The 99,371-nt window shown below is 58.9% G+C and carries 89 protein-coding genes, 5 pseudogenes and 1 riboswitch; of the genes and pseudogenes, 29 read left to right on the top strand and 65 right to left on the bottom strand.

Going from position 1 to position 99,371, the window contains the following annotated elements:
* From A3220_RS14635 to A3220_RS14620, 5 genes and pseudogenes are all read right to left on the bottom strand, one after another.
* A pseudogene (locus A3220_RS14635) lies at positions 1 to 248 on the bottom strand (IS5/IS1182 family transposase); the annotation flags it as partial.
* Positions 249 to 279: 31 nt separating this feature from the next.
* Positions 280 to 864: a hypothetical protein gene (locus tag A3220_RS14630; RefSeq protein ID WP_174524470.1), complete on the bottom strand. Its 585-nt coding sequence runs from the start codon at positions 862 to 864 to the stop codon at positions 280 to 282.
* 41 nt (positions 865 to 905) lie between these two features.
* A complete protein-coding gene (locus A3220_RS18035; RefSeq protein WP_252860489.1) occupies positions 906 to 1,433 on the bottom strand; it encodes an ABC transporter substrate-binding protein in 528 nt (175 codons plus the stop codon).
* Positions 1,434 to 1,518: 85 nt separating this feature from the next.
* Entirely contained in the window at positions 1,519 to 1,941 is a 423-nt protein-coding gene (locus A3220_RS18030; protein ID WP_252860488.1) for an ABC transporter substrate-binding protein, read from the bottom strand.
* Positions 1,942 to 2,167: 226 nt separating this feature from the next.
* The gene (locus A3220_RS14620) at positions 2,168 to 2,779 is read right to left on the bottom strand and encodes a flavin reductase family protein (protein WP_062360182.1); all 612 of its coding nucleotides are present in this window, start codon (positions 2,777 to 2,779) and stop codon (positions 2,168 to 2,170) included.
* A 109-nt stretch (positions 2,780 to 2,888) separates the two neighbouring features.
* On the opposite strand from A3220_RS14620, the gene arfB reads away from it, so the two are divergent.
* Both arfB and A3220_RS14610 read left to right on the top strand, forming a co-directional pair.
* Positions 2,889 to 3,305: an alternative ribosome rescue aminoacyl-tRNA hydrolase ArfB gene (gene arfB, locus A3220_RS14615; RefSeq protein WP_062360180.1), complete on the top strand. Its 417-nt coding sequence runs from the start codon at positions 2,889 to 2,891 to the stop codon at positions 3,303 to 3,305.
* A 48-nt stretch (positions 3,306 to 3,353) separates the two neighbouring features.
* Complete coding sequence (locus tag A3220_RS14610; RefSeq protein WP_062375497.1) at positions 3,354 to 3,566, top strand: DUF1289 domain-containing protein; 213 nt, start codon at positions 3,354 to 3,356, stop codon at positions 3,564 to 3,566.
* A 13-nt stretch (positions 3,567 to 3,579) separates the two neighbouring features.
* On the opposite strand, the pseudogene A3220_RS14605 reads toward A3220_RS14610, so the two are convergent.
* The 3 genes and pseudogenes from A3220_RS14605 to A3220_RS14595 form a co-directional block, all read right to left on the bottom strand.
* Positions 3,580 to 4,628 (bottom strand): annotated as a pseudogene (locus A3220_RS14605) (proline racemase family protein).
* 11 nt (positions 4,629 to 4,639) lie between these two features.
* A complete protein-coding gene (locus A3220_RS14600; protein WP_062375495.1) occupies positions 4,640 to 5,812 on the bottom strand; it encodes a zinc-binding dehydrogenase in 1,173 nt (390 codons plus the stop codon).
* A gap of 63 nt (positions 5,813 to 5,875) precedes the next feature.
* Positions 5,876 to 6,454, bottom strand: a complete 579-nt coding sequence (locus A3220_RS14595; RefSeq protein ID WP_062375493.1) for an NnrU family protein — start codon at positions 6,452 to 6,454, stop codon at positions 5,876 to 5,878.
* Positions 6,455 to 6,618: 164 nt separating this feature from the next.
* On the opposite strand from A3220_RS14595, the gene A3220_RS14590 reads away from it, so the two are divergent.
* Entirely contained in the window at positions 6,619 to 7,797 is a 1,179-nt protein-coding gene (locus A3220_RS14590; protein WP_062375491.1) for an MFS transporter, read from the top strand.
* Here A3220_RS14590 and A3220_RS18025 read toward each other — a convergent pair.
* The 5 genes from A3220_RS18025 to A3220_RS14570 form a co-directional block, all read right to left on the bottom strand.
* On the bottom strand, positions 7,794 to 8,417 hold the full coding sequence (locus A3220_RS18025; protein WP_252860487.1) for a magnesium transporter CorA family protein: 624 nt from the start codon (positions 8,415 to 8,417) through the stop codon (positions 7,794 to 7,796). The two genes, A3220_RS14590 and A3220_RS18025, sit on opposite strands and share 4 nt — an antisense overlap.
* Positions 8,407 to 8,763 (bottom strand): CorA family divalent cation transporter, encoded by a 357-nt coding sequence (locus tag A3220_RS18020; protein ID WP_252860486.1) that lies wholly within the window; start codon positions 8,761 to 8,763, stop codon positions 8,407 to 8,409. Before A3220_RS18020 ends, A3220_RS18025 begins: the two co-directional genes overlap by 11 nt.
* A gap of 17 nt (positions 8,764 to 8,780) precedes the next feature.
* The gene (locus tag A3220_RS14580; RefSeq protein WP_062375488.1) at positions 8,781 to 10,211 is read right to left on the bottom strand and encodes a diguanylate cyclase; all 1,431 of its coding nucleotides are present in this window, start codon (positions 10,209 to 10,211) and stop codon (positions 8,781 to 8,783) included.
* Between the two features lie 75 nt (positions 10,212 to 10,286).
* Positions 10,287 to 11,666 (bottom strand): sodium:solute symporter, encoded by a 1,380-nt coding sequence (locus A3220_RS14575; protein ID WP_062375486.1) that lies wholly within the window; start codon positions 11,664 to 11,666, stop codon positions 10,287 to 10,289.
* Positions 11,656 to 11,759: riboswitch (TPP riboswitch) on the bottom strand. It overlaps the preceding gene by 11 nt.
* A 44-nt stretch (positions 11,760 to 11,803) precedes the next feature.
* Positions 11,804 to 12,073, bottom strand: coding sequence for a hypothetical protein (locus A3220_RS14570; protein ID WP_062375484.1), 270 nt, complete (start codon positions 12,071 to 12,073; stop codon positions 11,804 to 11,806).
* A gap of 74 nt (positions 12,074 to 12,147) precedes the next feature.
* Here A3220_RS14570 and A3220_RS14565 point away from each other — a divergent pair.
* Positions 12,148 to 12,558 (top strand): annotated as a pseudogene (locus A3220_RS14565) (hypothetical protein); the annotation flags it as partial.
* Positions 12,559 to 12,623: 65 nt separating this feature from the next.
* Here the strand turns inward: A3220_RS14565 and A3220_RS14560 are convergent.
* On the bottom strand, positions 12,624 to 14,120 hold the full coding sequence (locus A3220_RS14560) for a CoA-acylating methylmalonate-semialdehyde dehydrogenase (protein ID WP_062375482.1): 1,497 nt from the start codon (positions 14,118 to 14,120) through the stop codon (positions 12,624 to 12,626).
* A 238-nt stretch (positions 14,121 to 14,358) separates the two neighbouring features.
* On the opposite strand from A3220_RS14560, the gene A3220_RS14555 reads away from it, so the two are divergent.
* Positions 14,359 to 15,420, top strand: coding sequence for a putative zinc-binding metallopeptidase (locus tag A3220_RS14555; RefSeq protein ID WP_062375481.1), 1,062 nt, complete (start codon positions 14,359 to 14,361; stop codon positions 15,418 to 15,420).
* On the opposite strand, the gene A3220_RS14550 is transcribed toward A3220_RS14555, so the two are convergent.
* A complete protein-coding gene (locus A3220_RS14550; protein ID WP_062375479.1) occupies positions 15,421 to 16,419 on the bottom strand; it encodes an alpha-E domain-containing protein in 999 nt (332 codons plus the stop codon).
* Between the two features lie 4 nt (positions 16,420 to 16,423).
* Positions 16,424 to 17,908 carry a circularly permuted type 2 ATP-grasp protein gene (locus tag A3220_RS14545; RefSeq protein WP_062375477.1) on the bottom strand — a complete coding sequence of 495 codons (1,485 nt, stop codon included), beginning with the start codon at positions 17,906 to 17,908 and terminating at the stop codon, positions 16,424 to 16,426.
* Positions 17,909 to 18,341: 433 nt separating this feature from the next.
* Between A3220_RS14545 and A3220_RS14540 the strand changes: the two genes are divergently transcribed.
* The 3 genes from A3220_RS14540 to A3220_RS14530 all read left to right on the top strand — a co-directional run bounded on the left by A3220_RS14540 (position 18,342) and on the right by A3220_RS14530 (position 25,052).
* Complete coding sequence (locus tag A3220_RS14540; RefSeq protein WP_062375476.1) at positions 18,342 to 21,695, top strand: transglutaminase family protein; 3,354 nt, start codon at positions 18,342 to 18,344, stop codon at positions 21,693 to 21,695.
* Positions 21,696 to 21,768: 73 nt separating this feature from the next.
* A complete protein-coding gene (locus tag A3220_RS14535) occupies positions 21,769 to 24,177 on the top strand; it encodes a circularly permuted type 2 ATP-grasp protein (protein WP_062375474.1) in 2,409 nt (802 codons plus the stop codon).
* Complete coding sequence (locus A3220_RS14530; protein ID WP_044629241.1) at positions 24,174 to 25,052, top strand: transglutaminase family protein; 879 nt, start codon at positions 24,174 to 24,176, stop codon at positions 25,050 to 25,052. Before A3220_RS14535 ends, A3220_RS14530 begins: the two co-directional genes overlap by 4 nt.
* A gap of 18 nt (positions 25,053 to 25,070) precedes the next feature.
* Here A3220_RS14530 and A3220_RS14525 read toward each other — a convergent pair whose 3' ends face one another.
* From A3220_RS14525 to A3220_RS14510, 4 genes are all read right to left on the bottom strand, one after another.
* Positions 25,071 to 26,339 (bottom strand): TRAP transporter large permease, encoded by a 1,269-nt coding sequence (locus tag A3220_RS14525; protein WP_252860485.1) that lies wholly within the window; start codon positions 26,337 to 26,339, stop codon positions 25,071 to 25,073.
* Positions 26,332 to 26,868, bottom strand: a complete 537-nt coding sequence (locus tag A3220_RS14520) for a TRAP transporter small permease subunit (protein ID WP_044629243.1) — start codon at positions 26,866 to 26,868, stop codon at positions 26,332 to 26,334. Before A3220_RS14520 ends, A3220_RS14525 begins: the two co-directional genes overlap by 8 nt.
* Before the next feature lie 24 nt (positions 26,869 to 26,892).
* The gene (locus A3220_RS14515) at positions 26,893 to 27,879 is read right to left on the bottom strand and encodes a TRAP transporter substrate-binding protein (protein WP_044629244.1); all 987 of its coding nucleotides are present in this window, start codon (positions 27,877 to 27,879) and stop codon (positions 26,893 to 26,895) included.
* A 148-nt stretch (positions 27,880 to 28,027) separates the two neighbouring features.
* Positions 28,028 to 28,735: a DUF3581 family protein gene (locus A3220_RS14510; protein WP_062375472.1), complete on the bottom strand. Its 708-nt coding sequence runs from the start codon at positions 28,733 to 28,735 to the stop codon at positions 28,028 to 28,030.
* A gap of 107 nt (positions 28,736 to 28,842) precedes the next feature.
* On the opposite strand from A3220_RS14510, the gene A3220_RS14505 reads away from it, so the two are divergent.
* Entirely contained in the window at positions 28,843 to 31,791 is a 2,949-nt protein-coding gene (locus A3220_RS14505; protein WP_062375471.1) for a hypothetical protein, read from the top strand.
* On the opposite strand, the gene A3220_RS14500 is transcribed toward A3220_RS14505, so the two are convergent.
* Positions 31,788 to 32,501, bottom strand: coding sequence for a trimeric intracellular cation channel family protein (locus tag A3220_RS14500; RefSeq protein WP_063744298.1), 714 nt, complete (start codon positions 32,499 to 32,501; stop codon positions 31,788 to 31,790). The two genes, A3220_RS14505 and A3220_RS14500, sit on opposite strands and share 4 nt — an antisense overlap.
* Positions 32,502 to 32,714: 213 nt before the next feature.
* Between A3220_RS14500 and A3220_RS14495 the strand changes: the two genes are divergently transcribed.
* Both A3220_RS14495 and A3220_RS14490 read left to right on the top strand, forming a co-directional pair.
* A complete protein-coding gene (locus tag A3220_RS14495; RefSeq protein ID WP_062375469.1) occupies positions 32,715 to 33,209 on the top strand; it encodes an NfeD family protein in 495 nt (164 codons plus the stop codon).
* A 1-nt stretch (position 33,210) separates the two neighbouring features.
* On the top strand, positions 33,211 to 34,260 hold the full coding sequence (locus tag A3220_RS14490) for an SPFH domain-containing protein (protein ID WP_044629248.1): 1,050 nt from the start codon (positions 33,211 to 33,213) through the stop codon (positions 34,258 to 34,260).
* A gap of 39 nt (positions 34,261 to 34,299) precedes the next feature.
* On the opposite strand, the gene A3220_RS14485 is transcribed toward A3220_RS14490, so the two are convergent.
* The 13 genes and pseudogenes from A3220_RS14485 to fabV form a co-directional block, all read right to left on the bottom strand.
* The gene (locus A3220_RS14485; protein ID WP_062375467.1) at positions 34,300 to 35,628 is read right to left on the bottom strand and encodes a DUF2252 family protein; all 1,329 of its coding nucleotides are present in this window, start codon (positions 35,626 to 35,628) and stop codon (positions 34,300 to 34,302) included.
* A gap of 67 nt (positions 35,629 to 35,695) precedes the next feature.
* Positions 35,696 to 37,186, bottom strand: a complete 1,491-nt coding sequence (locus A3220_RS14480) for a sodium:solute symporter family protein (RefSeq protein WP_062375465.1) — start codon at positions 37,184 to 37,186, stop codon at positions 35,696 to 35,698.
* Positions 37,179 to 37,478 (bottom strand): hypothetical protein, encoded by a 300-nt coding sequence (locus A3220_RS14475; protein ID WP_228168647.1) that lies wholly within the window; start codon positions 37,476 to 37,478, stop codon positions 37,179 to 37,181. Before A3220_RS14475 ends, A3220_RS14480 begins: the two co-directional genes overlap by 8 nt.
* 212 nt (positions 37,479 to 37,690) lie before the next feature.
* On the bottom strand, positions 37,691 to 38,719 hold the full coding sequence (locus A3220_RS14470; RefSeq protein WP_062375463.1) for a methionine synthase: 1,029 nt from the start codon (positions 38,717 to 38,719) through the stop codon (positions 37,691 to 37,693).
* A gap of 25 nt (positions 38,720 to 38,744) precedes the next feature.
* Positions 38,745 to 39,722 carry a DUF1852 domain-containing protein gene (locus A3220_RS14465; protein WP_062375461.1) on the bottom strand — a complete coding sequence of 326 codons (978 nt, stop codon included), beginning with the start codon at positions 39,720 to 39,722 and terminating at the stop codon, positions 38,745 to 38,747.
* A gap of 211 nt (positions 39,723 to 39,933) precedes the next feature.
* On the bottom strand, positions 39,934 to 41,292 hold the full coding sequence (gene astB / locus A3220_RS14460) for an N-succinylarginine dihydrolase (protein ID WP_062375459.1): 1,359 nt from the start codon (positions 41,290 to 41,292) through the stop codon (positions 39,934 to 39,936).
* Complete coding sequence (gene astD, locus A3220_RS14455) at positions 41,289 to 42,761, bottom strand: succinylglutamate-semialdehyde dehydrogenase (RefSeq protein ID WP_062375502.1); 1,473 nt, start codon at positions 42,759 to 42,761, stop codon at positions 41,289 to 41,291. Before astD ends, astB begins: the two co-directional genes overlap by 4 nt.
* Before the next feature lie 81 nt (positions 42,762 to 42,842).
* On the bottom strand, positions 42,843 to 43,874 hold the full coding sequence (astA, locus tag A3220_RS14450) for an arginine N-succinyltransferase (RefSeq protein ID WP_062375457.1): 1,032 nt from the start codon (positions 43,872 to 43,874) through the stop codon (positions 42,843 to 42,845).
* Positions 43,874 to 44,938, bottom strand: coding sequence for an arginine N-succinyltransferase (locus A3220_RS14445; protein WP_062375455.1), 1,065 nt, complete (start codon positions 44,936 to 44,938; stop codon positions 43,874 to 43,876). Before A3220_RS14445 ends, astA begins: the two co-directional genes overlap by 1 nt.
* A 35-nt stretch (positions 44,939 to 44,973) precedes the next feature.
* Positions 44,974 to 46,189: pseudogene (locus A3220_RS14440) on the bottom strand (aspartate aminotransferase family protein).
* A 100-nt stretch (positions 46,190 to 46,289) separates the two neighbouring features.
* Positions 46,290 to 47,264: a GlxA family transcriptional regulator gene (locus A3220_RS14435; protein ID WP_172514762.1), complete on the bottom strand. Its 975-nt coding sequence runs from the start codon at positions 47,262 to 47,264 to the stop codon at positions 46,290 to 46,292.
* 195 nt (positions 47,265 to 47,459) lie between these two features.
* A complete protein-coding gene (locus A3220_RS14430; protein ID WP_054645133.1) occupies positions 47,460 to 47,675 on the bottom strand; it encodes a hypothetical protein in 216 nt (71 codons plus the stop codon).
* A 67-nt stretch (positions 47,676 to 47,742) separates the two neighbouring features.
* Positions 47,743 to 48,939, bottom strand: coding sequence for an enoyl-ACP reductase FabV (fabV, locus tag A3220_RS14425; RefSeq protein WP_058576872.1), 1,197 nt, complete (start codon positions 48,937 to 48,939; stop codon positions 47,743 to 47,745).
* A 160-nt stretch (positions 48,940 to 49,099) separates the two neighbouring features.
* Here fabV and A3220_RS14420 point away from each other — a divergent pair, with 160 nt between their 5' ends.
* The gene (locus tag A3220_RS14420) at positions 49,100 to 49,483 is read left to right on the top strand and encodes a hypothetical protein (RefSeq protein WP_044629259.1); all 384 of its coding nucleotides are present in this window, start codon (positions 49,100 to 49,102) and stop codon (positions 49,481 to 49,483) included.
* A gap of 12 nt (positions 49,484 to 49,495) precedes the next feature.
* Here the strand turns inward: A3220_RS14420 and A3220_RS14415 are convergent, their stop codons facing one another.
* Together A3220_RS14415 and A3220_RS14410 are read right to left on the bottom strand one after the other, a co-directional pair.
* Positions 49,496 to 49,981 carry a glutathione peroxidase gene (locus A3220_RS14415; RefSeq protein ID WP_044629284.1) on the bottom strand — a complete coding sequence of 162 codons (486 nt, stop codon included), beginning with the start codon at positions 49,979 to 49,981 and terminating at the stop codon, positions 49,496 to 49,498.
* A 75-nt stretch (positions 49,982 to 50,056) separates the two neighbouring features.
* Positions 50,057 to 50,674, bottom strand: a complete 618-nt coding sequence (locus A3220_RS14410; RefSeq protein ID WP_128082438.1) for a LysE family translocator — start codon at positions 50,672 to 50,674, stop codon at positions 50,057 to 50,059.
* A 233-nt stretch (positions 50,675 to 50,907) separates the two neighbouring features.
* Here A3220_RS14410 and A3220_RS14405 point away from each other — a divergent pair, with 233 nt between their 5' ends.
* On the top strand, positions 50,908 to 51,639 hold the full coding sequence (locus tag A3220_RS14405; protein WP_062375452.1) for a YebC/PmpR family DNA-binding transcriptional regulator: 732 nt from the start codon (positions 50,908 to 50,910) through the stop codon (positions 51,637 to 51,639).
* 93 nt (positions 51,640 to 51,732) lie between these two features.
* Here A3220_RS14405 and A3220_RS14400 read toward each other — a convergent pair whose 3' ends face one another.
* Both A3220_RS14400 and A3220_RS14395 read right to left on the bottom strand, forming a co-directional pair.
* Positions 51,733 to 52,545 carry a mechanosensitive ion channel domain-containing protein gene (locus tag A3220_RS14400; protein ID WP_062375451.1) on the bottom strand — a complete coding sequence of 271 codons (813 nt, stop codon included), beginning with the start codon at positions 52,543 to 52,545 and terminating at the stop codon, positions 51,733 to 51,735.
* A gap of 8 nt (positions 52,546 to 52,553) precedes the next feature.
* Positions 52,554 to 53,366 carry a hypothetical protein gene (locus A3220_RS14395; RefSeq protein WP_062375449.1) on the bottom strand — a complete coding sequence of 271 codons (813 nt, stop codon included), beginning with the start codon at positions 53,364 to 53,366 and terminating at the stop codon, positions 52,554 to 52,556.
* 137 nt (positions 53,367 to 53,503) lie between these two features.
* On the opposite strand from A3220_RS14395, the gene A3220_RS14390 reads away from it, so the two are divergent.
* Positions 53,504 to 53,770, top strand: a complete 267-nt coding sequence (locus A3220_RS14390) for a hypothetical protein (RefSeq protein WP_054641284.1) — start codon at positions 53,504 to 53,506, stop codon at positions 53,768 to 53,770.
* A 220-nt stretch (positions 53,771 to 53,990) separates the two neighbouring features.
* On the opposite strand, the gene A3220_RS14385 is transcribed toward A3220_RS14390, so the two are convergent.
* The 7 genes and pseudogenes from A3220_RS14385 to ybaK all read right to left on the bottom strand — a co-directional run bounded on the left by A3220_RS14385 (position 53,991) and on the right by ybaK (position 61,858).
* Positions 53,991 to 55,148: an RNA-guided endonuclease TnpB family protein gene (locus A3220_RS14385; protein ID WP_062375447.1), complete on the bottom strand. Its 1,158-nt coding sequence runs from the start codon at positions 55,146 to 55,148 to the stop codon at positions 53,991 to 53,993.
* A 105-nt stretch (positions 55,149 to 55,253) separates the two neighbouring features.
* Positions 55,254 to 56,261, bottom strand: coding sequence for an NAD(P)-dependent alcohol dehydrogenase (locus tag A3220_RS14380; RefSeq protein ID WP_062375446.1), 1,008 nt, complete (start codon positions 56,259 to 56,261; stop codon positions 55,254 to 55,256).
* 45 nt (positions 56,262 to 56,306) lie between these two features.
* Positions 56,307 to 58,199, bottom strand: a complete 1,893-nt coding sequence (locus A3220_RS14375) for an ABC transporter ATP-binding protein (protein ID WP_062375444.1) — start codon at positions 58,197 to 58,199, stop codon at positions 56,307 to 56,309.
* 122 nt (positions 58,200 to 58,321) lie between these two features.
* Positions 58,322 to 58,732: an AbrB family transcriptional regulator gene (locus A3220_RS14370; protein ID WP_252860484.1), complete on the bottom strand. Its 411-nt coding sequence runs from the start codon at positions 58,730 to 58,732 to the stop codon at positions 58,322 to 58,324.
* A 251-nt stretch (positions 58,733 to 58,983) separates the two neighbouring features.
* The gene (locus tag A3220_RS14365; RefSeq protein ID WP_062375442.1) at positions 58,984 to 59,841 is read right to left on the bottom strand and encodes a PA4780 family RIO1-like protein kinase; all 858 of its coding nucleotides are present in this window, start codon (positions 59,839 to 59,841) and stop codon (positions 58,984 to 58,986) included.
* Between the two features lie 48 nt (positions 59,842 to 59,889).
* The gene (gene dbpA, locus A3220_RS14360) at positions 59,890 to 61,281 is read right to left on the bottom strand and encodes an ATP-dependent RNA helicase DbpA (RefSeq protein WP_062375440.1); all 1,392 of its coding nucleotides are present in this window, start codon (positions 61,279 to 61,281) and stop codon (positions 59,890 to 59,892) included.
* Between the two features lie 108 nt (positions 61,282 to 61,389).
* Positions 61,390 to 61,858: pseudogene (gene ybaK / locus A3220_RS14355) on the bottom strand (Cys-tRNA(Pro) deacylase).
* Positions 61,859 to 61,965: 107 nt separating this feature from the next.
* Here ybaK and A3220_RS14350 point away from each other — a divergent pair.
* The gene (locus tag A3220_RS14350) at positions 61,966 to 62,178 is read left to right on the top strand and encodes a DUF3008 family protein (protein WP_062375438.1); all 213 of its coding nucleotides are present in this window, start codon (positions 61,966 to 61,968) and stop codon (positions 62,176 to 62,178) included.
* Between the two features lie 73 nt (positions 62,179 to 62,251).
* On the opposite strand, the gene A3220_RS18015 is transcribed toward A3220_RS14350, so the two are convergent.
* Both A3220_RS18015 and A3220_RS14345 read right to left on the bottom strand, forming a co-directional pair.
* A complete protein-coding gene (locus tag A3220_RS18015) occupies positions 62,252 to 62,446 on the bottom strand; it encodes a hypothetical protein (RefSeq protein WP_252860483.1) in 195 nt (64 codons plus the stop codon).
* Entirely contained in the window at positions 62,386 to 63,117 is a 732-nt protein-coding gene (locus A3220_RS14345) for a cation transporter (RefSeq protein WP_252860482.1), read from the bottom strand. The genes A3220_RS18015 and A3220_RS14345 overlap by 61 nt, the downstream gene beginning before the upstream one ends.
* A 119-nt stretch (positions 63,118 to 63,236) precedes the next feature.
* On the opposite strand from A3220_RS14345, the gene A3220_RS14340 reads away from it, so the two are divergent.
* Positions 63,237 to 64,106, top strand: coding sequence for a LysR family transcriptional regulator (locus A3220_RS14340; protein ID WP_062375436.1), 870 nt, complete (start codon positions 63,237 to 63,239; stop codon positions 64,104 to 64,106).
* Positions 64,107 to 64,318: 212 nt separating this feature from the next.
* A complete protein-coding gene (locus A3220_RS14335) occupies positions 64,319 to 65,728 on the top strand; it encodes a PhoH family protein (protein ID WP_062375433.1) in 1,410 nt (469 codons plus the stop codon).
* 70 nt (positions 65,729 to 65,798) lie between these two features.
* Here A3220_RS14335 and A3220_RS14330 read toward each other — a convergent pair whose 3' ends face one another.
* The 10 genes from A3220_RS14330 to A3220_RS14285 all read right to left on the bottom strand — a co-directional run bounded on the left by A3220_RS14330 (position 65,799) and on the right by A3220_RS14285 (position 78,642).
* A complete protein-coding gene (locus A3220_RS14330) occupies positions 65,799 to 66,803 on the bottom strand; it encodes a YihY/virulence factor BrkB family protein (RefSeq protein WP_062375431.1) in 1,005 nt (334 codons plus the stop codon).
* Positions 66,800 to 68,569, bottom strand: a complete 1,770-nt coding sequence (locus tag A3220_RS14325; RefSeq protein ID WP_084812789.1) for a proton-conducting transporter membrane subunit — start codon at positions 68,567 to 68,569, stop codon at positions 66,800 to 66,802. Before A3220_RS14325 ends, A3220_RS14330 begins: the two co-directional genes overlap by 4 nt.
* Positions 68,566 to 70,071, bottom strand: coding sequence for a proton-conducting transporter membrane subunit (locus A3220_RS14320; RefSeq protein WP_062375429.1), 1,506 nt, complete (start codon positions 70,069 to 70,071; stop codon positions 68,566 to 68,568). Before A3220_RS14320 ends, A3220_RS14325 begins: the two co-directional genes overlap by 4 nt.
* On the bottom strand, positions 70,068 to 71,558 hold the full coding sequence (locus tag A3220_RS14315; protein WP_062375428.1) for a proton-conducting transporter membrane subunit: 1,491 nt from the start codon (positions 71,556 to 71,558) through the stop codon (positions 70,068 to 70,070). The genes A3220_RS14320 and A3220_RS14315 overlap by 4 nt, the downstream gene beginning before the upstream one ends.
* Complete coding sequence (locus A3220_RS14310; protein ID WP_062375426.1) at positions 71,555 to 72,244, bottom strand: hypothetical protein; 690 nt, start codon at positions 72,242 to 72,244, stop codon at positions 71,555 to 71,557. The genes A3220_RS14315 and A3220_RS14310 overlap by 4 nt, the downstream gene beginning before the upstream one ends.
* Positions 72,245 to 72,294: 50 nt before the next feature.
* Positions 72,295 to 72,960 (bottom strand): alpha/beta fold hydrolase, encoded by a 666-nt coding sequence (locus A3220_RS14305; protein WP_062375425.1) that lies wholly within the window; start codon positions 72,958 to 72,960, stop codon positions 72,295 to 72,297.
* A 72-nt stretch (positions 72,961 to 73,032) separates the two neighbouring features.
* On the bottom strand, positions 73,033 to 74,802 hold the full coding sequence (locus tag A3220_RS14300) for an SLC13 family permease (RefSeq protein WP_062375423.1): 1,770 nt from the start codon (positions 74,800 to 74,802) through the stop codon (positions 73,033 to 73,035).
* 224 nt (positions 74,803 to 75,026) lie between these two features.
* Positions 75,027 to 75,233, bottom strand: coding sequence for a cold-shock protein (locus A3220_RS14295; protein ID WP_054641278.1), 207 nt, complete (start codon positions 75,231 to 75,233; stop codon positions 75,027 to 75,029).
* A 190-nt stretch (positions 75,234 to 75,423) separates the two neighbouring features.
* A complete protein-coding gene (locus tag A3220_RS14290; RefSeq protein WP_062375422.1) occupies positions 75,424 to 77,103 on the bottom strand; it encodes a GMC family oxidoreductase N-terminal domain-containing protein in 1,680 nt (559 codons plus the stop codon).
* 27 nt (positions 77,104 to 77,130) lie between these two features.
* Positions 77,131 to 78,642, bottom strand: a complete 1,512-nt coding sequence (locus tag A3220_RS14285) for a CoA-acylating methylmalonate-semialdehyde dehydrogenase (protein ID WP_062375420.1) — start codon at positions 78,640 to 78,642, stop codon at positions 77,131 to 77,133.
* Positions 78,643 to 78,780: 138 nt separating this feature from the next.
* On the opposite strand from A3220_RS14285, the gene A3220_RS14280 reads away from it, so the two are divergent.
* Positions 78,781 to 79,689, top strand: coding sequence for a LysR family transcriptional regulator (locus A3220_RS14280; protein ID WP_044630789.1), 909 nt, complete (start codon positions 78,781 to 78,783; stop codon positions 79,687 to 79,689).
* Between the two features lie 255 nt (positions 79,690 to 79,944).
* Positions 79,945 to 81,327 (top strand): NAD-dependent succinate-semialdehyde dehydrogenase, encoded by a 1,383-nt coding sequence (locus tag A3220_RS14275; protein WP_062375418.1) that lies wholly within the window; start codon positions 79,945 to 79,947, stop codon positions 81,325 to 81,327.
* Positions 81,328 to 81,431: 104 nt separating this feature from the next.
* Here A3220_RS14275 and A3220_RS14270 read toward each other — a convergent pair whose 3' ends face one another.
* The 7 genes from A3220_RS14270 to A3220_RS14245 all read right to left on the bottom strand — a co-directional run bounded on the left by A3220_RS14270 (position 81,432) and on the right by A3220_RS14245 (position 89,395).
* Positions 81,432 to 81,911, bottom strand: coding sequence for a phosphatidylglycerophosphatase A (locus A3220_RS14270; protein ID WP_062375416.1), 480 nt, complete (start codon positions 81,909 to 81,911; stop codon positions 81,432 to 81,434).
* Positions 81,911 to 82,639: a tellurite resistance TerB family protein gene (locus A3220_RS14265; protein WP_062375414.1), complete on the bottom strand. Its 729-nt coding sequence runs from the start codon at positions 82,637 to 82,639 to the stop codon at positions 81,911 to 81,913. Before A3220_RS14265 ends, A3220_RS14270 begins: the two co-directional genes overlap by 1 nt.
* Before the next feature lie 109 nt (positions 82,640 to 82,748).
* A complete protein-coding gene (locus A3220_RS14260) occupies positions 82,749 to 85,175 on the bottom strand; it encodes an SMC family ATPase (protein WP_252860481.1) in 2,427 nt (808 codons plus the stop codon).
* A complete protein-coding gene (locus A3220_RS18010; RefSeq protein ID WP_252860480.1) occupies positions 85,147 to 85,815 on the bottom strand; it encodes an SMC family ATPase in 669 nt (222 codons plus the stop codon). The genes A3220_RS14260 and A3220_RS18010 overlap by 29 nt, the downstream gene beginning before the upstream one ends.
* The gene (locus A3220_RS14255; protein ID WP_062375413.1) at positions 85,812 to 86,960 is read right to left on the bottom strand and encodes an exonuclease SbcCD subunit D; all 1,149 of its coding nucleotides are present in this window, start codon (positions 86,958 to 86,960) and stop codon (positions 85,812 to 85,814) included. Before A3220_RS14255 ends, A3220_RS18010 begins: the two co-directional genes overlap by 4 nt.
* A 109-nt stretch (positions 86,961 to 87,069) precedes the next feature.
* A complete protein-coding gene (locus A3220_RS14250) occupies positions 87,070 to 88,725 on the bottom strand; it encodes a DASS family sodium-coupled anion symporter (protein WP_062375411.1) in 1,656 nt (551 codons plus the stop codon).
* Between the two features lie 340 nt (positions 88,726 to 89,065).
* Complete coding sequence (locus A3220_RS14245; RefSeq protein WP_054641473.1) at positions 89,066 to 89,395, bottom strand: hypothetical protein; 330 nt, start codon at positions 89,393 to 89,395, stop codon at positions 89,066 to 89,068.
* A 240-nt stretch (positions 89,396 to 89,635) separates the two neighbouring features.
* Between A3220_RS14245 and sstT the strand changes: the two genes are divergently transcribed.
* From sstT to A3220_RS14210, 7 genes are all read left to right on the top strand, one after another.
* A complete protein-coding gene (sstT, locus tag A3220_RS14240; RefSeq protein WP_062375409.1) occupies positions 89,636 to 90,853 on the top strand; it encodes a serine/threonine transporter SstT in 1,218 nt (405 codons plus the stop codon).
* Positions 90,854 to 90,934: 81 nt separating this feature from the next.
* Positions 90,935 to 91,465, top strand: a complete 531-nt coding sequence (locus A3220_RS14235) for an XRE family transcriptional regulator (protein WP_062375408.1) — start codon at positions 90,935 to 90,937, stop codon at positions 91,463 to 91,465.
* Entirely contained in the window at positions 91,462 to 92,202 is a 741-nt protein-coding gene (locus A3220_RS14230) for an AzlC family ABC transporter permease (protein WP_062362169.1), read from the top strand. Before A3220_RS14235 ends, A3220_RS14230 begins: the two co-directional genes overlap by 4 nt.
* Positions 92,199 to 92,534 carry an AzlD domain-containing protein gene (locus A3220_RS14225; RefSeq protein WP_062362171.1) on the top strand — a complete coding sequence of 112 codons (336 nt, stop codon included), beginning with the start codon at positions 92,199 to 92,201 and terminating at the stop codon, positions 92,532 to 92,534. Before A3220_RS14230 ends, A3220_RS14225 begins: the two co-directional genes overlap by 4 nt.
* Positions 92,535 to 92,602: 68 nt before the next feature.
* Entirely contained in the window at positions 92,603 to 93,592 is a 990-nt protein-coding gene (locus tag A3220_RS14220) for an iron-siderophore ABC transporter substrate-binding protein (RefSeq protein ID WP_062362174.1), read from the top strand.
* Positions 93,586 to 94,590 carry an iron ABC transporter permease gene (locus A3220_RS14215; protein WP_054641471.1) on the top strand — a complete coding sequence of 335 codons (1,005 nt, stop codon included), beginning with the start codon at positions 93,586 to 93,588 and terminating at the stop codon, positions 94,588 to 94,590. The genes A3220_RS14220 and A3220_RS14215 overlap by 7 nt, the downstream gene beginning before the upstream one ends.
* Entirely contained in the window at positions 94,587 to 95,618 is a 1,032-nt protein-coding gene (locus A3220_RS14210) for an iron ABC transporter permease (protein WP_062375406.1), read from the top strand. Before A3220_RS14215 ends, A3220_RS14210 begins: the two co-directional genes overlap by 4 nt.
* Before the next feature lie 3 nt (positions 95,619 to 95,621).
* Here A3220_RS14210 and A3220_RS14205 read toward each other — a convergent pair whose 3' ends face one another.
* Positions 95,622 to 97,757 (bottom strand): TonB-dependent receptor, encoded by a 2,136-nt coding sequence (locus A3220_RS14205; RefSeq protein WP_062375404.1) that lies wholly within the window; start codon positions 97,755 to 97,757, stop codon positions 95,622 to 95,624.
* Between the two features lie 271 nt (positions 97,758 to 98,028).
* Here A3220_RS14205 and A3220_RS14200 point away from each other — a divergent pair, with 271 nt between their 5' ends.
* The 3 genes from A3220_RS14200 to A3220_RS14190 all read left to right on the top strand — a co-directional run.
* Positions 98,029 to 98,850, top strand: coding sequence for an ABC transporter ATP-binding protein (locus tag A3220_RS14200; RefSeq protein WP_062375403.1), 822 nt, complete (start codon positions 98,029 to 98,031; stop codon positions 98,848 to 98,850).
* Positions 98,847 to 99,050 carry a hypothetical protein gene (locus tag A3220_RS14195; protein ID WP_062375401.1) on the top strand — a complete coding sequence of 68 codons (204 nt, stop codon included), beginning with the start codon at positions 98,847 to 98,849 and terminating at the stop codon, positions 99,048 to 99,050. Before A3220_RS14200 ends, A3220_RS14195 begins: the two co-directional genes overlap by 4 nt.
* Before the next feature lie 31 nt (positions 99,051 to 99,081).
* Positions 99,082 to 99,371: transposase (locus A3220_RS14190; RefSeq protein ID WP_164834394.1), on the top strand; the 290-nt coding region annotated here is incomplete at its 3' end.

Raw genomic sequence — 99,371 nt, 5'->3', positions numbered from 1 at the left:
GTGGCACGCTCGATCTTGCGGCTGGAGACCACCCCGGTGGCGTAGCCGTAGATCAGCAGGCTCAGTAGCACCGCCGGGTGATGTGCCTTGGAACCCCGCCCCATGTAACGCCGGGTCAACGTCGAGAGGTCCAGTTGTTCGACAACATCGACAACGAACCGCGCCAGGTGACCATCGGGCAACCACTCGTCTACCGAAGGCGGCAGCAGGTAATCGGTCTGGCGATCCACAGGGATGAAGCGGCTCATGGCGATCTTCTCAGCTCGGCGATGACGGTGGTCAGTATCTCACGGTGCAACGGAAAGACCGACAGGCTGCTAGCTCACGCTGGATGCGCGCTTCACGCACTTGAGCCAGCGCTGTGCGGCCAGCAATATCTTCGGCGATGTGCATCACATTGGTAATAGCAGCTTCCATTTGAGCAATCTGTTCGGCCATTTTCACCTGCAGATTCAGCGCATCGCGGCGCACACCTTCCAGCGCCTCATCGCCCGTCAACAGCGCCTGGAAGTAGTTATCCAAAGCAGACAGCTGCCCAGCAGCACCGGTTTCCTCAATATCCGCAAGCCCCTCTCGAGCCTGAGCATAGCGCTCTTCTAATGCGCTACGGGGAGTGATGTCCGCCAACGCTTGCGTATCATCAGTCGCCAGTAAATCAGCATGTCGCTGTCCAAAAGCGCCCATGGTAAGCACTATGCTGCGGCTAGCGTCCTGCAGCGGCAGCACCTCGTCGATAATGAGGTGCTGAACGTTAATTAAACGCTGGTTGGTCACCCAGCCCGTTCCTGCTAGCACAATGGCACCCAGTACAGCGGCGACAAAGAGGCTAATCAGCATAGCGCGGATACTTATGGTCTTTTTCATTAGAGTAGTTCGCCGTGTCAGAGAGAATACAAACAGGAGAGTTACTGAGCTACATTGGCCCAATCCAACGGCTCGAACTGGCCGTTTCGGATAACCGTAGGCCAAACAGCATCGCTTGCCTGATGGTCATTCGGGCCAAGGGTGAGCGGCTCCCCAACGCCTATATCAATACTGCCAAGGCTTAATAAGCCATCTACAACCGCTTCACGATCAGGGTTACTACCCGCGGCTTTTACACCTTCTACAAACAGCTTGGCCGCAAGGTTGCCCTCCAGAGAGATAAAGTCAGGGGCAGCGTTTGGCGCATACTCTGCCAGCGCTTGGCGATACTCTTCTACCGCAGGAAGGTCAGCATCTAGCGGTGGCACCACCTGCGTCACAATAACGCCCTCTGCTCGTCGTGAACCCAACTCCTCTAACAGCGCCTGGCTACCTACAAACGAGACGTTAAGAAAAAGCGTGTCAGGTAGGTCTTGACGAGCTTCACGGATAAAATCTGCTGCCGGCCCAAAAGTGCCAACAATGATGACCGCGCGTGGTGTGACTGGCGCTTGGAGAATAGTCGCCAAGCCCTGATGGATATTCCGGGTCCCACGGGTAAAGCGGCCATAACCAAGTTAGCCGTATTGGAGAAGCCCCGCGCTTGCATAGCACTTATCGCGCCGTTATAGCCCGCATCCCCAAAACTATCGTTTTGGGTAAAAAAGCAATTTCCTCCGGTTGAATACCTGCGCTAAGCAGCCCATCCACCATGGCGGCGGTCTCTTGTACGTAGCTTGCCCGATAGTTGATCACATAGCGGTCCGGTGGCGAACGGCGCAGAATACCTGCCCCTGTGAATGCACCAAACAGCAGTGTTTTCCCTTGGTTATAAATAGGAATGGTGACCGCTGCGGTGGGCGTACCCACATTGCCAACGGCGGCCAGTAGGTTCTCATCACTTACCAGATCACGGGTATGCTTGGCAGCCTGTAGCGGCGCATATTGATCATCATAGGCTTTTAAAGCCAACTGATTGCCGTTGACGCCACCTTCAGCGTTTATCTTGGCAAAGTAGGTATCAATTCCCTGCTGCATACCGATGCCTAACGGGGCAGCCCCCCGCTTGAAGGGGCAACGATGCCCACCGTTAGTTCTGCCTGCGCCAGTGGCGCTGCTAACAGCCCAACTACCAATAGCCATGTTTTTGTACGCCGCATTAATTCTCCCCCTACGTAGTGCTGCTTTCTACTGTTATCGGCGGAAGAACATACGACTTAAGCCTAGCTAGCCTTAAACAGAATGTAATAAAACGTGTCGTCGGTTACGTAGGCCGCTCAATAGCAAAGCGGTCGGTAATGCGCACATAGTCGCTGCCCGCCAAGCGGCCAATCGGTTGGAGTGCCTCCATATTAACGTGGCGGCCATCCCATAATTCATCGTCGATGTATATCGCCACGATTTGTACCAACACAAGGCTACCGGCCAACGGTCGATCACCAAAGCGAATCACATCCACCAGTTTGCAACCAAACGCGACGGGGGCTGCGGCAATACGGGGCACCCGGATGCCTTGCATGGTGGCCTTTTCAAGCCCTGCCAGGGTGAACTCGTCTTCCTCTCTGGGCAGGCTGGCGCTGGTGGTATTGAGCGCTTCAATCAATCCTTCGGTACCCACGTGCACAACACACTCTTCGAGGTCGTCTAAGTTGCGAAGCGTGTCTTTGGGCTGCGCGCTACCATCCAGCAGGGGTGAAAAAGCCAGGATGGGCGGGTCGATGCTGGCTACGTTAAAAAACGAGAACGGCGCTAAATTGGCGTTGCCACGCTTGTCTTGTGTTGCCACCCAGGCAATAGGCCGGGGACAGACGCTACCTGACAGCAGCCGGTAGAGGGTTCCAGCACTCAGCGGAGATTGTTCTAGCAGGGCTTCCATGGGCGCTCCTTATCACATAACGAGAGAGTTCTCCTTAATAGGCAGCCGCAGCCTAACCACTGTCAAGTATGTTAGCCTTTATAGACTCACTGGGATACCAAGGAACTGAATGCTCACTATTTCCAATAGCGTCAGCGTGGCGGACTGGGAAATTGATATTAGCCAAATTCGCGCCCAGGGCGCTGGCGGCCAAAATGTCAATAAAGTTGCCTCAGCGGTGCATTTGCGTTTCGATATTCAGCGTTCAACGCTGCCGCCGGTTTATAAAGAGCGCCTGATGGCACTCTCCGACCAGCGCATCAGCAAAGAGGGCGTGGTGATTATTAAAGCCCAGAGCTACCGCACCTTGGAGTTGAATAAAGAGGATGCCTTGAACCGCCTGCAGGCGCTGATCAAGAGCGTAGCCAAACAGCCTAAAACGCGCCGCCCTACAAAACCCACGAAGGGCTCACAGCGTCGCCGGGTAGACCATAAAACCCGCAAAGGAAAAATTAAGTCACTGCGTGGTAAAGTGCCGGTGGGCTAGGGGTTATCCCGCCCAAAATCTTCTTCCATGCCTAACACAGTGACCCAAATGCCCACGTCTCCTCGTCCGCTATCGCCCTGCATTCATGTCTGCCAAATAGATCCTAGCACTCAGATGTGCCAGGGCTGCGGGCGCACGTTGGATGAAATCGCCTGCTGGGGAAGTATGACCGAGGCCGAGAAGGCCCCGGTGTGGGAACGCATTGAACAAGCAGGCTATGTTGAGCAGCAAAACGCGGCAAGAGATGCCACCACAGGCTGAACGGCTGTTTCGCTTAACGCTCTTCGTCGTGGCGATCGCTCAAGATATGGTGAAGCTCACCACAGGCCACCATCGGGTCATCGCAGTTGATGACAATATTAGACTCCGCCAGCACGTAGCTGCGTCCGGTAATGGTGTTTTCTACTACTTGGTAAGCGCCTTCTTGATGCGTACCGGTAAAGGTACCGATGAAGCCTGTCTCCCGCAGCGATATCGTTTCTAACTTGTCGCCCAGCTTTAACCGCCCTTCGTAATTCATCAATGCCAGCCGTGCCGACGTACCGGTGCCCGTCGTGCTGCGACAAATCACGCCAGGGTGAACATACGTCGTGGAGCGAGAGCGGATATAGCCTTCCGCCACCGACTCTTCTGGCCCCATGAAGTGCAAAAACGGCAGCGGCCCCACATCCCCCAAGGTATAGTGAGAGAAGCCGCGCTGCGCCTGAATCGCCTCAACGATTTTATGGGCGCAGGCGGCAAGTGCCTGCTCTTCATCTCGCACCAGCTTGAACCCCAGCGCCTCGGCATCTACTAGGGCGTAAAAGCCACCGCTATAAGCGACCGAGTAGGTCACATCACCGATCCCTGGTACTTGGATGGTATCCCGATAGGTATCGATATAGCTGGGCAGACCTTCACACGTGACCGATTCCACCACGCCGTTATGCACGCGGGCTTCAATTTGCACCAACCCCGCAGGCGCTTCCAACTTAAAGCGCTGGATGCCCTCCTGCTTCGGCACAATGCCGGTTTCCAAAACAGCAGTGGCCGTGCAGAGCGTGTTGGAGCCGGAGTAAATCGGGTAGCCCATCACTTCCATAATGATATATCCCGCCACGGCTTCCGGGTCTGTAGCAGGAACCAGCAGGTCTACCGACATCTCTGGAATGCCATAGGCTCTTCCAACAGCAAACGCCTGAGGCCATCGGCATCGTCGCGCAGATACTCCATCTGCTGACGAACCGTAGCGCCGGGTAGCGCATCAATACCACCGGTGACAATACGGCTGACATCGCCGCCCGCATGAGTGTCCAACAATTGAATCGTATGGAGGTTCTTCACAAACCCGCCTCCTAGGCAGTGGTAATGGCAAACGGTGCACCGTGGGTGTCCCACTGAGCATCGGGGACAATAACGATTTTCCCCAGGTAGTTGCTGCCCCGGTTCACAAAGTAGCGCTCGGCCTGATGTAATTCCGAGAGTTTGAACGCGCCGTGCAGCACCGGCTTCAACTCACCGCTACGAATCCAGGCGACTAGTTGCTCCGCCTCCTCGCGAGTGCCGTGGGAAACACCGAAAATCTGCACCTGATACAGGTAGACTCGGGTCCACATAATCTCGCTAAGGTTGCCGCCGCTAGCACCGGCAATGGAAAGCCGAGGATACGTAGCGCGGCTATGCATATCGCCAATCATGGTGTCGATAAACAGGTCGGTCATCTCGCCGCCAACGAGATCCATCACGGCATCTATGGCTTGCCCCTTGGTTTCTGCCAACACACGCTCGACAAACGTCGGTAAGTCACCACGATCAATCACCGCTTCTGCGCCGAGCGCGCGCAGCGCTTCGGCTTTATCGAGCTGACTGACGGCGTAGGGAATCGCGCCGACGATACGACAGAGCTGAATCAATGCCGTGCCGACCCCTCCGCTGGCACCACTGACGAGAACGCGCTCTCCCGCCTGAACGTTGGCGACAGTCATCATGTGGTAGGCCGTTTGATAGGAGCACATGCCCATAGCGGCCAGCTCAGCATCATGCAGTTCAGGGTTAGCGACGTGGTGGAACTGGTCGGCAGGCACCGCAATGTAGTCAGCATAGCCGCCATCAGCACCGTGGCCGTAGTAGTCCGGCGTGAGGTTAATATCACGACGCTCATCAGCGTAGATGTTGAAATCCAGTAGGCCACGCTCGCCGATACGATGCTCATCCACACCCTCACCTACGGCGACAATGCGCCCGGCAACATCGGCCCCTTGAATACGCGGGAACGTTAAGGTTGGCGAACCGCCCATGGCAAACGAGGTGACGTCCTCTTTCCCTTTGGTGGGGTATAGCCCTTCGCGTGCTTTGCGGTCGGTGTTGTTTTTCGCTGTGGCCGTGACCTGCACCAGCACCTGCCCCGGGCCTGGCTGTGGCGTAGGTACATCTTGGCGGTACTGCAGCACGTCCACATCACCGTGGCCGGTTAAGAGCATCGCTGACATCGTGGCAGGTATCGCCGCGTTGTTATCCGTATGGGCCATGGGGGGCTCCTTATTCAGTGCATATGCCGCGACAATAACAAACGCCGGGCGAGGTTCAAGGGACTAGCCGAAGACCGGCACACCGATGATCACCGGGTGTAGATAGAAGGCAAACAGGGCATACGCCACTACGCCAATCGCCACCGTGGCCAGCGTAGCCGCCAGCGAAGTTGATTGCGGTGCAGCGGGCTGCTGACGGCTACGCTGTTTAGCGGCTTTAAACGCCAAAATAGCCCAGACAAGAAACGCTGCAAAAAAGAGGATATCGCTCAGTCGGCCATTCACTAGCAGGTGGGCAAACGCCCAGATTTTGACGGCCAGCATCATCGGGTGGCCTAGCTTGGCTTTGATCGCGTTACCCGGCACATACGCTGCCACCAACATAATAAACGCGGGCAGCATCAGCAGCGCCACTGCATGGCGTAAGCCCATCGGCGGAAACCATAGATTGATAGGGTCGAGGCGCGTTTGACCGTAGCCATATATGGCGATGGCAAGGCCAATGAGGGCCACCACGGAGTAAGCCAGCTTCCACGTGCTTTGGCCACGGTTAGCGATCTGCTGCTGTCGCCAGGATTCCGCAAAGATACGTACCGAGTGCCCGCCTAAAAAGATCAGCAGGCCTAAGATCATAAGGGTCATGGTGGTCACTCTCCGGTGAGTTGCAAGTCGTTGGTCGAGTGGGAGCATGCCACACTCCTTGGCAAACCACATGGCGCGGCGTCAACTTTTCGCCAATAGTGATGGAGAGCAAAACCCGTCAAGCTAGACGACTGACTGTACCTCTGCCCTCGCCAAGGATCGGTATGCTTCACTTCCCCTCGACGTACCATCGCCGTCTCACCTGGACCTATTTTGGGCTGTTCATTGCCATTGGCATGACCGGCGGCCTGCTTGGCCCGGCCCTGCCACACCTGGCCGAGGTCAGCGGTGCCTCCATGAGCCAGATCGCCGTGCTGTTTACCGCACGCGCCGTGGGCAACATGAGCGGCGCGATGGTCACCGGGCTGCTCATGGACCGCTTCAACGGCCACCACGTGCTGGTGATGATGGGCATGCTGGCGGTAGCTGGGCTAGCCGTGGCTCCACTTAGCCCGCTTTTGCTGCTGTTGACGCTTCTATTCATGCTGCTGGGGTTTGCGGAGGTATCGCTCAACGCGGGAGGCAACACGCTGCTGCTATGGCTGCATCGAGATGCGGCAGGCCCAAACGTGAGCGCGCTACACTTCTGCTTTAGCTTCGGCAACATGCTTACGCCGCTGATTATGATTGCCGCACTCTCACTTACCGGGCAATTTCATCTCACGTTTTGGATTGTTGCATTAAGCGTGGCTGCCATGCTGTGGCCACTTTCGCGCTTTGCCAGCCCGACTATGCCAACGGTAGACCCTGACCCAGCCACTTTGGCAGCGCTCAAACATCGTGACCCACTGCTGCTGGGGCTATTTATGCTGCTGTTTTCCATTTATGTGGGCATTGAAATTACGTTTGCTGGCTGGGTGACGGCGTATGGCGCGCTGTCAGGGCTGACTACCGAGCAGGCGGCACTGCTGGCCACTCTATTCTGGCTAGCGCTATCTGCTGGCCGTTTGCTGGCCATTCCTCTGCTGCGTGTTTGTTCACCCTGGCAGGTGTTAGCCAGTTGTTTGGCGCTGGGCTTGGGTGCCTCGGCCGGCCTGCATTTTAACTGGCTGCCTCTAAGCCTCGGAGCACTGCTGTTTGGGCTTTCGGCCTCTGCTTTTTTCCCGACACTCTTTGCGCTATGCAATCAGGCCATTGTGATGCGGGGCCGCACCACCGGCGCTATTTTTACCGCAGCGGGTAGCGGTGCGTTGATTATTCCGTCTTTAACAGGCCCGCTGCTGGATATCGCTGGGGCCCGGGCTTTTCCTATGTTACTGGCCGCTCTGTGGCTCTTGATTGCGCTGGGGCTTTGCATGCTGGCATTTCGTTTACACCAACTCACCACCCGGCAAGGGCTTTAGAACCAGTCTTTGCGTTTAAACAGCCAGATTAAAATACCGCCAATACCCAACATGGCCCCCCATACAAAGAAGTAGCCGTATTGATAGCTAAGCTCAGGCATATATTCGAAGTTCATTCCGTAAATACCGGCAATGAACGTCAGCGGAACAAAAATAGCGGTAATCACCGTCAAGACACGCATCGTGATATTTAGCTGGTGAGAAGAAATAGAGATATAGCCATCCACCAAGTCACCGCAAATATCGTAGTACATTTGTGTCAGCGTATAGAGGCGCTCAAAGCGCTCCTCTACATCGGTAATCGCGTGCAGGGTTTCACTCTCACCTCTAGGTAAGTGGGCGTAGTCATACGCCGTTAGCTCTTGAGTAATACCTTTGTGATAGCTAAAGATGCGCCGCATTTTCACCAGCCGCGAGCGGTAAGTCGTAATTTTACGCATCAGAACATCGTTGCCGTTTTCGAGCAGCTCATCCTCAAGATCGCTAAGTTCCATCTCAAACTCCAGCAGGCTATCAATATAAAATCCTGCTGAGGTATACATCACTTTTAATGCCACATGCTCTGGGGAAAGCGCCAGCAACGCCTTACCCTGCTCATTTAACAGCCGCTCAATACTCAAGGCTTCTCCGGGGTGAAGCGTTATCAAAAAAACGTTCGCCGATAAAGAAACAGACCTGCTGGGGCACAAAATTAAGCTGGGCATCGAATGATGAAATACCGCGATAAATAATCAGCGTATGGTTCTCAAACTCTTCAATTTTCGGCGGGTGTCGCTCTTTATGGGCATCTTGAATGGCCAAGGGATGGCAGTCAAAACGCTCTAGCACATCACGCTCCTGCGCTTCGCTTTCGCCTTTCATATCAACCCACAAATGGGCAGTGGGCATTGTTTTCCAGTCGTCGATTAGGCGTACATCCCCCTCACGCACATCGCCTTCTGGGGTGGTTAATATGCAACGAATCATTTTCTTCCCTGGGTTCGTTAAGTCTTGGGCGTTATATCTGCCGGGCGCGCTAACTCTATACGCGCTTTACCCGCCCGCTTAGCCATATACATTGCCACGTCAGCTCGCTTTAACAACTCCTGAGCCGTTTCAGACGCCCCTGGCAAAAATAGCGCTACACCGATGCTGGTACTAACCCGTAAGGTAGAGCTACCAACATGAAGCGGCTCTTCAATGAGGCGAATCAGTTTCTGGGCCAATGGCTCTAGCGCCTCGGCGGTGACTCCTTCTAGCAGCACGACAAACTCGTCTCCTGCCCAACGGGCAACAAAGTCCGTCTCGCGAACGGCATACTGCAAGCGCTTGGCAACGTCGCGCAGCAGTTCATCACCCATGGCGTGGCCATGCTGGTCGTTAACACGCTTGAACCCGTCTAAATCAAGAAACAGCACCGCCAGCGGGTTTAGGGTACGGCGCACCCGCGCCATCGCTTCGGATAAGCGCTCGTCAAGCGCACGGCGATTAGGCAACCGAGTCAGTACATCTTCACGGGCCTGTTGATCCCGAAGCCGCTCTAGCTGCTGGCGCTCAGTGATATCGTGAATAAACAGGCTACGGCGCACCCGACCATTAAGCTCATAGCTTTTCAGGCGTACTTCGACCGGCAAGCGGACGCCATCACGGCGCGTCGCCTCACAAGAAATAGGCGCAGATTCATCTTGATTGGGTAGCCCTTGGGGAAACATAAGCGCCGTTAGTGGGCGCGTTAAAGCTTCTTTGCGACTCCAGCCAAATATGCTCTCTGCAGCACGGTTCCAGTCCAGCACCCGCTCTTGGGCGTCAATGCTCAGATAGGCATCGTAGGCAGACTCAATCACCAAATTGAGCTCGCGAGTACGCCGCTCGATATGCTGCTCGAGGCTTTGATGCAGCGCCGTGAGCGCCTGCTGAGTGGCGGCACGAATCTTCTGCTCGTTGATGAGCCGTTCGCGCAGGTGAATCTCACCGGTCACAATGTCGGCTAAATCTTGCAACGCGGCCTGCTCCTGAGCGCTCAACTGCCGCGGTTTGCTATCCATCGCACACAGCGAACCCAGCACCAGTCCCTGTGAGTTTTTAAGCGGAATGCCTGCGTAAAAACGTATTCCATCAGGTCGAGTCACAAAAGGATTGGTGGCAAAACGCTCATCTTGCAGCGTATCTTTCACCACCAGCGGAGCAGCTTCCAGCACGGTGTAGGCACAAAACGCCACATCCCGCGGCGTTTCGGAGATATTGATGCCAACTTGCGACTTAAACCACTGCCGATCAGAATCAATCAGAGTGATAGTTGACTGTGGCACACCGAGTAGCACCGTTACTAAGCGCGTAATGCGATCAAAAACAGGTTCGTTCGGCGTATCCAACAGTGCTAGCTCGTTAAGTGCAGCCAAACGGGCATTTTCGTTAGGAGGTAACAGGTGGCTCATGGCGATCGCACCTACAGTAGTAGTCAGACCCCTGCCAGCATAACGTGAAACGAAATTTCCTGCTTAACGCCTTGATTAACGGGCAAGGGCGCGGCGCTTGTTGGCTCCAGCAATGATCATACTCACCGCAGTTGAGAGCAGCAGCGCCCCAACAAACGGGCCAAGGGTTGGTACGCTGCCGGGGAAGGTGGCTGCTATCACGCCCGCACTAACACTGCCTTGGCTCAACCAACCCGGCAGCACAGCGCCCACTAGCCCAGCAAGCCCGCCGCCTATCGCAGCCATAGGCGTCATGCGTTGCCATAAGCCAAGCAGTACCGGTACCACGATGGCGGCACACAGCAGATCGGCAATCAGGAACAGGCGAAGCACCGAGAGCCCCTGCAGAGCAATCACAATCACCGGTACCATGATCGCGACAGTAAGCCAGCGGGCCTTGGTGAAAGCATCTGGGCGGTCGCCGCTGGCCCATAGCGAGGCAATCCCGTTTTGTAACGTGTCGACGCTAGACGTGACCAGGGTAACGGCAAGTACCAGTGACGGCAGCGTGATCCATATCGGCGCATCGCTTAACAGCGCAAAAAACGGCATGGGCGGCTCACCTAAGCTGACACCGCTCATGGCGGCCATCATGCCCACGCCACCAATTACCATCACCACGAGAATCGTCATACCACCGCCTAGCCAGGCGCCACGCCCAAGGCTTTGTTCATCTTGTGCCGCCCACACCCGCTGCCAATAGCCCTGGTGGAATAAATTGGCAGCCGTCACAGCAATCACCAGCGTCAATGCCACGCTGAGCGAGCTACCGATTGGCAATGAGGGTAAAGCGGCGTCGCTGGGCATGCTCGGTAGCCGCCAAAGCGTTACGCTCGCCACTGCCAGTAGTAGGGCCAACAGCAGCCATGCCTGCCAACGGTCGGTCGCAAGGCTGGCGCGAAGGCCGCCCATCACGGTGTACACCAGCGTCGTTAGAGCAACGCCAATGATCACCACGGCAGGCGGCACATCAGAGAGCAGCGCGGTAATAGCCCCAATGGCAGTTAACTCAGCGGCTAAAAAGCAGCCCATATAAGCAACAGATACCATCGCCACAAAGCGACGAACGTTTTTGCCATAGCACGCCTCAGCAAACTCCGCGATGCTGCGCCCTTCTGGCAGCGCTTGGCGTATTTTTGGCCCATAAAGGCCCAATACAATAAACGGAAGTGCCGAGCCAAAGGCATAGCCCAGCAGCGCCACGGGGCCAACAAAGGCACCAATTTCAGGTGGAGCAAACAGAATCCAGGCACCCATTCCAGAGGCTAAAAAAGACAGCCCCAGAGTGGACGCAGTTTGCGAGTTGCGGGCGGTGACATAATCATCCAGGGAGCCGCCGCCAAAGCGTGCCCGAAGACCCAGAAAGGCAAAGCAGCACAGGGCTGCGCCTAACACAGCAGACGTTAGGTATGGCATGTCGCGCTTCCTCCGCCGGTACGAACCGGATCAGGTTCCAGGGTCTGCGTTACGCGCATTCTCAGCCCGTTTTGGGCTCCCCTGGCGACAGTGAATGAAGGCGTCATCCTCAATCAAAGCAGCGCCGTAGTAAAGTCTTAAGGCGTTTCGCGAACCAATTCGTCAGGCTTTTTCGGCACGCGCCCCATGAGATAGAACTCGGAATTAGGCGGCGTACCCGCTAGGGTCACCAAGCGATTCGACATACCAAAAAAAGCGCGAAACTCCTCAGGGCGATGCACCAGCATCAGAAACACATTAGGCACGAACCCCGCTTTTTCCTGCACAGCTAACATCGCATCACGAATATCGCTTGGCACATCATCCAGCGTTTCGGGAAGTTTAAAACGGCTAATAGCAGCAGACATATTGACACCTTCTTGTTATGTTCATGATATAAATAGCGCGATTAAATTAACTGGTAACAAATAGCTAACCCACCGCCGCCCGGTAAAATGAGCCGCTGCCTGCCGATAACACGTCCATTTTAGCTGCCCCTCTTGCCGATGCCATCGCAGATGCCGAGGCAGAAGGCCAAACGCTGACAGACGATATTGTCGAAACGCCTGCACGTTGGCCTGCGTTTAATGGTGGGTTAGCCCTCTATACGCTATTTAAGATGTATCACCGCCTGGTTTACGGCGAAGATGACAGTTATCGTTGCTCTCAGTGCAATACCCCACATGGCCCCCGTGAAATCCATGAATTCCACATGGAAGAGGGTGAGTTTGCACTGCTGGCCCCCATAAGCGAGCAGCACGACGCCCCTTACCTGCTAGTGCTCCATGAAAGCCAGCTTGCCCCCATTGAGCAACTGCTCAACGACAGCCTGCCACTATTTGATCGTTTTTAACGCGCTTGCGCCTCCTCCGCTAGCTTGGAAGAGGCGCATCGCCCAGACGTATAACAACGAATCTTTTACAACGAAATGGTGCTGTTAATCCCACTAGAGACGTTTTCAGGCTCGAACCAACGGGCCGTGACGGTCTTAGTTTGCGTCCAGAAAGCAATCGCCTGTTTGCCGTTGGGGCCTAAGTCACCCAGTTTGGATGCCCGAGATCCGGTAAAGCTGAAGTAAGCAACGGGAACAGGAATCGGCACATTGATACCAATTTGGCCAACGTCGATATCCGTTTCAAACCGGCGAGCCACCCAGCCAGAGTTGGTAAAAATCGACGTGCCGTTGCCATTGGGGTTGGCATTAATAAAGTTGATGGCGTCATCCAGCGTTTCTACGCTAACCACACACAGCACAGGGCCGAAAATCTCTTCCCGATAAATGGTCATATCCGCCGTTACATCGGCAAATAGCGTCGGTCCTACAAAGTTGCCATCCGGGTAGCCGTCCACCGTATAACCACGGCCATCTACCAGAAGTGTGGCGCCCTCTTTTTCACCGGCGCTGATTAAGCGCTCAACCCGCTCTTTCGCCTGGGGCGATACCAAAGGCCCCAGGTCTGCATCGCGCTGAGAGCCTGGCCCTACTTTCATGCCACGGGCACCGGCTTCGATATCTTTTATCCACTCCCGGGCTTCCCCCACCAGCACCACTACCGAGTTCGCCATGCAGCGCTGCCCGGCCGCGCCAAAAGCAGACCCTAACAGGCTGTCAATCGCCTGGCTGCGGTTAGCGTCAGGCATAACGACGCAGTGGTTTTTGGCCCCCATCATCGCCTGCATCCGTTTGCCTGCCGCCGCGGCACGGTTGTATAGCAGCGAGCCGACATGAGTCGAGCCGATAAACGACAGCGCCTTGATATCCTGGTGGTCAGCAATTTGATTTGCTACATCCGGACCACCGTGCACCACGTTTAATACGCCAGCGGGAATGCCCGCTTCATGGGCCAGCTCGACTAGCCGCATGGTAGAGCTCGGGTCCTGCTCGGAGGGTTTCAATACAAAGGTGTTACCCGTGGCAATGGCCAGCGGGAACATAAAGCAGGGCAACATAATCGGGAAGTTAAATGCCGTAATACCCGCGCCCACGCCTAACGGCTGGTGCATGGTGTAAACATCCACCTCGTTCGCTGCGTTTTCGGCTAATTCGCCTAGCTGCAGCGAGGTAATGGAGCAAGCATGTTCCACCACCTCAAGACCGCGGCCTACTTCACCCTCGGCATCGGGCAGTGTTTTGCCATGCTCTTCGGTAATTAACGCGGCAAGCTCTGCCGTATTCTCGCGAATAAGGGCCTGAAGCTTGAGCATAATGCGCATGCGTTTACCCAGCGGCACCTTGCGCCACTCTTTAAACGCCGTTTTGGCACTGGCAATGGCACGCTCTACCTCTTCAGGGGTACAGAACGGCACGCGGGCTACGACCTGCTGAGTCGCCGGATTGACGACGTCCCGCCACTCCTGGCTTTGCGACTCGACCGGCTGACCATCGATATACATGGGAATCTGGCGAACGGACATACAGACGTTCCTCGTGGTTGTGTTTGTTATGGGTTTGAATAAGGAGCCACTAGGGTATATCAGCAAGTTGACGTAAACGTCAATTAGCCACTCGATAAAGCTAAATTCACGGCCATGGAGAAATAGCCTTTCCCTACGGGAAGCAGCCTCGCTATGCTGACAAAGCACCTTTCTGACCTGACTATTTCTGACCTGACTATCGACGATGCATAACGTGGCTTTCCACAAGGAGGCATCCATGCAAACGTTCAGCTGCCAATGCGGCAACCCGCTGTTCTTCGAAAACACCCATTGTGTTGCCTGTGAGTCGGAAGTCGGCTGGTGCCCGGCCTGCAGCAATATCGTTGCCCTGGCCCCTCTGGAAGGCGGCGGATACCGCTGCACTCACGAAGGCTGCGGCACCCCCTTGATGAAGTGCCACAATTACGCGGTAGAGAACGTATGCAACCGCATGGTGATCATGGCCGAAGGCGAAGCCGACACGCTGTGCGACTGCTGTCGCTACAACGATGTGATTCCCGACCTGAATGTAGCGGGTCACCGTGAGCGCTGGGCCGCACTGGAAGCTGCCAAGCGTCGTCTGTTCCACACCCTGGAGATTCTCAAGCTCCCACACGGGACCCAGGGCGATGATATTCGCGTCCCCTTGAGCTTCTCGTTCATGGCCGACGCCCTCCCCGACAAAGGGCTCTGGCGCTCCACCGCGAATCAGGAGAAGGTCTATACCGGCCATGCCAACGGCCATATCACCATCAACGTCAAGGAAGCCGACGACGTCGAGCGTGAGCGACTGCGGGTGGACATGAACGAGTCCCACCGCACCCTGATCGGTCATTTTCGTCACGAGGTGGGACACTACTACTGGGACTTGTTGGTCAAGGATCAGGACGAGGCCGCCAGCGTCCGAGTGTTTGGCGACCATAACGACCCCACCTACGGTGATGCGCTGGAAACCTACTATCAGCAAGGCGCGCCGGCCGACTGGCCGACCCGGTTCATTTCTGCCTATGCCGCCATGCACCCGTGGGAGGACTTCGCCGAAACCTTTGCGTTTTATCTGGACATGGTGGCCGTGCTGGACACCGCTCTGCACATGGGGATTTCACGGGCCGAATATGACGGCACGCTGGACAGCATGTTAAGAGCGTTTCATCAGGTGGGTATGGTCGTCAATGAGCTCAACCGTGATATGGGGCTGCTGGACCTGGCACCGGGGGTACTGCCTCCCCCGGTGCGTGACAAGCTGGCGTACCTTCATGAGTTGGTACACAGCGCCAGCGCTAACGCTCGATCTACTTGATCAATCGTTATCATGATCCCCCAGGTGGCCCTGACTTTGTCGCTGGGTCACCTTGGGCACGTTGTCGCTATTCACGAAGTACGTGGCCCTGAGCGTGTCATGTATCGCGGCAAAACCAATCTGTAGCTCATCCACGAACGCATGCAGCTTGCTGGGGGAGTGAGCCAACGCCTGGATATCGGCATCGACCACATCGGCGCGCACCAGCGACACCGTGGCGGCCACCCGGTCCTGCCGGGGCAGTAGCTGCAGCTCCTGCCCCAGCGTTTCCAGGCTACAGGCAATCGAGCGCGGCAGGTTCGGGTCCTGCAGCAGATAGCGCAGCACATCGGGGCCCCGCACTCTCAACCGCACTTCCTGACGGTACATTTGATAGGCCGTCAGCGACTTGAGCACGCTCATCCATTGCAGGTTTTCGAACGGCAATAACTCTTCGGGATTCTGCGGCAGCAGGCTCGCGGAACGCACGTCCACGATACGCGTGGTCATGTCGGCCCGTTCCAGATGTCTGCCCAGCTGTATGAAGGTACGGGCCGGTCCATGGCTCAAGGTGCCTTCGATCAGGCCAGTCAGCGTCTGGCAGCCGCGAATCACGTTCTTCAGGAAGGCATCGCGACGGCGCGGGCTAACGCCGTTTTCCGCATGGTCGGCCACGCTCAAATAGAGCTGGTTGACCTCCTCCCAGATCTCCCTGGGCACCACGTCTCGGGTAGTGCGCAGGTTTTCCCGAGCACTGGCCAGCGCCGAAAGAATCGAACTGCCATTCTGCGCATCGGCACACAAAAAATGCACCACGCTACGCTCGTCAAAGCTGGAGTGGCGCTCGTTGAACGCATCCAGGGTGCCGGTCATTTCGATCAGTGGCGCCCAGCCCAGCGGCAGGTGGCGCGGCAGGTCGAGCATCAAGTGGCTATTGACGCTCAGCAGCCGCGCGGTGTCTTCGGCCCGCTCGATGTAGCGCGCCATCCAGTACAGGTTTTCAGCTACGCGTGACAGCATGGCGTTAGACTCCTTCCTGCTCGGCGGCATCAGCCGCGTTCTCATCGACCTCGACGATCCAGGTATCCTTGCTGCCGCCCCCCTGGGACGAGTTGACCACCAGCGACCCCTCCACTAGCGCCACGCGGGTCAAACCACCCGTGGTCACATGGGTTTCGGGGCCGGAGAGAATGAACGGGCGCAGGTCCACATGACGCGGTTGCGGCAAGCCGTTAGCCAGGGTGGGCGTGGTGGAGAGCGCCAGCGTAGGCTGGGCCATGTAGTTGCGCGGGTTCTCCTTGATCAGGCGGGCAAACTCGTCACGGGTTTCCCTGGTGGAGCGAGGCCCGATCAGCATGCCATACCCGCCGGACTCATTGGCGGGCTTCACCACCAGCTCATCGAGGTGATCCAGTACGTACTTGCGGTCTTCTTCGAACATGCACAGGTAGCTGGGTACGTTGGGCAGCAGCGGCTCCTGGTCCAGATAGTAGCGGATCAGCTCTGGCACGAAGGCGTATACCACCTTGTCGTCTGCCACGCCTGCCCCTGGCGCATTGGCCAGCGCCACCTTGCCCGCCCGCCAGGCGCGCATCAGCCCAGGCACGCCCAGCATCGAATGCGGATTGAAGGCTTCAGGGTCCAGAAACTCGTCATCCACACGACGATAAATGACATCCACTCGCCGCAGCCCCTCCACCGTTCGCATGTAGACCACGTCATCGTCGTCCACCAGCATGTCGCTACCCTGCACCAGCTCGACCCCCATTTGCTGCGCCAGGTAGGCGTGTTCGAAATAGGCAGAGTTATAGATGCCAGGCGTCAGCACCACTACCTGCGGGTCGTCGCCCGGACGGGGCGACATGGCCGCCAGCATGTCGTACAGCTGCGCGACATAGTCGTCCACTGGCAAGATCTTGCCCGAGGCGAAAAGCTCCGGTAACACGCGCTTGGTGACGTTGCGGTTTTCCAGCATGTACGAAACGCCCGACGGGATACGCAAGTTGTCTTCCAACACGTAAAGCGTGCCATCGCCGCCGCGCACCAAGTCAGATCCGCAAATATGGGCCCACACGCCGTGGGGCGGATTGATGCCCACACACTGAGGTCGAAAATTGGCCGACTGAGCCAATACTTCGGCGGGCAACACTTTATCTTTGACGACTTTTTGCTCGTGATAGAGATCATCGATAAACAAGTTCAGCGCTTGTACGCGCTGCTTTAAACCCGCCTCGGTTTTTCGCCACTCATTGGCCGGAATGATGCGGGGAACGATATCGAAAGGCCAGGCGCGGTCGATCATCGCCCCTTCTGAATAAACGGTAAACGTGATGCCCATCGTTCGAATGGCAATTTCTGCCGCAGTTTTACGTTCAGCTAGCTCTTCCGCACTAAAGCGCGCCAACATGTGACATAACTCGTCCGCAGAAGCACGAGGCTTGCCTGGCGCCGCCAACAGCTCGTCGTAAAAGTCACGGCACGCATAGTTATTCCAATCTACTTGGCTCATGGGCGCTCTCCTGGCGCTAGGGTGGAAGCGGCAACTTCCTTAATTCAGTAGTGTAGGCCTGCCGCGTGCAATGTACGTAGCAACTTGACCATATAAACACGCAAAACTCGCGCCATATTCCCCGCTATTTCAACGCTCAATAGGCGCTTAGCGTTTACTCTTCTCTTTGTAAGGCTCGGTTGGCACAACTTTTATACATGAAAGAAATTAACACTCATCTTTTAGTACTTAATCGTTATTAGAGCACCAAAATAGTGCATACCAGTTATCGATTATGGTGCGATGACAATTTTCCACACTCTTTAAACGCCATTACTCATATTGCAGCTGCAAAATAGTTCAACTCCAACGATACTTCTTGGTACTTATTTTCTTCACCGACGCGCTATGCGGAATACGCACGGTGACTTTTGGCTTTCTTTGAGGGTGGCTCATGACCATTCGCGTTGCCTTGCATCACCGCACGACCTATCGCTTCGACCGCCCCGTCAAGCTCTCGCCCCATGTGATTCGTCTGCGTCCGGCCCCCCACTGCCGTACCCATATCGACGCCTATTCACTGAATATTTCAGGCGACGACCATTTCTTGAATTGGCAGCAGGATCCGTTCGGCAACTTCAATGCCCGCGTGGTGTTCCCCGAGCCACGTAAAGAGCTCACCATTGCCGTCGAACTCGTGGCCCCCATGACGGTGATCAACCCGTTCGATTTCTTTTTGGATGACGTCGCCCAAAAGATTCCGTTCACCTATCCCGACGAACTCAGCAAAGAGCTTGGCCCCTACCTAGAGGTAACCGAAGCGGGACCGCGACTCCTGGACTGGTTGAAAGACGTCTCTCTCGAACCGACCACCAGCGTCGATTTCCTCGTCGCCCTCAATCAGCGCCTGCAAAAGGACATCAGTTATTTGGTGCGTATGGAGCCTGGGGTACAAAGCTGTGAAGAGACGCTGACTCTGGCGAGCGGCTCCTGCCGCGACAGCGCTTGGCTATTGGTACAAATACTGCGTCATCTAGGCTTGGCGGCACGCTTCGTGTCGGGTTATTTGATTCAACTGACACCGGATGTGAAAGCGCTGGATGGCCCCAGCGGTACCGAGGTGGACTTTACCGACCTGCATGCCTGGACCGAAGTATTTCTGCCGGGCGCAGGCTGGGTGGGCCTGGACCCCACCTCCGGCCTGTTCGCTGGTGAAGGTCATATTCCGCTGGCCGCCACCCCCACCACTGGCAGCGCCGCGGCCATTACCGGTTTCTCCGACAAGTGCGAAGTGGAATTCGATGTTGAGATGCGCGTGGAGCGCATCCATGAAGACCCGCGCGTCACCCGCCCCTACAGCGACCAGCAGTGGCAGGCGATTCTGACGCTGGGCGACCAGGTGGATGAAGTCCTCCAGCAGCAGGATGTTCGCCTGACCATGGGGGGCGAGCCGACCTTCGTTTCCATCGACGACATGGAGAGCCCCCAGTGGAACACCGAAGCGCTGGGCGAGCACAAGCGTGAGCGCGCCGAGGCGCTGCTGACCCGACTGCAGGAAGCCTACGCGGCCGGTAGCGTCATTCAGCAGCAACAGGGCAAGTGGTACCCTGGCGAACCGCTGCCTCGCTGGGCGCTGGCCTGTTACTGGCGCAAGGATGGCGCGCCCCTGTGGCGCGACCCCAAGTGGCTGGCCAGCACCGAAGGCGCGCCCCACGCCAAGCTCGACAACGCCATGGTAGAGCGCTTCATCCATACGCTGAGCGAACGCCTGGGCGTGGCGCAGCGCCACTGGATTCCCGCCTACGAAGATGCCTACTACTACCTTTGGAAAGAGCAGACCCTACCGGTCAGCGTCGACCCGCGTAATGCCGACCTGAAAGACGATGCCGAACGCCGCCGCCTGGCACGGCTGCTGGAGCAGGACCTGGGCGCCGTCGTGGGCTATGCGCTCCCGTTGCGTCACTCGATTTCCCAGTCTCATCGCTGGGAAAGCGGCCGTTGGCCGCTCAAACGCGATCACCTGTTCCTGGTGCCAGGCGACTCCCCCATGGGCCTGCGTCTGCCGCTGTCGGCGCTCCCCTGGGCCGACCCGGAAGAGCAGCCGCAGCCCCAGTCGCTGTTTGCACCGCGACCTGCGCTGGGCGACATTCACGGCGAAGTGGCGCGCCGCAATGCCGAACAGCATCGCTTCACCAGCGCCGAGCGCCATGGCAAGAGCCTGCATCCCAGCCATAGCCACCCGGAAGGCGAAGCCGTTCAGCAGCAGCCAAGCGCCGCCGACGACCGCGAACACAAGGTGATCCATACCAGCCTGTGCGTCGAGCCTCGTGAGGGCCGCCTGCATGTCTTCCTGCCACCGCTGACTCACCTGGAGCACTACCTCGACCTGTTGAGCAGCATCGAGGAAACCGCCCAGGCGCTGGCTTGCCCAGTCATGATTGAAGGCTACGCGCCCCCCCGGGACCCGCGTCTGTCCAGCTTCCAGATCACCCCGGACCCCGGCGTCATCGAGGTCAACATCATGCCGGCCGACAGCTGGCCAGCGCTGGTCGCCCAGACCGAACGGCTCTACGATGAAGCCCGCCAGGCGCGGCTGGGCACCGAAAAATTCATGGTCGATGGCCGCCATACCGGCACCGGCGGCGGCAACCATGTCACGCTGGGCGGCATGACACCAGAGGACTCCCCGTTTCTACGTCGGCCGGACCTGCTGGCCAGTCTGGTAACCTACTGGCAGCACCACCCAAGCCTGTCGTATCTGTTTTCCGGGCTGTTCATTGGCCCGACCAGCCAAGCCCCGCGGGTGGATGAAGCCCGCCATGAAGCTCTCTACGAGCTGGAAATCGCCCTGCAACAGATGCCCGAAGGCGAGGTCGTTCAGCCCTGGCTGGTGGACCGACTGCTGCGCCACCTGCTCACCGACCTGACCGGCAACACCCACCGCGCCGAGTTCTGTATCGACAAGCTCTACTCACCGGACAGCGACAGCGGCCGTTTAGGGCTACTGGAGCTGCGCGGCTTTGAAATGCCCCCCCACGCCCGCATGGGCCTGATGCAGACGCTGCTCATCCGCGCTCTGGTGGCGCGCTGCTGGAAGACGCCCTACCGTGCGCGCCCGGTACGCTGGGGCAGTGCCTTGCAGGACCGCTGGATGCTGCCGCACTACCTGTGGGAAGACCTGAACGATGTGCTGCACGACCTGCGCCACCATGGGTTCGATTTCGAGCTGGAGTGGTTTGCGCCGCTTCGAGAGTTCCGCTTCCCGGTGCATGGCCGCTTACACACCCCGATGCTCTCCATCGAGCTGCGCCAGGCCATCGAGCCCTGGCACGTGCTGGGCGAAGAGGCCACGGCAGGGGGCACCGCCCGCTATGTGGACTCCTCGGTGGAACGCCTGGAAGTGAAGGTCAACGGCATGAGCGGCGACCGCTACGTGGTGACCTGCAATGGCCGCCAGGTGCCGCTCACTCCCACCGGGCGCAACGGCGAAGCCGTCGCAGGTGTGCGCTACCGCGCCTGGCAACCGCCATCGGCCCTGCACCCCCAGATTCCCGTGCATGCCCCGCTGGTATTCGATGTGATCGACACCTGGAACCAGCGTTCGGTGGCGGGCTGCACCTACCATGTCGTGCATCCCACGGGGCGCAGCTTCGAGACGTTCCCGGTCAATGCCTTCGAAGCCGAAGCCAGACGCCTGGGCCGCTTCAGCGACAGCGGCCACGGTCATGGCTACCAGGCGCCCATGCCAGAAACACCCAGCCAGGAACTGCCGTGTACCCTTGACCTACGCTGGAGCCCGCGCCGATGAGGAGTGTAATGCTTTCCTATCGGTGCTAGCTGCAGGATAATCCGTCCCTTACTCGCTCAGGACTCTCAGGATCATGACCGCCCCTGTCTCTCCCTCACTGCTTGAGCTCGGCGCTGCCGGGCTCATCGAGGACTACTTGAATCAGCTAGGCAAGGGACAGCCCGGCACGTTTGATGCGATGCTCGACCGTCATGGCCAACTGCGCCCGGGCTGGCAGAGCCTGCTCAGCGCTCTGGAAAGCCTGGGCGCCGAGGGTCGCTATCAGCAGCATGAAGAGCTTCAGCGGCTGCTGGCCGAGAACGGTGTCATCTTCAATATGCACGATGACACCCAAGGGCGCGCCTGGCGGCTCGATCCGCTTCCCTGGGTGATCGATCAGGTGCAGTGGCAAGCACTAGAGGTCGGCTTGACCCAGCGCACGCGCCTGTTCAATGCGCTCTACGACGATATTTATGGCCCGCGCACACTGTTCGATGCAGGGCTTCTTCCTACGCAGGCCATTCTCGCTTCGCCCCACTTTTTACTGCCTTGCCATGGCTCGCAACCCAGCGACCGTCCGTCGATCAGCTTTCACGGTATCGATGTCATTCAAGATACCGATGGGCGTTGGCGGGTGATGGGCGATCGCCTGCAGGCGCCGTCTGGCACTGGCTTCGCGCTGGAGAACCGCATACTCATGGCCCGCGCGCTGCCGGAAATGTATCGAAACGCCCCGCTCAAGCGGCTGGCGGGCTTTTTGGACAAATATCACCGTACGTTGACCGCGCTGGCCTACCAGCACCGTGACAATCCCACGATCGTGCTGCTCACCCCCGGCCCAGGCAGCCCACGCTACTTCGAGCACGCCTATTTGGCGAACTATCTCAATATCGATCTCGCCGAAGGCCAGGACATGGTGGTACGCGATAGCCAGCTATGGCTGCGTACCTTAGGAGGCCTGCAACCTGTGGATGTGGTGCTGCGCCACTGCGACGACGCTTACTGCGATCCGCTCGAACTACGCGGCGACTCTCAACTCGGCGTGCCTGGATTGCTACAAGCCACTCGCGCCAGCGGCGTGGCCATGTCGAATGCACTCGGCGTTGGCGTGTTGGAAATGGCCGAGCTGGCCGACTATCTCCCTGCCTTATGCCAGCATCTACTCGGTGAGGAATTGCTGCTGCCTAGTGCCGATGCCAGTACCCAACCAGCATCGGCCCCAGTGTTCGATGCCAACATGCAGCGGTTATCCCCCGCAACGCTGAACTTACGCTGCTTCGTTACACGAATGCCTGGCAGCATCGCGACCCAACGTCCGCAGCCTAGTGACTATCATGTCATGCCCGGCGGCCTGGCGTGGGTTGGCTCCCCGGCCTCACCATCGTTAAGCAGCCCGATCGTCAAAGATGTCTGGGTCACCGCGAATACGCCCCAACCCCATGTCAGCCAGCTACGCCAAGCGCGTGGCCCGGTGGTCGCCACCCGCGATGGCACCGACTTGCCCAGTCGGGTGGCCGAAAGTCTATTTTGGCTGGGACGCTACGGCGAACGGTTGGATGCCCGCGCCCGCTTGCTGCGCGAAGCGCTGCTGCGTTTAATGGAGTACGACCAGGACGAGATCGCGGATCAACTGCTAGATGAGCTGCTGCTAGCCCTCGATATCACCACGCTCGACCATGAAGGGAAGAGCACCAAGCCGCCCCTAGTGGGCTTTGCGCAAAAGCGCACGGCGCTGCTGACCCAGTTCGATGAGCGCGACGCTCAAGCCCTGCAGCCACTGTTCGCCCAAATGCTGCGTAACGCTCGCAGCGTGCGCGAACATCTGGGAGATGACTCCTGGCGAGTGGTACACCAACTGCGACAGCGGGTAGACACGTTCAACCCGAGCCTGGGTGCCAGCGCGGCGCGGCGTGCCTGCGAAGGGCTGTCGGCGCAAATTGCCGCCTTTTTTGGCTTGTGCAACGAAACCATGCCCCACCATTACGGCTGGCGTTTCATGGACATTGGCCGCTTCCTGGATCGCGTGTTAGGCCTGCTGTCGCTGCTCAAACTCACTCTCAACGCTCCCCACTCACCGGGGCTGGCGCTATGGGAGGTGGTGCTCGCCACCACCGATAACTTTACGGCCTACCGGCGACGCTACCGAAGCGAGCTGCACCCCGAAGCGATTCTTGACCTGCTGCTCTTCGACGAAACCAACCCGCGCTCGGTGGGCTACATGCTCAAACGTCTGGAACGGCAGATGGATCGGCTGCCCGGCAGCTCGTCGCCCTACCGAAATGCCGAGCGACGTTTGCTCATTCAAGCCAACGCCGCTCTGCATCTCGCCGACATCGACCGAATTAGCCACTTGGCCGATACTCCAGATGCGCAGGCCGCGCTGGAGCAACTGTTGGACGAGCTGATTGCGCCGCTCAATGCGCTCTCTGATGCCATTAGCCACAGCCACTTCAGCCACGTGGAACGGCCGCGCCAACTTGTCAGCATGGAGCCCGACGAATGAACTACACCTTGCGGCACACCACACGCTACCACTACAGCGCACCGGTGACGCTCTGTCATAGCGAGGCCCGGGTACTGCCACGTAAAACCCAGCACCAGCAGTGTGGTGCCTCGGAACTGACGATCAGCCCAATGCCTCAGGTGCAGGCCGAGCGCCGCGATGTGTTTGGCAATCGAGTGCTCTACTTCGCACTGGAAGACGTGCACCAAACGCTGGATGTGACCGTCGTGACGCCGCTCAACACTCAACCGCTCGGGCCATTGCCGAGCAGCTCTCCGGCGTGGGAGCGTGTAGCCGAGCAGTTGCGCAACGACAGCCGCTTCGATATGCAGCTCTACCGGCTCGACTCGCCGTTCATTCGTCGTAACGATGAGCTGGCGGCCTTTGCGCGCAGCTGTTTCACTCCCGGCCGACCGCTGGTCGATGCCGCGCTAGCGCTCAATCAGTCGATTTACGACACCTTCGAGTACGACCCCAGCTTTACCACGTTGGCCACACCATTGAGTGAGGTGCTGGCTAACCGACGGGGGGTCTGCCAAGATTTTGCCCACCTCGCCATTGGCGCACTGCGCTCGGTGGGCTTGGCGGCACGCTATGTAAGCGGCTACTTGGAGACTCAGCCGCCACCTGGCCAACCACGACTCATTGGCGCCGATGCCTCCCACGCGTGGCTAGCCGCGTGGATTCCGGACTGGGGGTGGCTAGCGCTGGATCCAACCAACGGTACGGTAGCCGGTGAACAGCACCCAGTGCTGGCTTGGGGGCGAGATTATGCGGACGTGGCACCACTCAAAGGCGTGATGAATGGCGGCGGCGACCACCAGCTCGAGGTGGAGGTAGACGTAATGCCCCTCACGGACAACAGCGCGGCCTAAACCGCGCGTGCGAGACGATCACCGTTGAATCAATCCGTTAGTCAACCATGGCAACCACGCCAGCAGGACCAGCGTGACCAGGGTGGCCAGTAAAAAGGGCAGCAACGCTCGGAAGATTTTTAGCGGCGGTGCGCTGGTCATGGAAGAGGCAATGAACAGCCCAGCTCCCACAGGGGGCGTCAGCAAGCCCATTACCAAGGTTAAGCAGACCACTACGCCAAACTGATAAGGGCTAATCGCAAACTGGCTCTGGGCGATAGGCATCAAAATGGGCACTACCAAAATCAGCGCGGCAATCCCATCGATCACCATTCCCACTAGCAGTAGCGCCCCAATCACCAACAGCAAAAAAAGAAACGGACTACTGGTCAACGCAGCAATCCATTCAGCGGCCATTTGCGGCAGTTGCTCGTAGATCACTACCCAGCCAAACACACCCGCTGCGGCAATCAGCATGATGACAAGACCGGCATTGATCGCCGTGCGTGTGAGTACCATGGGAAGCTGCGTCAAACGCAGATCACCATACACGAAGCGCCCCATCAGCAGGGCCGCCAGCGAGGCCAGTGCCGCCGATTCCGTGGGCGTGGCGATACCCAACAAAATGCCGCCGATGATAATCACGGGAATCAGCAGTGCGGGCAACCCCCATAACGCATCATGCAGCGCTTGTTGACGGCTCGGCCACTGCCCTTTCGGGTACTGCTGCACCAGCCCCACCAAAGCGATGACCACAAAAAAACTTGCGCCCAACAAAAGCCCTGGTAACAGCCCTGCGATAAACATTTCTGCAATGGGCACCTGAGCCATGACCCCAAACAGCACGAACAGCATGGAGGGCGGGATGATCGGCGATAGTAGGCCCCCTGCGGCGGTGATCGCCGCGCTGTAGGGGGTATCGTAACCTTCCTGCTCCATTGCAGGCACCATGGCGCGAGACATGATGGCGATTTGTGACGCCGCCGAACCAATGATCGCCGCCATCATCATGTTGGCCACCAAGTTGATATAGGCCAAGCCGCCGCGAAAGCCTCCCACCAAAATGCGCGCCAGAGCAATCAATCGCTTGGTCAACCCGCCCTCGTTCATCAACTCCCCGGCCAGCATGAACAACGGAATCGCCAACAGCCCATAGCTTTCGATGGCGCTAAACAGCTGCTGCGGGTAGGAGTCGAATAGCACCGTATTGCCGGAGGTTGGATATACCACATCGCCGTGAGCGCCAGTACCAACGCAATGGGCACGGCGCCCAGAAGTAGCAGCAGAAACACCACGACCGTCATACACGTCCCCTCATGGCCGTTAGCGATTGCACTAGATTCGACACGCCGTGCAGGCTCAGCGAGATTGCAAACCAAGGCACGATCAGCCATGCCCAAAATTTTTTAATGCCCAGGGTGGAGGTATTTTCCGCATAGATGAAATTGAACGTCTGGCCCTGGAACGCCCGTATATCGAAGCCGGTTTGAGCCAGCGTCAGCGGCTGATACCACCGCCAGCAGAGCCACACCAGCATCAGGGCAAACAGCAATACCATCATATCTACCGCGACGATGACCCACTTTCTTCCTGCAGACGGCAGCAGGTCGCTCACGAGTGTCACCGCGATGCCGTGGCGACGTTTCAGCACCGCCCCAGCAATCAAGAAGGTCATCCAGATCATGGCGTAGATCGCCAGTTCACTGACCCAGTAAAGTGGGCTACCCAGCGCGCGAAAGGCGATATTCGTGAGGATCAAACACGTCACCGCCGCTGCCAAGGCAGCGGCGGTGATCTCTTCACAACGGGCAAGCCCGTTGGACAGGCGTTGCAGCATGATGATTATTAGCCTTTATTGACACTACTCGTCGCGCAAGCGATCCGCTTCCGCACGCAGGGTTTCCAGCATGGGCGCTTTGGGTGCCCAGATACGCTCCCACTCGGCAATCGCCTCAGAGAAAAACTCAGCGTCGGCTTCGACGATATTGATGTCCAACCCGCGAATCTCCTCTTCCTGAGCGGCGTCCATCTCTTCGAACCCCGTCAGCACGTTCTCCAGATGTTCGGCCATGGCGGTATCGATCAGCTCGCGATCCTCTTCAGAGAGCTCGCGCCAAACGCGCCCAGACACCACCCCCACCATGGGGAACATCATATGATTGGAGATCAGCAGGTTGTTCGCCTGCTCGTAGAATTTCAGAATCAAAATCGAGTCGAAGTCCATATCGATGGCGTCGACTTGGCCATTGGCCAGCGCATCGTAAACTTCCAGTAGCGGCATGGGGGCCGGTGCTGCACCGGTAGCCGTATAGAAATCGCGAATGGGCTCGAAGGGCGTGATACGTAGCCGCTGGCCTTGCAGATCGTCAGCGCTTTCGATAGGACTGCGGCTCAATACTTGGCGCATGCCCACCATGCCGTAACCCACACCGACCAAGCCAACACCTTCCGGCATCAGATCCAGCAACTCTCCGGCGGCATCGGAACGCAGCAGACGCGCGGCATGGTTCACGTCATCCACCAAATAAGGGGCGTAGAGCGCGCCAAAATCAGGAATGCGGTTGGAGATTTCAGCAATGGTCAGAAACGCCATGTCCAGCGCGCCGGTTTGCAGCTGCTGCACCATCTGCGCTTCGTTGCCTAGCTGCTGAGCTGGAAACACGCTAACGCTATGCTCACCGCCTGAGCGCTCGCTCAGCGTTTGGGCAAACGCTTCGGCTTCGGTAGACCACAAGTGCTGGGCGGGCGTAATCAGCCCTAGACGAAAATCACGTGCCTGGGCGCTGATAGAGGTAACGGCCAGGGTCACTGCGGCACAGGCAAGCGTCAGCGTTTTCATTCGGTTCATGCAAAGCCTCATTGTCCAGCCAAAGTGCCGGTCGGCGCTTTGGGTATTTTTTTAATTAGTCGGCTTTGAGAATACCTGAGCGGTAGCGTTAATGGCACCCGCCATTGCGCTAACGCAGCGTCGCAATGACGGGTAGGCATCCACTGCCCTAGGCGGCTTCGTAGGCGGCTTTCAAGCGGTAAAATTCGTCGACAATGGCCGCCATTTCGGTAGCGTCGTAGTCGCATAGCCCGCTGACGACGAGCTTCTTAGAGCCTACACCCACCGCTTCACCGGCTGACTCAATGGAAAATTCCAGCAGCACATCTGCACGTTTACCCTGGACATCCAAGGAGGATTGATTCAGCGCCAGATTAGGTGAGAAGCCGTCTAAACGTTCCAGGCAAAAGCCCATGCTATCGTAGATCACCAGCGGGCGTTTAGGGTTAAACATCACCCCATGCTGCTCCATGAGCGGCTTGAGATAGTGGGGAAAATTCTTACCCGAGAAGGCGACGTAGCAGCGGGCAAACCCTTCTACCACCGCTTCATCGCGGGTCATATCGCCGCTGCGGACAACCTGTAAATAGCATTTACCGCTGTCGTCACAAACGTGAATATCCCCGTCAACGGTTTCACTAAACTTGATCGGTGTGTCGGCACCCACCATATTGGTGAAGCGAAATTCCATTTGTCGCGACAGCCCAAACTTCACCAGCACCAGCGTAAACAGCAGGTCGCCGGGCACGCAGAAACGCCGCGCATCCGGGTTGTGAATCGGGTTGTAGTCGCCAGCCACGCTTTTAGCGAAGCGGCTGGCCTGCTCCGCGGAGATCACCACATACTCTCCGCGCTGCGCGTAAAAATCCTTGAACATGGCTTTGCTGCCTGCCTAGCGTTGAAATCGAAAACCCATAACTGCCCCACGTCGCGCATAATGCCATAAAACACGCGCCAACAGGAGTCATCTGCTAGGAAGCCCGTATGTCCCGTGACACGCCCGCTGCACCACGTCGTTTTCGCCCACTGATCGTCCTGCTGTTTGGCGCGCTAGCCCTCGTGCTGATCTGGCTAGTAGGCAGCCACTGGCTGCTTAACAGCCAATGGCTACCGCAACGACTCTCCACCATCGAAGGGGTCGAGGTACGCTGGACGAACGCCCAGAGCCTTCACCCTGGCCGTTGGGAAGTCGACAACCTCTACCTAGCCCGAGAAGACGAGGCGCTACCGATTACCGTCGAGGCCAGCCAAGCCACCCTGTCGCTATCGCTGCTTGCCCTGCTGCGCGGAGAGCTACATATTCAAGCACTGGAAGCGAACGGCATTCGCCGCTTTACCATCGGGGACATTGCCCTGGAAGCAGAGGGCCAGCTGAAGGTCGAGGATACCCAGTTCAGCCAAGAGACCCTCAGCGTGCCTTATGTAGGCTTGGATATTACCCAGGGCCGCCTCGTCCGCTTGAGCGATCAAACCACGCTGGTGCAGGACATTCAGCTACGCAGTACGGCGTCACTGGACTCACTGTCCACCCAGCAAAGTAACGATGCGCTGACGGAGGCGCTGCTCGACGCCCTCACCGCCCAGCTTGCCATCACGGCTCAAGCCGACGCTTGGGATGTGTTCATGCCTTACTTAGAGGCACTGCCCTGGCTAAGCTTGGCAGGCAGCGGCGTGTTGGAAGGCGAGCTTGCGCTCGCCGAGGGCCAACTGCAGCCGGACAGCGAACTGACGTTAGCAGCCCCCGAGCTGGCCCTCTCGATGGATGAGCAGCGCTTGAGAAGTACCGATAACACGCGCCGCTGGCTGGTAGCGGATGACACACCGCCGCCGCATACCGCCACGGGCCAGGGGCGCGTCAGACTCGCCGTGGAAGAGGGTCAACTGCGCTTCACGACCCAGTTGGAAAACGTCACGCTAGCCGATACGCATCCCTACGCGACGAATACCCAGCTCGCCCTCGCTACCCACATTCCCAATCAGCGCCTGGATCAGCTCGACTTGCCCACCCGTGCGTCATTTGAGCTATCGGGCGAAGTGACACGACTCGACATGCTCGACCGCTATCTCGCAACGGCTTTCGATGGCCAAGGGGTTCGGCTTTCCGGCCAGGGGAGCATCACCGCCAGCGCGACGCTCCAGGATGCACGCCCTTACGAAGCATCGCTAACCGTTCAAGCCCCCACGCTAGGCGCAGAGCTGCTCGAACTCACCGCGCAAGGCAGCGGTACCCTCGACGCGGCGCTCTCTACTAAGGAACAGATAACGGCAAAACTGGCCTTCACGGACGCCACGCTGCGCCATCAGGAGCGCACCTTGCTGGCAAACGCAGCGCTAACACTAGCGGCACAAAGCCCCCTCGACCCCGAGCAGGCCCAACAAAGTGCCACGGCGCAACTGAGCTGGGAAGACGCCACGCTGCCCAATATCCAAACGCTACAACCCTACCTTGCGTCGGTGTTGCCCAGCCCTTCTCCGCTTACGTTAAACAGTGGCACGGCCACCAGCCATGGGCAGCTAATCCTCACGACCGAGCAACTAAGCGGAGAGCTTCATCTAGCCGGCAACGCGCTGACCACCGGCTGGCAACGTAGCGGGCAGCGCGGCACCTTGGTGAGCAATACGCAGCTCACACTGGCGATTCGCCAAGCGGCGCTGAATGGCACGGAGATGGACATCAGCGGCTCGCGGCTGAGCTGGCAAGTCGCCGACCCGCAACATCCCAGCGAAGCGCTGGAGAGCACGCTGGTGCTGCGCAACGGCCGTTTCCAGCGCCGAAACGCTACGCCTAGCGGGCAGTTCACGCTGGAGGGCAGCGTGCAGCGGCTGGGATTTCTCAACACGTTTTTACCGGATGCCCACGGCGTAACGCTATCCGGCAACGGCCAGCTCTTTTTGCAGGGCGCGTTCATCGATGACGCGCTGCAAGCTCCGACGCGGCTGCGGATCAAGGCTAACCAGTTAGAAGTGACGTTCCTCGACTATTTAGCCACCGGGCGCGGCGAGCTGACCGCCCAGCTCGACAGCCCCGAGCAGGCGCAGCTTTCGCTGGGGATTCCGCAGTTTGTCCTACGGCAGCAAGAGGACGACCGCGCGCATTTGGAAGGCCGCCATTTTGCGCTCACCACCCAAACCGACCGCTTTAGCGACGTGCTGGACTCACCCGCTCCCGAACACTTCACCACCCGCGTTGCGCTACCCATCACCGAGGTGCCGGACATTACCCGCTACAACCGCTACCTGCCAGAAGATGCGGGAGTCGAGCTTCTCTCCGGCAACGCCAGCCTGACCAGCGAATGGCTGCTGGAGGGGCTGCGTGCCCAAGGTGATATCACGCTGCGCGCTTTCGACACCGAGATGGCGCTACTGGAGCAGCGCCTGAGGGGCGACGTGACGCTGCATTTACAGCTTACCGAAGGCGATATCGAGACACGTCGGTTCACCGCCAACGACTCCTACCTGCGCTTGGAAAACGTCTTTCGTCGCAGCGACGATGGCACTCAGGATGCGGGCTGGTGGGTACAGCTCACCATGGAGGAGGCGCAACTGGAGTGGAGTAATCCCATTCAACTCACCAGCCAGCTACGATTAGGGATGCGCGATACGGGGCTCTTGGCACGGCTCTTTCTCGCCCGCGCCCGGGAGAGCGACTGGCTGGGTAGGCTACTGAACGTGCATGACATCCATGGCAGTGCGGCACTGGCGATGAGCGGAGAGCAAATACGCCTGCATGATCTCACGCTCACAGGCGGGCCACTGCGACTGCTCTCCGATATGACCCTAGCCAACGGCCAAGCCAATGGCGCGCTCTATGCCCGGCTTGGTGCCGTGGGCCTTGGCGTGGAGCTGAACGACAGCGAACCGGCCCTGCGTGTACTCCAGCCCAAGCGCTGGTTTGACCGCTGGCGCGACGCCCAGCGTTTTCCCAGGCCTTAGCGGCGCGTGCGCTCCCGACGAATCATACGTACACGCTCTTTGGCCTTTTGCGGTGTCGACAGCGGCGCGTTGGCGTCTTGGTGTTTAGGCGGCAGCGTGACCCAGGCAAACACCGGCAAAGCCAAGTGCCAATGAATCGCCGCTAAGCGCAGCCCCAGTGTCACACTGAGCGAGGCGGCAATGGCGATAGTCAGTGGCGCATCGAGCGCCTGCAGCGCGACATAGACAATTCCACCCGCCATGGCGGCGGTGGCGTAAATCTCTTCGCGCAGCACCATCGGCACCCGCTGGGCCAGCACATCACGAATCATGCCGCCCGCCACGCCGGTCATCATGCCCATGAGTACCGCTACCACCCCCGACGTGCCCAGCAGCAGCGCCTTGTGGGTACCGATCACGGTAAACAGTGCCAGGCCGAAGGCATCCGCGATGGGTAAAAAACCCCGAGACAGACGATGGATATAGTGAAATCCCACCAACGACACGCCCACCGTGGCGAGGATGACCCACAGATACGTGGGGTCGGTGACCCAGAACACCGGCCGGACACCCAGCACCAGATCCCTCAAGGTGCCGCCGCCGATCCCGGTCACCGCCGCCAGCACCAGCATGCCAAACGGGTCCATCCGCGAACGGCAGGCCAAAATCACGCCCGACAGGGCAAACACAATCACTCCCGCCATATCCAACCAATAAATAACACCCGACACGCGGCTCTCCTTTTCATTACTTCCTTTTCACTCGTCCCCATCTACCCATGCCATGTCTATAAAGCTATGGGGGGATCGCTAAATCAGGTGCGGAGGATAACACCCAATTGAATTGGTCTAACTATTTACTATGAATATCACAACCATGCTTATGTCACTGCCAAAGCAGTGGTACGTTGTCCTATAAAATGTGTATTGGCATCAGGAGCGTATATGGATTGGAACCCTGCCTATAGCTGGCTAGTGCTCGCCCTACTGTTGAGCCTAGCCGAACTGACCTCTGGCGCGATGGTGCTGTTGGCGCTCGGCATCGCTGCGGCGCTCACCGCCGCCGTCACGGCTTTGGGGCTATCGCTGCCCTGGCAGTTGCTCAGCATGGGCATCTTTGCGGGAGTGCTGGTGCCATTAGGCGTAATGGTGATTCGGCCACGCTTCTCTCCCAAAGGGGTTGCCTACGGCACCACTGGTACCGGCGTAGAAAAAGGCAACCGCTATACCACGCTGCTGAGAGATTACGACAATGCCACTGGGATTAAAGTGAACGGCGATTTCTACCGTATACGTGTGCTCGAAAGTGGCCAAACAGAGCTGCCCGAAGGCACGCAGGTCGTGTTCAAACGCTTTGAAGGCACGACCGCGCTGGTCACCTTAACGCCATCCGACACGGATGATCGTTCACGCGCCACCCCCAACACCCAGGAGTCTTGACATGGATTTACCGATAAGCCCCGGCCTACTGATTAGCCTGATCATCGTCGTCATCGGCATTTTGATCATTTCGAAAGGCTTGGTGATCGTTCGCCAATCGGAAGTGATGGTGATCGAGCGTCTCGGCTCTTTTCACCGCGTGTTGGAGAGCGGTATCAACATCATCATTCCATTTATCGAACAGCCCCGCGCCATCACCATGCTGCGCTATCGCAAAATGGGCGAGGAGTACACGGCCATCACTACCGATGAGACCCGCATTGACCGCCGCGAAACGGTGATGGATTTCCCCGGCCAGCCCGTGGTGACCACGGATAACGTCACGGTGCGCATCAATGGCGCGCTGTATTATCAAATCATCGACCCCAAGCGGGCAGTCTATGAAGTCGAGAACATGAGCCAAGCCGTCGAGGTATTGGCGAAAACCACGCTCCGTTCGGTGGTGGGTAAGATGGAGCTGGATAAACTGTTTGAGTCCCGCGCGGAGGTGAACAACGAGATTCAGGCGGCGATGGAAGAGCCAGCTTCTAAATGGGGGGTCAAGATCTCCCGGGTGGAAGTGCAGGATATCGCCATGCCGGAAGAGGTTGAATCGGCCATGCGCCTGCAAATGGCCGCCGAGCGTAAACGCCGCGCAACGGTCACCGAAGCCGAGGGCGAAAAATCAGCCGCCATTGCCATGGCCCAAGGCCAGCGTGAATCCGCCATCTTGAATGCCCAGGGCGATAAAGAGTCGGCCATTCTGCGTGCCCAGGGCGAGCAGGAGTCGATCAAGCTGGTGCTCAGCGCCATTGGCGATAGCGAAGAGAACAAGCGCACGGTGGTGGGTTACCTGCTTGGCCAAAGCTATATCAAAGTGCTGCCCACCATGGCGAAAGACGGCGAACGCGTGTTCGTGCCCTATGAGTCTTCGGCTCTGCTGGGCTCCATGGGCATGTTCCGGGAAATGGCAGGCTCCCCAGAAGACACCGTGTCTCATCATTTAAAAAGCCGCTCCGGTCAGGAAAGCGGCTTGAGAAGTGGCATCGTCGGTGGTGCCAGTAGCAGCTAACGCGTTACGTATTAAGCCACTGGCACGGCACTACTCAACCTATAATGCCGTGTCGTTGGCTTGAAAATGCTCCATGAACACTTGGTAGTCTTGAGTAACACAGTCGGCATAGGCCTTAGCAAGCGTTGAGACCACGCCGATAAACTGCTCTTCACGCCCTTCTAACCGCTGGCATACCGCGTCGGCAAACGGTGCGGCTTTGCCTCGGTTAAGTGCCTGCGCACCGCGCAGGTGTTCACGGGCCAGAATCTCGCCCCACTGGCGCGCCAGCTTGCGGTAGGCTTTACCGCCAGCGAGCTTGTGGGTGGGGTAATCCTTTTTGAAAGGCGAGCGTTCGCGTACCGAAAATACCTTGCCGTTCATGGTCAACCAGCCAAGGTAGGCATCCGGGTGCTCCGCAATGGCATGGAACGCCGCGGCATGGCGAATGCCTTCATTGGGAAACAGCTTGCGCCACGCCTGCTGCTGCGCTTTGTCCATCAGGCGGTAGGCCTCTGGCGTGACCTGCTCTTTGATATCCAGGATCACATCGTCGTGCTCGTGATCTGCCCCGCCTTCGATCAGCACATAGTACCGCTCGACACCCAACGACCCGGTGCCTGCATCCAAACGCCGTGCGGTGTCTTTGACGCGGAAGTGCTGCGGGTCGCTCTCCTTGATGGGGTGCTGCAGCGTTTGCTGGTACTCCTGCTCGATGATGCGGCGTAGCTGGCTTGCTACATCGGCAGGCAGATTGGCGAGCTTGCCGGGGCGCTCGGCAAAGTGACGCCCTTTGTCGGGATCCAGAGTCGTCCACTTCTCCAGCATGCGCGCCCGGCTTTGTTTATCGGCTACTTTACCCATAAAGGATTTGAGCGGGTCTTTCGCGCTGTCGAGCGTTACCGCATAAATCGGCCGCTCTTCATCACGGTACGCACTCAGCGTCTCCATGTAGCCTTCTAGCAATTTTTTGAGCGCTTTATCCACCGCTTTGGGACTTAACTCAGCGTTCTCATAAGCATCCAACACGAGACTGATAGCCAGCCGCCACACGTCGTACTGGTAATCCCCAATCAACGCATCATCGAAGTCATCCATGCCGTAGCGTACTTGGTCATCGTGATGGCCGTAAGCGCCAAAGTTGTAGGCATGGGCATCGCCTTGTAGCCATGTTTGGGTATTGGGCCAGCCGCCGAACAGCGCGAAGCGCCAGTCGTGCCAAACATCCTGCCAATACAGATGGTTGGAACCGCGAAAGAAACGATAAGGAGAGGCTGCCATTTTGGCGTATTTCGCCTGCCGATGCGCCGCGCTCAGCGACGCATTCGCCTGTTGTATGGCCTTGATGACCTGTTGAGGGCGGTTATGTCCAGTCAATGCGTGGCTCATTGCAGTGCCTTTGTCAGTAGTGCATTAAAACGCTCTGAGATAAGCGTAGACGATGGACGTTAACAGATTAAGACACCCGTCTGCCCAAACGCGTCAGTCCGCGAGGGGCTGAAATGCGAAAGAAACGCTCGACCACCTCTTCACGCGTAGCAGGGGTCACTAATGACACCAGAACAAATAGCGGCAAATTGACCATGAGCCCCCAAAAACCGGCATGAATGCCGAGCGGGTGTCGCCATAGCGTGGTGAATGCTACCGTCACTACGAAACCGCCCAAAATGCCCGCCATAACGCCCAACCTAGAGGCGCGAGGCCAAAAGAACATACCAATGAATGCAGGCAACACCTGCGACGCAAAACCAAGCCCAACCAGCAGGATCATTACTAGGCTACCCGGCTCGGCAATCGCCAGCGGCGCAATCAGCAAGAACATAATGGGTAGAATCAAAAGCCGCGCCAACTGGGCGGTGTCACCCTCCGAGAGCTTGAAAAGCGGCTGCAGCACGTCTTTACTCACGGAAAGGGAAACCGAGTGAATGAATGGCTCGCTGGAAGACATGGAGGCTGCCAGGGTGCCCGCGCCCAGCAGCCCCACCAGCACCACGGGCAAGTGCTGCATGGCGTATTCCAGCACCACGGTATCTGCCCGCGCCAGCTCCGGCAGCGAGAAAATACCGATAAAGCCCACCACCACCATGGGCAGAATCACCACGTAATAGGTAGGCAGCCACGTTGCGCTACGGCGAATGGTACGTGCGGAGGAGGCGCTCATCCACTGCGTCCAGACGGGGGGCATGAACGACAGCATCGAGACGATGATCGACGTGGTCCAGAAGCTAAAACTCATATCGCCCCCCGCGCCGGGGAGGGTCAGAAACTCGGGGTGCTCTGCGGCGATGCGTTCAAATACGCCCGTAAAACTCAGCCCGCCGGTGGCGCTGTGTATGGCCCACAGGCCTACCGCCCAGGCCACCGCCAGCATCAGCACACCCTGGAACGCGTTAGTACGGCCAATCGCCCGCTGCCCGCTGGCGTAGAGATAAACGGCAATGCAGGCCAGCACCAACAGCACGCCTAGCCAAACAGGAATCTGCCCGCCGCTCATCACGAATAGAATATAAGCTGAGCCAATCGTTTGTAGCACCGCGTAGGCCACGGAGCCCACCGCCATCACCAGCGCGGACAGCGCCCCTAGCGCAGGGCTTTGGTAGCGGTCGGCAATGGCGCTTGCCTGCGTTACATGGCCAAACTGCTCGCCGAACTGCCACACCTTCGGCCCGAAGTACCAGGCCACCAGCGCTAAATAGGCCAAATAAACCGCCACATAAAATACCGCCACGCCCTTGGAGTAGGCCCAGCCCGGTGCGCCCATGAAGGTGTAAGCACTCACACTGCCTGCCGCGATCAGTAAGTAGAGGGTCACTGGCCCCATACTGCGCCCCGCCACGCCCCACTCTTCTAGCGTATTCATAGAGCGCCCCGCCCGTGCGCGAAGGCCGATCAACATCGCGGTGGCCACGTATAACAGCGTGATCACTAACGGCCAGGCACTATTCATGGTCGTCTCGCTCTACAATGCGATTGCCCACCAGCATGACCGCTACGCAGGAGAGGATGATCACATAGCTCCACACCACCAGCAGCGGCAACCCCATGACCAGCGTGGCCCGGTTCACCCAACCAATCACTGGCCAAATACCGGCCAATACTAGCGCCACAAAGGCAATGAAAAGCCCCCAGCCCGCCCAGGACGTGGGCAGCACAAAAATACGTCGCATGTCATATCCATCATGATGAAAGGAAGTCAACACCACCACGGCTGTCATGGCGGTGTCGCGGCGCGTTGCCATACTGGCAGCCACCCTAGCCGTTAAGTCGTTCATGATGAAGATTTTAATGCTTTCCGACGTCTATTTCCCTCGGGTGAACGGCGTGCCGACGTCGATCGAAAGCTTTCGGGGGGCGCTGGAACGAGGATACCCAGGCGGAAGCTCTAGTCCGCCTGTATCACTCTCTGTGTCCCAATGCATGGGGGTCATCACCCGCCTAATGGCCAAGCCGACTATCGAGAAATCTCCTGCCGTACGATCGCTGCGCCAGCGCTCAGCGCCTTCAGCTTACCCTGGGCGACTTCACGAGGCAGGGGCGTCATACCGCAGTTGGTGCAGGGGTAGAGCTTGTCGGCATCGACGAACTGCAGCGCCTTGCGCAGCGTGTCGGCGACCTCTTCCGGCGTCTCGATAGCGTGGGTGGCCACGTCGATGGCCCCAACCATCACCTTCTTGCCGCGAATCAGCTCGATCAGCTCCATCGGCACGTGGGAGTTCTGGCACTCCAGCGAAACGATGTCGATGTTCGACGCCTGCAGCTTGGGGAAGATCTCTTCGTACTGGCGCCACTCGGACCCCAGCGTCTTCTTCCAATCGGTATTGGCCTTGATGCCGTAGCCGTAGCAGATATGCACGCCGGTCTCGCAGGTGACGCCTTCGATGGCTTTCTCCAGGGCGGCGATGCCCCAGTCGTTCACCTCATCGAAGAAAACGTTGAAGGCGGGCTCATCGAACTGAATGATGTCCACGCCAGCCGCTGCCAGGTCGCGGGCCTCCTGGTTGAGGATCTTGGCGAACTCCCAGGCCAGCTTTTCGCGGCTCTTGTAGTGGCCGTCATAGAGGGTGTCGACCATGGTCATGGGCCCGGGCAGCGCCCACTTGATGGGCTGGTCGGTCTGCTGACGCAGGAACTTGGCATCGTCCACGAAGACCGGTTTTTCCCGCGAGACGGGGCCCACCACCGAGGGCACGCTGGCGTCGTAGCGGTCGCGGATTTTGACGATCTCGCGCTGCTCGAAATCAACGCCGTTCAAGTGCTCGATGAAGGTGGTGACGAAGTGCTGGCGAGTCTGCTCACCGTCACTGACGATATCGATACCCGCCAAGCGCTGATCGTGCAGCGATACCCGCAGTGCATCCTGCTTGCCTTGGGCCAGCTCCTCGCCCTGCAGCTTCCAGTCCGACCAGAGCTTTTCTGGCTCGGCCAGCCAAGCGGGCTTGGGCAGGCTTCCGGCCGTCGATGTGGGCAGCAATGTCTTCATAACAATATCCTTGGTAAACAGTGAATCAAAGGGCGACATCGGCCGACCAGCGCTCGAGCACGTGACGGAAAGGTTCGATGAAGTAGCGCTCGGCAAACTTGCCCTGCTCGACGGCCAGCTGGCTACGCTCTTCGCGGTCGTACTCGATACGGGTCAACGAGTAGTCCTGATGGGTCAGATGCGGTTGATAGACCTTACCTGCCGCCGAGTTAGCGTTGTAAATTTCCGGTCGATAGATCTTCTGGAACGTCTCCATGGTGCTGATGGCGCTGATCAGTTCGAGATCGCTGTAATCGGCCAGCAGATTGCCGGAAAAGTAGAACGCCAGCGGTGCCACGCTATGGGGCGGCATGAAGTAACGCACCTGCAGGCCCATCTTGGCGAAATAGAAATCCGTGAGTGACGATGTGTCGTTCACGTATTCGACGCCCAGCACCGGGTGGCGATTTTCCGTCTGGCGATACACCTTGTTGCTGGAAACGCTGAGACAGATCACCGGCGCCTTGCTGGCAACGGATCGATACGCCTCGGAGTCGACGAAACGCTTGAACAGCTTGCCGTGAAGATCGCCAAACCCCTCCGGAATACCAAATTCCGACCGCTCCTTGTTGTGCTCCGAGAGCCACACGCTGAAGTCGTAGTCGCGGACGTAGGAGGAGAAGTTGTTCCCCGTCATGCCCTCGATGCGTTTGTCGAGATGCCGATCGATGATGGTCGTCTTCAACATCTCGATCGCCGGGAAGGTAGTGCCTTCAGCCGCCACGCTTAGCTCGCCGGTAATGATCTCCAGCTCGACGGCGTAGCGGTCTGCCTTGGGGTTATCCCAATGGGCCAGGGTATTGAAGCGATTGTCGATCATGGTCAGCGCGTTACGCAGGTTTTCCTGGCAGCGCTCGCCTCTCGCCAGATTGGCGAAGTTGGTCGTGGTACGCGTGCTCTCGGCAGGACGGTAGTTTTCGTCGAACCGGACGCTCTTGATATCGAAGGTAAAGTCGTAGCTCATCGCGAACAAACACCCTGTTGGTCGAGATTGGCGACGGCGCCCCAATGCAGCTCAGCGCTCGATGCCATGTGTGACGTTTCGATAGACGGGCGTTAGCGCCACGTCATCGAAGAGGATGTGTTCTTTATGCCAGACCCACCACATGAATGAAAAGCGACATTAATTCAACTCATCATGAGAAAACCTCATGATAAGCTGTTTGGCAGGGCGCTTACCCCTGTTGAAACGGATACACCGAGCCAATGTTCAGCAGCTGCGTCAGCTCATCCAGCGCGGTGAGCACCTCCGTCGCGAGCTGCGGGTCGGCCAAGTCGTCGGTAGCGAGGCGGTCGCGGTAGTGGCGGTTCACCCAGGCGGTGAGGTCGCTATAAAGTGCCTCGTTGAGCAGTACACGGCCAGTCAGCGCAGCGCGCTCGGCTTCCGACAACACCACCCGCAGGCGCAGGCAGGCGGGACCGCCGCCGTTGCGCATACTTTGCTTAACGTCTTTAACGATCACTTCGCCAATAGGGTTATTGCCCGCCAGGATGAAGTTCTGAATCGTGTTCCAAACGGCTTCACGCTCTTGGCACTCGCTGGGCACCACCAGGGTCATTGTGCCGTCTGGGTTGGAGAGCAGTTGGGAGTTGAACAGGTACGACGCCACCGCGTCTTCCATGCTCACCGCTGCCACCGGCACCCGAACGGGAATCAGCGGCGTGCTCATTTTGGCGCGCAGCTCGTCCAGCGTGCGCTCTTCATCGAGAAATGCCATTTCGTGGTAGAGCAGCACCGGGCCGTTGCCCACGGCAATCACATCGTTGTGGAACACCCCAGCATCGATGGCCTCCGGGTGCTGCTGGGCAAAGACGGTCTGGGCGTCGCTCAGCCCGTGCTGACGAGCCACCGCTTGGCTGGCTTCCAGCGTTTGCCGGGCGGGGTAGCGCTTGGGTTCGCGCCCGCTGCTACTCGCGTCGCTAAACGCTTGGCGACCGTAAACGAAGAGATGAACGCCCGGCTCGCCGTATTCGCCGCACAGACGGGTGTGGTTGGCCGCCCCTTCATCGGAAAACGCGGGCGTGGCAGGCAGCACCGGGTGATGGGCAAAGTGCTGCTCATCGCGAAAAATCGCTTGCAGCACGCGGCCGGTAGTCTTCGGCTCTAGGTAGCGATGAAAGCTGGATTGCAGGTTGGCGGGGGTAAAGTGCACCCGACCATCCGGTGCATCGACGCTGGGGGTAATTGTGCCTGCGTTAGCCGTCCACATGCTGGAGGCTGAACATACCGCCCGCAGCAGCTGCGGCGCTTGCTTCGCGGCACGTGCCAGCATCTCACGGTCGCTGCCGGTGAAGCCCAAGTCGCGCAGCGCGCCCAAATCAGGCCGCTGCTGAGGAGGCAGCACGCCTTGGGCATAGCCCGCGTCCATCAGCGACTTCATCTTGGCCAGCCCCTGCAGCGCCCCCTCTTTAGGGTTGGAGACCAAACCGCCGTGACTCATGGAGGCCACGTTACCGTGGGCAAGCCCCGAGTAGTTGTGGGTAAGCCCTACCAAGCCATCGAAGTTGACTTCCCGGATACTGTTCAGGCTCATAGATTGACTCCCGGCGGCAGGGTTTCGGGCATTTCCAGGCTGTCGGCTTCCATGGAGGCGACCGGGTAAGCGCAGTAATCCGCCGCGTAGTAGGCGCTGGGGCGGTGGTTGCCGCTGTCGCCTACGCCGCCGAAGGGCGCATCGCCCGAGGCTCCGGTGGTCTGGCGGTTCCAGTTCACAATGCCTGCGCGAATACGCAGCAGGAAGTCGTCCCAATCCGCCTGCTCGCCACCAATCAACCCGGCAGAAAGGCCATAGCGGGTGTCGTTGGCAAGGGCCAGCGCCTCATCCCAATCCGCATAGCGATGGATTTTCAGCAGCGGGCCGAAGTGCTCCTCGTCGGGCACGTCTAGGCCCGTCACGTCGATCAGCGCGGGGCTGAGCAGGCTGGTGTTCTCTTTGAGGCGCTGCATACGGTTAATAACCGTACCGCCCATGGCTTCCAGTTCATCCTGGGCGTTGAGGAGGCCATCGGCTGCAGCAACGCTTACCAAGCCGCCATAGAACGGCGCAGGCTCCTCGTCGAACTGCCCCGCCACGTGCAGCTTAGCGATGGCATCCGAAAGCGCGTCGATGAGGCGGTCGCCCACCTCCCCCTGGGGCACCATCAAGCGGCGGGCGCAGGTGCAGCGCTGCCCCCCAGAGAGAAACGCCGACTGGAGAATCGTCAGCACGGCAGCGCGCTCATCCTCCACATCTTTCACCACCAGCGGATTGTTGCCGCCTAATTCCAGCGCGAGGATTTTATCCAGCTGCCCGGCAAACTGCTGCTGCAGCATGCCACCCACTTTGGCACTGCCGGTAAACAGCAGGCCATCGATACCCGGGTGGGCAGAGAGCGCCTGTCCCACGGCCACCCCGCCCTGCACCAGGTTGATCACCCCAGCAGGCAGCCCGGCTTCTATCCAGCACTGCAGGGTGAGATCCGCGGTGAGCGGGGTTTGGTCGCTGGGCTTGAACACCACGGTGTTACCCGCCAATAGGGCGGGCACCATATGGCCATTGGGCAGGTGGCCAGGGAAGTTATAGGGGCCAAACACCGCCATGACGCCGTGGGGGCGGTGGCGCAGTACCGCTTTGGCACTGCCGACGGCTTTTTCACGCTCTCCGGTGCGCTCGTGGTACGCCTTAATAGAGAGCGCTACCTTACCAATCATTGCGCCTGCTTCGGTGCGTGCTTCCCACAATGGCTTGCCGGTTTCCGAGGCGATGGCAATGGCCAAGTCCTCGCGGCGTGCGGTCAATACGTCGACAAAGCGCTCCACCAGCGCCTGACGCTCAGAAAAGGGCGTGCGCGCCCAGGTAGGAAACGCCGCACGGGCTGCCTCCACCGCCGTGCTTACCTGACGGCTAGAGGCAGCCGCCCCTTGCCATAGCAGCGTTCCCGCAACGGGGTCGTGCTTGGTAAAGGGCTCGGCGTCGCCGACGACCCAGGCGCCGTTGATCAGTTGCTGCTGCTGGGCGTGCATGTTCTGGGTGTGCATCGTGCTCTCCTTCACTGAGTTTTTGTCGTCTTGGCGCAGGTCGAGGGGGCGCTTAGATTGCCAATATTAGGTTTCCAGCAGGCGAACGGCGTCGCCGGTGGAAACGCCTAGCCGCTTGGCCTCGTCGGGGGTGAGCACAATCGTGCTGCTATCTGCCGGGCCGCGGCCGATCCAGCTCGCGGTAAAGTTCAGCATTTGGGTAGATGCCGCCAGCCAGCGGCTAACGCTCTCTTGCGGCGCGCTCGCTGAGACTTCCACCTGATAAAGCTGCGAGTTGCGAATCGCCCGCACGTCATCGATGTAGGCCTCCACTGTGGGGCCACCATCGAAAATGTCGATATAGCCTTCCCAGCGCAGCCCCTCTTTTTTAAGCATCTCCAGCGCCGGCCGGGTGTGACGGTGCACCTGCCCGATACACGCCCGCGCCTCTTCCGACATAAACGTGGTGTAGATCGGGAACTTGGGCATCAGCTCACCGATAAAGCTCTTCTGGCCCAGGCCGGTCAAGCGGTCGGCTTCGTTGAAATCCATGGGGAAGAAGTGTTTCCCCAGGCTCTCCCAGAAGGGACTAACGTTGTTCTCGTCGAACACGCCGCGCATCTCGGCCAGCACTTTCTGCGGAAAGCGGTCGCGGAACTGGGCAATGAACAGCCAGCGTGCTTTGGAAAGCAGCGCCCCGTTACGCAGGTGCTTGTTGGCCTCGCCGCGATACTCGGGGCGCAGAAACAGCGAGCACACCTCGGCGTCGCCGGTATGGTCGGAGCTCAAGAACAGCGTATCGATGGTGCGATGCAAATCGAGCTGTACCGACGAGTGCGCCAGCGTGCCAAGCCGGTAGTTGTAGAACGGCACTTCACGCCCTACCTGGCCTTCGATGGCGCAACAACCTGCTAGCTCGCCGTTGGTTTCATCTTCCAGCACGAAGAAGTAGAGACGGTCGTCTACCGGTGTGCGCTCTTCGAAGGCGCGGGCGGCGGACTCGATTTTACCGGCCAAAAACTCGCGGTTATCCGGCAGCGAGGTAAAGCCAACACCGGCCTGCTGCGCAAGCGCCTGGAGCCCATCCAGATCATCACGGGCAATGGGTCGAATGCGCATTACATCTCTCCTTCATCGAGCGCGTCCACGGCGCTGGGCAGGGTTAACGGCGCCGCCAGCACCGCCCGCCCCTCTTCTACACCCAAGCGCTCCGCGTGCTGCGGGGAGAGCATCAGCTGTCCCGTGGGCGAGAGCGCATAGCGCGCGACGATACAGCGGAAATCGCTCAGCGTTTGATTGGCGATCATCGCCGGTTCGGCATCCGGCAGCGCGTGCTCGGGGCGTATCCGTACCGGGTGCCAGGCAGCGCGGCGGAACGTTTCCAGGCGCTCGCGTTCGGCTTTGACGATGGGGCCCGCGTCGAAAATATCCACGTGTCGGGAGCGCACGAAGCCCTCGGCCAGCATTTCGGCCAGCGCTGCTTCATGGGCCGGGTGCTCGCGGCCAATGGCAGCACGGGCCTGGGGCGTGAGCAGTGGCAAATAGAGCGGAAACTGCGGCATCACCTCAGCAATGAAGCTCTTTGAGCGCACGCCCGCTATGTGATTCATTTCTTGGAAGCTGCGGGCAAAAAAGTGGCGGCCCACGCTCTCCCAGAAGGGGGATTCGTTCTGGCTATCCAAATAGCCGGGAAAGGCCACCGCCAGAATCCGTGAGAAGCGCTCCGGGTACTGGGCGATAAACATCAGCCGCGCCCGGCGCAGCAGGCTCTCCGCGCTGGTGCCTTTGTAGCGCGGGTTAAGCGACAGCGCGCAAAGCAGCGTGGCATCCGAGGCTTCATGAGAGAGCGCCAGCGTTTGCACTTCACGGCGAACGTTAAGCTGCTGAGAGGCGTGAATCAGCGTCTCTTGGCGGTAGGTGTAGTAGGCCTCGGCAGCCCCCGCCTGGGCGCGGATGGTGGCCGTGCCCAGCACCTCGTTGCGGCTATCGTCCGCCAGCACGAACATATAGTGCTCGTTACCGGGGAACTCGATATCACTCGCAAACGCTTCCTGGGAGCGCATAATGCGCTCCTCAAGGCGTTCACGGTTGGCGGGCAGGTTGGTAAGCCGAGGCACCGCATGTTCTGCCAGTTGCTCTAAGGCGGAAAGGTCAGCCAGGGTGACCGGTCGGATTACCAACATGTTTAACGCCCCCTCTTGTGTGACTTGCGCCTGACTCATGCGCTAGCGACAAGTCGCTTGATGGCACGCTCGAGACGTGCCATGCCCTCGGCGATGTCTTCCTCGGGAATCACCAGCGAGGGCGCCATACGCAGCACGTTGGGGCCTGCAATCAGCGCCATCACGCCCTCTTCAATCGCCAACGGCAGAATATCTTTGGCACGGCCTTCGAAAGCGTCCGACATCTGGGCTCCCATCAGCATGCCCATACCACGGATCTCTTTGAAAACGCCGTGCTTGCGGTTGATGGTTTCCAGGTGCTCGCGGAACAGGTCGTGGCGGTGTTTAACACCTTGCAGCACCTCCGGCGTATCGATGAACTCGACCGCCGCCAGCGCCACCGCTGAGGCCAATGCGTTACCGCCGTAGGTAGAGCCGTGGGTGCCGATGGCTAGCGATGTGGCGATGGCATCGGTGGTCAGCATGGCACCAATCGGGAAGCCGCCGCCCAGCGACTTAGCGCTGGTGAGAATATCCGGGGTAATGCCGAAGTTTTTATAGGCATACAGCTCTCCGCTGCGTCCAACGCCGGTTTGCACTTCATCGAAAATCAGCAGCGCGTTGTGCTCGTCACACAGATCGCGCAGGCCCTGCAGGAACTCTTGGGTCGCGGGGGACGATGCCGCCTTCGCCCTGCATCGGCTCAACCATGATGGCGCAGGTGTCGTCGCCCACGAGCTTGCGAACGCTCTCCAGGTCGTTGAAGTTGGCGTGGAGAATACCGCCCGGTACCGGGCCAAAGCCTTGGGAGTACTTGGGCTGGCCGCCTACGCTCACGGTGAAGAACGTGCGGCCATGGAACGACTGGTAGAACGAAATGATTTTGTCTTTATGCTCGCCGTAGTGGTCGACCGCCCAGCGGCGTGCCAGCTTCAGCGCGGCTTCGTTGGCTTCACCGCCGGAGGAGCATAAAAAGACCTTATCGGCGAAGGTGCGCTCGGTAAGGGTTTTGGCCAGTTTGAGCGCCGGTTCGTTGGTGAATACGTTGGAGAGATGCCAAAGCTTTTCGCCCTGCTCTTTCAGCGCATTGACCAGCACCGGATGGCAGTGACCCAGGGAGTTCACCGCAATACCGCCAGCGAAATCGATGTACTCGCGGCCTTCTTGGTCCCACAAGCGGCTGCCTTCACCACGTACCGGAATAATCTGCTGCGGCGCGTAGTTAGGCGTCATGTAGTGGTCGAAGTCTTGACGGCTTGGGGTGTGGCTCATGGGACAGTACCTCCAGTGGAGTAAGCGATGGATTCAGTATACGGGGGGCGTAGGACGCCCTGCTTTCAGTATTGGGACGGTAAATTATGAAAAGCTGCGCCTACCCCAGCCGCTCTTCCCGCGGGGTGATCCCAAAATGGTTACGGTAGGCGGTGGAAAAGTGCGCGCCCGAGGAGAAACCGGTCATCAGGGCAATGTCGCCCACGGGACGGTCGCTCTCTCTGAGCTGCTTGCGGGCTTCCTGCAGCCGCAAGTCCAGATAATAACGGCTTGGCACCGCCTGCAGGTACTTCTTGAATAGTCGCTCCAGCTGACGCCGGGAGATCCCCAAATGCTCGGCCAGTTCCAACGTCGAGAGCGGCTCTTCGATATTGGCTTCCATAAGAGTCACCGCATCTACCAAGCTCTGGGGCGCGTGGCCCAAACGGTTGCGCAGCGGCACGTGCTGGCGCTCATCGGCTAAGCGAATACGGTCGCAAACAAACTGTTCAGAAACCTGCTCGGCCAAGCGCGGGCCGTGATGCTTGCCAATTAGCGTGAGCATCATATCCATAGCGGCGGTGCCGCCCGCGCAGGTCAGGCGGTCACGATCAATTTCAAACAGCTGTTGGGAGAGCGTCACCTGGGGATAGGCTTGGGCAAACGCATCGAAGCGCTGCCAAGGCAAGGTAGCGCGGTAGCCTTCCAGCAAACCACAGCGGGCGAGCACCTCGGTGCCTCCGGCCAAACCGCCGATAGCAACGCCACGGCCATGATGGCTACGCAGCCACTCATTGAGCTTCGCGGGCAATACGTAGGGTAGCGGCGTAGGCGCACACACCAGCAGTAAATCCAGCGGGCCAAGGGGGGCTCCTAACGCATGCTGCGCGATGAGCGAAAGCTGCGCGCCGCTGCGCACGGGCTCTTCATCTAGGCTGAGGGTAACGGTGTGGTAAAGCATCTGGCCGCTCAGCTGATTGGCCATTTGCAGCGGCTCAATAGCGCTGGCGTGAGCCAGCAGCGAAAACCCAGGCAGCAACACAAACGCCACCCGCCTGCGTTGGCTTGGGGGTGGCGTTAACGTACTGGAATGCATGTGAATTCGCTGTGCTGCCTATTGCGCTGCATGAAAACCGCCGCTGGTGGACTGGATAAGGCGTTCTATTTAAACGCTATCTTACTCAATTGCGCGATTGAAGGCAGCGCCATGTCCACGCAAACAAAAACAGGACGCAAAAATACAAATTGCCGAGCCTAGGCCCGGCAATAAGCACAACAGCAAACGCTCACTTTAGCCGCCGCTATTGCCTAGCCCCAACATGACAATGCCAGCGACGATGATGCCCATAATCACGATGATTAACGGCAGCATTTTATGCAGCCCATTCGCAGACTTTTTCGCTTCTGGCTGTTGTTGGGGCTGCGAGGTCTCGAAATCTTCAGGTATGCGCTCGCTCAGCACGTGCTCTTTCTCTTCTTCCGGGGTTTTGCTCTCTCGGGTATCCATACGTCACCTCATCCAGTCCGGTCGATGATTCATAGCGCGTCGGTGTGCGCTGCCCGTCGCGCTGCGTTTATAACGTTACAACATCGAACTCGACCTCGGGGTTCACATCGGCATCGTAGTCCACGTCGTCACGCTCGAAGCCGAACAGCTTCAGGAACTCGTGCTTGTAACCAGCATAGTCGGTGATCTGGAACAGGTTCTCGGTGGTCACCTGAGGCCACAGATCCTTACACGCCTGCTGCACGTCGTCACGCAGCTCCCAGTCGTCCAGACGCAGGCGGCCAGCCTCGTCGGTGGTGAACTCACCTCCATAGAGGCGCTCGCCGAACAGGCGGTTGAGCTGCTCGATGGTGCCTTCGTGCAGGCCCTTCTCCTTCATCACCTTGTAGACCATGGCGATGTACAGCGGCATCACCGGAATCGCCGCGCTGGCTTGGGTAACGACGGATTTCAGCACCGCCACGTTGGCACCGCCGCCGCTCTCTTGCAGTTTGGCATCGATGGCCGCCGCTGCGCGGTCCAGGTCCTCTTTGGCCTTACCCAAGGCACCATGCCAGTAAATCGGCCAAGTAATTTCGGTGCCGATGTAGCTAAACGCCACGCTGCGCGCGCCTTTGGCCAGCACGCCCGCCTCATCCAGAGCGCTCATCCACAGCTCCCAGTCTTCGCCGCCCATCACGGTGATGGTGTCGTCGATCTCTTGCTGGGTGGCCGGTTCCACTTCGGCTTCAATAATGGTGTCTTTGTTAGTATCAATGGCCGTGGCGCGGTAGGTCTCACCAATCGGCTTTAGGCTAGAGCGTTTGACTTCACCGGTATCGGGCAGCTTACGCACGGGGGATGCCAGTGAGTAAACCACGAGATCAATCTCACCCATGTCTTGCTTGATCAGCTCAATGGCTTTTTCCCGCGCTTCGTGGGAGAACGCATCGCCATTAATGGATTTGCTGTACAGACCTTCCTGCTTGGCAAACTTATCGAACGCGGCGCTGTTGTACCAGCCAGCGGTGCCCGGCTTCTTCTCGGTGCCCGGCTTTTCAAAAAACACCCCCAGAGTGTCGGCGCCGTAACCAAAGGCGGCGGTAATACGCGCCGCTAGGCCGTAACCGCTAGAGGCACCGATCACCAGCACTTTCTTCGGGCCTTGGCTTTTGTCCAAACCACGGGCGCGGGTCGCTTCGATCTGCTCGAGAACGTTCTGCTCGCAGCCTTTCGGGTGGGTGGTGGTGCAGATAAAGCCACGCACTTTCGGTTTAATGATCACATTCGACCCCTTCATCAGATGAGTATTGCGTTCGGCACGGCAGTGCCGAGTTATCAATGAGGGTATTCTAGCGGTCTCGGCGCGCCCTGTCCGCTCTTGAGCTTATCCGCCATTCGCGGCAGGATAGCGGCCTGCCCACCACTTGCCGACGGGATCTTTAATGAATGCACAGCAGCTAGTCGATGAGCGGGGCGATTTGTGGCTAGCACTTGCCCCTCTCTGGCTTGACCGCGAACCCAGCGAGCGCGACTACGCCCATATGATTGAGGTGATTGAGCAGCACAAGATGTCGCTCAAAGAGCTTGAGTGGATGCTACGCCTGGAGCTGGCGCCGGTGATGTCACGCCACCAGCTGTCAGTCGCCAGCGAGTGGCGCAAGTTCGATGACTACAAACTGATGAAGCAGCTGGTGAACCACAATCTGAAATTGAAAGGCTGGCGGCGCAAAAGCTGGGCACTCTTTTCGGGATTGACGACCATGATGGTTCGCCATCGCTGGACCGAGCTAATGCAACGCTTGATGGTCGCGCGCGGGGAGGTTTAGCGGCTGGCTGATTCACTCTTTATCCAGTGCGGCTTCAAGGGCTAAGCGCAGCGTTAACCCATGATCCTTGGGGCCAAAGCGGGCGATGACCTTGCCATCTCGGCCTACCAGAAACTTGGTGAAATTCCACTTTACAGCTTTGGTGCCCAAAATCCCTGGCGCCTCCCGCTTGAGCTGTACAAATAGCGGGTGAGCATCGGAGCCGTTGACTTTCACCTTTTCCAGCAGCGGAAAGCTCACCCCGAACTGCTGCTCGCCAAAGGCGCAGAACGCCTCGGCACTCTCGGGCGACTGGCGGCCAAACTGGTTACAGGGGAAGCCCAACACGGTAAATCCACGATCCCGGTAACGCTGGTACAGCCCCTCGAGCTCTTTCAACTGCGGCGTAAAACCGCACTGGCTGGCCACATTGACCACCAATAATACCTGCCCACGCAAAGCGCGCAGATTGAAGGGCTTACCTTGATGGGTATAACAATCCTGCTCGTAAATCGTCATCGCCAGGCCTCTAAATGCCTTTACCAGCATGCGCCTTACCTTGCCATGGCAACGGTAGTGACACCAGCGTGGAAATTAAATGATGGGCCCCGCCACCACACGCAGCGCCAGCGCAATCAACAGTACGCCGGTAATGCGGTTAATCCAGTGGGCGTGGCGCTGCAGCCACGGCAGCACCCGAGAGTGAGAAAGCCCTACGACCACCAGCACGTACCAGCCACCATCAATAATAATAGCCGTGGCCACGATGATCGCCTTGGCAAGCAAGGACATCTCCGGCGTCACGAACTGGCTCAATAGCGCGACGAAAAAGATGATCAGCTTGGGATTGCCCAGGGCCACCAGTACGGCTTCCTTGGCGGCTTGCTGCGGCGTCGTGGCCACGGCACTCGGCGAGAGCGCACCGCTACGGCCAGCGCGCAGCGCCTTGATACCCAGCCACGCCAAATACGCTGCGCCGCACCATGTAATCAACTGAAACAATTCGGGAAAACGCACCATTACAGCGCCCAAGCCCAGCACGGTGAGCAACGCATAAAACCCTACGCCGAAGGCATGAAAAATAGCCGCCGTGATGCCTGGCACGCGACCACCCCCCAACGTGTGGCGTAGCACCAATGCTAAGCTTGGCCCAGGCGACATGGCCCCCATCGCACAAATGGCAGCCAGCGAAAGCCAGAGTGTCAGCGGCATTTTCTCCTCCAGGGATAGCCTCGTTATGAGCTGGCCAGTATACGACAGCGCTTGCCTAAGCTAAGGCCAATTCTTGTGTTGTTGCCTGTAGCATGTCTTTTAACCGTAGGGGAAACCACCCAGGCGCTTAAATAACACTGTTAGCATGGTACGCTGTTGGGTAAAATTTTCCCCTTTTTGAAAACGATGACGCCTGCCATGCAGGCGGTTCATGGCTAATAAAGGACTTCAATATGGGCAGGGCGTTTCAAAACCGTAAGGAATCCATGGCCAAAACGGCCGCTGCGAAAACCAAGGTTTACAGCAAGTATGGGCGTGAAATTTACGTCTGTGCCAAAGCGGGCGGCACGGACCCCAACGGTAACCTCGCGCTGCGCGGTTTGATGGAGCGTGCCAAGAAAGACCAGGTGCCGTCCCACGTCATTGATAAAGCCCTGGATAAAGCCAGCGGCGCAGGCGGCGAAGACTTCTCTCCGGCACGCTACGAGGGCTTTGGCCCCGGCAACGCCATGGTGATTGTCGACTGCTTGACCGACAACCCCAACCGCACCTTTGGCGATGTACGCGGCTGCTTCACCAAAACCAAGAGCAAGATCGGCACGCCGGGCAGCGTCAGCCACATGTTCGACCACTGCGCGATCTTCTCTTTCGCTGGTAGCGATGAAGAAACCGTACTGGAAGCGCTGATGGAAGCCGACGTGGACGTGACCGATATCGAACAGGAAGAGGGGCGCATCACCGTCTTTGCGCCGCATACCGACTACGCCAAAGCCAAGCAGGCACTGTTGGATGCGCTGGGTGAGATCGACTTCGAGGTCGACGAAATCCAGTTCTTGCCACAAACCACCACGCCCATCGAAGGCGACGACGTGGCGATGTTTGAAAAGTTTCTGGGTATGCTCAACGACCTGGACGACGTCCAGAACGTCTTCCATAACGCGGAACTGCCGGAAGACGAGGCTTGAGCCGCTAGTCGCTCAACGCATCCCTCGGCACGAAGATCCACCCTTCCGCCGCTGGCATCTCTGCTGGCGGTCGGGTTGCTTTTATTCATCCAACTATGCATCTAGTGCCGCATCCGGTGGTAGCAGCGCTGGTTGAATGCCAGCAGCGCTAAGCACTGTTTTGCCGCGCACCGTTAAATCAGTGACAAACAGAAACTGCTGGCGGGGATCAACGGGGTAGGCGCGGATACGGTAATGGGTGCCCCAGGGCTTCTCCTCCGCCACCACGATAATCGGCTCGTCAAACTTTAAGTACGCGCTGGTCAGCGCTACATCGCGCAGTGCTTTGCGCACCCAACCGGCCTCATGCTCTGGATGAAGGTAAAAACTCGCCACGCACTGTAGGCTGGTGCCGCCGTTGTTGGCGTTGTAGATGGCGGTGTCCCAGAGCTTCAAATGCGGCACGGCGACCAGATCGTCATCAGGAGTTTGTACTTCTACCGTACGCATGCCCACGTGCTTTACTTCGCCGTACGTGCCTTCGATATTCACCCAGTCGCCAGGCCGGTACGGTAGCTCGACGGCAGACACTACCCCAGCGATCAGGCTGCTGACATAATCTTTCAGCGCAAAGCCAATGGCTAAGCCAATCGCCCCCAGCAGCGTGACCATATTGCGCAGTGATGGGTCGATAACGATCGGCACAATAATGGCGAGCGCCGCTATTAAAATTAGCAGTCGCGTAAGCGGCACCAGGGCAAAAACTCGAAAGCGCACTTGGCCGTGCAGCCGATTCGCCACCCAGTTGAGTCCTCGCTGGCTGACAACAATCAGTAGGATCGTGCTGACCAAGATAATGCCGAGCGTGATCAGCGTTTGGCTATCTATATCGTTAAACAGCTTGGCGTACTGCCCTTGGTCTTCCATCGGCGCTCCTAGAGTGGGTCAACGAGATAGTTACGTGACTCAAGCAACTGCCGCACACTGGCATAGCTAAGCGGTGCCACCTGCCAGCGCCCCTGCTGGCTGCTAAGAATGCCGCGCTGCGCCAGGGCAAAGCGTGCGTTTAACGCTTCGTGGTCAGAAAAGGGCAGCACGTGCTTTAAGGCTTGGTCTTCTAGCCCTTGGAGGGTCAATACCGGCACGCCCTCCAACCCCACCGTATGCTGTAAGTAGGCGTAGGTCCAACTGTCGCACCCCATCACGCTCTGCCCTAGGCGCCCACTCAAGGCACGCTCAAGCAATTCACGAACGCTTTGCAAGCCATTGGTATGGCGTAAAAAGTGGTACTCCAATGCAGGAATTGCCCAGCGCTTTAGCTGGGTAGCGTCTTCTACCCAGGCTAGGCTGCCGTCCACTAGCTCTTTCAGCGTGGGTACGGCGAGGCAAGGAATATCCTGTTGCGCAGCCCATTGGCTTACCACGGCGCTGTGCCCGCCGTAAGGCGGTGAAATAAACAGCACAACCGGCGCATCTTCGTCGTCTTTCAGCGCCTGTTTCAAGCGTTCGGTGGCGGGCATCCAGTCAATGGGGGGCGCAACATGCGCCAGCTTCACTTTAGGCAGCGCGCGCAGTTCACTCTCCTGCTTCGCTTGGCGCTCGGAAGCTTCCTTGCCTATCATCCAGGTGGTGGCCGCTCGCCAGCTACGCCGCCACTGGCTCGCCTGGGTGCGCTTAGGGGTTTGAAAGGTGTCTAATGCCACCACGTTCCATGGCGATAAAGCCGCGTTCGTTGAGCCTTGCGCCATATCCCGCCTCGATTCATTAAACTAGATTAAGGTTAGCATGCCTTATGCCATACCCCCGGGGCTAGCCGAACTTATCGTCTAAAATAAAGTCGTTATTGCCAAGTAACTCACTTTTGAGCGATGCGCAGGAGGCAACGATGAGCGTGGTGAATGTCACGATGGCTGAACTACACGAGAAGCTTGCAAAGTGCATTGCTGGCGAGCGGGTGCTCATTGAGCAGGAAGGCAACCGGTTCAGCGGAAGAATTCAGCATGTCGGGGTGATGGGAGTGAAGGTCATTCCCGAAACCGTGATTAAAAACAGTACCGGCGACCCTGGCGATATGGATGGCGTCACTGTGCCTTACGACGACATCTGGGAGCTTGAGGTAAAAGGCGTGGTATTTAGCCGATTAGGAGAGTAGGGCAACATGGTTGATACGCACTACACGCCCGCCTTCTATGCAGACGTGTAGTACGATTGTTAGCGCTTGATTTTGACCTCCTCCCCTCCCTCAGCGTTTTAGGACGCTGCCGCCTACGGCGGAAAGGAAGGGGGTTCCTGGTTGTCGCCTTCCAGGTTCCTGCTTCGCAGCCCGTTGCCCTTGGTGATAGCACCTCAGGTCTTACACAAGCTCCACAGGCTTAGCTTCCCGTGAGCCCCACGGTAGTTTTCTCATGCTGGCGCAGCTTGTCAGCCCCCGCCAGAATGGCTTTGCCCGATTGCAAAATGTTGCGGGCAGCGTTCACGTCCCGGTCGATGCCTTGGGTGCCGCAGCTTGGGCAGTTCCAAGTGCGGATGTTAAGGGGCATGTTGTCGATGATATGGCCACAGTGAAAGCATCGCTTCGAACTGGGATACCACTTGTCGATCTGAACGAAATCGCGCCCGTACCGCTCGGCCTTGTACGCCAGTTGTTGGGTGAGCTGGTGCCAGCCTACGTCGCTGATCGCCTTTGAGAGCGAGCGGTTTTTCAGCAGGTTTTTGACTTGCAAACTCTCGGCAGCAATAACTTGGTTCTCGTGAATAAGCTGCGTGGAGAGTTTGTGGGTGGCATCGCGGCGCTGATCGGCCAGTTTGGCATACACCTTGGCCACCCGATGCCGCGCCTTGGCGCGGTTGTTAGAGCCTTTCCGTTTGTGCGACAGGCTTCGTTGTGCCCGCGCCAATTTACGCTCGGTACGGCGCAGAAAGCGCGGATTGGGGATTTTATCGCCGTGACTGGTGATGACGCGGTGCGTCAGCCCAAGGTCGATACCGACCATTTTCGGTGTCACGGGTAGCGGTGTGGTCGCTTCTTCCACCAAAAAGCTGACGTGGTAACGGCCAGCGGTATCGCAGCTCACCGTGATGCTGCTTGGTGTGCCGGAAAAATAACGACTCCACCGGATGTCGAGCGGGTCTTTGTGCTTAGCAAGCCACAGCTTGCCATCGCGCCAGCGAAAGCCGTTGGCCATGTAGGTAGCGGATTGCTTGCGCTGCTTTTTCTTAAAGGTGGGATACCGCGCCTGGCCTTTGAAAAAATTGCTAAACGCCCGATCCAGATGCCTGAGTGATTGTTGCAAGCAGACGTTGGAGACCTCGGCCAGAAACACCGTGTCCGGCTGTTTCTTGAGGGTCGTGAGGGCTTTGGCGGTGGCGTTGTAGCCCATCCGCTCTTGATGCTCAAACCAGGCATCGGTGCGCTGGCGGAGGAAGTGGTTGTAAACGTACCGCACACAGCCAAACGTCCGAGCAAGTTGGTCGGCTTGCTCGGACGTGGGATAAAACCGATAACGATAGGCGCGGTGTACGGTCGTCATGCTTTTAATCTAGCGCGCTAGATATAGCGTGTCAAAAAAGAGGCGCTGCGCGCCTCGCGCTTTCCTTCCCCAGCCTAGAAGGCCGAGGTTTGACGCGCATTTTGATCAGAAGGTCAGGCAGATTTTACCAAAGTGCTTGCCCGATTCTTGATGACGAAACGCCTCGGCAATCTCGCTAAGCGGGAATTCACGATCGATGATCGGTTTCAAATTCGCCGCTTCGATCGCGTCGATCATCTCGATCTGGTGGCGACGGCTACCGACGATCAAACCCTGCAGCTTGGCCTGTTTCGCCATGAGCTTGGCAGTGGGAATGTCTCCCTCGCGGCCGGTCAGTACGCCAATCAGCGAAATGTGTCCGCCAATCTTCACGGCATCGATGGATTGCGGCAGCGTACCGGGGCCGCCTACCTCGATGACGTGATCCACGCCTTTGCCGTCGGTCAACGCTTTGACCGCTTTTCCCCACTCGGGTGTCTCGCGGTAGTTGATGGTGTGCTCCGCGCCGAGGCTACGCAGGCGCTCCAGCTTCTCATTGGAAGAGGAGGTCGCGATCACTCGAGCCCCCATCAGCTTGGCGAACTGCAGCGCAAAGATCGACACCCCGCCGGTACCCAGTACCAGCACGGTATCGCCCGCTTTCAAGCCGCCGTCCACCACCAGCGCGCGCCAAGCGGTCAATCCTGCGGTGGTCAACGTGGCGGATTCTACATGGCTGTAGCCGATCGGCTGGCGAGTAAACCATGTGGCCGGTCGAATTACCTGCTCGCGGGCATAGCCATCGACGCCATCGCCAGGGGTGGTGGTGAAGTCGCCTACGCGCGCAGGGCCTTCCAGCCAGTATGGGAAGAAAGTCGAGACGACCGCATCGCCCACGGCAAACTCTTCCACACCTTCGCCAACGGCTTCCACCACGCCCGCGCCGTCGGACATCGGGATGCGCTTATCGTCGGTGGGAATCATCCCCGCCACGACCGCGTAGTCGTGAAAGTTCAGCGAGCTGGCGTGCAGGCGCACTTTGATCTCGCCGGGGCCTGGCTCCCCAGGGGCTGCCACGTCGACAACGTTCAATTTATCTAAACCGCCGGGTTGTTGAAGCTGGATAGCTTGCATCAGTACCTCCTGTTAAAGCGCCCTTACTAGGCGACCGGTCTAGTCTCAAATGAGGGCATTGTTATCAGGATCAAGGTCGTTACCCAAAAATCCTCCCGACTGGCGCTGCCAAAGGCCTGCATAAATGCCGTTTCGGGCCAGCAATTCCTGATGAGTGCCGCTCTCCACCATGCGCCCTTCATCCACCACAATCAAACGGTCTAGCATGGCAATGGTAGAGAGCCGATGGGCGATGGCAATCACCGTTTTGCCCTCCATCAACGCATCCAACTGCTCTTGAATCGCCGCTTCAACCTCGGAATCCAGCGCCGAGGTGGCTTCATCCAACACCAGAATCGGGGCGTCCTTGAGCAGCACCCGGGCGATGGCAATGCGCTGGCGCTGGCCGCCGGAGAGCTTCACGCCCCGCTCTCCCACATGAGCATCCAAACCGCGCCGCCCTTTGGGATCGACTAGGTCATTGATGAAAGTATCGGCATGGGCACGGCATACCGCCTGCCAGACATCCTCATCGCTGGCGTGCGGACTGCCATAGCGGATGTTATCTCGCAGCGAACGGTGCAGCAGCGAGGTGTCTTGGGTCACCATGCCGATCTGGTGGCGCAGCGAGGTCTGGGTGACCTCAGCAATGTTTTGTCCGTCGATCAGAATGCGCCCGCCCTGCAGGTCGTAAAAGCGCAGCAACAGGTTCGCCAGGGTCGATTTCCCCGCCCCGGAGCGGCCAATCAGGCCGATCTTTTCACCGGGTTTGATGGTCAGGCTCAGACCATCGAAGACGTTTTTGCTCTCCCCTTTTGCCTGGGCATATTGGAAACGCAACGCGTCGAAGACGATCTCTCCGTTGGGCACGCTCAATGCTTTGGCATTAGGAGCATCTTTGACAGTCGGCTCCTGGGCGATGGTGTTCATGCCATCCTGCACCGTGCCGATGTTTTCAAACAGCCCAGCGACTTCCCATAAAATCCAGTCGGACATAAAACGGATCCGCATCACCAGGGCAATGGCGATGGCCAGCACGCCCAGGGAGATCGCCTCCATGTACCACGCTGCAATCGCCATGCCTGCCGTGCCAACTAGCAGCAGCGTATTAAGCAGCGTCAAGCAGACGCTCATCACCGTGACCAAACGCATCTGGCGATGCACGGTGACCATAAAGCCCTCCATAGCATCTTTGGCGTAGCGCTCTTCGCGCTGAGTATCGGCAAACAGCTTGATAGTTTGGATATTGCTGTAGCTATCCACCACGCGGCCAGTCATTTGCGCGCGAGCATCCGCCTGGGCCATGGAAACATCCCGCAGGCGCGGTACGAAAAAGCGCATGATGCCCAAATAACCGATCAGCCAAAGGCCTAGCGGCAGCAGCAGCCATGGATCGGCGCGTCCCAACAGAATGGCCGCCCCGGTAAAATAGACGATGGCGTACACCATCAGATCCATCACTTTGGTGACGGTTTCCCGCACGGCCAGCGCGGTTTGCATCACTTTTTGCGATACCCGCCCGGCAAACTCATCTTGATAGAACGCTAGGCTCTGGCTGAGCATATGGCGATGAGAGAGCCAGCGGCCAATCATCGGGTAGTTACCAAAAATGCTCTGGTGGGTGACCAGCGACTGCAGCAGCACCAGTAGCGGCAGGCCCACCACCACTAACAAACCAAGGCCCGCCAGCCACAGGCCGTGGTTGGCCCAGAAATCGGCGCGCTCGACGCCACCCAGCCAATCCACCAAATCGCCCATGTAGCTAAAGAACACCACCTCTGCGGCGGATACCACCGCCGTAATCAACGACATCACTAGCAGCCACGGCCACACCGGGCGCGAAAAGTGCCAGATAAACGGCAACAGCCCTTTGGGCGGTGTGGTGACCTCACCCTCTGGGTAGGGGTTAACGCGCTCCTCAAAAAAACGGAACAGCGGCGAGAGCAGACGTGACAGCATGGAGAGTCCTTACATGACGCGATAAAAGGGAGCACAGCGAGGAGAGTTAGCGTAATGATCGCGACGTCAGGCGTCAGGCGTCAGGCGTCAGGCGTCAGGCGTCAGGCGTCAGGCGTCAGGCGTCAGGCGTCAGGATGATGGCGCATTAGCCAGCGGGCCCAGAAGGGAGCAACAATCATCAGGGTGACCATGCGCAGCAGGTGATGAAACGCCACGAACACCGGGTCAATGTTGAGCGCGACGGCGAGTATCGCCATTTCACCAATACCGCCAGGGGCTAAAGCAAGCAAGGCAACATCGCGCCCTACCCCCACCGTTTGGTGGATCAGTTCGGCAAAAACAGCCAACACGACGAGGGCCAGCAGCGTCGCAACGCCTGACTGCCATAAGTAGCGGCCCAACAGCCGCCGCGTCATACCTTGAAAGCGTGAACCAATCGCGCTGCCCAGCACCCAGAGCATCAGGTTCATGCCCCAGCTTGGCAGGGCGAGGCTGGCGATATCTAACCCGGAGAGTAGCGCGGTGGCTAACAAGGGAGCGAGCAGCGCGGGGCTTGGCAGGCGCCACGGCGGTTGACGACGCTACCCCCGCCAACAGCAGCATGGCCGAAACGGGCCTGTCGAGCACCCGGTGGGCCAGCTCAGGAGTGACTTGGCTCTCCCTGCACTGAAACGACTGCCCTTCACACGCCCCTCCGGTGATCTTTCGGCTATGCGATATGGCAGAGTCGTTTCATCCAACTACTTACTCTGCTAAGCGTTGCCTCAGTTTATCACTATTGGGGTTAATCCTCGTCGTCGTCATCACGCATTCGCGCCTGACGCTCAGCTTCTTCCTCTTTGGCGTCGTCGATGACTTCCATCAGCTCATCCACGTTGGCAATGTGGCTATCAAACTCGAAGTGGCCGGTGAGTTTGCTATCGGGGTGCAGCTCGCCCGCTTCATAAAGCGCCCACATCTCCTTGCCGTAGTGAGTAGTGAGCAGCTCGGGAGCAAAGCGACCAAAATAAGCGCGCATGTTATCGACATCGCGCTCCAGCATGGCGGCGGCGCTGTTATTACCGGCCGCGTCTACCGCTTGGGGCAAGTCGATAATGACCGGGCCATCGGCATCGACCAACACGTTGAACTCAGATAAATCACCGTGGATCAGACCCGCGCAGAGCATTTTCACCACGTCCTGAATCACTTTGGTGTGATAGCGCAGCGCCTGCTCTTCGGTCAGGGTGACATCGTCTAAGCGCGGTGCTACATCGCCTTCAGCGTCGGTAATCATCTCCATCAACAACACGCCATCCACAAAGCCATAGGGCTTTGGCACACGAACATCAGCTGCGGCTAAGCGGTACAACGCATCCACCTCGGCGGTGAGCCACGCCTGCTCCTGCTCTTTCTGGCCGTAGCGGGTTTTCTTGGCCATGGCCCTCGCTCGGCGGCTGTTACGCTCTTTACGCCCTTCCTGGTATTGCACCGCTTGCTTGAAACTGCGCTGCTTGGCCTCCTTGAATACTTTGGCACAGCGTGTGTCTCCGCCGCAGCGCACCACATACACCTGCGCTTCCTTGCCGCTCATCAACTGCATCAGCACCTCATCGATCAGGCCGTCATCGACCAAGGGCTGTAATCGTTTGGGTGTTTTCATAACTTGCTGCGAAGGCTCCTTATGATAGCGACCACGTCATTGGGATCGTTAATGGCGAATGCGTCGCACGCGGAAAGCGCGCCCTTTGAGTTTATCCCGCTCCAGCTTGGCCTGAGCTTTCTGGACAGCGCTGCGCGCCACCGCGACGTAAGCGCTTCGAGCCAACACCTTGATCTTACCCACCTGATCACCGCGCAGACCGCCTTCGCTGGTCAATGCTCCCAGAATGTCGCCAGGGCGCAGCTTATCTTTCTTGCCACCCGCCAACTGTAGCGTGGCCATGGGGGGCTCGAACGGCGAACCGTTGGTGGCTTTCGGCAGCGGCTCGGTCGCGAGCGGCTCGCCCAACAGCTCAGCGAGGCGTTCGAGTCGATAATCTTCTTGCGGTGTGACCAGGGTACAGGCGATACCGCTGGCTCCTGCGCGCCCCGTGCGACCGACGCGATGAACGTGGACGTCCAGCTCGCGGGCGATTTGGTAATTGAAAACGGCGTCTAGTTGAGCAATGTCGAGCCCGCGGGCGGCCACATCGGTGGCGACCAAAATCGATGCGCTCTGATTGGCAAACAGCACCAGCAGCCGGTCGCGGTCTTTCTGCTCGAGATCGCCGTGCAAAGCGACGGCACTGAAGCCCGCGTCGACCAAACCATCGGCTACCGCTTGGGTTTCTCGCTTGGTGTTACAGAACACCACGCTGGTGGTAGGCCGCGTGGCGAGCAGCAGCTCGGTCAATGCAGCAAAACGGTCGTCGTCATGAGACACACGGTAAAAGTGCTGCTCGATGGTCGTGGCATCGTGGGTCTCTGCCACCTTGACACTGACCGGGTCGCGCAGCACGCCGCGGGTCATGGCTGCCAGCCCCTCCCGCTCATCGGGAAACGTCGCGCTGAACAGCAGCGTTTGTCGGTCAGCGGGGGTATCGGCGATGATGTCGTCGATGGTGACCTGAAAGCCCATGTCCAGCATACGGTCGGCTTCGTCCAGCACCAGCACGGCCAGCGACCCAAGCGTGAGCGAGCCTTTGCGCAAGTGCTCGTCCACCCGCCCCGGCGTGCCCACCACGATATGAGCACCGTGCTCCAGCGATGCGAGCTGCGGCCCAAAGGGCGCGCCGCCACACAGTGTGAGTACTTTGACGTTGGGCATGCCCCGCGCCAGGCGTCGCAGCTCCTCGGCGACCTGATCCGCCAGTTCGCGGGTGGGGCACAGCACCAAGCCCTGTACGCTGAAGGCTTCTACACGCAGCTGTGACAACAGCGCCAAACCAAACGCGGCGGTTTTACCCGAGCCCGTTTTGGCCTGCGCCATCACATCGCGCCCCACCAGCATGGGCGGCAGGCTCTGCGCCTGAACGGGCGTCATGTCGTGATAGCCCAGAGAGTCGAGCGTGCTCAGCAGCGCGGGCGAGAGGGCAAGAGAGGCAAACGAGGTATCTGACACGAAAAATTCCTGAAGGGGGCGTGATGCCCAGCAAACCGATAATGTGAAGCACCATACCAGAAAGTGCCACCCCCTGCTTTGCCACGCGCTGATCCTGACGCGTCGTGCCTACGCAGAGAGCGCTGCGAATCGCCCTTGGCTGAGTGCGGCAAGGTCCTCCGGCGAGAGCTCGATTTCCAACCCACGTCGCCCGGCGCTCACGTATAGCGTCGACCACGCCTGCGCCGACTCATCTATAAAGGTAGGCAGGCGCTTTTTTTTGGCCCAGCGGGCTCACACCGCCCAGCACGTAGCCGGTGGTACGCTCGACGACATCCGGTGCGGCCATCACAGCCTTTTTAGCGCCAGCGGCTTTGGCGATCTGCTTCAGCCCCAACTGGCTATTCACGGGGACGATACCAACGGCCAACTGCTTGCCATCCAAGCTAACGACGAGGGTTTTGAACACTTGCTCGGCCGTCACGCCAAGTTTGTCCGCCGCTTCCAGCCCATAGGACGGGGCGGCGGCATCGTGCTGATACTCATGGAGATGAAACGCAATACCTGCGTGCCTTGCGCTGTTGATTGCCGGTGTCATGGAGGTCTCTTAAGTTAAACGCGCCAGCCAGTCTGAAAACATTAGTACCCACTGCTAGGCTTAATAACGTGAGCAAGTAACGGAAGTCAACTGACAGGAGTCGCAAAATGAAAGCCACCTCCAAAGCACAGCAGAAAGCCGCCGGGGCTGCCCTCTCGGCTAAGCGCGGTGAGACCAAGCCAAGCGAGCTGTATGACGCCTCGAAAGGGATGTATGACTCGATGAGCGAAGAGGAGTTGGAAGAGATGGAGGGTACCCAGCGTAAGGGCAAACAGCGGCGCAATGGCATGTTTTTGCAACCCTCAAAAGTGCAGTATTAAGCCGACACCCGTTGTCGGTAGCGCTAGATATCACCCCCAACTGCAATAGCGTCAATAGTTTTTGATTCGGCCACTATGTAACCAGCGTAATACTCGTCACCGGACGCAGATTACGCAGTTTACAGTGCTGCTCAACGCTCTCGACGATCTCTTCCGCGTCATCGATTTGCTGCTTATCGAGCTGAATGTCGACCATCAGGAAGCTGCCTACCTGCGCAAGGCGTACATCGTCGTCGGCGATATCGAACTCCGCCACTTCTTGTACCACTTCTCCTGGCGCACGCTGCCGACCGGTTCGCCGAACATCAACTCGCGCAGCGCGCCTTTGACCATACGAATGGGCATGGGCAGGAAGTAACCGGCTATGATAAGAACCATCACCGGGTCCGCAAAACGCGCCAAGTGTTCCCAAGGCGAGAGGGTTAACCCCCAGGTAAGGGCAAAGCCCAGCATGACGGCGGCACTCAGCCAAGTATCCATTTGCCACTGGCGAAGCTCTGCAGCCAGTAGCGAGGACTGCGCGACCTTGGCGTAGCGGTTCAACCACCCCCAGGTGAGCAAACAGCCGCTCACGTTGACCACGCCAAACATCAGCGCCAAGTCCAGCGTGACCAAACGTCCTCCCTGCGCCAAGCTCCACAAAGCAGAGACCAGGGAGAACAGGCACACCAGCGCAATCACCACGCCTTTGAGCAGCACGGCCAGCGGCTCGACCGTCAGCCGCCCAAAGGGGTAGTGATCATCCGCAGGTTTGCGGGCCTGTTGAAGTGCAAACAGCGACAGCGATGCCAGCACTAAACTTAATAGCGAATAGCCACTATCGAAGAGTATCGTAATTGAGCCACTGGCAAGGCCTAAGGCAAGCCCGGTAAAGGCAAATAGGCTGGCAGAAATGGCGGAAAATCTAAGCGCTCGGCGCTCGGCGACAAAGGGGGTCACGCGGGTTGCTCCAATAGAGGGTGATAAAAGACCGCCATCATAATGGGTGCATTAGCGCTTCACCAATCGCTCAGCGCCAACTATATTGGCGCTCAAAGGGTTTTCACAAGGTAGTTTGCATGCGCGCAGAACAGGTACAGGCGTTTATTGATGTCACAGAACATGGGTCGTTTGCCGCCGCTGCCCGGCATACCGGCATAAAGCGCAGCACGCTGAGCGCCGCGGTGAATGCGCTGGAAGATAGTCTGGGCGTGGCGCTGTTTGAGCGCTCGGGTAACAGCCTACAGCTAACAGCGGTGGGGGAAAGCGTACTCCCCGACTGCTACCGCCTGCTAACCAGCGCCAGCCGCATCAATAAACATTGCCAGCAGCACTTGCAGGGCGTTGAGAGCCAGCTCTGCATCGCGCGGGACGATGCCCTGCCCGAAGCGTTTTGGAGACAGGTCATGCACGACCTGAAGCAGCGCTACCCGCTCACGGCCATTTCGGTATACCTGCTCCCACCTCAGGAGCACGCCCAGTTCGTGCTGCGCCAAACGGTGGATATTGCCTTTGGGCTCTACACCGCTGAAGGGGCCGCGGTGAACGCCAGCAACCTTGCCCCGGTGAGCATGAGTCTCGTGGCGGCACCTGGGCATCCACTCAGTCGCCTGCCCAACGTCACCAAAGATGATTTGGCACAGTACACCCAGGTATGCCTGACCTTCGACCAAGGCGACAAATTGGTGAGCGAGGCGCTGTTCTCCACCAACTATCTGGGCCTGACTATGTTCGAGGTGATTCGCGATGCGGTAATTAACGGGACCGGCTGGGCGCTACTGCCTTACCCGCTGGTTAAAGACGCCTTAACCAATCACACGCTGTGTGCGCTCAACCACGACCTGCTGCTGGAAAGCCACTACTACCGTTACGTGGAAGGCGAGAGCCTTGGGGTGGTCGCCACGGCGCTGCTGACCAACGTCATCCGTTTCTTGGGTACCACACGCTGAGGCCCCCTCTCAGTCGGAAAGCCGAGCACGGCGCATGAGTAACGTTGAAATTTAGCAGTGGCGAAAAAAAGCGATTGCCCACCACGCTGTAAAAAAAGCCATTGAAGGAGCCCAAAGGACACGCTAGAGAACCGACACAGGCAAGTGTCATCTAAGCGTAAAGTGCGTCTGCCAGTGTCGATGTTGCCGTCAACCAAGGAGTAGTTTCCGCGATGGTACGACTCGATAAGAAAGCGACTAGGCTGTATGTCCTAGACACGAATGTCCTGATCCACGACCCGACTGCGCTCTATCATTTTGATGAGCATGATGTGGTTATCCCTATGACCGTGCTTGAAGAGCTGGACAAGCACAAAAACGGCATCCGCGAAATCGCCCGTACGGCAAGGCAAATCAGCCGCACCCTTTCCGACCTGACCAATCAGGTTACCTTCGATGAAATCCAGAAAGGCATCCCCATTCCCCGTATCAGCGGAGAATCCGGCCGCCTACACTTTTTGTGCTACAACGACTTAAAGCCTTTCGACTCGCTAGACGATAGCCTCGACAACCGAATCCTGGCAGAAACCTGCCGGTTGCGTGACGAACGCCCGGATGCGTCGGTCATTCTCATCACGAAAGACATCAATCTGCGGGTAAAAGCCGCCGCACTAAAAGTGCCGGTGGAAGACTACCTGAATGATCGCGCCTTCTCCGATAGCGATGCGATGATTGAAGGTGCCCAAGTGTACGCCTCGGCCGGGCAGGATGGCGCGTCGCTATGGGAAGCGCTCAACGTTGAAGTGACCGTCGAACGCATCGGCCACCATACCTTCTACCAACTCAGCGGCAATATGCCCCGCCACTGGCATGTCGGCATGTTGGTTTCTGATAGCGAAAACGGCGCAGAGTTCGAGGCTATTGTGCGCGAGATTTCGCCCTCCTCTGCCCGGCTTCAGCTGCTCACCAACTACCGTCACCATGCTGGTGTGTGGGGCGTCCACGCTCACGATAGCCGCCAGAACTTTACCCTCAACCTGTTGATGGACCCCGAGATTGACCTTGTCACCATTGCCGGTAACGCGGGCACCGGCAAAACGTTTATGACCCTGGCGGCGGCCTTCCAGCAGACCTTGGACGCCAAACGCTTTGAGCGTATCGTCTTCACCCGCGCGCCCATCCCTATGGGGGAGGATATTGGTTTCTTACCAGGTACCGAAGAGGAGAAGATGTCGCCGTGGATGGGGGCCTTCCACGACAATATGGATAACCTGCTGCGCAACGAAGAGGGAGAATCAAGCTGGGATAACGGTGCCACGCGACAGCTGATCGGCTCTAGGGTACAAATCCGCTCGCCCAGCTTCATGCGCGGGCGCACCCTGAACGACACCTTTTTGATCATCGACGAGGCGCAAAACTTCACCCCTAAACAGCTAAAATCGCTGGTCACCCGTGCCGGGCGCAATACCAAGATTGTCTGCCTGGGCAACGTCGGGCAGATCGACACGCCCTATCTCACCGCCAACACCTGCGGCATGGCCGCCGTAGTAGAACGGTTTAGAGATTGGCCCCATGCAGGTCACATAACGCTGAAAAGCGTCGAGCGTTCACGGCTGGCACTGGCAGCAGAGGAACTGCTTTGAACAGCCACTGACGTCGTCGTCCTACCATCCAACCCACGACCGCCCAGCCTGGCTGGGCGGTCGCCGCTGCTCAATCCTGCGAGTCGCGATCCTGCCAAGGGGTCTTCACGCCCACCGTATCCGCGGCAAAGGCGTCTCTGTCACCCAGCGGGCGCGGCTCGCCAGTGGTGGTGTCCTGGTAGGTCTGGCGCTCCATTTCACAGTTGATTTCGGCCCCCAGCAGCACCACGAAAGCCGACATCCAGAACCACAGCATCAGCGCCACCACGGCGCCCAGTGAACCGTAAAGCTCGCTGAAAGAGGAGAAGTAGCGCACGTAAAGCGACAACCCCCCAGACCCCAGCAGCCAGGTGGCGGTGGCCAGCAGCGTGCCGTAGCTCAGCCAGCGCCACTTGGCCGCTCGGCGGTACGGTGCAAAGCGATACAACAGCGCAATCAGCAGGCTCATCAGCACCAGCAGCGCTGGCCAGCGCAGCCACTGCAACAGCTTGTCAAAGGGAGGCTCCACCATCAGCCATTCCACCAGCACGGGCACCACGGCAATGAACCCCAGCGACACCAGGGTCATGCCGATGAGCCCGAACGTCAGCGCCACCAGCACGACCAGGCGCAACAGTGCGGGCCGCTTCTCACGCTCGCCGTAAACCACGTTGAGGCCCACCACCAGCGCCGACACCCCTTTGGAAGCGATGTACATGGCCACCATCAACCCAGCCAGGGCGGCCATGACGTTGCCACGCTGGGCACTTTCCACCACGTCCTGGGCCTGCTGATCGATCAGGTTGGCCGCATCGGACGGCATGAAACGGCTGATTTCATAAAGCTGGCGCCCTGCTTCTACCGGGTCGAACAGCAGCCCCCAGATGGAAATCACGGCGGCTATGGTGGGGAACAGCGCCAGCAAGGCGTAGAACGCCACGCAGGCAGCGTACATGGTCACCCGGTCTCGGCGGGCCGCCCTCAACACGCGCCAGCCGATATCCAGCCAGCCTAGCCGGGGTATGTCATCCGGCGTCACGGCCTGGCGCCCTCGGTCTGCCTGGTACGCTTGCGACCCCGCCTGTGGCTTGCTCATGCCCGTCCCTCCCACATCAACAGTAGCGCCAGCAGCACGGCCATGGCCATCATCAGCCCGCTGCCGTGCTGGCGCAGCCAGGGCTCTGCACGCAGGCTGTGCCTGAGCAGTTGCATGACCGTTCGCTCGAAAGCCAGGCTGTGCGCCACCGACGCAGCTTTGACGCGCCCCAGCGCATCACTGAAGCGCTGACAGCCCTGCAGGGCATAGCCTGCCAGCGGCGCGTACAGCCACCATAGATCGCCCGCTGGCGGTGGAGAAACTTTCACACGCTGGCGCAGGGAAAGCGCTACCACCAACGCCAACAGACCCACCGGGAAAGGCCAGACGATACCGGCCCACTCGGCCAACGGCGGCACCTCGGAACCGTACAGCGGCAGCCACAGCGGGGTGGCCAGCGCGGCCACCACGGCGGCCAACCAGGCGCCCCACTGCATGGGGTGGCTGCCACCGCTCTTGCGCAGCTGCCACTGCCGCCACAGGCACACGCTCACCAGCAGCGAGGTGCCCACGGCTGCCCAGGTCAGCAATAGCACCAGCGTGGTCAGTTGGGCATCGTAAAGCACCGATTTGACTCCCCACTTGCTGACCAGCCCAGCTGCCAGGGCACCTGTCAGCGATACGCCCGGCAGCGCCATCAGCGCAAACAGCAGCGGTACACGCCAGCGGGGCATGTGTTCGCTGATGCTGGTTCCCATGAACAGCGCCCCTTTGGCCAGCGCATGATGGGCCGCAAACAGCACCAGTCCGGGCAGCAGCAGTAGCCACGCCTGAGGCACCGTCAACCCGGTGCCTACCAGCGCCGTCAGCATGCCCATCTGGCTGATACTCGAATAGGCCAGTACGGCCTTGGGGTGACGCTGCCACACACCATACAGGGCAGCCCCGAACGCGGCGGCCAGCCCCAGCGCCATCATGGCCTGGCCCAGCAGTACCAATTCAGGCGCCAGGCCCGACTCCCCCAGGGGCAGCACGTTCAGCCAGCCCAATAGCCCGGCCTTGATCATGGCGCCGCTAAGCACCGCGCTGGCAGGCGCAGGGGCGACCGGGTGGGCCAGCGGAAGCCACACATGCAGCCCCACCACCCCGGCCTTGACGCCAAATCCCAGCCATAGCAGCAGTGCCATCCAGGCACCGTGCTCCGAGCGGGCAATGGCCTCGCGAACGCCCTCCAGGGTCAAGGTGTCGATGGAGCCAGCCGCCCATAGCAGCCCCCCCAGAATCAGCCCTTCGCCCAGCACGGCGAGGATCAGGTAGGCCCGAGCCCCCAGCCGCGCCTCGGCGCTGCCGCTATGCACCACCAGCGCGTAGGCAGCAAAGGTCATGAGCGCAAAGCCCAGGTAAAAGCTGGCAATGTCCTGGGCAAGGATCAGCAGGACGTTGCCCAGCAGGGCCAGGGGCCACAACAGCGTCAACCGCTGCAAGCGCCGCTGGGCGTCGTCATCCCCCCCCCGAGCCAAGGCTTCCTCGGCGGCAAAGTAGCCCCGGGCATGCAGCGCTGCCAGGCTCCATAGCAGCGCGCTGAAGGCCAGCCAGGGGCGGCTGAGCGCATTCAGCTCCCACCAGCCCCCCAGCATCCAGGCTTCCAGTACCCAACGGCCTTCAGCCATATAAGCCAGCAGTAACGCGGGCCAGGCGGCGCTGACCCATAGCCAGGAACAGTAGCGCCGCTGCGCTGGCGGGGTGCGGTAGGCATGCCATACCGCACCGGCAGCCACGCACAGCGGCCAGAGCAAGGCCACGACCAGCAGCAGTGTCGTCATCATGGTAGATACTCCCCTACCGCCACCCGAGTTGCCCAGTCCAGAGGGCTAAACGGCAAGCCTGCCAGTAGCCCGGCCCCCAGGCTGGCCAGCGCGGTAAACACGGCTGGCCACAATAGCCAGCCATGGGTTTCCAGGCGCCCCAGACGCTGCTCGTTGGGCCACGCACCCACCCCATGATCGGGCCCCTGCCGGAACCAGAGCCGATGCAGGATAGGCAGAAAGTAAATGGCGTTCAGCGTGCTGCTGGCTACCAGCACCGCCACCACCCAATACATCTCGGCCTGAACGGCGCCAATGCCCAGGTACCACTTGGTGATGAACCCCGCGATGGGCGGCAGCCCGATCATGCCCAGCGCCCCCACGGTAAAGGCCAGACTGGTCAGCGGCATGCGTTTGCCAGCACCGTCCATCTCATCGATGCGATGAATGCCCAGTTCTTCGGCGTAGTTGCCCGCGCAGAAAAACAGCGTGACCTTCATCAGCCCCTGATGGAGCAGATGGGCGAGCGCACCGATGGTGCCGAAAGGCCCAAACAGGCTGACCCCCAGAATCACATACGACACCTGACTGATGGTCGAGAAGGCCAGCCGTGGCTTGAGTTCCTGCTGAGCGATGGCCCTCAGCGAGCCGTAGATGATGGTGATGGAGGCCGCGATGGCCAAGGCCGTGGTCACCCCCAGTTCGACGCTCAGCTCGATCCCGTAGAGGTCATAGATCACGCGGAGAATGCCGAAGGCCCCCGCCTTGACCACCGCCACGGCATGCAACAGCGCACTCACCGGAGCAGGCGCCACCATGGCTCTGGGCAGCCAGCCATGCAGCGGCACCATGGCCGCCTTGACCGCCAGGCCGCCGACCAGCAGCGCAAAGATCAGCGTCAGCAGGCCACGGTGGTCGGCCAAGTAAGGCGACAGTCCCCGCTCGGAGGCAAAGGAGTGGTCGCCTGTCAGGCTATACAGCAGCACGACCCCCAATAGCAGCACGACCCCGCCGGTCAGGGTGTAACGCAAATACACGCGCCCTGCCGCCAGCGCCTTGGCCGTGCCCGAATGCACTACCAGCGGGTAGGTCGACAGCGTCAGCATCTCGTAAAAAATCAGGAAGGTAAACAGGTTGCCGGAGAGCGCAATGCCCAGCGTGCTGGCCACGCAGAGGCTGAAAAAGCCAAAGAAGCGCTTGCGGTTGGCCGCATGCTCCAGGTAGCCAATGGCATACACCGTGGTGCACAACCAGAGCAGCGATGAGAGGCCAGCAAACATCACGCCCAGCGCATCGGCGCGCAGTACGAAATCGACGCCCTCGACAATCTGGAAGCTGAAGGTGTCCTCGTAGCCTTCCGCCACGCGCCCGACCATCAGCACGACCAGCACGATCTTGCTGACCGCCGCCAGCAGGTTGATGCCGGTACGCCAGCGCCGCGCCTCTTCGGGTAGCGCAAAAATGGCCACGGCGGCCAGCATGGAGGTCGCCAGTGTGGTCAGCGGTAACCAGGCTGCGTTCATGCGCCACCTCCTTGTAGCAGAGCCAACGGCAAGTGGGCCAACAGACCCAGCAGCAGCGCGGCCAGGGCGAGCGCCAGTGCCACCGCATCCATGCCCGGCGCCAACGGCTGGTAGTCATGGCGCGGTGCGGTTTCATCGAACGAGTAGCGGAAAACCCTGAACACGTAGGCCGCGGTCAGCAGCGTTCCCGCCAGTAATGCTGCAACGGCAAGCCACTGCTGAGTGAGCACCATGGCCTGCAGCAGCAGCCACTTGGCCGTGAAACCGCTGCTGGGTGGCAGGCCCATCAGCGTGATGGAGGCGATGCCGAAAGTCAGCAGCGAGAGCGGCAATCGGCGGCTGGTGCCCGCCAGCGCCTGCAGAGCGCTCTTGCCAGTGGCCAGCAGCAGATTGCCGGCCGCCAGAAACATCGCCGCCTTGGCCAGCGAGTGCCCCATCAGCTGTAGCCAGAAACCCTCCCAGGCCAGCGCCTGGGGCAGTGGCGAGGCTTGCGGCCCCAGCAGTAGCGGAAATGCCACCATCAAATAGCCCAGCTGGCCCACCGTGGACGAGGCGATCAGGGTTTTCAGCGACGCTGCCCGCCATGCCACCAGCCCGCCCCACAGGATGGCCGCCATTCCCAGCCAGCCCACCAGCTGCGGGGCCAGCCAGGTATCGGGCAGCAGCACGCTCCACACCATCAGCAGAATGAACAGCGAGGCCTTGATGACCAGCGCCGCGTGCAGGGCGCTCACTGGCGTCCAGGCGTTTTCGTGCACCGGGGTCAGCCAGCCATGCAGCGGAAACAGTGCAGCCTTCAGCGCCAGCCCCGCGCCCATCAGTGCCGCCGCGACCCAGCTCACCGGGCCTGGCTCGACGACTTGGGCCAGGCCCATCAGCGTCAGTTCCCCCCAGTACCCCAGCAGCAGGGCAATGCCCAGCAGGAACGCCAACGACCCCACCAACGCCAGCAGCAGGTAGCGCATACCGGCCTTGAACGCACTGACCTTGCCCGACAGCAGCAGCATGCCGACGGCGGCCAGCCCCATCAGCTCCAAAGCGGCGTAGAGCGTCAGCAAATCGGCCGCCATCCAGATCAACGACAGCGCGCTCACCAGAACGCCCATGAGCGGCCACAGCCAGCGCCCCTGGGGGCCAGGCCAGGAAAGCGCCAAGTGCCCAGGGGTATACAGCGCAGCGGCCAACGCGACCCACTGGGTAATCAGCAGCATGAAGCCGCTCACGCCACTGAAGCGCAGCGCCAACTCCACCCCTGCCAGCTGCCATTGCCAGCGCAACACGCCCGCCTGCTGGGCATCCATGACCATCCACAGGCCTGCTACCAGCACCGGCGTACAGGCCAGCAGTACGGGCATCATGCGCGCGGGACGCAACCAGGCCCCCAGCAGGCCTATCAGGGTAGGTAGCAGCAGAACGACCAGCAGCGCCCAGTGGGTCGACCACAACGGCTCGAAAGTGCTGTCATGCAAGCCAAAACGCCAGCTCATTGTGAAGCCTCACGAGGGGCCAGGGGGGCTGGCTGCTCATCGACCAGGGCCGACACCCCTTCCAGCTGCAGCAGATGTCGTATCAACAGCACGCCCAGCAGGGTGCCCAGCCAGGCAATCAGCAAGCCCACGCCAATCAGCGCCTGGGCATTGGGCAAGGGGCCTACCATGCCTGCCAACAGCAGAAACACACCCGACCCCAGCACATTGAAGGCCATCAGCCGACGCAGCCAATGTCGATGCAGTGCAAAAGCCCCCATGGCCGCCGAGACCATGACGACCGCCGCCAGCATCAAGGGGTGTTCGCTCAACGAGTAGACCATGTCGGGCAAGAGGTAGCGCAGCGCGGCGCCGATCATCACGCTCCACGCCAGCGCCAGCAGCCCACGACTGATGACATGCCCGGCCCCGTGCTGCACTCGGTCGTAGTGGGCAGCCTCCGGGTGAGCCGAGGGAAATGCCTTCAGGGCATAGAAGAAGCTGCCGCCGGTGAGCGCGCCCCCCAGCACCAGCTCCATCAGCCCCAGCAAGGGCGCCTGCCACTGCCACCAGGCCAGGCTCATCAGCAGCGTGAACAGCAAAAACAGCCGACAGGTCCGCCGCAGATGGCGGTCCAACAGACAGGCAAGCGCCACTGCCACCAGGCAAAGCGCCAGCCCAGCTTCCAATATATCCACCGACATCATGAAGTGCCTCCGCCTATCCTGTGCATTGGCCAGCGAAAAAGGAGGCCGTACTACGCGAGCCGTTCGCTCAACCACCTGCCGATATCGTTGACCTGCTGCGGGCAGAGCGCGTGGGCCATGGGATATTGACGATAGTTCACCGAGTAACCGAGCGCCTTGAGGCGCTCGGCGCCAGAGCGGCCAAGCGTTTCAGGCACGATGGGGTCAAAGTTACCATGATGCACCTCAAGGGGGATATGGCGGTTGGCCTCGGCAAGTTCAATGCTGTCGGCAGTAGCAAAGTAGGTCGACATCGCCAGCAGCCCGCCTAGCGGCTGCGGGAACGAGAGCGCAGCCTGATACGCCACCGCGCCGCCTTGGGAGAAACCCGCCACGATGATCCGCTGGCTATCGATACCCTGATCGATCTGCTCTTGAATCAGCGCCTGAATACGCTCGGCGGATTTTTTCAGCTGAACTTCATCAACCCGGCGGCCCAAATCCATCGCCAGAATGTCGTACCAAGCAGGCATCACCATACCGCCGTTAATAGTGACCGGCAGGCGCGGCGCATGGGGCATAATAAAACGCACGTTGGCGCTTTCTGGCAGCGCTAAGGCGGGCACTAGGGGTTCAAAATCATGCCCATCGGCACCTAGGCCATGAATAATAAACACACACGCATCGGCGGGTTGACCATTTTTTGGCTCAATAATCAGTTCGCCTGGGGCTGTCATGGGTTATTTCCTTACTGATATTAAAAGCGTCACCCTAGCCTAAAGCAGCGCGGGGAGCGAGACATTAACCGCTTAAAACGGCCACACCAATGGAATCAGCGTGACCGCAATCACACCGGTCAGTACGTTTAAACCACCACCAACACGTAAAAAATCACTGACTCGATAGCCACCAGGACCATGCACCATCAAGTTGGTTTGGTAGCCGATCGGGGTCAGAAAACTGGCCGAGGCAGCAAACATCACAGACACCACAAATGGCATGGGGCTCACGCCGAGACTTTCAGCAGCCGCCATGACCACCGGAAAAATAATCACCGCCGCGGCGTTGTTGGTCACTAGCTCCGTGAGTAGCGCCACCACGCAGTAAGTGCCAATCAGCAGCAGCCACGGGCTGCCTGCCACCCATGACAGCACACTGCCTGCCATGGCACCCGCTGCACCTGAAGACTGTAACGCTGCCCCCACCCCAAACGAGGCGGCAATGGTTAATAATACCTGAGTATCTAGGCCCCGCTTAGCTGCCCCCACTGTGCAACAACCGGTCAGCAGCGCCATCGCCGCCCCCAGCATGGCGGCATTGAGCATGCTCAGAACACCAAACGCAGCCAGCAGCACCGCGCCTAGCAAAATCCCCCAGGCCAGCGGGGCCTTCTCATGAATGGGCCGCGCAGAGCCGTTTAGCTCGCTGATCAGTAAGAAATCTTTAGACTGCCGATGGCGCTCGATAAACGGCGGGCGTGCCTCTAACAGCAATACATCGGCGGGCTGCAAGCGCACTTGGCCGAGGTTCCCCGTCACGCGCTCGCCGCCGCGGCAAATCGCCAGCACGGCGGCGCCGTATAGCGTTCTAAATCGACCATCACGAATCCGCTGGCCAATAAACTGGCATTGATTGGAGACCACCGCCTCGACCAAACGGCGCTCTTTGAACTCTTTTTCTAGGCTAGAAGCGCCATCCCGAGAAGGGATCAGCCCACGAATCTGCTGAAGCTCCACAGCGGCATCCGAGGTGCCCACGAACACCAAACGATCCCCACCTTTGAGCTGCTCCCCTGGCCCAACTACGCTGACCACGTTACCGACGCGCTCGATCTCGACAAGGAACAGCTCCTGCAAGTGGCGCAGCCCCGCCTCTTCGACCGTGCGGTCGACCAGTACCCCTGCCGGGTCTACTTCCATTTCAATAGTGAACTCGCGAGGATTGGCAAAGGCTTTAGCCGTGCCGCCACGGGCGGGTAATAAACGCGGGGCAAGGAAAATAAGATAAGCCAAGCCCGCTACCGCGACCGGAATGCCTACCCACGCCAAGTCGAATAACCCCATGGCCAAATCAGGGTAGCGCTCGATCAGTAGCCCATGCACTACCAAGTTAGTGCTGGTACCAAATAGCGTGATAGTACCGCCTAAAATAGAGGCAAAGCTCAGCGGCATGAGCAAGCGCTGTGGGGAAAGCCGCACACGGCGGCTCCAGCTCATGACGGCGGGAATATACGTCGCCACCACCGGGGTGTTATTGAGAAAACCGCTGAGCGATGCCACAGGTAACAATAGACGTGTTAGCGCGCCGCGCTCGCTGGTTGGCCGCCCCAGCACGTAGCGAATAATAAGATCGATACCGCCCGTTTCACGAATACTGGCCACCAGCACGTACATAAACGCCACAGTAAACAGGCCACTATTAGAGAATCCACCCAACGCCTGCTGTGGGTCAATCACGCCAAGCGTCATCAGCACCACCACCGCGCCCATTAAAATGATATCTGGCCCTAGGCGTGACAACGCCATCAACGGGAAGATAGTCAGCACGACTCCTACTGCAATCCAAGCATCCAGCGACATAACCCCACATCCTTTCTCAAGCCCACTCAACTGACATAACCGAACAATATGAAGGGCATTGTGCCGCCTAGCAGATATTCTAAAAAGTTATTTTTAGAAACACAGTAAGAACAAAATAGAATATAGGCGTGGGGCAGATAATAATCCACGAACAAAAACCCCGCTCAAGGCGGGGTTTTCTAGCTCACTAACATCAAGTGTTAGCGGCGAACATCAAGCTGGAATTAACCCAGAACTTTGATGTTGGAAGCCTGAAGGCCTTTTTTACCCTGAGTGACGTCGAAGGAAACCTTCTGGCCGTCTTGCAGAGTTTTGAAGCCGTCAGCTTGAATTTCGGAGAAGTGCGCGAACAGGTCGTCGCCATTGTCGTCCGGAGAAATGAAGCCGAAGCCTTTAGTGTCGTTAAACCACTTAACGGTACCAGTTGCCATGATCGAAATCCTCGATAAAGCTTAATGTAGAGCCGGGTAATACCCGAGTTGCAGTGGGTAGAACAAGAAACTTTCACCAGACTCAACGCTAGAGCGTTTCGATACTGCTGACAACGTTCGACTTGCTAACCAACTGCATTCAGCATGCGCTTAACCAAGCCGCACGTCAACACTATGATGAAAAAAAATGTCAATGCAATGAATTTTCTTTAAAAATCCATCCAGCGGCTTTTTCAGCGATCATTAACGTGGGCGAATTGGTGTTTCCACTGGTGATGGTAGGCATTACGCCCGCGTCCGCGATCCGTAATCCCACCACCCCAAGTACCCGCAATTTTTCATCCACTACCGCCATTGGGTCATCACGTTTGCCCATCCGCGTGGTGCCGACCGGGTGAAAAATCGTCGTGCCAATATCTCCCGCTAGCCGCGTTAGCTCGTCATCGGTTTGATACTCAACGCCCGGCTTTACCTCTTCAGGCAAATATTTAGCGAAGGCAGGCTGTTCGGCGATACGCCGGGTTACCCGTAGCGAATCAGCCGCCACCTTGCGATCCTCCGGCGTGCTGAGATAGTTCGGAGAAATCGCCGGTGCTTGACGCGGGTCGGCGCTTTTCAAACGCACCGTTCCTCGGCTGGTAGGATTCAAGTTACATACGCTCGCCGTAATGGCCGGATACGGATGCAGCGGCTGCCCAAAGGCCTCTAGGCTGAGCGGCTGCACGTGATACTGAATATTGGGATACGGCTGATCGTCAGAACTGCGGGTAAATGCGCCAAGCTGCGAAGGCGCCATGCTCATCGGCCCGGTGCGCTTGGTCACGTACTCCCAGCCAATCCCCGCCTTGCCCCACAGCGTACTGACAATAGCATTGAGCGTTTTGGCATTACTGACACGATACACCGAGCGAATCTGGAGATGATCTTGCAGGTTTTCACCTACCCCAGGCAGGTCGTGCACTACCTCAATGCCGTGCTCGCGTAGATGCTCAGCAGGCCCGATACCCGATAGCTGCAAAAGGTGGGGCGAGCCAATGGCCCCCGCACACAGCACCACTTCTTTTCTCGCCTGAACACGCTGGGGCTTACCGCTGCGCACCACTTCTACCCCAGTGCAACGAAGCGTTGGCTGCTCCTCATCAAAGCAGAGCCGATTCACCTGGGTAGAGTGCCAAAGCGTCAAGTTGTCCCGCTTTAGCGCGCTACGCAAAAATGCCTTGGCGGTATTCCAACGCCAGCCGTCACGTTGGTTTACCTCAAAATAGGCAACCCCTTCATTACTACCCCGGTTGAAGTCGTCGGTGCGTGGAATTCCCGCCTGCACCGCTGCTTCGGCAAAGTCATCCAACACTTCCCATTTCAGGCGCTGCTTCTCGACCCGCCACTCGCCGCCATGGCCATGAAAAGCACGGTGAGTCTCATCACCGTCGCTGCCTTCATCCAGCCGGTAGTGGTTTTCGTGTTTGATAAAGTCCGGCAGGCAGTTCTCCCAGCGCCACTCGTCGCTACCGGTAACCTCCGCCCAGTGGTTGTAATCCCGCGCTTGGCCGCGCATGTAGATCATGCCGTTGATGCTGGAGCAGCCCCCCAGGGTTTTACCTCGGGGGTAGATCAGCGAGCGGCCATTAAGCCCCTTGTCCGGCTCGGTACGAAACAGCCAGTCGGTGCGCGGATTATTAATGCAATAAAGGTAGCCCACCGGAATATGAATCCAGCGGTAGTTATCCCGACCGCCCGCCTCAATCAGCAGCACCCGATTATTGGGGTCGGCGCTTAGCCGATTGGCCATCAGGCACCCTGCGGTGCCTGCGCCAACCACGATGTAATCAAATGCTTCTGCGGTGGGATAAGTGGTTGTATTTGTTGGCATGGGCTTGGCTCCCGTAACGGTCAGGCGTTACTTCGCCGTCGGCATCACAAACTCTGCACCCGCGTCGATGGAGTCCGACCAGCGCTGCATGATCGACTTCTGTTTGGTGTAGAAGCGCACACCCTCTTCGCCGTAAGCGTGGGTATCGCCAAACAGCGAGCGCTTCCAGCCGCCAAAGCCGTGCCACGCCATAGGCACCGGAATCGGTACGTTGATGCCGACCATGCCCACCTGAATCCGGCGGCCAAATTCACGGGCGACGCTGCCGCTTTCGGTAAAACAGCTCACCCCGTTGCCAAACTCGTGATCGTTAATCAGTTGAATGGCGGTCGCCACATCCGGCACGCGCACGCATACCAGCACCGGGCCAAATATCTCCTCTTTATAGATAGTCATCTCCGGCGTGACGTGGTCGAACAGCGTGCCGCCCATCCAGAAACCGTCAGCACAGCCCTCGCCCGCTTGGGTGCTATCAAACTCGCGGCCATCGACAATAAGCTGAGCGCCTTCTGCCACGCCCTTTTCGATGTACCCGGTGATCCGCTGATGCGCTTGGCGGGTCACGATGGGCCCCATCTCCGCATCCAGCTGCATGCCATCTTTGACTTTCAGCGCCTTAGCCCGCTCGGTGAGCATCGGCACGACTTTATCGGCCACATCGCCGACCAGCACGGCCACGCTAATCGCCATGCAGCGCTCGCCCGCACTGCCGTAGGCGGCGCCAATCAGCGCATCCACTGCTTTATCCAGATGGGCGTCTGGCATCACCACCATATGGTTTTTCGCCCCACCCAGTGCCTGCACACGTTTGCCGTGTTTGGCACCGCGCTCGTAAATCAGGTTGGCAATGGGCGTGGAGCCGACGAACGAGAGCGCCTTCACCTCCGAATGATCGATCAGCGCTTCCACGGAGTCCTTGTCGCCCTGCACCACGTTGAACACGCCATCCGGCAGGCCCGCCTGCTGCAACAGGTCGGCAATCATCAGCGAAGCGCTAGGGTCCAGCGGGCTGGGCTTGAGAATAAAGGTGTTACCGGCAGCAATGGCGATGGGGAACATCCACATCGGCACCATTGCCGGGAAGTTAAATGGCGTAATACCCGCCACTACGCCCAGCGGCTGACGCACGGTCCAATTATCAATGCCGGTGCTGACCTGCTCGGTGTAATCACCCTTTAATAGCTGGGGAATACCGCAGGCAAACTCGACAATATCAATACCCCGTGCCACTTCGCCCTGGGCATCGGTAAATACCTTGCCGTGCTCTTTGGTGATTGCTTCGGCCAGGGCATCTTTATTGGCGTTTAGCAGCTCCAGAAATTTGAACATGACCCGAGCACGGCGAATGGGCGGCGTATCGGCCCAGGCTGGAAATGCCGCCTGGGCGGCTTGCACGGCGGTGTCCACATCGGCGGCCGAAGCCAGGGCAACGCGGCCAGTGACCTGCCCAGTGGCAGGGTTGAAGACATCCTGGGCGCTGCCGGAGGCGCCTTCGCTGCGTTGGCCGTTAATAAAATGATGGATGGCGTTGGTTGTCATTGTCGCTACCTTTATAACAAAAGCTTAAGTGATCGGAGGATGATCACTAGACTACCCCGCCTAACAGGCCAAGCAATTGAGTAATTTTTAACCCAGATATAAGCTTTGCTAATAACATAACAATGAAGGTTCACCACCATGCAGGAGTACGCCACGCTGCGGGCCTTTGTGGCCGTTGCCCATACCGGCAGCGTCTCAAAGGCGGCCGAGCAGCTTCATTTGACCCAGCCCGCGGTTAGCCTAAAGTTGAAGCAGCTACAGCTGCATCTGGGCCTAACGCTGTTTACCCGCCGCCCACAAGGGTTAACGCTGACTGCCGATGGTTACGCCTTGCTACCGGCCGCTGAAAATGCCCTGGCCAGCGCGCTGGCCTTTGAGCAGAGCGCCAGCGCGTTACACAGCACGCTGCGGGGCAAGCTGCGCATTGGGACCATTGTTGACCCGGAATTTATTCGTTTGGGCGATTTTCTCAGCCGCTTGATGGCCCGTGCGCCACAGCTGGAAACCGAGCTTCACCACAGCATGAGCGGCAGCGTATTGGGCAACGTGGAGCAGGGGGAGTTAGATGTGGGCTTTTTTCTCGCCCCGCCCGGCGAAGGCACTGGCAATCCTACGCTAGCATGGCGAGAGTTAACCCACTTTCACTACCACGTGGTGGCACCGCCGGGCTGGGAAGCCAAACTTGCCGACACCCGCTGGGAGGCGCTTGCGCAACTGCCCTGGATTGTGACCCCCACCGTGTCAGCGCACTCCCGGCTACTCAAGCGAGCGCTGGCCGCAAGCGGCGCGACCCCGAACCGTGTTGCCCAGGTCGACCAAGAGGCGTGTATGCTGGATTTAGTCAGAGCAGGCGTGGGCCTGAGCCTAGCGCGAGACGCGCTGGCCATGGCCGAACGCCAAGAGAGCGGCTTGGCGGTGGCGGACAACGTTCGCCTGCCCTGCGCATTAAGCCTGATCTGGCGCAGCGACCGCGCCACCGAGCCCACGATTAAAGCCGCACTAGACACCCTCGATACGGTGTGGCCGCATCGTCTAAGGTCGCTGTAAGGAAGCGGAACCTGACAAGTAACCCTCTCCGTTACCCTCAAAAGCGCCAAGACGCTTTATCCGCCTTGGCGTTTTTTTTATGGAACGATTTCCTATGCGACTTGCCCCAACGTGAGCGTTATTAAATGGCTAATTATTCATTTGGGCAAAACACCATTTCTCTACTAAGGTAGAAAGTCAGCATTAATAGACCAGTCGGCTAAAGGACTGCTCTACTTGATTGAGCGCCCCGTTGATCTAAAGATAGGAGATCTTATGAGCAACACCATTACGACAGTGAACCCGACCACCGGCGAAACGCTTGAGACCTACACGCTGATGGATGAAAGCCAGGCCAAGCAGATAGTCGAGGCCAGTCATGAGGCGTTTCTGGATTGGCGGCTCAAGCCGCTAGAGCACCGCGCCAAGGTGGTGAAAGCGATTGGCGAAGCAATGAATGCGCATAAAGAAGAGCTTGCCGACCTGATGGTTAAAGAGATGGGTAAGCTGCCCTCGCAAGCGCGCCAGGAAGTGGATCTTTGCGTCGGTATTTGTGATTACACCGCCGAACATGGCCCCACCAAGCTGGCCGATGAAGAGCGTAAACCCGGTAACGGCGAGCGCGGTATTGTTACCTATTCCCCCATGGGCGTGATTTACGGCATTCAGCCGTGGAACTTCCCTGCTTACCAAGTGGTGCGCTACTCCATCGCCAATATTATGGCGGGTAACAGCGTGCTGCTAAAACACGCTGAAAACGTAACGGGCAGCGGCCTGCTGCTGGAAAAAATTTACCGCGAAGCGGGCCTGCCGGAAAACGTTTTCCGCACACTGCTGATTTCACACGATGTTTCCGACACTGTCATCGCCCATAAAGCCGTGCGTGGCGTGACCTTGACAGGCAGCGACGGCGCTGGCCGCAAAGTGGCTGCTAAAGCCGCCGAGCATCTCAAAAAGACCGTACTGGAGCTAGGCTCCAACGATGCCTACTTAGTGCTGGACGATGCCGACCTGGACGTGGCGGTGGATACCTGCGTCACTGGCCGCGTGTTTAACGGCGGCCAAACCTGCGTAGCGGCAAAACGCTTTGTGGTCACCGAAAAGAACTACGAAGCGTTTAAAGAGCGCTACGTGGCACGCATGAAGGACTTAAAAGCGGGCGACCCGACCAAAGAAGATAGCGACCTAGGCCCGATGGCCCGTGTCGATCTTCGTGACGGCCTTCACAAACAGGTGGAAGAGAGCGTGCGTAAAGGCGCAAAAATCCTCTGCGGTGGCGAAAAACCAGAAGGTAAAGGGGCATTCTACCCGGTCACCGTGCTGGATAACGTCACCCCCGGCCAGCCCGCCTATGACGACGAGCTGTTTGGCCCGGTTGCCGCGTTGATTCGTGCCAAAGATGATGAAGATGCCATGCGCATCGCCAACGACAGCCGCTACGGCTTGGGCGGCGGCATCATCTCCAAAGACGTGAAGCGCGCCACCGAGCTTGCCAGCAAGTATTTCGATACCGGCATGGTGTTTATCAACGGCTTTGGTGTGGCAACGCCTGAAATGCCGTTTGGCGGCGTGAAAGATTCCGGCTACGGCCGTGAGCACGGCGGCTTTGGTATGCACGAGTTCGTCAACATTAAATCGGTGATTGTGGTGCAAAGCTAACACCGCCAAGCCCATCGGCTTACGATGGGCTAATCCATAAAAACGCCGCAGTGTCGTTTATGACCTGCGGCATTTTTTTATGGGTAGCGTATTTAAAAGTGGCGTTAGACGATTTTCTGCTGCCAACGCTGCCATAGCATCACTATCAGCGCGACCACCAGCCAGCTTACCAGCGCGGCAATCACATCATCCAACACAATGCCCAACCCACCGGTGACATACTCCGCTAAATGAATAGGCGGCGGTTTTAAAGCATCAAAAAAGCGGTAGACGCCAAACGCCAGGGCCAGAACCAATGGATGGCGAGCGGCTTTTAGCCCTAGCACCGCGAGCGGAAAAGCGACGTACTCATCGGCAACGATGCTGCCATGGTCCAGGCCATCATAATGCCACGCAGCGATATGACAGACCGGCACGGCCGCTATCAGCATCAGCGCGATGATGACCGCCTGCTGCCCGGTTGAGCGGCCCAAGAGCCACCACGCCAGTGGCAAGCCAATCAATGAACCAAAAGTGCCTGGCGCAACGGGCGCTAGCCCCAGCCCAAAGCCGGTAGCTAGCCAAAAATTAAACGTATCGAGCATTAGCCAGCCTGCTGTGCCTGACGTTCAAGCTCCGCCGCCATTTCTGGCGTTAGGTTTAGCGCGCTGGCGAGTTGATCCAGCCAAGCCCGCTCCATGGGGTTTTGGTCGTCAATCACTGCCACGCTGATCAGGTACATCTCGCGGGCCGCCTGGGGGGAATCCGCTTCACGGGCGAGAGCCTGAGCATCCAGCGGCGCTTTTAGCTGCTGTTCCACCCAGCGGTGCATCTCCTGATCCGCGCCTAGGGCATCAATCTGATCGGTGATTAGCGCCTGTTCCTGCTCATCGATATGACCATCCGCCCGGGCGGCCATGATCATTGCCTGCAACAGCTCCAGGCTGCGGCGCTCTTGATACTCACCGCTTAACACCTCGACACGCTCGCCTTCTGATGAGGATTGGGTCGCCGCTCCTTTCTTTTCCTGAGAGCTTTGCCACGCTTTCCACGCCAGCATGCCTACACCCGCAATCGCGCCATATTTCAACGCTTTACCGCCCATGCTGCGGCCACGTTTTGAACCCACCAGCATGCCCAGGGCACCGCCGCCCAGCAGGCTTTTCACATCAAAACCGCTGGAACCGCTGCTTTGACGCGTACCTTGGCTGCTATTACCGCCTAAATGGCGGGAGAGCCCATCAATCACGCCTTTGACATCCATGCCGCCGCTGCTGCCTTTGCTACCACTGGCCTGGCTCATCAGCTGCTGTAGAATTTTGCTTGCGTTCATCCTTGCACTCCTCAATAAACATTCATTCGACGGGTCGAACGCGGGTCGTTTAACCCTTGTTATAACGCATACTACATGAATGCAGCATGAATTAACCCCGCGCTAGCGCTTAGCTCAGCGCCCCTTTCACCTCGACCGAACTGCCATGACGGCTAGCGCTCACCTCAATACGAACCGGCATCTGCTCTTTGAGTTCGCTGACGTGGGAAATAATCCCAATCATGCGGCCGCTCATTTGCAGCTCGCTCAGCATGGCAATGGCTTGATCCAAGGCGTCTTGGTCCAGGCTGCCAAAGCCTTCATCAATAAATAGCGTATCGAGCTGAATACCGCCCGCGTAAGCCTGCACCACATCAGAAAGCCCCAGCGCCAGCGACAGCGCCGCCATAAACGACTCCCCACCAGAGAGCGTGGCCACCGGGCGATTTTTGCCGGTGTAGGTATCAGCCACGTCCAGCTCAAGGCCAGACGCTTTATTGCCTTTAGAGGGGTCTTCCCGGCGCACCAACTGGTATCGCCCACGGCTCATGCGCACCAAACGCTCAGACGCTTGAATCAACACATCATCCAGCAGCACGCCCAGTACGAAGCGCTGCAGGCTAATGCGATGGCCGGTGCGGCCATTGGCGACTTCACTGAGCGTGCCCCACAGCTGGTATTGGGCTTCCAGCTCCGCCTGGGAGGCGTGGGCAGCCGTCAGCTTTTGGTGAATGTTTTGCAGCGTGGTTAATCGCCCATCCAGTTGCCGCCAAGACTCTAGCTGGCTGTTTTCTTGAGCCTGTGCACTTTCAGCCTGGGCAGTCAGCGCGGCAAGATCCGGCGGCGTTTTTTCCGCCAGCTGGGTTTGGTAATTCTCTAGCGCGCCCTCAAGCTCGGCCAAGCGGCGTTGATACGCCTCCACCCGATGCGTCAGCTCGTGCCGCTGGGCATCATTCAGTTGGGCAGCCTGATATTCCGCCTCATCAGCAAAGGGGCTAGCCTGCAGCGCGGACTGCCACTCGGCGTGAGCCTGCTGAAGCGACTGCTCGCTACGCTCGACCCGCTCGTTCGCCCCGCGTAACTGCTCTTCCGCCCGCGCCAGTTGGGTCTGGCTAGTCGAAAGCGCTTGCTGGGCGCTCTCCCAGGCTTTTTCAAGCTGGGCGATGTGCTGCTCCAGCTCGGCCAGGGTTTGGCGCATTGCTTCGGGATAACGGGCGTCTTCCGGCAGCGATTGGCTCAGCTGATCACGCTGACTCTCTAGGCGTAACGCGCGCTCTTTTGCCTTTTCCACCTCAGGACGTTGGGCTTTAAGCTGCTTATCCAGTGTGCCCCACTCACGTCGCAGCGCGTCCCGGGCTTCGGTCTGTTGGCGAATCTCAGCGTCAACCTGCTCTCGGCGCTGCACCTGGCGGCGCAGGTCTTCATAGGCATTTTGCAAAGCAGACAGCGGTTGACTCACCCACTCCCCTAACTGCTGATTCAGTCGCTGGGCCTGCTCTGCGTGGCTATCGATCTGTTGGGTGAGCTGATGGTGATGGCGCTCTGCCCGTTGTAGCGCTTGACGGGCCTGTTCTTGCGCCGCTCTGGCCTCTTCCACCTGTGCCTGGGTGACCAACTCGGCGCGATTTATCGCTGGGGCGGGATGCTCCAGGCTACCACACACCGGGCAGGGGGCATCCTGCTCAAGGGTCAGCGCTAACAGCGCGGCCTGGCCCTGGTGCCAGCGCATCTCCTGCTCAGTGGCGTAGCGTTCGGCACGCTTGGTCTCGCCTTGCTGGTGGCTGAGCGCGTTTTTAGCCTGCAGCTGTTGCGTGGTTAATGCCTGGTGCCGCTGGGTGAGTTCATCCAGCTCTTGGCGCAGGGCTAGCAGGTGGTGATGGCGGGTTAGCTCAGCGGGGGCGCTCGCCAGTTGCTGAAACTCACTCTGCAAGCGTTCCAGGTGAACGCCGATGGCTTCGCCTTGCTGGCGAATGCCATCTAGCTGCTGCTCATCGCGCTTAAGCGCCTCATCGGCCTGTTGCCAAACGGCCTGAGCTGTTTGAAAGTGCTCCTGCAGTTCACTGAGCTGCTGGCTTTTCTGGATAAACTCGCCCAGCTGGCGGTGCCGCTCCCTCATTACGGGGAGCTCCGCCTGCTGCTGGCATGCCGTCTCTAGCGCCTGCTGTGCCTGTTCAGCGTGAAAATGCCGCGTGATTAACGCAGCGTTTGCTTGGCGCTGCTCATCGTGGGCGGTAGCCAACGCCTGCTGCGCTTGGTCTAGAGCGACTTTCTGGGGGCGCAGCGCCTGGGCATGGGTACTCTGCGCTAACCGCGCTTGGCTATTGTCTACCTCAGCGCGCTGCTCAAGATGACGGGCTTTATCGGCTGCCAGCGCGTCCCGCGCCTCAAATTGGCGCTGTAGCGCCAGGGCCTCATCGCGCTGCTGTTCGGCAAGTCGGCGCTTTCGCTGCGCGGTTTCAAAGCCTTCTCGTGCTTGGTCTACCTGTGGCACCAGCGCTTCCAGCTCTTGCGCCAACGCGGCTTCGCTCTCAAGCTCCCCCCCCGGCAAGAATGCCATTGATATGCTGGCGATGATCGCTCACCGCCCGCTCGATTTGATTAGCCTGAGTGCGCAGGCGCTCTTCAATACGCTGGAACACCTGGGTTTGAAACAGCTGGGAGAAAATGACTTCGCGCTCTTTGGAGCCTGCCAGCAGTAGTTCGCGGAACTTACCCTGGGGGAGCACCATCACCTGACGAAACTGATTGGCGTCTAGGCCTATTAGCGCTTGCAGCTCGGCCGTGGCGTCGGTGACCTTACGCGCCACTAGGCACTCGTCCTCCTCGCCTTCTGGAGTGAGTCGCCACAGCTGGGCTTCTGCGGTTTGTGTCGTTGTGCCTTCGCCGCTGGCTTTGGGGCGCTCCTGCAGAGGCACTCGGCGCACCCGATACATGGCATCACGCAGGCGAAACGTCAGGCTGACTTCGGTGAGCAGAGAGGCATCCGCCTGATCGCAGCGCATTTGAACGGCGTCCCGCTCGTTGCCGGTGGTTTGGCCGTACAAAGCAAAACAAATCGCATCGAGGATCGAGCTTTTACCCGCGCCGGTGGGGCCGTTAATCAGAAACAGCGGGCTTCTGCCTAGCGCAGTAAAATCAATCGTCTCCCTGCCCGCAAAGGGGCCAAAAGCCTGCATGGTCAGCGTTAATGGCGTCATGCTTGGCCCTCCTGCTCGCGACTCAGGGTGGTGATCAACTCGCTCATGGCACGGGCCTGGGCGTCGCTCATTGGCTCGCCGCTGGTTTGAGTGAAGAAGTCGCTGAACATATCCAGCGCGCTGAACGCAAGCCGCTCGCGGCCTAGCTGTTGGCGGCCTTTTGCTTCCAGCATGCCGGGCTTTTCCAGGTGCAGCACGTTGGGGTACACCGCCCGCAGCTTACCCATGGGGTCGAGAATGGCGTGACGGTCGGTGAGGCGCACCAGCAGATAGTCATCGGCGTGGGGGTCAGCGGCCCCTTGGGCCAGCAGCTGAGCCAGCTCACCTTCCAGCACGCGCACGTCCCGGCGGGGCAGCAGCGGATGGTGGGCTATTTGAGTGACACCTTCGCTGCCCACCTCAACAAGGGTGACGCCTTTGCGCTGGGTGGCTTCGGAAAAGCTGTACTTCAGCAGCGAGCCGCTATAGCGAATGTGCTCCCCACCGCGAACCTGGGGGCCGTGAAGGTGGCCCAATGCCACGTAGTCGAAACTCTGCATGGGTTCCCACGCCACGCTTTCGGCACCGCCTAGGGTGAGCGGGCGCTCGGAGTCGCTGGCGGTGCCGCCATCGACAAAGCAGTGGCTCATCAGTAGCGTCGGGCGGCCCGGCTGTCGCTGTGCCTCAATGCGCTCCAGCAGGTAGCGGTGGGCGCTATCGAAGTCGCGCACGTCCACGCCAAACGCGCTGCGCACGTACTCTGGGTCCGCGTAGGGGATGCCGAACACATCCACTGTGTCATCGCCAATCGTGAGCGTGACCGGCTGGTCGCAGGTGGCTAGGTCGGTGAGAATATGCAGCCCGGCCTGGCGCAGGTGGCGGGCGCCAAACCCCAACCGCTCGGCACCGTCGTGATTACCGGAAATCATCACGACCGGCAGGCCGCGCTTCTCGCACAGCTCGCCTAAGACCTCATCCAACAGCGTGACCGCCGCTGCCGGGGGCACCGAGCGGTCGTAAATATCGCCCGCCACCAGCACGGCATCCACCTGCTCGCGGTCGATGATCTCCAGCAGCTGCTGCAACACATGACGCTGGTCTTCCAGCAGGGAAAGGTTGTGAAATAGCCGCCCTAAATGCCAATCGGCGGTATGAAGTAATCGCATGACAGGCTCGATGAAAAAAGTGTGCGGTCATCATAGCAACCGCGCCTGCGTTTCACCCATGAAAAAGCCCCGCATGAGGCGGGGCGATTAATGCGGAACACGTCGCGGGTTAGTCTCTAAACGCATCCGGGTAGGTGGTGAGATCCACGCCCCACAGCATCGGCAGCAGGAAGTAGACCGCGGCCACGATCAACAGCATCGCAATGATGTTGAGCCAGAAACCGTTGCGCACCATCTCGATGATTTTGATTTTACCCGTGGAGAAGATGATCGCATTGGGTGGGGTGCCTACCGGTAGCATGAAGGCGCAGTTGGCCGCCATGGCCGCTGGCACCATCAGCACGAACGGATGAATATCAAGCGCCAGCGCCAATGAGGCTAGCACCGGCAAAATCATCGTCGCTGTGGCCGTGTTGGAGGTAATCTCGGTCAAAAATAGCACCATGCCTGTCGCCAGCAAAATGACCAGCAGGAAGTTGACGCCTTCTAGCACGCTCATTTGGCCGCCAATCCAGGAAGCCAGACCCGATGAGCCAAAACCTGCGGCAATCGCCAAGCCGCCGCCGAACAGCAGCAAGATACCCCACGGTACGTCTTTGGCCACATCCCACCCCAGCAGGCAGCCACCTTTGTTGGGAGAAGGAATGAGAAACAGCGCCACGGCAGCGGTAATCGCAATCATGGTGTCGTTAATGCCGGGGATCGTCAGGATCTGCCCCTGCCATAGGAACGAGCGGGTAATCCAGAAAAACGCGGCAAACAGGAACACACCGAGCACCGCCTTCTCTTCGAAGGTGATCCTACCCAGCGCTTCTTTCTCTTTGCGGATCAGCGCTCGGCCGCCCGGCAATTTGGCGAGCTTGATCGGATAAATGAAGCGTGTGAGCATCACCCAGCCAATCACCAGCAGCGTCACTACCACCGGGAAGGCAAACATCAGCCAGCCCGCGAACGAAATCTCGACACCGAACAGCTCGTTCACGATCGCCGCCAGGATAATGTTCGGCGGCGTGCCAATGAGCGTGCCCAAACCGCCAATGGTGCCCCCGTAGCCCACGCCAAAAATCAGCGACTTACTGAACTTATCAATCTCGGCACTGTGATCTCCTTCGGTTTTGTTCAGCTCCTGGGTCACCTGGTAGACAATGGCAGTGCCAATGGGCAGCATCATCATGACGGCAGCGGTATTGGATACCCACATGGACAAGAAGCCCGTGGCCGCCATAAAGCCAAACACGATGCTGTTAATGCTGGTGCCTAGCAAGGAGATAATCGACAGCGCGATGCGCTTGTGCAGATCCCACTTCTCCATTGCCAAGGCGATCATAAAGCCGCCCAGGAACAGGAAAATAATCGGGTTACCGTACGCCGCCGTTACGGCACTGCTCTCCAGCACTCCGGTAATCGGCAGCAGAATAATGGGCAGCAGTGACGTCACCGGGATAGGAATGGCCTCGGTAATCCACCACACCGCCACCCATAAAGTAGTTGCCAGCACCATGCGCCCTTCGAAGCTCAAGCCGGCGGGGTGGAAAAACATCACGACCAAAGCAAACAGCAAAGGGCCCAGCACCAAGCCAATCTTCTGCGGCCGGTTATACGCCGGTGGGCGTGGAGAGTGCCCGCCATTTCCATGGCTGTCGTCTTGGGCGTCGTGTGCTTCTCCGCGAGATGCAGCGCCACCCGTACTTGAGGTCGGCAACGCACACATCAGGAGATTTTTAACTTGGTCGTGGGAGTGCCAAAGCTGATCCCACAGCGTCATCGTGGCAGTTCTGCGCATTATGGAAGTACCGCTCGCAGTCAGGGTGAACGAAAGGGCTCAGGACTTAGCTGTCCCTATGGCATTTTTCGCCAGCGCCGCTGGCTTTTAGGGTGCCCTTTATTCACTGCAATAGGCCATTAGTCCAGTAAATTGGCGGCAATTACAACCAAAGTCTAACCACTTTAGTCGAAATAATTATTGTCGATTAGTCTTCGTAGATGAGTTTGCTTGGCTTTGTTTTCAGTGATTCCAGTGCTTAATCTGTAGCGCAATAAGCACGCAGAACATGCTGATAGCAAAACACTTGCTTCCCAATGGGTTGCAAGCCGCTTGCCCGTTATTAGTCCAGATTATCCAGCGTCACCACGATATCTTGGGTAGAAACATCGACGTTCCAGAAGGTATAGCTGTCATCGTCCTCGTCGACCAAGCGAATATCGAATAAGGGACTTTTATACCCCGTTAGCGTCACGCGCTGGGTATCCCCATTCATCAACACGTCGCTGCCCAGCACGTCCTCCTCCCAACTTTTCGAATCCGCCGGGCTCACGTACATATAGTAAATGGTGTAGCCAGTACGGTTGGTGATATCGACGTAGTAGTCGGCCGCCATGACCAGCGACGAGCTGCACAGCATCAGCAGTGCAGCCAGAAACACCTTAATGCGCATGGAAGCATTCCTTTTTCTTTTTTAGAGGAAAAGCGAGGGTTTGAGGCGCAAGCGCCGTGCTGCGATTAGTGATGGCAGCAAGCGAAGTATAATCTGGCGCTTATGACAGAGATAGCAGGTCACGTTTTTTTTACACATCCGCCCAAGGCGTGCCTGCAACTGTTAGAATGCTGCCCCTTTCAGGCGCGTTGTGGCTGACCGCCACACCGCTTCCCTCTTCTACTACCTGAGAGTCGCGCAATGTTTGCCACCGTCAATGCCGTATTTCGGCCAATTTTACGGCTGGGCCTTATCCCTCAAATTGTGATTGGTATTGCCGCTGGGGTGCTGCTAGCTCTATTCACCCCTGGGATTGCCAGAGATGTTGCGCTACTTGGCCAGCTGTTTATTGCTGCGCTGCAAGCGGTTGCGCCGATTTTAGTCTTCGTACTGGTGGCGGCGGCCATTGCCGCCCACCAAGCAGGCCAACCCACCCATATCCGCTCGGTATTGGTGCTATATGTCACGGGTACGCTGATTGCCGCGTTAATTGCCGTGGCGGCCAGCTTTGCGTTCCCTACGGAGCTGGCGCTGGATGCAGGCCAAGTCGACGGCAACCCGCCGAGCGATATTTTTACCGTGCTGCGTGACTTACTGCTCAACGCGGTGGCGAACCCTGTGACGGCTCTGATGGACGCCAATTTCATCGCCATTCTGGCCTGGGCGATTGGCCTGGGGTTAACGCTGCGCCAAGCCAGCGACACTACCCGCCAAGCGCTTAGCGACTTATCCGCCGCCATTACGCGTATTGTCACGCTGGTGATTCGCTTAGCCCCGCTGGGTATTTTCGGCTTGGTGGCCGGTACGCTGGCGGAGTCTGGCGTGCAGGCACTGCTTAGCTACGCCCAGCTATTGGGGGTGATCGTTGGCTGTATGCTATTTGTGGCGCTGGTGAGTAACCCGCTGCTGGTCTATTTAGCCACCCGCAAAAACCCTTATCCGCTGGTGTTTGCCTGCCTACGGGGCAGCGCTATTACGGCATTTTTCACCCGCAGCTCGGCAGCCAATATCCCGGTGAACCTGGAGCTGTGCCGCCGCTTAGACCTGGATGCCGACACCTACTCAATCTCCATTCCGCTGGGCGCCACCATCAATATGTGCGGCGCGGCGATCACCATTACCGTGATTACGCTGGCGACTACGCACACCCTGGGAATTAGCGTGGATTTCCCCACTGCGCTGCTGCTCTGCATCGTATCGGCTCTGGCGGCCTGCGGTGTGTCTGGCGTGGCGGGCGGTTCGTTGATGCTGATTCCCATGGCCGCCAGCCTGTTCGGCATTCCGACCGAAGTGGCCATGCAGGCCGTCGCCATTGGCTTTGTGATTAGCGTGGTGCAAGACTCCACCGAAACGGCGCTTAACTCCTCCACCGACGTGCTGTTTACCGCCGCCGCCTGCCGAGCGCGCAAGCTCACCTAACCACTTCTTTACTGCTTGTCGATTGACAGCCCGCTGTTCCTTATATAGAACGTTCTATAAAAGGAACAACGGGCAATCACCATGGATGAGCACTCTCTTGTTACGCTAGGCCTACACCTCCAAGCGCTTCGTAAAACCCAGGGTTTCTCACTTTCACAGCTTGCCAGCGCGGCAGGCATCGCGAAATCCAACCTATGCCGCTTAGAACAGGGCAACGGTAACCCCACGCTAGACACCATTTGGCGGCTGGCCGTCCAACTCAACGTTCCGTTTGGCACCCTGGTGGCACCGATCAGCGTACCGCTCGGTGAGGATGGCGTGCAGGTACAGTTGATCGACCAGGGTAAGGGCGTGCCACAGGTGGATGCCTACTGGATGCGCTGCGCGCCCAATACGCTGCGCCACGCCGAGGCCCATACCCTGGGCACGCGGGAAACGCTGACGCTCATTAGCGGATGGTTAGAAGTAGGCCCAGAGGGTGCGACCACCACGCTCACCCCTGGCGAAAGCATCACCTTTCAGGCCGACCAGCCGCACCTGTACCGTACGCACACCGATGAAGCCACCCTGCTACTCACCGTCACCTACGGCCAAGAAGGGACCCCACCATGAGCCAGCCAGCCGATCACACGGTGCACGCCAACCACTCACCGCTGCGCTCTGCCTTACAGGGCGTGCGTGAAGCAATTCCGTTGTTAGGCGGCTATATTCCGGTCGCGCTCTCGTTTGGTTTGGTCGCGACCCAGGCCGGTTTTACCACTTGGGAAGCGGCCGCCATTTCAGCGCTGATCTACGCGGGTGCCTCGCAGTTTCTGTTCGTGGGCATGATTGCCGCTGGTGCGCCGCTATGGCTGGTGGTGGCCATGACGCTACTCATCAACGTGCGCCACGTGGTGTACGGCCCCAATTTGGCCGCGCTGCTGCCCCGAAGCCGCCACTGGCCTTGGCTGATGCACGGCCTGACCGATCAAGTCTTTGCTTTGGCGCTCACACGGCTCCCCCAGCTACCGGAAGTAAAACGGTTTAGCTGGTTTGTAGGCGCCTCGCTGCTGGCGTGGGGAGTGTGGATTATCGGCACGGCGGTGGGTGCGACCGGCGGCGAGGCGGTCACCGCCCGCTGGCCGCTACTGGGTGAGATTATGCCCTTCGCCCTCCCCGCGCTGTTTCTCACCATGGTGGCACCGCGCTTTACCGACAAGCGCTGGGCTGCCGCCATGCTGTGTACCATTCTTGCCGCGCTAGGGTTGAACTTGGCCGGATGGAGCAACGTGGCCATTCCTCTCGCAGCCGCCTGCGGCGCGCTGTGCTTCTATACGGTCACGTTCCAACCACGGAGGAGCCGCCCATGAGCAGCGCCATGTGGATCGCCGTCATTATCTGCGCACTCGGCACGCTGCTGATGCGAGTGGTGCCCTTTTTATGGATGCAGCGCCGTCTTGGTAGCGCAGCGGGAATGAACGCCATGCCCCAATGGCTGGTGATTCTGGGCCCCATGATGATTGCCGCCGTGTTGGGCGTCTCGATAGTGCCCGTCAACCCCAGCCCTGTCTCTTGGTTGGCCACCGCGATTGGCCTGAGCGTTACGCTGTTGGTGTGGCGTCGCCTGCGCTCACTGGGCTGGCCGGTGGCCGCCGGGGTGGGAGTATTTGGGGCGGTGGAGGTAGTGGCAGCCCTTATTTGATAATGCTTTGCATTAGCTTTTACAACATGCCATGATTTCGCCTTTCTCCGTGACACCGAAGGGCACGTATGCAGACAGCAGACGCTTATGGCAGCCGCACAGGGTGGCGGGTGTTGCTTATTTTTTGCTCCACCCTGCTGCCTTTCTTTGCTATAGCCAATGAAGTAGCCACCACTGCTGATTTACCTACTCAATGTGACCAACCACGCCTAGTAACGCTCTACCAAGGAGCCACGGACAGTGCCGTAGCTCTCGGAATTACCCCCGTTGGCGTGGTTGACGCTTGGCTGGAAAAGCCCACCTACCGCTATTTACGCGATGCGCTTACCAATGTTGAGCACGTGGGGCTGGAAACCCAGCCGAACCTTGAGAAAGTGGCTTGGCTGAACCCGGATGCCATTATCGCCAGTCACTTTCGGCACGAACGCGTCGCCCCGCTGTTAAGCGCCATGGCGACCAGCGTTTACGCCAACACCGTCTATGATTTCAAAACGACGTTAGCGCTGGTGGCCGAGGCCAGCGAGCGCGAACAGCAAGCCCAAGCGCTGCTGCAGCGCTGGGAAACCCGCGTGGCGGACTTTCGCCAGCAGATCGCTGATCAGCTAGGGGGCCAATGGCCGCAAAAAGTCGCCGTCGTGCGCTTTAAAAGCGATCATGTGCGGATCTATACCAGCGGGTTTGCCGGTTCGATTCTAGATGAGCTGGGCTTTGAACAACCCGAGACGCTGGCCTCTCAAGACTGGGGGATGAAGCTTGTCAGCACGGAGAACATTCCGGTGCTTGAGGCTGATGTCATCTTTGTGCTGCTGGAGCCAGATGACCCAGCCATTGCGGCCAACTACCAACACTGGGCTTCTCACCCTTTGTGGCAACGGCTAACGGCTGTGCAGCGCGGCCAAGTATTTGAGGCAGACCCCGTTAGTTGGATGATGGGCGGCGGTATTTTGGCGGCCAACGCCATGCTGGATGACCTTTACCGCTACTATCAGCTCACCCCGGCCACCGATGGCCACTTGCCACACTGCGCTTTATGCATTCAGGAGCCGCCCTCATGCTGAACAGCAGCTCCGCTAAGTGGTTAGGGTTGCTAGCAGGCGCTGCCATGACGCTACTGGCGTTTATCGGCAGCGTCATGCTCGGCACCACCCCGCTAGAGTGGTCGGCACTGTGGCGTATGCTAACCGCTTACGATCCCGCTAATGTGGCGCATATCATTCTATATACCGAGCGCCTGCCACGCGCCGTGGTGGCGGCGCTCGTGGGTGCTAGCTTGGCCGTAGCGGGCGCACTGATGCAGACCATGACTCGCAACCCGCTCGCCTCGCCGGGTATTTTAGGCATTAACGCCGGGGCGATGTTTTTCGTCGTGGTAGCGGTAGCGCTACTGCCGCTGCATACGCCTGCCCATTATGTGGGTGCCGCCCTACTCGGCGCGCTAGTGGCAGCAAGTTTAGTGGCGTTGCTAAGTCGCGGGCGCTATGGCGAGAACTCGCCGCTGCGGGTGGTGCTGGCAGGGGTCGCGGTGACCGCGATGTTTGTCTCCTTCAGCCAGGGGCTCCTGGTGGTCGACCAGCAGAGCTTTGAAAGCGTGCTTTATTGGCTAGCGGGTTCTGTGGCGGGACGCGACCTTGACCTAGTACTGCCGCTGCTACCGCTGTTTGGTGGTGCCATAGTGCTTAGCGCCCTCTTGGTACGTCACGCCAATGCGCTGTTATTAGGTGATGACATGGTGACAAGCCTAGGCATGCGCGCGGGCAGCATCAAACTGCTTCTGGGGCTCGTGGTGATTGTATTGGCAGGCAGCTCAGTAGCCCTGGCGGGCATGATTGGGTTTGTCGGGCTAATCGTGCCCCACATGGCTCGCCGCCTCTTTGGCATTGACCATCGCTGGATGCTTCCTGGCTGTGCCGTTTTGGGCGCTTGCTTGCTTCTGCTGGCCGATACGGCATCGCGGTTTTTAATTCCTCCACAGGAAGTGCCGGTCGGCGTCATGACAGCGCTCATTGGTACGCCTTTCTTTATTTACCTCGCACGACGCAACATGGCTCGCCAATGACACTCGCAGCGCTCTCTCCTTCTGACGCCAGCAACGCGCTTGGCACACGTTTTCGTCTCACGCTGCTGCTATTGAGTGTGGGGCTTGTGCTAAGCGCGGCTCTGTCGCTTTGCTTGGGAAGTTTTCCTACTCCACCACTGCAAGTCGGGCATTCCCTTATTAACCCAGCGGATAGCGAGCTGACGTTCATTATTTGGCAGCTTAGGCTACCGCGTATTGTGCTGGCGATCCTGGTAGGGGCGGCGCTGGCAATGGCAGGCGCCATTCTGCAAAGCATCGTGCGTAACCCGCTTGCCTCGCCGGATGTTATTGGCATTACCAGCGGCGCGGCGCTAGCCGCCGTTCTCTTTATCGCGTTGCTCAGTTCGCACGTTAGCATCGGCTGGCTACCGGTGGCGGCCATGCTCGGAGCCTTATTCGCCGCTCTGCTTGTGGTCAGCTTGGCATGGCAGCGTGGTATTAGCCCTGCGCGCTTGGTGCTAGTGGGCATTGGCCTAGCCGCCGCCATGGGCGCGGGCACTACGCTACTGATCGTGATGAGTGACGACTCCACCGCCATGAGCGCCTATACCTGGCTGACCGGCAGCTTATACGCCGCCCAATGGGCCGATGTGTCCAGCCTGCTGCCGTGGCTACTGTTAGCGACGCCGGTGAGTTTTCTGCTAACGCGCCACGCCGATACAATGGCGCTTGGCGACAGCGTAGCCCAAGGGTTAGGCGTACCGTTACTGCGCAGCCGAATCGTGCTACTTGCCTGTAGCGTGGTGCTGGCCGGTGCTGCGGTGGCCGTGGCGGGAGGGCTCAGCTTTGTGGGCCTCATGGCACCGCACCTAGCGGCGCGATGGGTGGGCCGACATTTAGCGCGGCTACTGCCTGCATCCGCACTGGTCGGTGCATTACTCGTGCTTTATGCCGACCTACTCGGCCGCGTCGCCTTTTTGCCTAACGACCTGCCTGCCGGTATTTTCGTTGCGGGCATTGGCGCGCCCTTTTTTGTTTATCTCTTGTATCGGGCGCGCCAGCGTTAAGCCTTAAAAATCCAGCTGATACCCCACCGTGAACGTGCGCCCACGACCGGTGAAGTAGTACTCATCGCTGATGCGAGCGGCTTGAGAGTAATAGGTGAGGTAGTCTTCGTCGGTCAGGTTCTCGATACCCAGCGATAGCTGCCCCGTAGGGAGCTGGTAGGCCAGCGAGGCATCCACCAAACCGTAGCCATCGAAGTCGAGCGCCGGGTTATCGACGCTGCGGTCGAAGTAATAGCGGCCCTGTAGGCGGGTCGAGAGACGGTCGTTCCATACGGCGCTCCAGCCCAGCTTGAGCGTATCGGGCGCAATATTGATCCCGGTAAGCTTGGTGTCCACGCTGCCATCGCCGTCTTGGTCTGACTTGCCTTGGGTATGGGCGTAGGAGAGCGACAGGTCATGGTAGTCATTGATCTGCATGTTGCCGGTCACTTCCACCCCTTGGATTTCGGTTTTCTCCCGGCTGCCCACCCACGTACCGTTCTGTTCGGCCAAGCGCTGGCCAAAGTCAGAGTTCGATTCGTAGTAGCTGACTTCCAGGCCGTATCGCTCCCAGTCAAAGCGCGCGCCAATTTCCTGGTTATCGGTCACGATGGGCTGCAGTTGAAGCAGCGTATCCACATCCTGCCCCGGTTCGCCGATGCCCCGCAGCACGCGACCCACGTCCGGCATGCCAAAACCTTCCGAGTAGCTGGCATACAGCTGTGCCCACTCCGTGGCCTGGTACGTCAAACCCACGTTATAAAGCGTTTCATCGAAACTGGGGTTGCCGCCTCCTACCGCGACGTTATCTTGAGTGACGTTGCTACGGTCAATCGTCTCGTAGGCATCCACCTCAAGGTCGGCGTGCTCATGGCGAACGCCGGCATGCAGCGTGAGCGGGTCGGCGATTTTGAACTGCCCCTGTAAGAACGGCGCAATGTTGCTGTAGCGGCTTTCCGGCACGTAGGTGCGCCCGGTCTCTACCAGCATTTGGCGGGTTTCATCCTCGAGGATGTCTAACCCCACCGTCACGCCGAGCCGGTCATCCAGCATGCCCTGGCGGTTTAGGGTGAACTTGGCGCCCTGTTTATCCGATTCGTTACGGGTTTGGTCGAACTGGGTATTGCCGTTGCCATCCAGGTAAGGGAAGAACGGCGTGGTGGCAAAGCGCGCTCGGAAGCGCTGGCGATACACCTGGGCATCGACCGCGTTGCCGTACCAATCCGCGTGGGAGTACGCCAAGCGGGCGGTGGTGACTTCATTGAAGCCTGGCGCGCCGTCGGGTGTGCCCCGCTCGGCGCTGGTCGGGATGCCCGCATCGCGGTCGCCCACCACGGGCACGTAGTCGTCGCCCTCTTCCAAATCAAAATGATTAAGCGACAGCTCGATATTCTGATTGTCGTCGATCCAGTAGCCTAACTTGCCGAACAGGTCGTAACTTTCCGAGTTTTGCAGCTCGCCGGGGTAGGCAATGCCCACGCGACGGTCGCCGCCATCGTAAAACACGCCCCGCTCTTGGCGGGTGGCCGCGGCGACAAAATCCCAGTCGCCCTGCTGGCCGCTAATGCGATAGTTGAGCTTGTTGCCCAAGCCTTCCGAGTGCAGGTCGTCGTCAATGGTGACGCTAATGCCCGCGCTTTGGTTAATACCGCCCCCTTCGGCCCGGCGGGTAACGAAGTTAATCAAACCGCCGGTGGCCCCCAAACCATGCTCAGCGCTGGCCCCGTGAATCACTTCAATCCGCTCGACCATGGAAAGGTCAATGGTATAGCTATCGCGAGAGCTATCGCGCAGCGGATTGGACTGAGGCACACCATCGATCAGGAACAGCGCATCGCGCCCGCGCAGCGTCTCTCCGGCGTTGGACAGCTTCTGACGGCTAGGTGAAAAGGAGGGAATCAAGTTGCTCAAGACCTGGCCAGGGTCGTCGGTGATGGCGAGCTGCTGTTCGATCTGCTCACGCGTGATCACCGTCACTCGCTGCGGCGTTTTCCCCTCTTCACTACGGCTACGCGTCGCCGTCACGACCATGGTGGGTGATGACTCGTTGAGCGCCTGCCCCACGTCAGTTGCCTCTTGCTGGGCATTGGCCTGAGTGGCTGCCACTAATCCTGCCAAGGTGACCGTTGGCCAGAAAGCGGCGTGTTTCATCGTTTGCATGTCTGCTCCCTTGCGTTGTGTGTAACGTCGTACGAATGAACCCTTGGTGAATTATCACTTTAGCGGCCACTGAAATGCTAACGCGGATCTAAATAATAATGATTATATTATGCACAAAGAAACAGGCAGGTCTACCGTTGCGGACGCACCGTTCGAACGTCCGCAATGACACAGAACAGGCAGCCACAAGAACAACATTGAAAATGAGAATATTTTGCCTTAGGGTGCTGACTGCCCTAATTCTGTGACTGAGCTTGCCTGAGCCTACCTTATGCCCGCCTATTCCCACCCTGCATCACGACTCACCGCTGACGCCCTGCACGCTGGCTACGACGCTAAGCGCATTTTGCAAGGGGTGGATATTGCTGTAGCGGAAGGCCAACTCACGGTGCTTCTGGGGCCCAATGGCAGCGGTAAATCGACCCTGCTAAAAACCCTGGCGCGAACGCTGACGCCTAGCGGCGGGCATGTCTATCTCGATGGCAAGGACATTCATCGCAGCAACACCCGGGAGGTCGCCCAGCGGCTAGGCATTTTGCCGCAAGGCCCCATCGCCCCCGAGGGGTTGAGCGTAAAACAGCTGGTGGGGATGGGGCGCTTCCCCCACCAAGGGTTTTGGAAAAAAGATCCACAGCAGGATGCCAACGCCATCGCCGAAGCCATGGCCTATATGCACGTGACCGAGTTTGCCGACCGAGATGTGGAAGCGCTCTCTGGCGGCCAGCGCCAGCGCTGCTGGATCGCGATGGTGCTCGCCCAGCAGACCGATTTGATTTTGCTGGATGAACCCACCACCTTTTTAGACTTGAAGGTGCAGGTAGAGCTGTTGGCGCTGCTATCTCGGCTGGCCCACGACCATGGCCGCACGCTGCTGCTGGTACTGCACGACTTGAATCTCGCCGCCGCTTACGCCGACCACCTAGTCATGATGCGCGACGGGCAAATCGTCATCAGCGGCACGCCAAGCGATGTGTTCACCGCGGCCAACCTAAAGCGCGTCTTCGACTTGGATGCTCACATTCTGCGCGACCCCGCTAGCGGCAGCCCAGTGTGCGTGCCCTTCACCTCGGCGACGTTACAGGCAGCCCTATGAACCACACCTTCTGCGCGGATTTAAGCCGTGAACAGCACGACCCGCTGGCCGGTAGCGCCGCTCATGCCGAGCGCAACTTACTGCTTAGCTGGCCGCGCGCGAAGTGGCAGCGCAAACTACGCCACGCCAGCGATATGAGCGATTCATTAAAGCAAACGCTAGCAGCCTGTCGGTCTTTCCGTTGCACCGTGAGATACTGACCACCGTCATCGCCGAGCTGAGAAGATCGCCATGAGCCGCTTCATCCCTGTGGATCGCCAGACCGATTACCTGCTGCCGCCTTCGGTAGACGAGTGGTTGCCCGATGGTCACCTGGCGCGGTTCGTTGTCGATGTTGTCGAACAACTGGACCTCTCGACGTTGACCCGGCGTTACATGGGGCGGGGTTCCAAGGCACATCACCCGGCGGTGCTACTGAGCCTGCTGATCTACGGCTACGCCACCGGGGTGGTCTCCAGCCGCAAGATCGAGCGTGCCACCTATGACTCGGTGGCGTTCCGCTACCTGGCCGCCAATACCCA

This window comes from Halomonas sp. KX33721 (assembly GCF_001596805.1).
In the GTDB taxonomy this organism is placed as follows: Bacteria; Pseudomonadota; Gammaproteobacteria; order Pseudomonadales; family Halomonadaceae; genus Vreelandella; species Vreelandella aquamarina.
Note: the sequence above shows the minus strand (reverse complement) of the source record. Positions and strands in the feature narration are given on the sequence as shown.

Bases quoted from the DNA above. Each gene is read 5' to 3' on its own strand.
- A3220_RS14630 (WP_174524470.1), bottom strand. From the start codon at position 864: ATGAAAAAGACCATAAGTATCCGCGCTATGCTGATTAGCCTCTTTGTC.
- A3220_RS18030 (WP_252860488.1), bottom strand. From the start codon at position 1,941: ATGCAGCAGGGAATTGATACCTACTTTGCCAAGATAAACGCTGAAGGT.
- A3220_RS14620 (WP_062360182.1), bottom strand. From the start codon at position 2,779: ATGGAAGCCCTGCTAGAACAATCTCCGCTGAGTGCTGGAACCCTCTAC.
- arfB (WP_062360180.1), top strand. From the start codon at position 2,889: ATGCTCACTATTTCCAATAGCGTCAGCGTGGCGGACTGGGAAATTGAT.
- A3220_RS14610 (WP_062375497.1), top strand. From the start codon at position 3,354: ATGCCCACGTCTCCTCGTCCGCTATCGCCCTGCATTCATGTCTGCCAA.
- A3220_RS14600 (WP_062375495.1), bottom strand. From the start codon at position 5,812: ATGGCCCATACGGATAACAACGCGGCGATACCTGCCACGATGTCAGCG.
- A3220_RS14595 (WP_062375493.1), bottom strand. From the start codon at position 6,454: ATGACCCTTATGATCTTAGGCCTGCTGATCTTTTTAGGCGGGCACTCG.
- A3220_RS14590 (WP_062375491.1), top strand. From the start codon at position 6,619: ATGCTTCACTTCCCCTCGACGTACCATCGCCGTCTCACCTGGACCTAT.
- A3220_RS18020 (WP_252860486.1), bottom strand. From the start codon at position 8,763: ATGATTCGTTGCATATTAACCACCCCAGAAGGCGATGTGCGTGAGGGG.
- A3220_RS14580 (WP_062375488.1), bottom strand. From the start codon at position 10,211: ATGAGCCACCTGTTACCTCCTAACGAAAATGCCCGTTTGGCTGCACTT.
- A3220_RS14575 (WP_062375486.1), bottom strand. From the start codon at position 11,666: ATGCCATACCTAACGTCTGCTGTGTTAGGCGCAGCCCTGTGCTGCTTT.
- A3220_RS14570 (WP_062375484.1), bottom strand. From the start codon at position 12,073: ATGTCTGCTGCTATTAGCCGTTTTAAACTTCCCGAAACGCTGGATGAT.
- A3220_RS14560 (WP_062375482.1), bottom strand. From the start codon at position 14,120: ATGTCCGTTCGCCAGATTCCCATGTATATCGATGGTCAGCCGGTCGAG.
- A3220_RS14555 (WP_062375481.1), top strand. From the start codon at position 14,359: ATGCAAACGTTCAGCTGCCAATGCGGCAACCCGCTGTTCTTCGAAAAC.
- A3220_RS14550 (WP_062375479.1), bottom strand. From the start codon at position 16,419: ATGCTGTCACGCGTAGCTGAAAACCTGTACTGGATGGCGCGCTACATC.
- A3220_RS14545 (WP_062375477.1), bottom strand. From the start codon at position 17,908: ATGAGCCAAGTAGATTGGAATAACTATGCGTGCCGTGACTTTTACGAC.
- A3220_RS14540 (WP_062375476.1), top strand. From the start codon at position 18,342: ATGACCATTCGCGTTGCCTTGCATCACCGCACGACCTATCGCTTCGAC.
- A3220_RS14535 (WP_062375474.1), top strand. From the start codon at position 21,769: ATGACCGCCCCTGTCTCTCCCTCACTGCTTGAGCTCGGCGCTGCCGGG.
- A3220_RS14530 (WP_044629241.1), top strand. From the start codon at position 24,174: ATGAACTACACCTTGCGGCACACCACACGCTACCACTACAGCGCACCG.
- A3220_RS14520 (WP_044629243.1), bottom strand. From the start codon at position 26,868: ATGCTGCAACGCCTGTCCAACGGGCTTGCCCGTTGTGAAGAGATCACC.
- A3220_RS14515 (WP_044629244.1), bottom strand. From the start codon at position 27,879: ATGAACCGAATGAAAACGCTGACGCTTGCCTGTGCCGCAGTGACCCTG.
- A3220_RS14510 (WP_062375472.1), bottom strand. From the start codon at position 28,735: ATGTTCAAGGATTTTTACGCGCAGCGCGGAGAGTATGTGGTGATCTCC.
- A3220_RS14505 (WP_062375471.1), top strand. From the start codon at position 28,843: ATGTCCCGTGACACGCCCGCTGCACCACGTCGTTTTCGCCCACTGATC.
- A3220_RS14495 (WP_062375469.1), top strand. From the start codon at position 32,715: ATGGATTGGAACCCTGCCTATAGCTGGCTAGTGCTCGCCCTACTGTTG.
- A3220_RS14490 (WP_044629248.1), top strand. From the start codon at position 33,211: ATGGATTTACCGATAAGCCCCGGCCTACTGATTAGCCTGATCATCGTC.
- A3220_RS14485 (WP_062375467.1), bottom strand. From the start codon at position 35,628: ATGAGCCACGCATTGACTGGACATAACCGCCCTCAACAGGTCATCAAG.
- A3220_RS14480 (WP_062375465.1), bottom strand. From the start codon at position 37,186: ATGAATAGTGCCTGGCCGTTAGTGATCACGCTGTTATACGTGGCCACC.
- A3220_RS14475 (WP_228168647.1), bottom strand. From the start codon at position 37,478: ATGGCAACGCGCCGCGACACCGCCATGACAGCCGTGGTGGTGTTGACT.
- A3220_RS14470 (WP_062375463.1), bottom strand. From the start codon at position 38,719: ATGAAGACATTGCTGCCCACATCGACGGCCGGAAGCCTGCCCAAGCCC.
- A3220_RS14465 (WP_062375461.1), bottom strand. From the start codon at position 39,722: ATGAGCTACGACTTTACCTTCGATATCAAGAGCGTCCGGTTCGACGAA.
- astB (WP_062375459.1), bottom strand. From the start codon at position 41,292: ATGAGCCTGAACAGTATCCGGGAAGTCAACTTCGATGGCTTGGTAGGG.
- astD (WP_062375502.1), bottom strand. From the start codon at position 42,761: ATGCACGCCCAGCAGCAGCAACTGATCAACGGCGCCTGGGTCGTCGGC.
- astA (WP_062375457.1), bottom strand. From the start codon at position 43,874: ATGCGCATTCGACCCATTGCCCGTGATGATCTGGATGGGCTCCAGGCG.
- A3220_RS14445 (WP_062375455.1), bottom strand. From the start codon at position 44,938: ATGTTGGTAATCCGACCGGTCACCCTGGCTGACCTTTCCGCCTTAGAG.
- A3220_RS14435 (WP_172514762.1), bottom strand. From the start codon at position 47,264: ATGCATTCCAGTACGTTAACGCCACCCCCAAGCCAACGCAGGCGGGTG.
- A3220_RS14430 (WP_054645133.1), bottom strand. From the start codon at position 47,675: ATGGATACCCGAGAGAGCAAAACCCCGGAAGAAGAGAAAGAGCACGTG.
- A3220_RS14420 (WP_044629259.1), top strand. From the start codon at position 49,100: ATGAATGCACAGCAGCTAGTCGATGAGCGGGGCGATTTGTGGCTAGCA.
- A3220_RS14415 (WP_044629284.1), bottom strand. From the start codon at position 49,981: ATGACGATTTACGAGCAGGATTGTTATACCCATCAAGGTAAGCCCTTC.
- A3220_RS14410 (WP_128082438.1), bottom strand. From the start codon at position 50,674: ATGCCGCTGACACTCTGGCTTTCGCTGGCTGCCATTTGTGCGATGGGG.
- A3220_RS14405 (WP_062375452.1), top strand. From the start codon at position 50,908: ATGGGCAGGGCGTTTCAAAACCGTAAGGAATCCATGGCCAAAACGGCC.
- A3220_RS14400 (WP_062375451.1), bottom strand. From the start codon at position 52,545: ATGGAAGACCAAGGGCAGTACGCCAAGCTGTTTAACGATATAGATAGC.
- A3220_RS14395 (WP_062375449.1), bottom strand. From the start codon at position 53,366: ATGGCGCAAGGCTCAACGAACGCGGCTTTATCGCCATGGAACGTGGTG.
- A3220_RS14390 (WP_054641284.1), top strand. From the start codon at position 53,504: ATGAGCGTGGTGAATGTCACGATGGCTGAACTACACGAGAAGCTTGCA.
- A3220_RS14385 (WP_062375447.1), bottom strand. From the start codon at position 55,148: ATGACGACCGTACACCGCGCCTATCGTTATCGGTTTTATCCCACGTCC.
- A3220_RS14380 (WP_062375446.1), bottom strand. From the start codon at position 56,261: ATGCAAGCTATCCAGCTTCAACAACCCGGCGGTTTAGATAAATTGAAC.
- A3220_RS14375 (WP_062375444.1), bottom strand. From the start codon at position 58,199: ATGCTGTCACGTCTGCTCTCGCCGCTGTTCCGTTTTTTTGAGGAGCGC.
- A3220_RS14365 (WP_062375442.1), bottom strand. From the start codon at position 59,841: ATGAAAACACCCAAACGATTACAGCCCTTGGTCGATGACGGCCTGATC.
- A3220_RS14350 (WP_062375438.1), top strand. From the start codon at position 61,966: ATGAAAGCCACCTCCAAAGCACAGCAGAAAGCCGCCGGGGCTGCCCTC.
- A3220_RS14340 (WP_062375436.1), top strand. From the start codon at position 63,237: ATGCGCGCAGAACAGGTACAGGCGTTTATTGATGTCACAGAACATGGG.
- A3220_RS14335 (WP_062375433.1), top strand. From the start codon at position 64,319: ATGGTACGACTCGATAAGAAAGCGACTAGGCTGTATGTCCTAGACACG.
- A3220_RS14330 (WP_062375431.1), bottom strand. From the start codon at position 66,803: ATGAGCAAGCCACAGGCGGGGTCGCAAGCGTACCAGGCAGACCGAGGG.
- A3220_RS14325 (WP_084812789.1), bottom strand. From the start codon at position 68,569: ATGATGACGACACTGCTGCTGGTCGTGGCCTTGCTCTGGCCGCTGTGC.
- A3220_RS14320 (WP_062375429.1), bottom strand. From the start codon at position 70,071: ATGAACGCAGCCTGGTTACCGCTGACCACACTGGCGACCTCCATGCTG.
- A3220_RS14315 (WP_062375428.1), bottom strand. From the start codon at position 71,558: ATGAGCTGGCGTTTTGGCTTGCATGACAGCACTTTCGAGCCGTTGTGG.
- A3220_RS14310 (WP_062375426.1), bottom strand. From the start codon at position 72,244: ATGATGTCGGTGGATATATTGGAAGCTGGGCTGGCGCTTTGCCTGGTG.
- A3220_RS14305 (WP_062375425.1), bottom strand. From the start codon at position 72,960: ATGACAGCCCCAGGCGAACTGATTATTGAGCCAAAAAATGGTCAACCC.
- A3220_RS14300 (WP_062375423.1), bottom strand. From the start codon at position 74,802: ATGTCGCTGGATGCTTGGATTGCAGTAGGAGTCGTGCTGACTATCTTC.
- A3220_RS14295 (WP_054641278.1), bottom strand. From the start codon at position 75,233: ATGGCAACTGGTACCGTTAAGTGGTTTAACGACACTAAAGGCTTCGGC.
- A3220_RS14290 (WP_062375422.1), bottom strand. From the start codon at position 77,103: ATGCCAACAAATACAACCACTTATCCCACCGCAGAAGCATTTGATTAC.
- A3220_RS14285 (WP_062375420.1), bottom strand. From the start codon at position 78,642: ATGACAACCAACGCCATCCATCATTTTATTAACGGCCAACGCAGCGAA.
- A3220_RS14280 (WP_044630789.1), top strand. From the start codon at position 78,781: ATGCAGGAGTACGCCACGCTGCGGGCCTTTGTGGCCGTTGCCCATACC.
- A3220_RS14275 (WP_062375418.1), top strand. From the start codon at position 79,945: ATGAGCAACACCATTACGACAGTGAACCCGACCACCGGCGAAACGCTT.
- A3220_RS14270 (WP_062375416.1), bottom strand. From the start codon at position 81,911: ATGCTCGATACGTTTAATTTTTGGCTAGCTACCGGCTTTGGGCTGGGG.
- A3220_RS14265 (WP_062375414.1), bottom strand. From the start codon at position 82,639: ATGAACGCAAGCAAAATTCTACAGCAGCTGATGAGCCAGGCCAGTGGT.
- A3220_RS14260 (WP_252860481.1), bottom strand. From the start codon at position 85,175: ATGGCATTCTTGCCGGGGGGGGAGCTTGAGAGCGAAGCCGCGTTGGCG.
- A3220_RS18010 (WP_252860480.1), bottom strand. From the start codon at position 85,815: ATGACGCCATTAACGCTGACCATGCAGGCTTTTGGCCCCTTTGCGGGC.
- A3220_RS14255 (WP_062375413.1), bottom strand. From the start codon at position 86,960: ATGCGATTACTTCATACCGCCGATTGGCATTTAGGGCGGCTATTTCAC.
- A3220_RS14250 (WP_062375411.1), bottom strand. From the start codon at position 88,725: ATGACGCTGTGGGATCAGCTTTGGCACTCCCACGACCAAGTTAAAAAT.
- A3220_RS14245 (WP_054641473.1), bottom strand. From the start codon at position 89,395: ATGCGCATTAAGGTGTTTCTGGCTGCACTGCTGATGCTGTGCAGCTCG.
- sstT (WP_062375409.1), top strand. From the start codon at position 89,636: ATGTTTGCCACCGTCAATGCCGTATTTCGGCCAATTTTACGGCTGGGC.
- A3220_RS14235 (WP_062375408.1), top strand. From the start codon at position 90,935: ATGGATGAGCACTCTCTTGTTACGCTAGGCCTACACCTCCAAGCGCTT.
- A3220_RS14230 (WP_062362169.1), top strand. From the start codon at position 91,462: ATGAGCCAGCCAGCCGATCACACGGTGCACGCCAACCACTCACCGCTG.
- A3220_RS14225 (WP_062362171.1), top strand. From the start codon at position 92,199: ATGAGCAGCGCCATGTGGATCGCCGTCATTATCTGCGCACTCGGCACG.
- A3220_RS14220 (WP_062362174.1), top strand. From the start codon at position 92,603: ATGCAGACAGCAGACGCTTATGGCAGCCGCACAGGGTGGCGGGTGTTG.
- A3220_RS14215 (WP_054641471.1), top strand. From the start codon at position 93,586: ATGCTGAACAGCAGCTCCGCTAAGTGGTTAGGGTTGCTAGCAGGCGCT.
- A3220_RS14210 (WP_062375406.1), top strand. From the start codon at position 94,587: ATGACACTCGCAGCGCTCTCTCCTTCTGACGCCAGCAACGCGCTTGGC.
- A3220_RS14205 (WP_062375404.1), bottom strand. From the start codon at position 97,757: ATGCAAACGATGAAACACGCCGCTTTCTGGCCAACGGTCACCTTGGCA.
- A3220_RS14200 (WP_062375403.1), top strand. From the start codon at position 98,029: ATGCCCGCCTATTCCCACCCTGCATCACGACTCACCGCTGACGCCCTG.
- A3220_RS14195 (WP_062375401.1), top strand. From the start codon at position 98,847: ATGAACCACACCTTCTGCGCGGATTTAAGCCGTGAACAGCACGACCCG.